The sequence below is a fragment of the Streptococcus sp. DAT741 genome (assembly GCF_009866825.1).
In the GTDB taxonomy this organism is placed as follows: domain Bacteria; phylum Bacillota; class Bacilli; order Lactobacillales; family Streptococcaceae; genus Streptococcus; species Streptococcus ruminantium.
In genome coordinates, this window is record NZ_CP019557.1 from 1,383,093 (window position 1) to 1,498,435 (window position 115,343).

The window sequence follows — 115,343 nt, forward strand, 5'->3', positions numbered from 1 at the left end:
CTCGTAAAAAGTTCTACGGTATCCAACCAACAAGTTTGATTATCACAGGAGTGGGGATCTCAAGTATGTTGGCAGGTATCATGGTCAGTATTATCAGCCGGCTAGATGACTTTAAGATGAAGTATATTGTTCAATGGCTGAGTGGCAGGGTTAACGGTGGGGACTGGGCAACGCTAGCTACCTATTCTCCACTTCTAATTTTGGTTTGGTTATTAGCCTTTAGTCGGAGTCGCCCACTCAACATTATGAACCTCAATGATCAGACAGCTATGGCTTTAGGCCTACATCTTCAAAGGGAAAGGCTCATAACTTTAAGTTTGGCTACTGCTCTGGCAGCCCTTAGTGTGATCCTGGTTGGAAATATCACTTTTGTTGGTCTCATCGCTGGTCATATCACTCGCTATTGGCTAGGTAACGATCACCGCATAACCATTCCAGCCAGCATGCTGACAGGTAGCCTCATTCTACTTCTAGCAGATACAATTGGGCGCGTCCTTCTAGTCGGAACAGACATTCCAACTGGCTTGGTTGTCACTGCTATCGGTGCTCCTTATTTCCTTTGGTTATTAAAAAACATGACTAGGTCATCCTAGCCATGTTTTTTTATATCTTATGCAGTTCTTTATCTAGCTCTACTTTTTCATTCCATTTCTTTGCAATAAAATCCTACATTGATATGGTAAATTTAAAATATAGCTTGACATTTAAATCAAAGAAAATAACTTCTATATTGTTTGCATGTACAAAAAATGGCAAGCGATAAGACGACTGCTATACGCAGTACGTACCACTTGCTTTTTTTATACAAATTGATCTAGAGGATATTATTTCAAAAATTGCTCTACCTTTCCCTTATATTTGGCCCACTCAGGAGTCAAAAAGGCCTTGTTTATATGGTAGTGAACAGGTGGCTGTTTCTCGGTGAGGAAGGGATTGATGTAACGGTCAAGCTCGAGCCAACCTCGCCAACCAATATGAATCGTATCCTGCATGAAATAATCCACATTCCCCTGCTCCGACAAATCAGCAATATGATTGAAACCCTGGCTAGTTAATTGGTGCTTAATCTTAGCTACCGTTGCCTGGTACATATCCTTATTCAGGCCTGTATAGTTCATCCAACGCCCGTTGACAGGGGGAATGACAAACAACACATTCGTCCTATGCTTTGCAAATTCATTCAAGACCAACTGGAGATCATTATACTCCGGAGACTGTAAATAAGATAGTTTAGTCTGTGAGTGCTTAAACTTTTGTATTCTTGATTTCAAACGATTCTTATAAAAAGTATCATCAATTTGAAAATCATTGGATTGAGTCGCACGTCTTCCTTCACTATTAGCCACATCCACTAAACGATCATAGGAAAATGTCTTGGGAAGTTTCGCAGCCTTACTCTTGACCAGCTCAAGATTACTGCCTGTATCAGGAAAGCGACTAAATAAGGCATCCTGCCTATCTAAAAAATAACCTTGCCATTGTAGCTGCAACCGATCAAAGTCTGTTAGCTTTTCTTTATTCGCTACCTTTTGAAGCATATGAGTCAGGCTGCAACTAGATTTGAGCTCTAAGAAGCGTTTAGCTGCATATTGTTCATAGTCATCGCCTACATTTGTTTGTAAAAAGGAAATCGCTTGATCGCTACTAAAATATTGTTCAAAGGCGTCTGAACCTTCTCCCCTACGCGAAAACCACTGCGGAGAAATGATATAGATTGCCTGACTGTCTTTCAGGTGAGATCTCATCTGCTGCATACCAAAGTATTGGGTAAGAGAGGATGCCCCTCGCTGACCCAGCAAATAAGGAGTATAGCTCCGCTGGTAGGCACTTGCTAAAACTGACGGATGCATGCTATCAAACCGCAACCATTCGCTTGATCCAAAAAAGGGAACGAAACGGTGCTCCGGATTACTCAAAGCTCTATTTTTCTTGTGTCTGCTTTTAAAACTGATACTGGACAAAGCAACTGCATCCTTCTTCTCCTCTTCAATAGTAGAACGATAGGAATTTGGGAAAAATAATACGACAACCACTACTAAAAGGTGCGCGCAAAAGATTGGCCCTAAAATATGCCACAACCGCTTATGCATGCATTAACTCCGTCACACCAGCGATAATTTTATTAGCTGTATTCCAGTCTTCACGACCAAATTCTGAAACAGGGACAACGATATTAAATTGATTTTCCAACTCAACGATTAACTCAACAGTTCCCATACTGTCCAAGACACCTGCATCAAACAGATCCTCGTCCATCATATCAGACACATCCTCCATAAATAAGTCTTCAATCATTCCCAAAACTGTTTCTTTTACATCCATTTTAAAATACCTTTCATTACTGAGTGCCCTAGGTGACACTGCTTATTTAAACCATAATTTATTTAAAAATCCTGAAAAAATTAAGAAGGAGAACATCACCGCATGGAAAGTAATGACCATCCCAGCCAAAGCTGTCCAACGATTATCTGGAAGGGGAGGCTGTCCTGCTTTTTTCCTTGCTAGATTCACCGATTTTTTCTTGCGTAACCAAGCGTCATTGATCATTAAACCGATGGCATGAAAAAGACCATAGGCAACATAGTACCATGTCACGCCATGCCATAAGCCCATCAAGAGCATATTAACAAGATAGGCGACATTGGATACTGTATTTCGATTTTGAAAAATCTTATTCTTCAACAGGGTCTTCACCAGGCGCATAAAGACAAAATCACGAAACCAGAAAGACAGACTCATGTGCCAACGATTCCAAAATTCCTTGAGGTCACGAGATTTAAAGGGATGGTCAAAATTGATCGGACAACGGATTCCCATAAGGTTGGAAATCCCTAGTGCAAAGAAGGAATATCCAGCAAAATCAAAGAATAATTCAAGACCATAAAGATACATCACTCCTAGGGTAGGCAGATTGAACCAACCTCCTTGACCTAGCGCCACACCTTTCAAAGGATCAAGCAAAACCTGTCTAATAAAATAAGCTAGAATAAACTTATAAAAGAATCCCATCATGATAGAATGAATAGCCTTGTCCAGCATATTCAGTAACTCATCTCTCTCAGGAATCTGCTCATAATCTTCTGTAAACCTTCTGTAACGATCAATTGGACCGCTAGAGAATGTCGGCATAAAAAGTAGGAAACGGAGAAAGCTGACCAAACTAAAGTTTGCTAATAATCCATCCCTCATCTCCATTATCATTCCAACAGACCGAAAAGTCAGGTAAGAAATCCCTAAAAATCCAAAAAGTGAGGCAGGCTGATTGATGGTCGGTGCCAATTTCACCCAGGACAAGGGCAGAACAGCAAGAAACACCACCAGATAGAAGACCCAACCTTGATTGGCCCGTTGACGATAATACTTGTAAATAAAAACTAAAACCGTTTGCCAAAGAATATAGATAAACAAAGACAGTAACTGTTCTGTCTTACTACCTGTGAACATCAAGATAATAAAAATCAGACTGACTAGCCCCTCATACCAAGGAAAACGTTTCTTGAAGAAAAGACCTACAAAAATTGGCGCAAGGGCTAAAATTAGATAAATAAAATACAAAGGATTTCCATAGGGTTCTAAGCGTGGTAAAGCTTTAAAAAACTCCATCATTGGGCATTTACCTCACTGATCAATCCCTTAATATCAATCTTACCATTGGCGGTCAGTGGTAGACTATCACGGTAGATAAACTTAGATGGCATCATGTAATCCATCATTCGATCTGTCAACTCCCGCTTAATAGCCTTAGTCAACTCCAATTCCCTAGAAAACTGCTCCATAACCCCAGCTTTGGGAACCACATAGGCCAAGAGATTTTGTACTTTATGATCTGCGTTATAGCGTGGCACTGCCACTGCAGCCTCAACTAGACTGGATTTGTTCAGATGTTGACCCACTTCCTCTAGCTCAATACGATAGCCATTGTACTTGATTTGAAAGTCCATACGCCCACCATAGAGCAAGAGTCCCTCGTCTGTCATCATCCCCAAATCACCAGTATGATAAGCCTGAAACCCTTCAAATTTGAAAAAGGCAGCCTCTGTCCGCTCTGGATTGTTTAAATAACCTTTTGACACAGCTGGACCGGATACAATAATCTCTCCCTGCTGTCCATTCGGCACTACTTTACCGTCCTCTCCCAAAATAAAAGTCGGCGAGTCTGGTTTGGTATAACCAATCGGTAGACGTTTGCAGGTAGCTAACATTTCATTAGTAATAGAAACTGCCGATAAGGCGACTGTAGCCTCGGTAGGACCATAGGCATTGACAATAACGGCATTTGGAAAACGTTCGCGGAGCTTCTGAGCAGTTTTTACTGTCAATTCCTCACCATCAAAATAAAAATGCGTCAACTCTGGCAGATGCTGACTATCAAACTCACGAGACAGCAAAGCCATGTCCACAAATGACGGCGTTGAGGTCCAAATCTTAAATGGTAAGGCTTGGATCGTTTCAAACAAGGTCTTAAAATCTAAGGTCAATTCCTTTGGAAGGGCAAATAAGGTCCCACCCATAGCAAGAGTCGGTGCCCAATACATGACTGACAAATCAAATGAATAAGGCGGCTGAGCTAGCATTTGTGGCCGTTCCGGCACTGCAAACTCCTTATCTGTTACCATCCAGTTAGTAAAGCTAAGGAGATTACGATGGGAAATCTGCACTCCCTTAGGCTTTCCAGTCGTTCCAGATGTAAAGATGATATAGTAAACCTCATCTCCTTCTACGGGATGAGTCAAGCGGTAAGGTGCTTTATTCTGAACTATCTCTTTCAATTCAGACAAACCAACGACCGGCAAACTAGTCTCCATAGGAAAATTGGACACTGCAAATACCATACTGGGCTCTGCTATTTCTATAATCGCTTCAATCCTATCGAGAGCTGAGTGACTATCCACAGGTATATAGGGATGACCTGCCTTTGTCAAGCCGACAAAAGTAGCCAACATATGGTATTCTTGACCACCAAAGACGATAACAGGAGATTTTGGCGGCAAGTCTAAACCATCGATATAAGCTGCTAAGGAATCGGAATCTGCCTTCAAATCTCCATAGCTATAAGTTTGCCCCAGATAATGATAAACAGGATAGTCAGGGGTTTCTTGGGCAAAATACTCTATTCTTTCTAACATACTTTGAATCATTTTATACTCTTCCTTCTCCTTTAAAATTCATTATAGATAAAACTACCCTGTCCTATATCCAAATAGCTGTATAAATACAAGAGCACCAATAATATAAAAAAATAGAACAACATCCTACCAACAAATATCAAAACTGGATGTTTGGTTATTACATTTTCCATCATTATAAACAAACTCTTCCCTTTTTTCTGTATTGCCATAGTACTACAACAATGTCAAAAAAACAAGTAAAAGATAGAGGTAAAAAACAGAAAAGACTGAACTAAGGAGTCCAGTCTCACATCCTTTAAGTGAATAGAAACACCAAAATTTTCCCCTATGAAGAAAAATCCATCTCACTTTCTTTTTAATCAAACTTACTAGCTGCGTCTTCATCAATAATTAGAACCACATCTTCGTGCTTTTGAAGAATACTAGCTGGAACCTCTTCAGTTACAGGTCCCTCCACGGTCGCCTTAATTGCGCCAGCTTTTTCAGAACCATAGGCCATAAGGACAATGGTTTTAGCTGCCATGATATTAGCAATTCCCATAGAAATCGCTTGTTTTGGTACCTCATCTGCTGTTTGAAAGAAGCGACTATTAGCTTCAATAGTGGATGGTGCTAAATCAACTAAATGTGTTTGTCCATCAAATGAAGCGCCTGGTTCGTTAAAACCGATATGCCCATTGCGACCAATCCCCAAAATCTGGAAATCAACCGGATTTTCTGACAAGATTTGATTGTAACGCGCGGCTTCTGCTGCTACATCCTCTGCCAGTCCATTGGGCAAATAAGACTGCTTGAAGGGCTTGGCATTGAATAAATTTTCCTTCATGAAGTGGACATAGGATTGGTCACTGTTCTCATCTAAACCAACATATTCATCTAAATTCACAGAAGTCACATCTGAAAAATCTAGTTCGGACTCTCGAATCAACCTGTAAAATTCCAATGGACTGGAACCCGTCGCTAACCCCAAAACCTTTGCTCCATTCGCTAATTTTTCTCTCAAGAGGTCTAAAGCAACTATTGCCCCCTCTGCTTGATTTTTTACAATATGAATTTTCATAAAACACCTCTTTTTGGTATAGACCGATTTTCTTATCTTTATTATATGGTATAGACCAATTTTTGTCAAGCACTTATATCCAATAATATATTATAGCAACAAAATACCTCTATCATTGATTCCTAAAAGGAGGAAATATTGTTAAAAGCTTTCCTCATCCTTCATCTATTTGTGATATAATATACTTATGACAGATGCGCTTTTTTATTTATTTTTTATCGGTATTCTTCTCTGCCTTGCTGGCTATTTTATCCCAAAATCAAGGGTTCTAAAATTTATCTTCTACCTTGCCGGTAGCCTATTAGTGGTGTTTCCTTTTGCCCTATTGATTTACTTGACCTACATTTTACTATGATCCAAGGAGAGAATATGAATACTGCAGATTTTGATTTTGAATTACCCGAAGAACTGATTGCTCAAGTGCCTCTTGAAAAACGCGACAGTTCTAGACTATTGATTTTAAATCGTGAACACAAGAGCATGGTTGATAGTCATTTTGATCATATTATCGATCAGCTCAATCCAGGTGATGCTCTCGTCATGAACAATACTCGTGTCCTACCTGCCCGCCTTTATGGTTATAAGCCTGAAACGAATGGTCATGTAGAGCTTTTACTGTTAAAAAATATCCACGGTGATCAGTGGGAAGTACTTGCAAAACCAGCTAAACGCTTAAAAATTGGTGCTACTATCGCTTTTGGAGATGGTCGTTTGACAGCCACTATCGTGGAAGAATTAGAGCACGGTGGACGAATTGTTGAATTTTCCTACGATGGCATTTTCCTTGAAGTTTTAGAAAGTTTGGGCGAAATGCCCTTACCTCCTTATATCCATGAAAAATTGGAAGACCGAGAACGCTATCAGACGGTCTATGCTAAGGAAAATGGTTCAGCCGCAGCGCCAACTGCTGGTCTCCACTTTACTCAAGAACTACTGAAAAAAATTGAGAGAAAGGGAGTGAAACTCGTTTATTTGACCTTACATGTCGGTTTAGGAACATTCCGACCAGTATCTGTGGACAATGTTGAAGAGCACGAGATGCACTCAGAATTTTACAATCTACCTGCAGAAGCCGCTCAAATTCTCAACCAAGTCAAGGATAACGGTAGTCGTATCATTGCGGTCGGTACAACCTCTATCCGTACCTTGGAGACAATTGGAAACAAATTTAACGGCCGCTTGGAAGCTGACTCTGGTTGGACCAATATTTTTATCAAACCAGGCTATACTTTCCAGATTGTCGACGCTTTTTCAACCAATTTCCATCTACCAAAATCCACTCTTGTCATGCTTGTTTCTGCCTTTGCTGGTAGAGAATTTACTCTGGAAGCCTACAAGCATGCTGTCGAAGAAGGCTACCGTTTCTTCAGTTTTGGAGATGCTATGTTTATCCAATAAACATACCTTTATTCTCATTTTCACAACCTATTGTCTTTTGTCTCAGATGGAACATCGATACTTTCGACTCGCTTAACTCCGATTGTATCTATCAGAAGTCTATTCAAAGGTCCTTATAACCAGTCTAAAAATGGGGTATATATTCTACCCAGACCACTAAAACTAATTTGATTTTGCTTTTCACTGAGCATTCACATCCCGAGGAGATTCCTATGAACAAGATTGAAAGTCGTCATCAATTGATTCTGTCCTTGATTATGGAGAAAAAAATACATACCCAGCAGGAATTACAGGGATTACTGCATGTAAATGGGGTGTCTGTCACTCAGTCTACGCTATCACGGGACATTAAAATGCTCAATCTCGTCAAGGTCAATGAGGAAGACTCAGCCCACTATGTCATCAATCCTATCGCACCGACACGCTGGGAAAAACGACTACGGCTCTACATGGAAGATGCTCTGGTAATGCTAAAGCCTATCCAGCATCAAGTAGTACTAAAAACCCTACCCGGCTTGGCCAATTCTTTCGGTTCCATCTTGGATGCTATGGAAATTCCTCAAATTGTTGCAACAGTCTGTGGAGATGATGTCTGTCTCATCATTTGTGAGAATGTAGAAGGCGCTCAGGCTTGCTTTGACTATCTAAAACAGTACACTCCACCATTTTTCTTTAGTAGACTATGAGGCTAGAGCCGACTCAATATTATTTAGTTAGTAAATCTATTTCTTCCAGTAAATGAAAAATAAATCATCTGGGTAAACCAATATATAGGGTTTACTCAGATGATTTTTTAGTTGATAGATACTTCTTGGTGGAGGAAAAACTGATTAGATTACACTAATCAATCACAAAACTTCTAAAAAAACATAGTGGTCTTGTAGTAGCTTTCTAACTTTTCTATGTCCTTATATTTTTCTAATATGATTGCTTAAAAAATAGGTCCTATCGGTGGAAAAGTTTATGCTTATACCCTCTTGCACTTTTATTCCAATCAAGGTAAATAGTAAAGATTGATGCACGATAAAATAATAATTCCATATTTTCACAAGTAATTAGAATTTCTGACAAGTAATTTTACTGAGTTTTTATTATCATTTTGAATAATACAGTCAGGTGAAAGACTAGAAAATCTGTGTGAGATTTTGCTTCTTGTAAGACAGAGTGTGAAAAAACTGATAAATGAGATATGCCTCCTGAGTCACAAACAAGCTCCTCAAGAAAGATGTCATTCCAAACTAAAGTTGATTTATAGTGTACTGCTTATATTCATGGTTTGTTAACTGTTTTGCTCAAATCGTAATTACAAGTTCTGACATGAAAAATGGGTATCTCCAAACTGGATTTACCCATTTTTATATTTTTTAACTAGTTTGTGCTCGAACACTTTAAATCTTTACTGTATTCCTTTGTTCCTGCTTTTTACGGTAGCTAACTTCCCTAATCCTAGAATACCAAAAATGGTAAGATCGGTATTGGTCACCATTCCTGTATTTGGTAACTGTTTTTCTGGATGCCCTACTTGCTTGTCTCTGTGACTCCTTTCACCAGTCACCTGTCCTGTTCTTATAGTCCCTTCAGAAGCGAGATTTTTTTCTTTTTTCGTACTACTCTTCTCACTAGAAATGAGCGGTAGATAACCTTCTGGTATTGACTTTGATTTGGTATGATCTCCTGGTAGCAAAGCAACCAATGCCTCACGTGCAGCCCTAACTTCTGCTAAATAACCATCCACTATTGCTTGCTTAGTTTTGTTCAGTTTCCAATCAATTCTATCCAATACTGCTCGAAGCGCAGCAACGCTTTCTGACGTGTATGTGCTCAAATCAGCAGGAATTTTCTCCACCTCTTCCCGTAAGTCAGTATAATCTGCCGGAAAAGAAGATTGATCTGCTGCCACAAAAGTTACTTTCGCTAATTGCACATCGCTAGCTATCAATTCTTTCTTGGCACCGCTCTCTAATTGATAAGAAATCCCTGATATTTTAGGAAAAACAATCTTGATATAGTTAGTTCCCCTGCGAATCCCTCGAATATCAAATGTAGTCCGAGCGTAGGCAGGCGTAGCCTCTACAAAGTTATCAACTACACTAGTAGTCTCTTTATTCCACGTTTTTCCATCAGCAGATGAATAAACTGTAAAATCAATAGCTCCATCATTTACCCCTACCAAATGTTTACGAACAGACTTACCTTCTTTAGCCCAAGCCTTATTATTGTAAACCGCATAGTCTTCCAAAGTCTTGTAATAGGCTGTCAAATGGAGAGATTGGGGAGCTTTCACTTGATAAATAAGAGCATTTCCTTCTTGACCAGTCGCATACAATCGACTTGTTTCATAACGAGGTTGTCCACCATAGTAAAAATTATTTTTATTCTCATGGGGAGCTTGACCGTGAGAAACAGCTGTTAACTGGCCTAGTTTCCTACTAGGTTTAATGACATAGTCGTTTGCAGGAGTGTCATCTAGATTATCAAAATAAGTCTTTTCTTGTCCTGCTTTTTGATAGACACGAATCCAATCAATCAGGTATTCGCTATCTTGTTTTGTCATGTTCTTGTTGTAATCAACATCACCAACCCAACCATCACCAACTTGTGTTTCCAAGATTGGAAACATTGGACGGGTATGCATGCCATCTCTGTCTTTACCACGTTGGGTTTGGAAAACAAATTTCCCATCAATATACCATTTGATGACATCTGGTGTCCACTCTACTTCATAGACGTGGAATTGTTGACTCCAAGCCTCATAATGTTTGATTGGAACACCGTGAGATTCTTTATTTTTAGCTAGAATACCAAAATGGTTGGTCGTCCATGCTTCCCATGGATTTTGACCAAGATATTCCAATATATCAATCTCATCATGGCCGGTTTCATCTTGCGCCAACATCCAAATGGCTGGCCAGATTCCCTTGGAATCATTAACCTTTGCCCGAACAGCTATACGACCAAATTGAAAAGAGTATTTGTCTTTAGATTCTAAACGTCCTGATGACCATGTAACTTTTTGTGGCAATTCTGTGTTATTATAGCGATCCAAGCCAACTGCCTTAATTAAATTTTCTTTCGTATTGTGATTGGTTGTCCGGATAGACAAGTAACTCTTATCTCCATCCTTTTTAATAGAAACAGCTCCTCGATTGTAAATGGCAGCATGATTCCACATACCATCAATAATTTGCCATTTGTTTTCATCAACCTTCTCACCGTTAAATTCGTCTGACCAAACCAAGGTATCGTATTCAGATTTAGGTGGAACGTATTCTGGAGTTGACTCGTCATAAGACTTACCTCGTCCCATGATTTGAATTTCTGAATAGCGGAGAGGCTTAGCATCTGTACGCACCCCTGTGAATCGAACATATCTAGCCTTAGAACCTTTTGGAACTGCAATAGTTAGAATCTCCCCTTCACCAATGGATAGATTGCTTCCACTGTAGACAGTCTTATAGGCATTTCCTGCATTATAGTCATCATCTAAATCTACGCGAAAATTGCGATAATCTCCTGGTGACAGCTTAACCTTGATTTCCTCAATGGTATAAATATTTTTAAACTCATATTGCAGATAAGCAGCATTTCCTGTTGATTCTTGCGTAGTATAATTATCATCAAACTTGCCATCATTGATAGCATCAGGATTGCTTGGCGCCTTTCCATAAAAATACGGTTTTTTCAAGGCAGCAAGGTTAACTAGCTCAGTCTGTGATTCTTCACCGGCATTCGCATCTGCTTCTACTTTAGCCAACACTTCAATCTCATTAAATAGAACACCATTGCTATAACCTTTCCAGGAACTATTGGTATTTTGAATATAATGACCCCGACCCCAAATACGGATATAGCGCGCATCAATCGGTGTTGATAATTGAATAACCTGCGGTTGCCCCTTTGTTTCAACTGTTTCTACCACATCTGCTTTCTCAAAAATAACCTTTGTGGTCTCAGGAGAAAAATCTGCACTTGTAGACAATTCAACCTTGACATCCTTAAACGTTGATATGGCGTTTTCATAGGTATTCCGATGAATTTTTATAGTATGAACAGGAACCGTTTTCTCGAAATCATACTGAACGTGGACATGATCCCATTTTGAATAACCGTTATCAGCTCCACCAGTTTCTTCACCTGCAATAATTTTCGTATTATTGTTAGTATCATCAGCACTACCATAAATTGTTCCATCGGTGGCTGCTGTTGGATTTTTTATCGCAACTGAAGGAATAGTTGTCAACTCTGAAGCCATCAGGTGCTGACTATTGGTTGTAGGCTCTTTGCCTTCTATCACATTTTTGTCAACTACTTTAGATGGCTCTTTGCCTTCTTCTGGCGCTAAAGCTTTTGTTTCTCTCAGAGAGTCTGATTCTGGTGCTCCTTGTCCCAAAATAGCAGTGGACTCATCAGTCGCTGCTATGTCCTTGTGACTAACCACTGTCGATTCTTCTGTTGAGAGTTCATTGGCAGCAGCAATCTGCTCTGCCCACATCAAAAAGCTAGCACAGACTAAGAGCTGCCCCAGAATGACTTTTTTTGCAAACTTACTAGGTTCCTTTTTCATCGTTCCCTCCTATAATGCTTGTAAGTTTATGTTACCGGTAACCAAAATAAATCAATACACACAATATTCCAGACCAACTACTATAGTTTTTGATAAAAACTAGTTTGAATGACTATTAGGTGCACTATTATATTTGTGATTACCATCCTACATCACAACTATAACATGTAATCGCTTTATTATAGAATAGGCTAGCTTGACCTTTTCTATATGCAAATGGGCTTTATTCCTAAAATAGCATATAATAAGTCACATTTTCATATATTACTAGCTCTTCCCTGCAAAATAGGAGCTAGTTCTATCTGGATGAGATACTAATAGCCTATTTGCTGTTTTTTAAACAATTAAAACTTGCAAAAAGAGTTCTCAGGTTAAAACCCAAGAACTCCACTTTAATACATATTTTACTATTCAGCAGCCAAGCGGTAGATAGCCTCTGCATAAATATCCATTGTTTTATATAGATCTGCTAGTGGCATGCGTTCATTTTCTTGGTGTTCTGTCTGCTCTGTATCAGGGAAACAAGCACCAAAGGCCACACAATTTGGCATGGTTCTAGCAAACGTTGCACCACCTGACGAAATTGGTTGGCTCGTCAAATCTCCAGTCTTATCCTGATAGACAGCCATGAGTGTAGAGACAAGTTCGCTATCTAATGGAACATAGAGAGCTGCTAGGTAATCATATTCTTCATAGGTCAAACCACATGCTTCTGCCTTAGCTTGCAGCGTCGAAACAAGCCAATCCTTATCTGTTGTGACAGGAATACGAATATCCAGACGGATTTCTGATCTCTTAGCACTGATAGTCAGTCCAGCAATATTGAAGCTGAGCGTACCTGATGGTGCGTCTGTCACATCCCCAAATAGCTTAAAGCCCGTTGCATCTTCACCGATAGCATGAACAATGAAATCCAGAGCTGGATGACTCTCAAAGTGCTCCAAAGCTTTGGCTAAACGAACAATAGCATTAACACCTTCGGCAGCATCTTTTGCATGACGAGAAATTCCTAAAACTGTTATTTGATCATCCTTGGCTTCATAATCGAAACCTAGTTGATCTAGTTCAGCAATTACACCCGCTAATAAATGACCTGAATAACTAGCTTTTGCAGGTACCACATTATAAGCAGTCCCCGCTTCAATATTGAGACAACTATGTCCTGGTCCATGTAACTTGGCTTGCAGTAAACCTTTTTCAGCATAGGTCAATGGGAAAGATGAATCTGGAGCAAAGCCCATGGTCGCTACTTCTTCCAGTTGATTATAGCGGTTCATACAACGCCATAGGGTTTCTTCATCCGTACCAAAAATAAAACGGATTCGTTTATCAAAGTGAACACCTGCATCCATTAGTGCCTTGACAGCAAATAAAGCCGCCATAGAAGGTCCTTTATCATCTTGAACACCACGTCCAATAATATGATCGTCTTGCACCACCGCTTCAAATGGTGGTGTTTTCCATTTGGTCACATCACCTGCAGGTACAACATCCAGATGACAGAGAACAGCTAACAGCTCTTCTCCCTGACCAATTTCAGCGTAGCCATAATAACCAGCAGGATCCAAATAGGTTTTAAACCCCATCTTCTCCGTCAAAGCCAGAGTATACTCCAAAACTTCCTGAATAGCTTGCCCAAATGGAGTATCTGCTTGGTGCTCATGCAAGACAGAAGGAAAGGCAACCAATTCCTGAATAGCTCGAACACATTCCTCTTGATGAGTTGATTGAATAAAACTTGTTCTCATTGTTTCCCCTTTCAATGTGGTGAAATACTATCAGCTTTAGGTATATCCATTCTATCATAAATAGAAAAACTGAGCTAGACACAATTTTAACCAAAGAAATCGATCTAACTCAGAATTTCATTTAGAAGAATGTTGCAATAACCAAAATAGCGATGGAAGCAATCACAATACCTGCAATCAATTTACCTACAAACTTGTACCAAGTACCAATTTCAACACGACCAAGTGCCAAAGCTCCCATTACGATACCTGATGTTGGAGCTACCAAGTTTAAAACACCTGAAGCAGCTTGGAAGGCTGTAATAACCAAGTGAGCTGGTACATTGACAAATTCTCCAAGCGGTGCCATGATCCCCATGGATGCACCTGCAAGTCCTGATGAAGATGGAATCAAGAAGGACATTGGCAAATAGAAGAGATAAGTCAAGACAATAAAGATTTGAGATGACAAACCTTTCAACCCAACTTCACCCCAATGAAGAATGGTTGCGGTAATCATACCATCGTTCATGATTACTTGGATACCACGTGCCACTGCACAAATCAAAGCTACGCTGAAAATATCAGCTGCACCGTTCATGAAAGCCTTAACCAAGCGCTCTTCGCTCATGCCATATACCAAACCTGCTACAATAGCTGCTACAGCAAAAAGCATTGCTCCTTCTGGGAAGTACCATGTACCGAGCGCAGCAGTTGATGAACCAATCACCTGACCGATGAATGGAAGAGCAACCAACCAATCTTTGAACTGTTTAAAAATGTTTATACCCAAGTCTCCCCAAGGGATGAAACTACAAATCATCAGAACAAAGGTCAAAACAAAGACCCAAAGAACACGCTTTTGCGCAGGCGTTAATTCTGCCTTCACTTCTTGAGTTGCTGCCACATTAAAGTGTGCCATATCTGCTTCACGTTGCTTGTAAACAAGAGACTTAGTTGGATCATTTTTTACTTTTTCAGCATAGTTTGCGACAAAGGCGATCCCCATTGCTAACATCACAACGAAGAAAATCAATCGCCAAATCATACCATCTGCCACACTAACTCCGGCTGCATCAGCAGCGACAACTGTAGCAAATGGGTTTACAGTTGAAGCCAAGCAACCAATCTGCGAACCGAGCAAGATAATGGCCACACCAGTAATTGAGTCGAAACCAACAGCCATCATAACTGGGACAATGAGTGGGAAGAAGGCCATGGTTTCTTCACCCATACCATAGGTAGAACCACCCAAAGCAAATAGGAACATAAGGACGTAAATCAACCATTTTTCACGACCCTTGAACCGTTTTACGATAGAAGCAATCCCTACATCAAGTGCACCTGTTTCGTTGACAACGCCTAAAAAGGCACCGACCATCAGGATAAAGAAGGCAACATCAATAGCTTTACTAGTTTCGCCATGCCCCAGCATAGCACGAATAGGAGCCATTAGTACATCCCAAATCCCTTGTTGATTTTGCTTAACCGCTTCATAAGTTCCCGTAATAAACTTACCAGCCTCATCCTTCTGATACTGACCTGCCGGAATAATCCATGTCATAATTGCCATCACGGCAATAATGAGTATCAATATAGTATAAGACGAAGGCAACTTAAAGCCTTTTTTTACTTTTTCGCTCATCGCAAAAAACCTCCTATAATATTTTTATAACCAATAATAATCCAAAACTGATGAGAAAATAAAGTTCAAGCTAGTCTTCCCTACTTCCAATTCTTAAGTAGCAGGCTGGAAAACTCCGCCAGAATTTCTCACTCATCAAGATGAATCAACACCTATCGTTTTGACTTTCAAAGAGAATTTATTTATTCTTTATTGCAAAGAAAGTTATATTCACAATAACCTAATCAAATATCCACCTAAAACCAAGAGATTATGCATCTCTTCCAGTATTTTTAGACTTAATGACCACCAAAACCTGCTTCAGCAGTCCCAAGGACCGTTTCTTCTGCCACTTTCGAACTTTTAAACAGCAGGCTAAAAACACCGTTTTGATTATCAAAGAATATCATCCTGAAAACATTGCTTATAGATAGATACTTGATAGGAATTTGATGGGAAGAGGGAAAAGTATGAAACATGCTCAACTTTTTCCCTGCATCCATCAATAAAATAACCCGTCCAACTTTACTGTTTGACAATGATTGTCCCGCTGTCTGACTCAATCAATGCACCTAAGTTTTCTAGCGATGTAATAACTGCTTTTGATTCCGGTTTATTATTCACAAAAGCAATAGCTGCTTGAACTTTTGGCAACATAGAACCTGGCGCAAATTGGTTTTGTTGGATATATTCCTCCAATTCAGCTACGGTTACTTTTTCTAATTTTTCCTGATCTGGCTTGTTGTAGTTAACAAAGACATAATCCACACCCGTCAATACGATAAACAAGTCAGCATCCACCAATTCAGCCAAACATTGAGAAGCGAAATCCTTATCAATAACCGCCTCAACACCTGAAAGAGTACCATCTTGTTCCTGCACAACTGGGATACCACCGCCCCCAGCAGCCACAACAACTTCCCCTGCATTGAGAAGGGTTCTGATAGTACCAATTTCTTTGATACCAACCGGCTTTGGCGAAGCCACAACCTTACGCCAACCACGACCTGCATCTTCTTTGAACGTTGCACCAGTCTTTTCGGCTTCTACCTTAGCCTCTTCTTCTGTATAGAATGGACCGATTGGCTTCGATAAGTTCTCGAAAGCCGGATCATGCTTATCAACGATAACCTGAGTAATGATAGAAGCTACATTCTTATCTATACCTTCCTTTAGCAGCTCATTTTCCAGAGCATTTTGCAACCAGAAACCAATCGAACCTTCTGTCATTGCTACCAAGCTATCCAATGGAAAAGCTGGGTTTTTCTCTGAATCGGCAGCAAGGTTTTGAAGAAGCAAATTCCCAACCTGAGGACCGTTTCCATGCGTGATAATTAAGTTGTCCCCATTTTTTATTAGTTTTACAAGGTGCTTAGCTGTCTGTACCAAGGCTTCCTTCTGTGCTTGAGCCGATGGGTCAGAAGATAAGATAGCATTTCCTCCCAAGGCTACTACAATTTTTCGATTCGTCATATTCTTAGATCTCGCCTCACTTTCGTATAACAGAAATCGTTTTCATTTCTCTCCATAAAAAGGGGCTGATCCCAGCCCCCGGAGGTTGCGATTTCATTCAGTAGTTTTTAAACACGTGGTACAAACGGATCACCCAATGTTGCAGCCATCACTGCTTTGATAGTGTGCATACGGTTTTCAGCTTGGTCGAAGTGGCGTGCATACTTGCTACGGAACACTTCATCTGTCACTTCCATTTCTTCTACACCGAATTTTTCAGCAACATCTTTGCCGTAAACTGTATTGGTATCATGGAAAGCTGGTAGGCAGTGCAAGAAGATGAGATCTTCGTTCTCTGCTTTTTTCACCAACTCCATATTGACTTGGTAAGGTTTCAAAAGGGCAACACGTTCTGCAAATTTATCTTCCTCACCCATTGATACCCAAACATCTGTATAAAGAACATCTGCTCCTTTAACAGCCTCATCTGCATTATCCGTGATAAGAACACGCGCACCAGATTCTTTAGCGAAGCCTTTTGCTAGTTCAACGACTTCTTCTTCTGGGAAGAGTTCTTTTGGTGAGAAGATGTGGACATTAACACCAAGAATAGCACCAGTTACCAATAGTGAATTAGCAACATTATTGCGTCCATCACCACAATAAACCAAAGTCAATCCTTCAAGTTTGCCAAAGTTTTCTTTGACAGTTAAGTAGTCTGCCAACATTTGAGTTGGATGCCACGCATCGGTCAATCCATTCCATACAGGTACACCTGAAAACTCCGCCAATTCTTCTACCATTTTTTGGCTGAAACCGCGGAACTCAATACCATCAAACATCCGTCCCAGTACTTTAGCAGTATCTTCTGTAGATTCTTTTTTGCCAAGTTGAATATCATTGGCACCAAGATATTCAGGGTGAGCACCCAGATCAATAGAAGCTACCGTGAAAGCTGCACGAGTACGTGTTGATGTTTTTTCAAACAAGAGCGCAATATTTTTTCCTTCTAAATAGCGATGCGGAATATTACGCTTCTTCAAATCTTTCAAATGCGCTGAAAAATCAATCAACCATTCCAATTCTGCACGAGTGAAATCCTTCTCCGCTAAAAAATGTCTGCCTTTAAAAATGTTTGTCATTGCTTCTTCTCCTAATTTTATTTCTATGTAATTGTTTTCGTCAGTGTTTGGCACCATTCACCATCTTCTTGATAGATGTCCGATGTTGCCTGATAACCTAAGGACTCATAAAATGACTTAGCTGTCAACTCCGAATGAATCAGTAGCTGATGGATGCCAACTTCAAGAGCATAATCTTCCAAAGCTCGGATAATTTTTGAAGCATAGCCATTGCCCCTGTATTTTTTAAGTGTAGCAATTCGAGTTAACCTTGCTTGCCCTTGTCCAATCGGAAGAAAGCGTCCAGTTGAGACCGGCTTTCGACCAAGATACAGGTTTGCATATACCCGACCTTTCTCATCATGCCGGTCAAATTCATCCTCTTTCGCAATATTTCGTTCAAGAACAAAGACCCTATAGCGTACGTATAACGCACTTGCTCGTTCCCAAGGTTCCGAACCAATACAAAGCAGTTCTCGAGTCTCCATCATTAAACTTCTTCACGTTCAAATGGCATTGACATACAACGTGGTCCACCACGACCGCGAACCAACTCACTACCACCAATCTTAATCAAGCGAAGTCCTTTAGATTCTAAGATAGCGTTAGTAATAGTGTTACGCTTGTAAACAACTACAACACCCGGTGCAATCGTTAACGTATTTGAACCATCATTCCATTGTTCACGACCAGCAGCAACCATATCACCGCCACCACAACGAATCAATTCCACTTTTTCAAGACCAAGGTTTGTAGCAAGCAATTCTGCCAAGTCACCATGTTCTTCTTCAATATGGAGCATCTCATTTTCATAAGTGACAGAATAAACCCGTAAATCCCCTTCAATTTCTGGGTGAATCGTAAACTTATCATAGTCAACCATTGTGAACACTGTATCCAAGTGCATGAATTTACGATTATTAGCAAACTCAAAAGCTAGCACCTTCTTGAAGCCCACATTTTGCTCGAAGATATTTACTAAAAGTTTTTCAATAGATGCTGCGTCCGTACGTTGTGAAATCCCTACAGCCAAAACATCCCTTGAAAGAACCAGCTCATCACCACCTTCAATACGGGTTGTTTCTTCACGGTCATAAACTAGCGGTACTTTTCCACCATATTCTGGATGGTAAGTAAAGATGTATTTGCCATACAAGGTTTCCCGGTTACGTGTTTCGGAGTACATGTGATTCAGTGAAACAGCATTACCGATTGTAGCAAATGGATCCCGTGTGAAGTAAAGGTTTGGCATTGGATCTATTGCAAATGGGTAGGAGGATTCGACCAAATCTGTCAAACCTTTTTCTTCAGCAGGGATGTCTGGCAATTCTGCCTTTTGAACACCAGCCATTGTTTTTTCAACCAGTTCTTGATTGTCTTCAATAGCCATCAATAACTGACGAATCGCTTTCTTAGTTGCTCGACCACGGATATTTGCTTCATCCAAGTACTCATTGATAAATTGCTCACGAACCTCAGGTGTAATGAGTGATTCAGCAGCTAATTTTTCTAAATAAAGCACCTCAACCCCTTCATCACGAAGAGCTTGGGCAAATGCATCGTGTTCTTTTTGTGCATCTTCCAAGAAAGGAATATCATCAAAAAGCAAGCGCTCCAAGTAATCAGGCATCAGGTTTTCAATTTCCTTACCCGGTCTATGCAACATAACTTTTTTTAACTTACCAATTTCTGAAAATACATGAATAGGATGGTTAGACATCTTCTGTTCTCCTTTTAGATTTATAACATGATTTAGGAACGACAAGAGACCGTACGCTTTCCCATCTCGTCTCCTATTTACACCCCTAGTCTAACAAAGCAAGGAGTAAAAAACTTGAAAACGTTCACATTTGTTTTGAGAAATCCTTCACATTTTTAAGCCTAATTATGGGTAAATATCGATAATATTGACTATAATCTGCATATTTCTCTCCAATGTATCATTAGATGAATTTTTATTTTTTGTAAAAAAATAACAGAAACTTCAATGAGTCTCTGTTAAATTTTCTAAAAAATAATCAATATCCAGATAGGTTAATTGTTTATGACTGTAGGCAATCTTTTTATCCTGTTTCAGCTGCTTGAGAACATGGCTAACTGTTTCTCTAGTCGTAGCCGCTAAACGTGAAATTTCTTGAATATGGATTTCAAACGGTAGAGTAGCCTGACTATCCCTTTGACACATATCCCAATAAAGAAGAGCTAGTGCCTGAACAACCCTATCTGATGCCTTGGCGCGCATCGCGTTTCGCAATCGTAACTCCTGAAAACTAAGAATTCTGGATAATTTCTGGCAAATATAAACCAACTGACGAGGGTTTACTCTAGATATACTTTCAAACAAGGCCATCGGCACGATAAAGCACTCTAAATCCGTTATGGCTATGGCCGTATAGTGATAGGGTTTGTCTTGAAATATATCTCCAAAAGGAAAAGCCCCACCCTGCCGAATATAATCTAAATAAGTAAAGCTATCTGTTTCATCGTACTGCTCAATCCGAACATATCCTTGATACAATACAAATAAATAGTCTCTGGAATCTTCCGCATAAAAAAAGATTTGTCCTTTAGGAATCTTTCGAAAACGAATATGCTTAGCTAACTGGTCAAAACTATCACGTGTTAACCGCTCAAAGGCTGGATGTTTTCTTAGATAATCATATTGTTCATTGCTTATCATCAACATTCCTTTCCAGTTGGGTATCCCTTATCCATTCTAACATATATCCGCTCACAAAGCTAATCATGACTAGAAAAAGCCTCTCCATCTCCTAGAAACCTATCTCAAAAACCAATTCACAAGGCTAGTTCACAACAAGTGACTGCCTTTATTGCTTTACTACAACTCATCTGCAATCTGATTGATTTTCCGCAAACGGTGATTAACCCCACTTTTGGTAATGGGATTGCTCAAGCTATCGGCCAACTGCTGGATGGAATAATCAGGGTGCAGGATCCGTAACTGGGCAATTTCTTGTAAGTCACCCGATAACTGATCCAAACCAATGGTTTCCATAATTTTGATAATATTGTTTATCGTTTTCATGCTGGCATGAACTGTTTTGGCTATATTTGCTGCCTCTGCATTGGTTGTCCGATTCAAATCATTTCGAGCTTCACGAAATAATTTGACATTTTCAAATTCGATCTTAGCCTCTTCTGCTCCAATCACCAGAAGAAAATCCATAATATCTTCAGCTCGTTGTAAATAGGTAATTGTCCCTTTACTTCGCTCAATTACCTTAGCATCCAGCAGGAATTTCTGCATGAGATTCGCTAAATCATGAGCATGATCACTATAGACAGAAGCAATTTCTAGTTGATACTTTCCTTTTTCAGGATCCTTTACAGATCCACTTGCCAGAAAGGCCCCACGCAAATAGGCTTGACTCCAAGCATCATTTTCTAAAACCAAAGGAGAGATTCCTGTCTCCAGTCCAAAGAAACTATCCGCCAAATGCAAATCATTTAAAATATCAGTAACCCCATCCTCTACTAAAACAGCATAGACTCGGTTCTTCTTAAGATTGGGCTTTTGATGGTGACGGATTTCCGCTTTGATCTGATAGAAATACAACAACAACTCATAAATATGACGAGCAATCTTGGCATTTTCTGTACTGATGGATAATGTCAAACCAGACGAGGCCAAACCTAAACTGCCAGACAGCTTGATGATAGCCGATAGTTCACTCTTATTCTGACTGGACTGACTCAGCAGTTCCTCTTTTACCTGTACTGTAAAACTCATGACCGCACCTGCAAAATCTTGAGCAACTCTTCTACCACCAAATCACCATCATGAAACGCTCCGCCATTTTCCAACCGTAAAAAATCCGAAGAGATGACACGACCAGCCTGCTCTTGCAAGCCAGCAAAGTCATGCTTAACCTGCACCAAATACTCATCAAACTGATTGGTATTCATATAATCTTGCGGAACAGGTTCAATATTCACTAAAACCGTATCAATAAATTTTTCTGCTAAATGGGCATTGAGAACCGCAACATGATCCGCATCCGAGAAAAATTCTGTTTCTCCACGCTGGGTCATGATATTGCAAACATAGGTCACCTCTGCCTTTGTTTCTTTGAGGGCCTTCCCAATATCTGAAATCATGAGGTTGGGCAAGATAGAGGTAAAAAGCGAGCCGGGACCTAGAACGATCATATCACTATTCATAATTGTTTCGACAACCTGACGACTTGCCTTTGGCTCATCATCATTGTAGGAATTTGTCACATAGACATGACCAATCATACCCTTATGTTTAGCAATTTTGCTTTCACCAGACACCTCTGTCCCATCTGTAAAGACTGCATGTAGTGTTAAAGCCTGTTCGCTTGAGGGATAGATTCTCCCTGTTGTATGGAAAAAACGAGTTAGCAGACGCATAGCATTGTAGGTTGACCCTTGCATCTCAGAAATCCCTGCAATAATAAGATTCCCAAGCGGATGACCTGCTAAGGGACCATCTGAATCTGCAAAACGGTACTGAAAAATCTGCTCATAGAGTTTAGGCATATCAGACATGGCTAAAAGAACATTGCGCAAATCTCCCGGCGGTGTCACCTGCAAGGCCTGACGGATCTCTCCAGATGAACCACCATCATCTGCCACCGTCACAATAGCTGTAATATCCACATCCTTATCCCGCAAACTCTTCAAAATGACTGGGATTCCCGTTCCACCACCGATGACTGTTATCTTTGGCTTTCTCATGAGCGATTAACCGTTTCCTTCCGTCTATCTTTATCCCGATGACTACGATGAACAATCCAGTTTTTCTCCAAATCATCTGCGAGGCGTTTAGCAAAAGCAACACTTCTATGCTGACCGCCTGTACATCCAACCGCAATCGTTAGAACAGCCTTGCCTTCCTTCTGATAGCCAGGCAAGATCGGCTCAATCAAACCAAGCAAATGCTTATAAAACTCTTCTGATTCTCGATGTTCCATCACATAATCAAAAACCGGCTGATCCAGACCCGTTAGATTTCGCAATTCAAATATATAATAAGGATTTGGTAAGAAGCGGACATCAAACACCAAATCCGCATCCAGTGGCAAACCATATTTAAAACCAAAGGACATAACTTCTATACGGAAAGAAGGCTGGTTGTCCTTGCTGGCAAACTGTTCCGAAATCTCCTTACGCAAATTTCGAGGTGTCAGCTCTGTCGTATCAATCACATTTTGACTCATATTTTTCAAGGGAGCTAACAACTCACGCTCAAGCTGAATACCATCCAGAACACGTCCATCCGCTGCCAACGGATGGGAACGACGAGTTTCCTTGTAACGAGCAACCAATTCACTGTCTGTCGCATCTAAAAAGAGCACTTTAAAGTCCAGATCTTCTGCCCCTTCAATCTCATCCAGAACCTCTCGAATCTCAGAGAAGAAAGACCTACTCCGCATATCTACCACAAGGGCTATCTTGTCATTATCCTGGCTGTGGCGAATCAATTCTAAAAATTTTGGTAAGAGTGTCGGAGGCATATTATCAATGGTAAAATAGCCCAAGTCTTCAAAAGACTGGATAGCCACCGTCTTACCTGCCCCAGACATCCCTGTCACAATTACTAAATGGAGTTTGTCTGACATGACATCCCCTCCTTTTCTAATCAATCACTGCAATCACTTCAATTTCAACCTTAACATCACGTGGCAAGCGAGCAACCTCTACCGCTGAACGAGCTGGAAATTCAGTCGAAAAAGCTGTTTTATACACTTCGTTAAAGACCGCAAAATCATCCATATCTTTTAAGAAACAAGTCGTCTTCACAACATGGTCAAAGTCTGTTCCAGCCGCTGCCAAAATAGCCTCAATATTTTTCAGTACCTGTTCTGTTTGTTCCTGAATGGTTTCACCAACAATTTCTCCTGTATCAGGTGAAAGTGGTACTTGTCCTGATGCAAAGAGGAAATTCCCTACTACCTTCGCCTGAACATAAGGACCGATAGCTGCCGGTGCTTTGTCCGTATGGATTGTTCTCATTCGTCCTATCTCCTTTTTGTTTTTCTCATTCTATTATAGCATAAGTTCTATCCAAAACAGACCACCTACTCCCAGTCTATTTCCATTGTTCTTGGCAAAACCACGCGCAGACCCCACATCTCAACAACTGAAAAATAGAAAGACAGCTCAATATTCTCCAGTTTTTAGATTAGACAGATCATTTCTTTACCCAATTTATCTTCATTCATCATCACTCCAATGGTTTGCTTAACATATCCTTCCACCTAAGACGCAAGAAAACAGACCACATTTGTAGTCTGTTTATCAGTTCATTATGGATGCAAGCGGTGTAGCATACGTGGGAATGGAATGGCTTCTCGGATATGTTTTGTACCAGCGACAAAAGTAACCATCCGCTCGATACCAATACCAAAACCACCGTGTGGCACGGAACCATACTTACGGAGATCAAGGTAAAATTCATATTCCGTCTTATCCATACCCAGCTCATCCATCTTAGCCACTAAGGCATCGTAGTCGTCCTCACGCATAGAACCACCAATGATTTCACCGTAGCCTTCTGGTGCAAGAAGATCGGCACACAGCACTCGCTCTGGGTTACCAGGAACTGGTTTCATATAAAATGCTTTAAAGCTTGCTGGATAGTTGACAACAAATGTCGGTACACCAAAGTAGTTTGAAATCCATGTTTCGTGCGGTGAACCAAAGTCATCACCGTGTTCAATATGTTCGTAATCTGTATCTTCATCTGCCTCGTGCTCTTGAAGAAGAGTGATAGCATCATCGTAAGCTACACGCTTAAATGGTTCAGCTATATAACGCTTAAGAGCATCCACATCACGCTCCAGCGTTTCTAATGCCTGAGGAGCACGATCAATGACACCTTGGATAAGTGCTTTAACATAAGCCTCTTGCAAATCAAGTGATTCTTCATGACTCAAGAATGAATACTCAGCATCCATCATCCAAAACTCTGTTAGGTGACGACGAGTTTTGGATTTTTCAGCACGAAATACTGGACCAAAGTCAAAAACCCGACCAAGTGCCATAGCACCCGCTTCAAGGTAAAGCTGACCTGATTGGCTGAGGTAGGCTGGTGTACCAAAGTAATCTGTCTCAAAGAGTTCTGTTGAATCTTCCGCAGCATTTCCTGATAAGATTGGACTATCAAACTTAATAAAACCATTCTTTTCAAAGAACTCGTAAGTCGCATAAATGATCGCGTTACGGATCTGCTGGATAGCAACCTGCTTACGAGAACGCAACCAGAGATGACGATTATCCATTAAGAAATCTGTACCGTGTTCTTTCGGAGTAATCGGATAATCATGTGACTCCCCGATCACTTCTATCTCTGTCACATCCAATTCATAACCAAATTTAGAACGCTCATCTTCCTTGACAATCCCTGTCACATAAACTGATGTCTCTTGGCTCAAGCGTTTCACCGTATCAAATTTCTCACCACCGACTTCTTCACCAAATTTCTTGATAAAGTTTGGTTTGAAGGCAACAGCTTGAAAGAAAGCCGTACCATCACGTAACTGCAAGAAAGCAAGTTTCCCCTTACCAGACTTATTAGCAACCCAGGCGCCAATCGTCACTTCTTGACCAACATAATCTTTCACTTGGTTAATCGTAATCAATTTTCTAGACATTTTTTTCCTCTTTTTTTAATTTTTCATAAATGTATGCAAACGAGTAATGGCTTCTCTCAAGGTACTCATATCTGTCGCATAGCTGAGACGGATATTTTCAGGAGCACCAAAACCTGCACCTGTCACCATTGCCACTCCGACTTCTTCCAAGATGGCTGTCGTAAACTCAGTCACCTCCGTATATCCCTTCATTTCCATAGCCTTCTTCACATTCGGAAATAGATAGAAGGCCCCTTCTGGTTTGACTACTTCAAATCCAGGAACCTCTGCAAGCAAGGGATAAATCGTATTGAGTCGCTCTTCAAAAGCTTGTCGCATAGCTTCTACTGCATCCTGCGGACCTGTAAAAGCTTCGATAGCCGCGTACTGAGCGACGGTTGTCAAATTTGAAGTCGTTTGGCCGACAATCTTACTCATAGCAGCAATAATCTCAGGATTACCGACCGCAAAACCAACCCGCCAACCTGTCATAGCGTATGCCTTAGCTACACCATTGACTACGATTGTCTGCTGGCGAATGCTTTCTGAGATACTGGAAATCGGTGTGAAGGTGTGACCATTATAGACCAGACGACCATAGATATCATCTGCCAGAATCAGAATATCATGTTCCACAGCCCAATTACCAATAGCTTCAAGCTCCTCACGACTATAAATCATTCCTGTCGGATTTGATGGCGAATTGAGAAGAAAAACCTTAGTATTAGCTGTACGAGCTGCCTCTAGCTGGTCCACTGTTACTTTAAAATTGTGCTCCTCTGTCGCAGTGACAAAGACAGGTACACCTTCGTTCATCTTAATCTGATCCGCATAAGATACCCAATAGGGAGTTGGAATAATCACCTCATCACCAGGATTGAGGATTGCTGCAAAGAAAGCATAGAGAACAAATTTTGCCCCCGTCGCTAAAACAACTTGATTTCGATCAATAGAATAACCGTAGAAGTTCTCAAAATAAGTATTGACCGCATCCTTTAACTCTGGAAGTCCGGAAGCCACTGTATAGAAACTAGCCCTTCCACTTTCTATAGATGCTATGGCTGCTTCCTGAATATTTCTGGGAGTCACAAAATCTGGCTCTCCCAAAGTCAACTCTAAAATGTCACGCCCCTCGGCTTTCAGAGCCTTAGCACGTGCTCCTGCTGCCAGTGTTACACTCTCTTCCATGTCTAGGACACGCTTTGAAAGCCTGCTCATAACCCCTCCTTCTTGATAAAGTTTCCTGTTTCAAATTCAATTAGATAATAGGCGGTGCCAGATTTAACTTCCCAAATCGGCTTACCATCTCTATATCCAAGGACTATACGCTCCCTTTCTCCTGCTCCATTTTTTTGAGCAATAGCCTGCGCTTGGCTTTCTGAAATACCATTTGCTAGTGTATAAACGTAAACAGTATTTGTTGCTTCTGGAACGATAACTGCGATTGACTCACCTTTACTTGTCGACCCTCGCAGACTAAAATAGGTCTCCGTCCCATTATAGACAGAAAAATCTTTGACAAACTGTAAATCCGCATACTTCCTAGCCACTGCAATAGCATGGTAACGCACATCAGAAAAGGGCTTAGCCGCAAGATCCCAGATGACAAATATCGAAAAAGTAATGACACTAAGGAGAATGAACGAACCGACCAATAACTGCCCTTTCTTCGTTGACATTGCCTCCAAAAGTTGACTAATCTTTTTTTCCATAATAGCCTTATTATACTATAACTTAGGCAAGATTTCCATTCTTACAAGATAATTTTCATTCCACGTAGTACAAGAAAGAGGAATATTGCTTTTTTTGCTTGATAAGCGAACTATTTATTGCTAAAATGTTCTCATGAAAACTGTTGAACAATCTTTACACGAAAACAAGCAGGCACTCCATAGCCTAGTCATCTTCCACAGAGCTGCCAATACCATCTCAAAGTCTGAATTGGAAACCATAAAAAAACATGGATTGACAGTCTGCCAATTCGGAGTAATGGAAGCGCTCTATAACAAAGGGAATTTACGCATTCAAGACTTAATCGATAAGTTGCTAAGTACCTCTGGTAATATGACTGTTGTTATCAAAAATATGATTCGAGATGGTTACATTTATAAAACAGTTGATACAAACGATCGCCGCGCCTCACTAATTTGCCTTACCCCATTAGGACGAAAAACCATAGAAAATATCTTACCTGAACACTACGACCATATCGGGCAAATTTTTTCTGTCCTTAGCTTAGAAGAACAAGAGCAACTAGCTAAGATTCTTAAAAAATTCAAGAAGCAGTAAGTCCAGCATTGTCAACAAGAGATAAATACGATATACTAATACTCAGTGAAAATCAAAGGATAGCTAAAGCTAGGAGGTATTCTGCCAAGTTGGCAGCTCCAGCGGTTGATTTTTACAAACCATACATTTATCTTTTCAAAAGGAGACAAATACCATTATGGCAAATGTATTATTCTTAGTTGGTTCACTACGTGAAGGCTCTTTTAACCATCAAATGGCAAAAAAAGCAGAAGCATTCCTGACCGACAAGGCGGAAGTGTCTTATATTGACCTTGCTAAAATTCCCTTATTCAATCAAGATAGTGAAACACCGGTTCTCCCTGAAATTTCTGAGCTTCGTGCACAAGTGGGTACCGCTGATGCCATCTGGATTTTCTCTCCAGTCTACAACTATGCTATACCAGGCATTGTCAAAAACGCCCTAGACTGGCTCAGCCGTTCACTTGATTTGTCAGATCCAAAAGGTCCATCCATCCTTCAAGATAAAATTACGACTGTATCGGCAGTCGCAAACAGTGGACATGACCACCTATTTAAAGATTTTCAACACCTGCTCCCCTTCATCCGCACTCAAATTGTCGGTGAGTTCACAGGTTCAACCATCAATCCAGAAGCATGGGGCACTGGTACATTGGAATTGTCCGAAGAAACCCTCGCAAAACTTGAAAAACAAGCTCTTGACTTATTAGCAGCTATTCAATAAATAAAAGAGGTTGGGACAATCGTCCAATCTCATATATAAAAAGCGAACAAACCAAGATTCTGATTGTCAGAAAACTAGTTTTGTTCGCTTTTTTTCTTCAATTATAGATCTAAAGGACTTGATAATTGAGATTTTCAAAATTGAAAATCTTTTTGCCCCAGACTCATTTTGTACTTCACATACAGAACAGTAGCTCATTAAATCCCCATCTAACAAGGCTAGGAGGAGAGAGGGCTTTTATCTGTTCTTGATAAGCAGTAGATATAATTTCTAGTTCTTTGTTCAGAAAGAGAGAGCAAATATATTATAGTTTTTCAAATAAAAAAATCAGGCTAAATTAGAGAGCTCCCCCTCCATTCATAGCCTAATTTCCTAACACATCACTTTTAATTGACTTCATTTCTCACACACTGCAAGGCAGCACCAATAACCTGATGCATATCATAATAACGGTAGTGTCCTAGACGACCACCAAATATAACATTTTTTTGCTTCTCAGCCAATTTCTTATAGGCTGTGTATAAGTGATTATTACGGTCATTATTTACTGGATAATACGGCTCATCTCCACGCTGCCAAGTTTGAGAGTACTCACGTGTTATAATTGTCTTCGCCTGATTACCAAAGTCAAAATGCTTGTGCTCAATGATACGAGTAAATGGTGTTTCACTATCTGTATAATTCACAACTGCATTTCCTTGGTAATTGTCCATATCTAGCACTTCTGTTTCAAAACGAAGACTACGGTATTCCAATTCTCCAAGCTCATAATCAAAAAATTCATCAATCATCCCCGTGAAGACAACCTTTGGATAGTTGGCAAGATACTCTTCCTTGTTAGCGAAGAAATCAACGCCTGTTTCTATGTCAATACTTTCATGCTCAAGCATTTTTTCAACAATCTGTGTATAGCCACCAATTGGGATGCCTTGATAAGTATCATTGAAGTAGTTATTATCATAAGTCAAGCGAACAGGCAAACGACGGATGATAAAGGCAGGAAGCTCTGTACAGGATGTTCCCCATTGCTTCTCTGTATAAGACTTAATCAATTTTTCATAAATGTCCGTACCAACGAGTGAAATAGCTTGTTCTTCCAAATTTTCAGGTGTTTTTCCACCGAGAACCCTACGCTGCTCAGCAATTTTCGCCTCCGCCTCCGCCGGTGTTACCACACCCCAAAGTTTATTGAAGGTATTCATATTGAAGGGTAAATTATATATTTCCCCCTTATAGTTGGCAACTGGTGAGTTCGTATAGCGGTTGAATTCTGCAAACTGGTTCACATAATCCCAGATTTCCTTCTCAGATGTATGGAAAATATGGGCGCCATATTCATGAACCTGAATACCTTCAACTTCCTTGCTATAGATATTCCCAGCAATATGATCTCGTTTCTCAATGATCTTTATTTTTTTCCCTTTTTTTGCTGCCTCATGTGCAAATACCGCACCAAACAAACCAGCACCAACAATTAGATAATCGTAATTTGACATTCAATGCTTACTCCATAGCTCCTGAATCATTCAACACAAACTCTAACAAGATACTCTAATTTACACTACTTTAGACTCAATGTAAAAGTTTTATTTCTATAAACTTTTACCCACATGTAAATGGTATATACAATTAGATACACCAAGAAACCAACTAAACTCGGAAGAATCCATGCAGTTATAATAAATAAGCCAGCAATAACTACCTCTGTTAAAGCATCCGATAAAATTGATATAGAAAGTTTTTTAGACAACAATATCTCTGCAAAAAAACAACGAAAGAACAATAAGAATGTAATAGAAAGAGTTGCTAGAATTAAGTTAGAAAAAACAAATACCGAGATGAATGTCAACAGCATACTCAGTAACATACTCAGCAAATTGACAAACAATATTGTCCTCTCCATGCGATAAGCCTTCAAGTATGTATTGATCAATAAAGCCATTTTACCTTCAAAAACAGAAATCGGAAAAATAAGAGCCATATATAGTAAACTATCTGTATACTTCGGTAACCAAATCATTAAAGCTGCCCTAAGTGGGAAAAATAATAGTAGGAAACCAAGTAAAACAGGCATCAGTATATTCCTTATTTTTACGTATAAACCTGGCAATGCCCTCTCTTCCGTCCGTCTCAACATCGGAAAAATCACTATTCCAATGGCATTGATGAATGTCATGACTAGATTTGAAATGCTGAGCGTCAAAGAAATTTTACCAAAAGTTGAAACATCCCAGTGCTTCTCAATGCCTAGCCTAACCGTCCCAATTACTAACATACTTGCAACATTTGAAAGCATCAAATTACTTCCGACTTTTATGTTATCAACAATTTCAGAAATATTAAGTCTAAAATTCGTCAGTTTTTGTATTACGATGTCCTGACATAAATAAATACCATAAAGTAGGGAAAGGAAACGTCCGATAACATCAACTACTATCATTAAGCGATAGCTGTAAATACCACCTATAATCAATAATATCAGAAAAAGAACATACAACAGCCTATCAAGAATCATTATTCTTGCGCTTTCTTTAATCAGATTAGTTGTTTGTAAAATATAAATAACAAAAAATCGAAGGTTGGTAGCTAATAAGGTCAATGAAAGCATATTAAAGATAAACTCCTTACTACTTCCAACATCTACACTATTACCTACGATAAAAATAATAACAGCAATAACTACCTGAAAAATAGAATATGAAATAAACTGTGAGAAAAAATTTTGTTTGTCAAGTTTTTCATACTCTTCGCCACCATATTTAAGATAAATTCCATCAATCCACCCTAAATGAGCAAATCCAACATAGCTTGTATAAAACAAATATAATTGCCAGTAGCCGTATTCCTCCACTCCTATCAATTTAGGTAAAATAAGAATAACTAGAGTAGAGACCGACAGCGACAATAGATTCGATATGATGGCATAGCTAGAATTTAACAATAATTTTTTCAATTGTTCACCTTACTCCCTAAACGAGCTCTCCATAGAAGAGATTAGTGATTGGTACATCCCCTTTAATCCCACTGTCGGACTCCAGCCAAGTTTTCTGATTTTTTGCGTCTGTAAATTTATTTTAATTGTTGGATTATAGCCCAATTGATTGATATCTTGTAATTCTATATTAACTTTACATGACTGGCTTGAATCGAGCTGACTTGCCAATTTAGCCATATCATAGATTGAAATATAAGTTTCCTCATTTGCAATATTGTATGCTTCTCCAGACTGCCCCTTGACTAAAATGTAAAAAATAGCAGCTACAGCATCCTTTGTATAGCAGTAACTCCTCATAGTCTCACCTTTTGTATGTAAAGTAATTGGTTGCCTTTCAATAACCGCACGTGCAAACTGAGCAAATACACGATTGTCTTGATAGTCAACACCCGGTCCAAATGTTTGAGTTAGTCGGGCTAACGAAACTGGAACTTTGTATTGACTTGCATATGATACACATAAGCACTCCGCCATTCGTTTTCCTTCAGAGTAACTACTTCTTACTTGTGTGAAATCTATATATCCGTAATCATTTTCTGATATTGACTCTCTATTCTCATTTGTTCCGTAAACCTCAAGTGAAGATAGATAGACAACTTTATCAACTGCTTTTTCTTTTGCCAAATCAAGAATATTTTTTGTACCATTTAATGTAGTAAAAATAGTGTCAACGGGCTTTTCAACAAAATCGCGAGAGGCTGTAACACTAGCCCCGTGAATAATAAAATCAATGTCACCTTCATAATTTTGCACATGCCCAATATCTGAAATGTGAAGTTCAATATCGTCTAAATAATCTGCAAACTTGTCTTCCGCTTTTTCTCTTGAACGAACTGCTGCAACTATTTTTATGTTAGTGCACAACAAACGATTTGAAAAAATAAGCGAATAAACTAAATGGCTGCCAATCAAGCCTGTTGCCCCTGTTATAAACACCGTTTTATTTTTCAATTCGTATAATAGTTTTTCATTCTCTTTTACAAAAGTAACACAATCTTTTTCTAAAATTGGATCCAACATACTACTTTCCTATCCAAAAATTTGAGCATTCTCCCTTGAATCATAGATAGCTCTAAAAATATAAAAATCCGATGGAGTTGTAATCTTAATGTTCTCTGCTCCTCCCATCACAGTGAACAATTCTAAGCCATAATGGCGAACCAATGTTGCTGAATCTGTCATGCTCGTCAAGCCATCTTCTTGTGCTTTCAAATGGAGCGATAAAATATCCGACAGATAAAAGCTTTGAGGGGCAACTGCTGTTTGACAGGAGTCACGATCAACAACATCGGTAATCGCATTATTTTCATCAACTTGGATTACCGTTTCTATTACAGGTTTAACGGTGATAGCGGTCCTATTTTTTCTCACACATTCAATATTATTCGTAATAGTGTCCGCATCAATCAGTGGACGAACACCATCATGAATGAGAACAATATCTTCCGAATGTACACTTTCAGACAATACTTCAAGGCCATTATAGATAGACATCTGCCCAGTTTTTCCACCTGGCACTACTTTTTTAACTTTCTTAATTTGATATTTAGAAAGCAACGTTTCTAAATAATCAATCCACCCCTCAATGCACACAATGACAATTTGGTCAATCAGCGGATGATTCTCAAAATGCTCAATTGTGTGAATGATGATAGGTTTCCCATGCAATTCTAGAAATTGTTTTGGTTTGGTAGTGGTTTTCATCCTTGAACCCGAACCACCCGCAAAAATAACTGTTGAGACTACCATACAACCTCCTTTTTATTATCACTTAAGAACTACTTCATTGAGATATGTTCCGTTATAATTTTTCTCTTCATACTTATAAGTCAACTTATGAATTTCTACTAACTTACGAATCTCCTGCCAATGGTAATCATTGAACGGATGAAACAGTTTAAATTGCAAAACATGAGGATGAGAGTTGCTGAAAGGAATGACTGTCTCCCAAATCTTAGGATACGCTTCAATTGCAAGTTCAAATAAACTATGAAGAAGGAAATATTCTATCAAACTATTATTTTCTTCCCAATATTTACGCATTAAGTATCTAGTTAACAAAACAATCTCATTATTTTTTTTAGCAGTTATAAACCAACTAGATACTCTCCTACTATGACCGAACGTATTTGGCCGTAGTTCTTGAAATAAAAACAAATCAGAATCAAAGAAATAGTCATGAATAACAGGGGAACTCATAAAGACTGTTGCATCTATCCAGGTTCCTCCATATTTTGATAGTAATTCAATACGAACAATATCTGAAAAGTGAGCATGAGAAATTTTACCTGCTTTATACTTTTCCATGATAAAAGAAGGGAGATTGATATAGTCATTTAAAGTCATTTTATCTAAAGTAACTAGCTGTCGATCATTAGGTAGATTTCTCTTTAGAGACTCAAGGCATTGTTTGACTAAAAACGGTGCACTCTCTATCCCCTGATACCATAAAACCCAAATGCTTTTATCATCGCTAGGCCTAAACTCTTCTTGCTTAAAACTATCAATATTATTCTTAAAATATTCAATATCGGCCTTATATTTCTTTCGTAGTTTTCGCATGATTTTTTGATCAATGGAAACTTGTAAAATCTCTAACGATTTTTTGGTCTTAGGTTGAAGCAAAAGTTGAAGTCCTGTAAAAAAAATTAATCTATTGCTGAATAATTGGTGGATTCTGCCACTATCATATACTTTTGAATAGACTTTTTTAAATAAGCTTATTTTTTTTAGTAAATTCATTATTTCCCCTTGTAACTATGGAACCTATATTTACAATCATCTACTACTATCTATACCTCTTTAATTTAAATACAGATAATATTTTTATTAACAGAAACCACATGAATAAGAAGACCACACGTATAATATGTGTTGTCAACAATGTGACAAATGCTTCTTGGAAAAACATTATCACCATTCCATACGATAATAGTCCATACAGCATTATTAAAAGTGGTGAAAATAGATTTTTTTTAATGATATAGTACATCGTGCCAAAAAATAAACCATATAAGAATTGAACAACGACTGCAATAAAATATCCAAAATCTTTTATGAAAACATAATAGGCAGTGTAAACATTACTCGTAGTCCCATAAAAATTTATTATTGGTAAAAATGGTGAAAGTCTCTCAGGAAAAATTCCCAAAGACTTTAATGTTCCATAAATAGCTATAAAGGTATTTTCACCAAAGTACCTATTTTCAGCGTAAAAATTTTGATTTTTTATAAAATAATCTAATCCAGCTATCGGAGAACCAATATATTTCGATAAATTATCTATATTTGATATTTAGAAAGCAACGTTTCTAAATAATCAATCCACCCCTCAATGCACACAATGACAATTTGGTCAATCAGCGGATGATTCTCAAAATGCTCAATTGTGTGAATGATGATAGGTTTCCCATGCAATTCTAGAAATTGTTTTGGTTTGGTAGTGGTTTTCATCCTTGAACCCGAACCACCCGCAAAAATAACTGTTGAGACTACCATACAACCTCCTTTTTATTATCACTTAAGAACTACTTCATTGAGATATGTTCCGTTATAATTTTTATATTTTTTAGATAAATTAGTATGCTTTTGATTTAGAAAATATTCACTTTTCCCTATAAACTAAAAAATTATAGATCAGAAATTTGGATATAGAGGTATAAAATTTTTTTGAACATCATAATTTTCTATTAAAGCTTTAACCTGATACGATTGGTTAAACTAATCAGTACGAGGATAACAACTACTATAAAAAAACGAATAAGATGATTCGTAAAAACACTAAAAAATTGTTCAGCAAAAAAAGACATTACTATTGCTTGGGATAATGTTGCATATAGTAGTATGGCATACTTATTGAAATATCTTTTCTTTATAAAGTAGTACAATGATCCAAAAATAAAACCATAGAGCATTTGAGTAAAAATACCAAAGAAAATACCAAAGTCTTGAATTAAGTAATAATAAATTGTATAAACATTTGTAGTAGTACCTTGGATAATGGTACTTGGTAAAAAGACAATTCGTTCCCCTGAATATAGACCTAAAGTGTTTAATGTTGAATATAGAGCTAAAAACATATTCTGACCCCAAACTGTATTCTCTGGATATTGAGAAGTATTATTCAGATAATAATTCAATGCACCTATTGAGGAACCTATGTATTTTGCAAGATTCACTAAAAGTGTCTCACCTCTATTGGCACCAGTTCTATTTAAAATAAACACACCAATAATTAAAAATAAAAAAATAAATCCTATTCCCACTCTAATTAAGTATTTCAAAATTTTTGAGCTATACTTTGAAAATTCCCATGTCCATTTTTTTGAATAAAATAACAAGTATATTGATACATAGCCCATCAACATTCCGAGCAACTCTGATCTACCTGCACTTAATATAGAACCAGACAAGCAAAGAAGTGAAACAATCAGCAATTGTAGACTGCTTACGGAATTACTCTTTGGATAAAATATCTGTTTGCAAAAATAATAGAAAACAACTAAACCAAGGGAGTAATTCACTCTATTAAACGTAGCTGCCAAATATCCAATCCTAGCTATTGAATGTGTTGATACATAACGAGCACCTTCCAATACCTTGTTAAAATTTGTAGACGACTCTACTAACTTTGAAATTTCCTGTAGATCTCTATAAATGTACCAATACATAAATAAGCAAAAGGCTATTAAACAAATAAGTACAATTTGATTGATAAATGAATCATCTTCTTTTTGTATAGTCTTAGCTTTTATTATAATCCTAGAAAAATAAACACTTTGTGAAAACAGAATATTTCCTACAAGGATAATTAAGACTGTTGTAAACGATATATCTTCCCCTCTTAAAAAAATTAATGAAAAAAATGATACAACGGACCAAATTGACAAGTACAAAAATCCTGGACTAGCAAAGTCATTTTTTATTTGGAGAGAGTAGAGAAAAACTAATAGTAACGAAGCAAAAATAAATAAGATATTCAATTTCGTATCACCCTCCCTTCCCAATCATCTCTAAGTCTAACATGGCGCTCTTTTTGTTCTTTTTCTGAAGGAAGCTGCATATAATCACCGTAGCGATTTTCTAAATATTTATGGGCATTATTTGGTCCCCAAAACATATGATTTTCAAATACATACTGTTTAGGTGGATAAAATGTATCATAATCTACAATTTCTCCAAAATAGCCCTTAACACCATAGGCAATCGTTATCTTACTAGTTTTCGTTGTTGAACAAAGCAAACGCTCCATCAATTTAAATAGATTATCTGGTCCCAATAAAATTGCTGGCAAACCGACAATCCTTCTCAAAAACAAATTAATTCTCAGTTCCAGTGATCCCTTGGACATATAATCCAAATGTTTAGAATAACGCGGATAACAACGGGAGCTTGAATAAGATAAATCCATCAGTTTCAAAACTTTACCTTTAAGATTTGCTACAAGCATTGACTCCGGAACATAATCTATCGGTAATAAATCTAAGTATAAAAACTTATTTTTGCTAAACCCTTCTCCCAGTACGTCGTACAATGTTAATGTCTTACTCTGAACCTTCAACATCTTGTGGATACTTTTTTTATCTGACTCCGGTAATACTAAATCGAATTCTCTGTTTTCTTTAAACGCTAGCTTTAGTTTTTCATAGTCTTCTCTAAATACTACCAAATCAATATCATCATCCCAAGGTATAAAACCCTTGTGTCTTACTGAACCAATTAATGTTCCCGCAACCATAAACGGTTTTATATTCAGCAAATCGCACTCACTCTGAAACTTCAAAAACATATCTAAGTAGGCAGCTTGTAATTTTTTCAGATTTTCTTCTGAAATTTTTTGATACATATTTTTGTATCGTTCTTCTAATGCCAATTCCCACTCAATTTTGGATGTACTTCTCACCTTATCTCCTTATTAACCTACTAAATAGATTATTCAATCTTAGTGCGTATATGATATCACTAATAAATGCACGATAACCATTATAATAATGACGTAGTCTATATATTTCTCTTATTGATTTTATATTACGTTTTTCTATAAAGCTAATCCTTGACTTATATAACTCGCCATAGCTTTTAGAGACTTTTTCAGCCTCGTCTACTCCAAACATTTGAGATACATGATTAACAAATTCATATCTCTTATACATTTTAATATAATAATCCAAGCGATTTTCTAATGTATTATGAAATGATACGCTTTTAGAAGATAATGTAACATTATTCAAGTGAAGTCTGTGACTATCTAGGATTTCGTCTACCTCAATAACATTACCAAAGATGCCAGACAACATCCCAAATAATACATCATGAAATTGAAAATAGGGATGTTTATGATATCTATTAGTTATTATTGTCTTTAATACTTCTGCTTTAAAGGCAGTCTGATAACCTGAGGGCCATGCTTGCAATAATCGTTTCACCGAAAAGGAATGGTGTTCTCCTGTAGTTGCTGGTTTACTTATAACTTCATCACATTCGTTAATGAACCTTGATTTACAAAATACCATTGACACATCCGATTTAATGAGTTCTTTTATCATTATTTCAATTTTATTATTATCCCAAATATCATCCTGATCGGAAAAAAAAACATAACCTTCTTCCACCATAGTCGTCAATTCTATAAACGTTTGATAATGTCCCTTATTAAAGGTATTTCTACAGTTTGTCCAATTAGTTAAAGAATACTGTTCAATAAATTTATTTACGATCTCAAACGTATTGTCTGTTGAACAATCATCCAAGATAATTACTCTATTAGCTCTTACCGTCTGCTTCCGAATAGATTCCAGTTGTTTCACTATAAAGGAACTACCATTATAAGTAGCCATCAATACTGTTATCATACTACTTCCTTAATAATTTTCCATAAATGAGCTTTTTTAAATCTGGTGGTAGAGAAACAAAAACTCTTATATAAATCTGATTGATAAACATTTCTAGTGGTGTAATCAATTTGTGTTTTAACATAAACTCATTTAAGATCTTCCAACTGTTAATTTGTGCCCTATTCCCTCTGCGTTCAGTCATACCGTTTCCCACACGAGCATATACAAGAATATTTGGAACATTTGCTACGTTTTTTTTCAAAGCAAGCATTCTCACCCAAAGGTAATAATCTTCAACATATGGCAGATGCAGATATCCTCCAGCATCCCAAACAGCTGATTTCTTAAACATAACTGTCATATGACAAAAAGGATTTCTTTTCTTACTGTAAACTCTAATCTCCTCAATCGTAGTCGGCAAGACCTTCTTTGATACAACCTCTTCAATTGTCTTTCCAAATTCGAGAATACCTCCCCCTAAGAGGTCTACCATGGGGTGGTCTTTTAGATATTTCAATTGAATCTCAAACCGATCTCTAACAGCTATATCATCAGAGTCCATACGCGCCACCCATTCATGACTACAGTGTTTGAGGCCTTCATTTAGTGCAATACCTAACCCTACATTTTTTTCCAGAGGTATTGTCTTAAAAAAAGCAAATTGAGTTTTAAATTCTTCTAAGACAGAATATAGACCATCATTAAGAGGTCCGTCTTCAACCAATATAACTTCTGTTGGAATTACTGTCTGATGTACAAGGATACTTTCTAAAGATAATCTCAGATATTCTGGATTTTCTTTCTCATATACAGACATCAATACTGAAAACTTCATTTACTACCTTTCTGTCCAGTTCCGCCTTCAATAACCCCCTCACTTTTGACAACCGTAAGGAAAGTTCCAAAGAAACACTTTAAATCAAGGACAAAACTCATATTTTGTACATAATAGCCATCTAGTCTTGATTTTTCATCAATTTCTAACTCATCACGACCGTTAATCTGAGCCCAACCGGTCAAACCTGGGCGAATATCATTGGCTCCATACTTATCGCGTTCTTCAATCAAATCATACTGATTCCATAAAGCCGGTCGCGGACCTACTATGGCCATCTCGCCCTTGAAAATATTGAAAAGTTGCGGAAGTTCATCCAAACTTGTTTTTCTGAGGAAACCTCCAACCTTGGTAATCATAGCCTTTGGATTTTTTAACAAGTGAGTTGGCATATCGCTGGGGGCATCCACATACATTGAGCGAAATTTATAAATCATAAAATATTTCTTATTTTTGCCCACACGTTTTTGTTTGAATAACACTGGACCTTTCGAGTCTAACTTAATTGCAATAGCAATTATTAACAATACTGGACTAAAAAAAATAATGGCACTCCCTGAGATAATCACAGCGAGAAAACGTTTAATAATTGGATACATTTTTTCCTCTTCTTTAATATTCAATCCTAAAATATTCTAAATAGGCCTTAAACTTATCCTGCGCTGCTAGACAAGTATCCAGTAAAAAGCCATTCTGTTCTCCCCATTCTGAAAGTCCACGATAATAAAAATATTTCATATCACCATCAATGATAAATGGAACATGTTGATGCTTGAGACACTCCTTAAACATAATCAGACGTCCCACACGACCGTTCCCATCTTGAAAAGGATGTATCCGTTCGAACTGAACATGAAAATTCAATACATCTTCAAACCTAACTTGACTAAGTTTAACATAATTTTCAATCAGTTTTTCCATCTCAGCATCTACATTTTCCGGTAGTGTTGTTTCTCTACCACCAACTTCATTAGGGAGTATTTTATAATTTCCTACTCGAAACCAAGATTTTCTAGAATCAGACGTTCCACGTTTCAAGATGGCATGAATGTGCTTTATCCAATCCGTCGTCAACTCAACCTGAAAACTATCCAACAAAAAATCTACAGCTGTAAAATGATTGCTAGTTTCTATGATATCATCAACTTTTATTGATGAACTATCTTCGAAACCAATAGTGTTGGTTTCAAAAATGTACCGTGTCTGGTCATGAGAAAGTTGACTACCTTCTATATGATTTGAATTATAAGCCAACTCTATTTGTACTTTATGATAGAGGCCACCTTTTATCCCCATTTCTTTTTCTTCCAGTAATAGTTGACCAAGCATCTTTCAATCCCTCAATAACATTTCAGCCTTCCTAGAATTTAAACATATGTTTAAACTCTAGGAAAGTAAAATATTTTTTACTTTCTTCATTCCTGTTTTGCAAATCCAATCAATGCATCTTTCAGTTCGTTCTTATCTCTTGATAACAAGCCACTAATAAACGCATGTACAACAGCTGTATTCTTATTGGTTACACGTCCAACGAAAATCTTATCATGGATTTGCTCACTAACACGTTCTTCTGTTGATAGCAACTCTTCGTATAATTTTTCACCCGGACGGATACCGGATTCAATAATACCAATCTCTTCCTCAGTGTGACCACTCAACAAGATAACTTTTCTTGCTAATTCCAGAATCTGCACAGGCTCACCCATATCCAAAACAAAAATCTCGCCACCTTTGGCCAAATGTCCCGCCTGAACAACCAAGCGACTCGCCTCCGGAATAGTCATGAAATAACGCGTCATTCGAAAGTCAGTCACTGTAACAGGTCCACCTTTTTTGATTTGTTCTTTGAACAATGGAACGACACTACCACGACTTCCTAGAACATTTCCAAAACGCACAGCTGCAAATTGAGTTTTGTTTGGCTCATTTAAACCAGTAACAATCATTTCTGCCACCCGTTTTGTTGCTCCCATTACATTCGGTGGATTCACTGCCTTATCAGTTGAAACCATGATAAATTTTTCAACCTTCGCGGCTTTGGCAGCCTCAGCAACATTCTTAGTTCCAAAAATATTATTTTTCACTGCTTCGTGAGGATTATACTCCATTAGTGGAACATGCTTGTGGGCTGCTGCATGATAGACAAAATCAGGTTTATAATCGGCCATAATGCTAAACATCAATTCACGATCTTGAATGTCTGCAATAAGTGGAATTATTTCAATTTTATCCTGATATTTAGTCAGCAACTCTCGATGAATTAGGTAAATTGAGTTTTCTCCATGTCCCAATAAGAGTAGACGCTTAGGAGTAAACTTGGTAATCTGGCGACAAAGTTCTGAACCGATAGAACCACCCGCTCCTGTTACTAAGATTGTTCTCCCCTCAAAGTGCTGTTTTAACTCATCTTGGTTCAACATAACTTCCGGACGCCCTAGCAAATCTGCCACATCAATTTCTTGAAAGGAACTAGCAGACATATTGCCAGACAATATATCTTCAATATGTGGCATGTTGTTAATAGCTACTCCTGCAATGTTACAGATTTCAACAATTTTTTCACGCTCTTTGCCGCTTAAAGATGGAATCGCAATGGTCACTTGGTCAACAGCTAGTTCCTCAACCAAGCGAGGAATATCATTACGGTTTCCCAGTACTTCTACATTACGAATAAAGGTACCTAGTTTATTTGGATCTCGATCCACAATACCCACAATTTCAAAGTTCAATTTTCTTTCTTTGACAGTGTTAATAAAAATATTTCCACCATCGCCAGCACCAACCACTAAAATTCGCAAAGAACCGCTTCTCTTACGGATTGCACTTTTTCTACCCTCATGAAGTGCCTTCCAAAGCAAGCGAGGAGTAATAAGCAAGACAAAGGATAAGAATAAGGAAACCATCATGAAGCGATAGCTAAAAGTTTGCCATTGAATGGTTGATATTACTAACAGAAGTGAGTAAGCTGAAATTAAACTAATTCCTATTTTGACAAAACTCTGGTATCCAGTATACCGTGTGATTACTGAGAAAACCTTTAATTTAACCGAAATAACAAAATAACAAAACAATACAAATGCAACAGCTAGAATAAATCGTTCATCTGGGATATCAATGATAATATCTAAAAATAGTCTACTTAAAATCATGGAAGTTATAATCAGGCAACTATCCATGAATATCAATATCAATCTCTTACTATTGCGCTCTAAAAGCCTATCAGTAATAGTACCCAATTTCATTTTTCTCTCCAAGTTCTAGATAAGTTCTAAATAACCTGATTTTTCAATAACAGTAGAGGATTTTTCTTAAATAGCAATTTGGCTTTTTCTTCACCGAATTCCTCTCTGATTAATATATAGGCTTCCTTCATAAAGGGAGGTCTCGCTGTCAGATTATGCATATCGCTTGCGACACAGTGTACCAAATCTTGCTCTAAAAAATACCGAACACGCTTTTTAAATTCTTTTGCACGATCTCCAATTAGGCCTGGTTTCAAGACATGATTGCTATTAACCTGAGTATAACAACCTTTGTCAATTAACTCTTCTACACGTTCTGCCTGGAAGGCAAGAGCGTTATAGCGTTCGATATGAGCGACAAGCGGAGTCAGTCCAAGTAGTATCACTTCATTTACTGCTTCTTGGATTTCCTTCCATGGGGTATTCATACTAAACTCTAAAAGAATATACCTCGTCCCGTTGAGTGTCGGAACCTTTTTTTTCTCAAGTTTATCCAAAATATCTTTACTATAGTAAAGTTCTCCTCCATAGCAAAGAACCATATCTGGATAAGCTACCTTTATAGCCTCTTTTACATGGATAAAATTTTCCATGATGATTTTCTCGGGAGTCTCGAACATCCCTTTTCGTCTGTGTGAGGTTGCAACGATGAGACGAACTCCCTGACGGTGTGCTTCCCCTATTAGATTGACACTTTCTTCAAGTGTTTTGGGGCCATCATCCACACCAAAAATAATATGCGAATGAACATCAATCATGCCTTACCACCTACTTATCCAACTCTAAAAATAGAGAAAATCAGGCTTTCTTTCCATAATTTCCGTAGTTTCCATAATTTCCGTAGTCACCATATTTTTCGGAAGCAACATCGTACTTATTCAAGATGACACCTAGGAAAGGAGTGCCTGTTTGTTCCAACTGTTCCCTAACTTTTTTCAAGGCTGAACGTTTGACCTGTCGCGCTTCTGCAACAAGGACCATCGCATCACATCTCTGTGCAATGATGGCAGCGTCAATCACCATCCCTAGCGGCGGACAGTCAACAATCACGTAATCATAATAGCGACGAAGAGTTGCTAGTAAATTTTCAAAGTTCTTACTTTGTAGCAAAGCAGTTGGATTAGGAGAAACTTTCCCAGACTCAATGACGGTCAAGTTTGGAATATTTGTATCGCATAGACCTTGCGATAAGTCTGTCGTCCCTGAAAGATAATCCGTCAAGCCAGTAATCTTTGTTAACGGCTTGAAAAAGCCGGACATCACAGAGTTTCTAATGTCACAGTCAACGAGTATCGTCTTATAACCTGAACGAGCATAGGCTATCGCAAGGCTCGCCGCCGTTGTACTCTTTCCTTCATTCGATTGGACAGAGGTAATTCCAACCACTTTGATGTCTTCTCCACTCAGTTGGATATTGGTACGGATAGCATTGAAATATTCTTCCGTTTTGTGAACAAGTTCTTGCTTCGTACGTGCAATTTCTAGTGTTGCCATATTTTCCTCCTATTTCAACTTCTTCGAATCTGGAACTACACCAAGAAGAGGTAGTCCCATTACTTCCTCAATATCTTGTGGGCGTTTCACACGATCGTCCAACACTTCCATGACCAAAACAAGAGTCATCGCAAGCATACCACCTGCCAATAGTCCTATGAGAACATTTCGTCTCGTATTTGGAGTTGTTGGATAATCCGCTGGAACAGCTTCTTCAAGTGTTGTAACATCATTTACTTTTGTAACTTCAATAATTTTCTGCGCAGCAAACGTACGGAGGCTATTTGCAATACGAGCTGCTTCATTTGGATTGGCATCGCGTACAGAAATAGAAACGATACGGGTATCCACCGGAATTGATACAGAAACCTTTGATTTCAAGCTTCCCTTTAAGTTTAACTCTGATTTTACTCGAGTCAATACATCCTGAGATAGGATGATTTCTTTATAGTCCTTTACTAGGTAAGAACCAGCTTGAAGAGCTTGGTTGGTTAAACCAGCCCCTGCTTCAACGTTTTTGTTAACTACATAAATACGAGTTGTTGAGTCGTACTGCGGAGTTACCAAAAAGCTACTATAAACGAAAGCTAGACCTGCTCCGAAAAGGGCTGTCAACAAAATAAAAAATTTCTTTCTCCAAATCGTCTTTAGTAAGAATAAAACATCGATTTCAATTGTGTTCATTTCTTGTTTATTCATAGTTTCTCCTAAGTTATTCATTATTTTCCCTCTAATACAGACTGGATTGCTGTTTTTACTCGTTCAAGGCTATCTTGGTTAATGTCCACCATATAAAGCTGCGAGCCCGGCATGGCATAAGACGGCAAGTCTGAACGACCAGTCCCCGTTAACGCTTGCGATTCAACCATAAATTGTGTTCCAGATTCTAACTGGGTATTGATAAGACCTATGATAGTTTCAGGGCTCATATCCGTTTGGATAGAACCTTCCAACCCTGACAAAATTGCTTGATAATTACGTAGATTCTCAGGAGAACCTAGTTTTTTAATAAGGGCAGCAATAACCTTTTCTTGGTTTTGCCCTCGATCATTATCACCATTAACAAGCGAATAACGCTCCCGAACAAAAATCAATGCCTGTTCAGCACCTAAGCGCACTGTTCCAATTGGGAAATGATACCCTCCTCTGGTGAATTCCTGAGTATTTTCTACTTCAACTCCACCAACCAGGTCAATCAGCTGAAGGAAGGAGGTGAAATTGAGACGGATGTAGTTACTAATAGTTATACCATAGAGATTTTCTAGAGTATGAACAGAGGCTTGAACACCATAGAGTCCGGCATGAGTCAACTTATCATACTGTCCTTGGCCGCCATCTGCGATGGCCACATAGGAATCTCGTGGCGTTGTCGTTAACAAAATCTTTTTCGTTTTACGATTAACCGTCATGATAATGTTCACATCCGAACGCGAAACAGACGAGATGGGACCATAAGTATCAATACCACTGATATAAATACTAAAACTATCTCCCTTAACTTGCTCAGTCGCCCTTTTAACTGCCTTGGTTATTTTAAAACTATAAATTTTCTTCACCTTTGAAGAAAATTCTGGATCTTCACTTTCTAGGATATTTGTAAAGGCTCCATTTAAAACCATCGCTTGCGCCTCACCATTCATCATTGCTCGATAAGCGGTGAGATAAGAGCTAGTTGGGCTTGTTGTTAGCTGAACTGATTCCATTTTAGAGATATCACTCAACAGAGAGGATACATTTTCTTGATCATAACCAGCAGGAGCAAGTAAACGATTAAGCTGATGGACATCTGTAACCTCACTAGTCGTTGGGACAAGAACACTCATCTCATATTCCGAAAATGCAGAATTTGATTGGATTCGGTTTGAGAATGCTACGACCTCTTGCATTCCGTAAGTTCCAATTGAAGTTACAAGGAGGGATAGGATAAGAAGCGACACTGTAAACATACGTGCCTTTCTACGCCACATCAGCCATGCTGTCAACATCGCTATCCCTACCAAAATCACTGTAACAACGTAGTTCAGATATCGAAAATCTAATATATTATAGCGATGCATGGTCGTCAAAAACAAGCATAAGGTAATCACATAGAGCCCCCAAAGAACCAGATTCACCAGTTTGAGCTTGGATGATTTCCTTCGACCTCTTCTGTTTTTCATAAAAAACCTTCCTTTTGCTTATAACTCGTCAATTATATCATAGAAAAGGAGATTTATCTAGCTAAGCGTAGCTTGGGAAAACGTTATCTTGTTCAATATTTCACATTATCTGCCGGACGAATAAAGACGAATTGGTTCTCTGTCGACCTCTTTGAACAATAACGGAAACCATCTAGCTGGAAAGTTCGTAAATCTGATAGAGCCTGAATATTGTTTTTAGCCAACCATGACAACATTCTTCCTCGTCCTTTTTTAGAAATAGTCGAATGGATCTTCAACTCTCCTACTCTTTCCTCCATGAAAATGACTTTAATCAATCTCTCTCGAGTTCGTGGGGAGAATACTTGTTCAAATTCTGATGAGGCTAAAGAAAGGATGACATCATCATCAGCTACTTCTTGATCATAGTATGAGCGCCAATATTGCTTCAAAGACTGCTGACCGATTTTTAGACTGCCTTGAAAATCCAGACGATGAGGAGAAATCAGTTCAAATGGGTTAATCAAACCATACAAAGCAGTTGCTAAGCGGACATGCGTTTTAAGGTAGGATATTTCCTCTTCCGTCACATCTATCCGATCCATGTAGCGATACATGAGACCATCATATAGTTGCCAGGCAGGGTAGGATTTGGCCTGCCTTGATTGAATTCTCTGCCAACGATCAAATTCTAGCTGAGCTCTTGATTCGGGCAATTTGTAGAAGGCTGATAGTTCTTCCAAACTAAGCTTACCAATCACTTCTAAGATAGGCTCACTTTTTTCAGATAAATCCTGAAAAGGAAAATTGTCCAGATTTGTATTCAACTCTTTAGCATTTGGAATAATCAGTTTCATTTTCTAATTATATCATAAAAAATCTGATTCCTACCCCAAAATCACGCGTCCTATGTTGTTTTTTTATTACATTTTTTGTATACTGCTAACAATACAATCTGTAGGGGGACAGTCTAAAATGAACAAATACCAAGCTATCGTCCAAGATATTCTATCTGGAATTGAACAACATCGTTTTAGGCGTGGAGAAAAGCTTCCTTCTATTCGTAGTCTAAGTAAGCACTATCAATGTAGTAAAGATACCGTGCAGAAGGCCATGCTAGAGTTAAAGTATAAAAATAAGATTTATGCTGTTGAAAAAAGTGGCTACTATATCGTAGAAGATCGCCAGTTTCAAGATTATGCCGTGGAGCTAAATCCTGAAGCTTTTCAGGAATTACCCTACGAAGATTTTCGAGTTTGCCTACACGAAAGCCTAATCGGTCGAGAAAATTACCTGTTTAATTACTACCATCAACAAGAAGGCTTGGCTGAGTTGATTTCCTCTGTTCAAAGTCTTTTAATGGATTATCATGTCTATACTCAAAAAGACCAGCTGGTCATAACAGCTGGTAGCCAACAGGCTCTATATATTCTAACACAGATGAATATTTGTTCCGATAAAACAGATATTTTACTGGAAAACCCTACTTATTCTCGGATGGTAGAACTCATTCAACATCAGGGGATTCCCTGTCAGACTATTGAGCGAGATTTAGATGGAATTGACTTGAAGCGATTGGAAGAAATCTTCCAAACTGGGAGAATTCAATTCTTCTATACCATTCCTCGTTTACATAATCCGCTTGGCTCTACTTACGATACGGCAACAAAAACAGCTATTTTAGAGCTAGCTGAAAAGTACGATGTCTATGTGATTGAAGATGACTATTTAGCAGATTTCGATTCCAATCGTAGTCTTCCTCTGCATTATTTGGATACCAACAATCGAGTTATCTATATCAAGTCCTTTACTCCTACTCTCTTTCCTGCCCTGCGAATCGGTGCTGTTAGTCTACCGAAGCAACTGCATAATATCTTTATCAAGCATAAAAGATTGATTGACTATGACACAAACCTGATTATGCAAAAAGCACTTTCCCTCTATATTGATAACGGTATGTTTTCTCGTAATGCACGACATCTTCAACAAATACATCATTCCCAACTGGCTGATATGAAAGCTTGTTTAGAAAAATACTCCGTGAACATTCCTTATTGCCTCTCAAAGAAAAGCGTAACTTTCCAACTTGATAAGGGAAGTATCATACCTGCAATTCAACATCAGCTAGCAGGTATGAGTTATTTTTCTGGACGAGAATACGATTTTTTACAAATGCACTATAACACAGACTTTTCATCTCGATTGATTCTATTGTTGAACAAGCTGGGAATGAAAAAAGATATTTAAAGGAAGATTTCCCTATTTTGAATACAAAAACGCCTCCAAAGGCAGTATGACACTCAGCAGTATAGAAATAAGGAGCTCTCTTTAATAGAGTGTCCTTATTTTTAATTTTTATCTTTCTTCCAGAAAATCTGGGAGAATCAAATTACTATTATTGAGAAATGATTTAAATTGTTCTGGATCGTTTTGATATAAAGCACTTAAGATTATTCTAGCGTCATGTTTAAACTCACTAGTATTAATTGGATTTCGAGTTCTATCAAATCTATCTTCTCCATGGGAATATTCGTTATTTATGCGTTGTATAAACGGAGAGTTTTCTTCTCCGAAATATTTAATAACTTTATTATCATTATTTGTTTTATAATCTGGATATTTAAAATATAAGAGAGTTTCAATAAATTTTCTACCATTGTTTGGAAAATTGTAAAAAACTGAAAAATTATTTTCATCTTCATCTTCCGTCGCCACTCTATATATTTGTTCAAACAGAAACACGAACTCTGTAACTTTATTTGATAAATATTTAGGCAGTTTTTTAATAAAGCTTCTTGATGGGCTAGATTCAGTTTCTTTTATTTTTTCTATCAAGTAATAATCTTTTTGAGCAGAAAATCGATTGGTATATTTCAAAAAATCTAAATTATGGGTAGAGAGAAAATACTGCAAAAATTCCTTTTTCTCAAGAAGTCTAAAAATAAGATTATAAATATAAAAAATATTATTCTCATCCAGACTAGAAATTGGATCATCGATAAATAAGATAGTTTTTGACTTTTCTTCCACAGACAAACTCTCTAGCCTTGCAATATAGTAAGCAAAAGCGATTAATGATTTCTCTCCTTCGCTTAAATTATAAGCTCTTTCTTCATTACGAGAAACTTCGAAATATATTCCTTCTTCTTCATCAATAGATTTCAAGGAAATTTCTGCGTGTGCCAATGAGTTTTGAAGTATAATATTTATACGTCTTACTGCTTCAGACTCTGATTTTAAACTACTTTCAAGTTCTAAAATGTCTTTCTCGAGTCTTTCTTTCTCACCTTTTAAGTCTTCCCGTTCCTTAGTTTTTGCTTTTATCTCTTTTTGAAGTTGGCTAATTTCTTGAGATAGTATAGCAAATTCAGATAGGAGGATTTCTTTTGAAATATAATATCTTCGAAGAAAGTCTATGCTTTTAGTTTTTCTTTCCTCAAATTGTTCTATCTGTTTAATAGTATTATCATATAACGAGTCAATCTCAACTTGAATTCCAGAAAAATTATTCCATTCTAAATCATCAATTTCAATTTTTGAAAAAATATCTCGCTGTTTTTCCAAAATTTTCAATTCAAGTGTTTTCAGAACTTCTTTTCTGTTACTAATAATATTTCTAATATCTTTATTTATATTTTGAATATCGGATGTAGATTCCTTAAAATAATCATCTTTATTAATATATGGAACAGAATCCAACTTCTGGATTTCTGATTTCACCCTACTGCTATGTAGCACCAACTCTTTTTCTAAAGAGCTTAACTCATCAGAAAAAGCCAATTTTAGATTTTCAATGAAATTACTATCAATGCTGTTGCCACAAAATATGCATTTTTCTGGATTTTCTCCATGGATATCAACACCATGCTTAATCCAATTTATTTTATCTGGATTATTTTTATATTCATCTAAAATGTTGCTTACTGACACAATTTTGGATAGTAGTTTCTTCGTACTTTCTAAAAACAATGTGAAATTAAAAATTTTATCCGAACTAACTAAATCTATTTTTTGTGGTTTGTTTATGTTTTTTTCGAGAATTCTCGCTCTGGCTTGTTCAATACTCTTTTCTAACTCAGCTAGAGCATCCTTGTCATCTTTTGACGGCAGAATAGGAAATTGAGATGAGTGTTTACTGAACTCCTCCCTTATATCTCGTATATCATATTTATTACCAACTACGACCGAGGGGTTCTTTAGATTCTTAATTTTTGAAGCAGTTGTTCTCAGTTTTGAATCTAAACCATCTCTGCTGACTTTATTCTTTTTTTGCTTCTCAGTTATATCCGATTCAATCTGCGACAATTTTTCATTTCTAGGTTTAAGTTCGTTTAATCGTATATCTTCAATCTTTTTTAAAGTCTCATTAGTATCACTACCTATCGAAATTTGGAAACTATTTAATTTATTGTCATTGTGAAGATAAATATTATCGTCAATAAATCGCTGATTAAAAACCTTACAATCTATAGGTAACGTATGAGTAGCTATTCCAGTTGATTTGATAAATGTCTGGTCAGCTAATTTGATTTCAAAATCTATATCTCCGTACTTTTCTGGAAGTTGCTTAAGTTCAATACTTTGAAAAATTTTCGAATAAGTACTTTTTCCAGAATAGTTTCTGCCATAAAAAATATTAACTCTTCCATCATTAAAATCGTTACCGATACCTGACTGACTATGCTGTTTGTAGTCTTTATAGCAACCAAAATCTTTAATGTCAATTTTTTTGATTTCTAAATTTAACATATTTAATACCTCTTTTTAATTATATCATATAGAGATAGCATTAACAGAACATATTTAAATTAATTTTGAGTAAAAATCGTTCTAATCGGTCTTCGAATCGTGTAGATGAAGAAAATTCTTTCAATCCCATAAAATGAGACTTTTATGCTTAATCTATCACATGAAATACTACAAAACTTAGCCTAGATTTGTCAGCCCAAATCATTCCTAGAGTTACTTTAATCCTATTTCTGCCTTAACAGAAAAACTCACCAAACAACAATAAGATAGCTTGAATATCTCCAAGTTTATGACGAGAATTTCCACATACACACAAGTTTCAAGATTAATCGTTGAAATAGTAAATGAACTAATTAATGAAATTGTGATTTACGAGTCAGCTGGTGTGAAACGTAACCGAATTATCCAGATAGACATTTATTGCAATTTCATCGGAAAACTATAAAAAAGCGAGTCAGGCGGACTGACTCGCTACTATTAACCCCTAATAACTAAACTGCTAGGTGTCAGCTAGACTAACAAGGCGCTTTTTATATACTTTTTCAAGACTTATTCAACTTCATATCCCATCAAGAGTCCACCATCTTCTGCATAGAAACTACACAATCCTGAAGTTGCAACTTCATCAATAATGGCTGTTGGAAAAGTAGCTTTTACCAACTCTGAAAACTGTTGGAAGAATTTAGCATTATTACGATGAGCCATTACAATGCGACCACCCCTATAACCAGCTTTTTTCATTTCCTCAAAGGCTACTATGACAGATTTTTTATGCCCACGCGCTTTTTGAAGTAATTCCAGTGTCCCCTCACTGCTAGCTTCTCCAACCATACGGATATTGAGAAGCCCCACGACAGCACCGACAATCTTGCTGAGACGACCATTTTTTACGAGATTGTCCACCTTAGCTAAGACAAAAAGAAGTTTGCTGCGTTCCCTATAGTGAGTGATAGCCTCTACTACTTGATGAAAATCCATTCCTGTCCCAATCAAGCGATTGATTTCATCAACCAGTAAATCCATCTCTCCACCAGCAGAAAGGCTATCAATCAAGTGAATATTAGCTTCTGGGTGTTCTTCAACATACATGTCACGTGCCACACGAGCCGCATTGAAACTACCTGACAAACCACCTGTAATCGTTACAACGATAATATTTTCCGCACCCTCGAAAGCTGCCTGATAAGCTTGTGGGCTTGGACAGGCCGAACCTGCTGCAGAGGATGAAGATTCCATAACTTCCATCATTCGGTCAATATCCAAATTTGCATCGTCCACGAAGGCTTGTTCCCCTATTTGAATCGTCAATGGTACGCTGATGAATTCAGTGTCAGGAGCTAAGTGATTCAGTTGACGATAGTCGCAGCCCGAATCTACAACAATTTTCCATTTTGGCATAATTTTCTCATTTCTAGTCTTACTTTTTTATACTCTATAAAAATCAAGAACACAGATATCAACTCTCTAGTAGACCTCTGTTTCTACGGTAGATTTCAGTCTGCTACAAAGACTAGAAAATGGCAAAACCATCCTCAGCTTGGCGAACGCAGCTTCTACCACCTCAAACTACTAGAGCGTGCCTATTTTTGATGTTCATTGAGTATTATTTGACAAAAAGTCTCTATTTACTTACAATTATATCATTAAACTTCCCCATCTGAAAGCATTTTCTTTCAGATGTGACACTCGGAAAAGGAAAATTATGGTAGCTCGTAAAATTTCACCACAATCTTTAAAAAATCTTTATCAATCAAATAAAGAAGCTAATCAGCTGACCAAGGAATCTATCGAAACCGCTCTGCTATTTCTCTTAGAGAAAAAAGACCTCAGACAAATTTCTGTGTCAGAGTTGGTTCGTAAGGCTGGAGTATCCCGCAATGCTTTCTACCGCAACTACAAGTCAAAAGAAGAAATTTTGGAGGCTTACTACGAGCGAACTTCTGCTTCTCTGAAGAAAAAATGGCAAAACTTACAAGCCAAGGTACAAAAGGATGGGGTTCAGCAAAGTTTTGTAGACTTCTTGCACCACAGCAAGGAAAAAGCTGATTCAAGTAAGGCATTGTCCAATGTCAGTCAGTGGATTAAAGAAAAAACAAAGCGGGACTAACTGATGTCCCCCGAGCAGTTATAATGATAGGATTTAGTTCTGTACTGGAGAGGACTAGGTCCTTTTATTATTGCAATACAAAATACACTCTGTAATGACGTATCAACTTTCCCTTTGTACAAAATATATGCTAGGATTGTGAGAGGCTTGAGAAAGATTCTCCTTCTGTCCTTTCTTTTTCATGAACATAAAAAGCGGCTCATTGTCAACTGTAGTGGGTGACTTATAGCTAAACGCGAGAGGAGACGAACTTCGTCTTCTCATTTTTGATGTTCAAAGCGATTAAGATACGTTTCTTGAAATTGTCAAAGTTCTTGTAACCAAAGGCATTGCGCTTGATGTCTTTGATGAGTTTGTTAGTGGCCTCAAGTTTAGCGTTAGAGTAAGGCAATTCAATGGCGTTAGTGATGTAGTTTTTATAGCGAATAAATGTGCTCAAAGCGGTTTTAAAGGTGCGATTGAGATGAGGTAAAGCGTCTTGAATTAAGCCCCAAAACTGCTCAGTATTCTTCTCTTGCAGGTGGAAAAGGAGTAACTGGTACAGGTCATAATAAGATTTTAACTCAGGGACTAGTTTGAACATCTTATTGAGACATTCTCTAGGAGTTAATGTTTCTCTAAAGGTTCGAGCATAGAACGCCTTAGAAGATAGTTTCCGACTATCTTTTTGAATAAGTCTCCAGTAGTACTTAAGAGCTCTGTATTCAAGAGATTTATCGTCAAATTGCTTCATGATTTCAATACGTGTTTGCTTGAGAACTCTATTGATGTGCTGGACAATGTGGAAACGATCGAGAACAATTTTAGCTTGAGGAAATAGAACCTTGATGAGAGGAATATAACTTCCAGACATATCGACAGTGACGACTTTAACTTTTTTTCTAGCTTCTTTCGAGTACTTGAAGAAATGATTTCGGATGGTTGTTTGACGTCTGTCATCAAGGATGGTAATGATTTTCTTGGTGTTAAAATCCTGAGCAATGAAGGCCAGTTTTCCCTTCTGGTAGGAGAACTCATCCCAGGAAAGCACTTCTGGCAAAGTAGTGTACTCCTCTTGGAAATGAAATTGCTTGAACTTGCGATAGACAGTAGAGGTAGAGATAGCGAGCTTAGCAGCGATATGGGTAAGAGCCTCTCTGTTGAGCAATAGGTGAGCGATTTTCTGTCTCACTATTTCAGAAATTTGGCAATTTTTCTGAACGAGAGATGTTTCAGAAACAGTTACTTTTCGACAGGACTTGCACTGAAATCGTCTCTTTTTCAAACGAATGAGGCTAGGGAAACCGGCGATTTCAATAAAAGGAATTTTAGAAGGTTTCTGGAAGTCGTATTTGATTTGTTTTCCTTTACAGTGTTTACATTTGGGAGGGTGATAATCAAGTGTAGCGGTGACTTCGATATGGGTATCGTGTTGAATGGCTTTATTTAAGATGATATTTTTGTCTTTAATTCCGATGAGTAATGTGGTATTATTGATGTGTTCCATAAGATACTTTCTAATGAGTTGTTTAAGCGCTTTTCATTATAAGTCTTATGGGACTTTTTTGATACTCAAAAAGCCCTATAATCTCCACAGCGGGTTTACCCACTACAGAAATTATAGAGCCTAAAAAGCATCCCAAGTTCAGACTTTTGGGATGCGACTTCGACAATGTCAGATTTCAGTCTAGGATTCCTTCTTTCCTAGTTTTCTATTTTTCTTGAGGGCTGCTACTACTGCTTTGATAATAGCATAGCGAAAACCTGCCTTCTCCAGTGCCACCACGCCTGCAATCGTTGAACCACCAGGCGAAGTCACTTCTTGTCGAAGTTGAGCTGGGTGCTTGTCACTTTGCAAGACCATCTTAGCTGCACCCGATAAGGTCTGAGCAGCTAAGACCTTGGCTTCTTGAGCTGTCAGACCACTCTGTACACCTGCATCCATCAGCGCTTCAATCATCTGATAAACAAAAGCTGGGCCACAACCTGCTATAGCTGTTGCTGCATCCATGAGACTTTCTGGCACTTGCTGGACTTGACCTGATTTTTCTAGGATTTGTTCTAATAGCAGAGCGAGTGCTTGATTACTCAGACTATAGGTAGTCATGCCCTGACCGATAGCAACCGGTGTATTGGGCATAATACGAACGAGCTGATCTGCTGGTATATATTCTGCCAGACTTTTTAGTGTTATTCCCGCCGCCATGGAAATCCAGATAGTAGCTGGGGTCTGATCTATCTGCTCCTGCAAATCCATCAAGACTGTTCTAACCAGATGAGGCTTAACCCCAAGAAAAATCACCTCGGCCTGCTCTGCTATTTCTTTATTAGACAAAAGTTGTCCGCCTAAATGAGCCTGAATGTCCTTGGCCTTGATTGGATTATAGTTACTGAGCAGGAGATGGGTATCTGGTTGCTGGCTGACTGCTTGTGCAAGTGCCGCACCCATATTACCCAGTCCAATAAATCCTATTTTCATTCTATCCTCCTGATACAGCTACCGCTTATTTTTGGAAATTATATCATACCTAGGTAGAAAATACTAGGCTCCAGTCTTGTCATTTTATCCCTTTTAGGACTACTTTGAAGCAGCCTTTGACACTCTATCTGAACTGTACTTTGCTTTCTCATTTTTCGATTCTGGCTTTGACAAGCGCTTATCCCCTAGATCAAAAAATTGCTGAATGGTCAAACAAATGGCGCTTTCATCAATCTGTGAAAGCAAGTAATCTTTCTCAAAGAAGGAAACAATCTGCTGTCCATAGCGTTTTGTTTGGACACGGTGATCCAAGACAACAACTACAGACTCTTGATGGGAATGACGATTGGTACGACCGATTGCTTGTTTTAACTTGATCATCATCATGGGCAGGCTGTAATCATAGAAAGGATTCTTCCCTTCTTCTCGCAAATGCTGATTGATTTTATGAACAAAACGATCCTTTGGATTATCAAAAGGGAGTCGTGCGATGACTTGGATTAGTTGTTCTTGACTGGCAAAGTCAACTCCTTCCCAGAAAAGACCTGTCCCAAGCAAAATAGGGCAATCTCCACGTTCAAATCGGCGTTTTATTGACATTTCCTGACCGTGCTTGTGTTGAGCCAAATGGGGGACATTGCTCTGATCTAGAATAGTTGACACTTGTAAGAGCAAGGAAATTGAAGTGAACAAGACTAAAATAGGGTAATCCAGCTCTGCTATTTCTATCAAACGCCGAGCTACATAGCGAGCATGCTCTTCCTTTTCCCAAGAGAAAACATCAGGAAGGTTGGTTGGAAATATAATTTGCTGGTTGGTGACAGCTTGTGTCGGTAACAAGTCCATGGTGAACTGGTCAAATCCCAATAAATCAGGTAGATTTACCTTCTTACTAATGGTTAAAGTTGCACTGATATAAAAAGTCTTGGTGACTGGCATATACTTGGCTACGTCCAATAAACTGTCTTTTGAACCACGTAGATAGGCAATCCGCTTGTCTTCAATTGTCTTTTCTTCCAACCAAAAAGTGTCATAGCCATTCAGAAAATGGTCTAACTTATTTAAATCGACATCCTTGAGTTCTGAGAGATTTTGTTGTACTTGAACCAACTCTTCCTTCTCCACACGCCTATGACCATACTGGCGGAAACGAGTCAGAAGATGATTGAACTCAAATTGACAGGATTCATATAAGCGCTGATCCAGTAGCTGATTTGTCTTATCCTTCTTACTTTGTAGTAATTGCAATACATCTAACAAGTCATAGGAGTCTGTAGCTAAATTTTCTGCTACCAAAAGAAACTTCTGCGCTTCATCTACTACCACTAAACGATTGGCTATTAGAAAGTCTTGATCCTTGAGATGGCTGATGAAATAGGCATGATTGGTGATTAGTAGCCTACTGGAAGCAGCTTGACCTTGTAATCTTTGCCAAAAGTCCCATCCCCAAAAAAGACTATCAACCTCGACATTTCCATCATGGGCAATCTCATCAAAATAACTCTGATAGCGCTGTTTTTGCTTGAGTTCATCTAAATCACCTGTTTTAGTTTCACATAGCCAGATAAGAATATGCATTTTAAACTGGTTGACCAAACGATTTTCATCCCATCTCTGCAAGGTTTTCCAGTAGTTATCCAGCTTGATAAAGTGCTTTGGAGCTTTGAGGGAGGAAATAGAGAGGTTAAATACTTCCTGTAATTTTCGTCCCTCTTTCTCCATAATCTGTTCTTGCAAAATCTTTGTCGGAACAGTTACTAATAGCCGATGATCTGACTTAGCGAGCAGGGGGAGAAGGTAACCATACGTTTTTCCCAGTCCAGCTTGCGCTTGGATAAAGTGTACGTGCCCCTCATCAGCCAGCCTTTTCTCTACCAAGTGAGCAAAAGCGGTTTGATTCTTGCGTTCGTGTAGACCCAAAAGATTCAGATTGGTCAAGAAATCCTCAGAAAAGTGAGAGGCAACCTTATCCTTACCTTGTTTTTTTAGGACCAGACCATGAACTACTTCTACATCCTCTCGCACAACTTCTGACAACTGTGGTACCATCTCATCAATAACTAAACGTGTTTCATAGAGAAGATGATCTGCTAGCTGCAAGACTGACTCAATGACCATTTTAGGGAGAGTTTTTATTTTCTCTTGAATTTTTATCAGCAATCGGGCAGTAGCCATGGCATCTGAGATAGCTGTATGAGCTTGTTCTAAACCTAGATCCAAATACTCAGCTAAACTTCCTAGACTATATTTTTCAAATGTTGGGAAAAATAGTTGTGCCAGTTCTACTGTATCCACCCTTGGTGTTCGTAAATCATAGCCTTCAAAAAAAAGTGCCTCTGCCAAAAGATTAGCATCAAACCTGACATTGTGAGCGACAAAAATAGCATCCCCAATCATGTCATGGATGATTCCAGCTACTTGCCCAAAATCGGGTGCCTGACACAGTTGCTGATCTGTGATACCTGTCAGCTCCTTGATATGTTCATCCAAGGGATGGTAAGGATTGACATCAGTCTCATAAGTATCGGTAATTTTCCCGTTTTCAACCATGACAATCCCTATCTGAATAATTTTTGCATCCGTCCCTGTACCTGTTGCTTCTAAGTCCACAACAGCATACCGATTGCATGTTTTAGTCTCTTTCATAGATTTATTATAACATGATTAAAACTTTCTTAGTAATCATACCTCATCATCACTGTTCAAATCTTATCACCCTAACACATTTTTTCTAGGCAAAAGCTTCAAACAAATTACATGAAGGATGACTATTTTTTTGTTACACTAATACAGTCTTAGATTTAGATTAAAATGTGTATTTTATTGAATACCAAGGGAGAAGCTATGAACATCCACAAATCCGTCAACCCAGTTGCCTTTCAAAATACCTATTATCTTGAAAACAACACACATATCATTATTATTGATCCAGGAAGCGATTGGAACATGATTCATTCCACTATTGAGAAAATTGGAAAACCAATTTCTGCTATCCTTTTGACTCACACACACTATGATCATATCATGAGCTTGGACATTCTACGTGAAACCTATCATTTTCCACCTGTCTATGTGGCTGAAAGTGAAGCTAGTTGGCTCTACACACCCGAGATGAACCTATCTGGCCTACCGAGACATGATGATATGGACAACGTAGTCTGCCGACCAGCCGAAGAGGTCTTTCAATATGACCACGACTACCAGCTTGACGGTTTTCATTTCAAGGTTGTGCCAACACCGGGGCATTCTATCGGCGGTGTATCTTTCATTTTTCCAGATGACGAATGCGTCATAACTGGAGATGCTCTTTTCCGCGAAACGATCGGTCGAACTGATCTGCCAACTAGCAATTTCGATGACCTGATTGCTGGTATCAAGAAACATATTTTTACTCTACCAAGCCACTACACCGTCCATCCAGGCCACGGTCAACATACTACTATTGCACACGAAAAAAACTTCAATCCATTTTTTAGAGGATAAAACAAAACCTGCCTAGTTTCCACTAGAAACTAGGCAGGTTCTTATTTATTTTCAAAATAGTAGTCTGTTTCCAGCTGCCTCTTTGATTGCGCCAGTAGGATAAAATCCTACTTTCGGAAAAAGCTGAGAAGCTTGTGGATTACTTTTTGTATAATCCAGATGAACCTTCCTAAAATCAGACAATAGCTGATTCAGTAGCGCTACTATTATTTCAGAGCTAATACCTTGACCAGCAAACATACCATTTACCATAAAAAGACCAATCTAGGCGATAATCAAGCCAAGGACTGCTACCAGCTATCAATTCAATAGGCAACTATCCAATAAATTCTTGCTAGAAAGGCAATCTACTAGGTCTTTCCAAACTCGATTCAGGCGGAAAATGTTATAAATAGAGAGGATTTGGCTGATAAAGAGACAAAACCATTGGCAAATCTTTTTCTACTAGTTTACGAACCTGAAAAAGATTAGAAAAATGATTGCTCTTCATCTTTGTGTTTCTCTTCCAATTGACCGATTGTTTCAAAACGAGTCTCACCACTGCTAGCTAGAGCTTCTGCTTCATAAGCATTGATAATTTGGGCAACGACTGGATGACGGACTACATCTTTAGCAGTAAAATAAACAAAGTCAATCTGTGAAATGTGACTCAGTTTCTCAGTCGCATCAATCAGGCCTGACTTGACCTTACGTGGGAGATCAATCTGGCTAATATCGCCATTGATAATCATCTTAGAATGAAAACCAAGACGAGTTAGGAACATCTTCATCTGCATGATAGTGGTATTTTGTGCCTCATCCAAGATAACAAATGCATCGTCTAAGGTTCGTCCCCTCATATAGGCAAGTGGAGCTATCTCAATAATCTCCCTCTCCATCAGACGCATCGTCTGCTCCTTACCCAAAATTTGGTAAAGAGCATCGTAGACAGGTCGAAGGTAGGGATCTACTTTTTCCTTTAAATCTCCCGGTAAAAAACCTAGGCTTTCGCCCGCTTCTACCGCAGGGCGTGTCAAAATAATCCGCTTAACTTGACCACGCTTGAGAGCTGTCACCGCAAGAGTAACCGCCAAAAAAGTCTTACCTGTACCCGCAGGACCAATGCCAAAAACAATATCATGGCGTTTAACACTGTCTACATAGAGCTTTTGACCGAGAGTCTTGACACGAATCGGTTTTCCGTAGTTATCTTTGATGATTTCTTCTTCGTAAAGTGCGACAAATTTTTCAATCTCATCATTTTTCACCATCGAAATGGCTGTCACAACGTCTGGGGTACTGATCATCAATCCTCGACTAACCAAGACTAAAAGAGATTGAATAACGAGACGAGTCTGCTCAACATGGTCTTTCTGCCCAACAATTTGAACTTTCTCTGTTCGTGCATGGATGACCACGCCGAGTTCTTGTTCCATCAGACGCAGATGGCGTTCGTTGGTTCCAAACAGACTAAGAAGGTCGTCTGGATGATTCAGTTGAATATCAATCGAATGTTCTTGCAAGATAGACTCCTTTTCCTGTGCTTTTCTCTATTATAGCAAAAATAGCCCAAAACGAGCTATTTTGTCCTATCATATTCATCAATGACCCAAATAATCTTCCCATATCGCATCAAAATCGGACATGGAGAAAGAAAAACTAGCCGACTCTTCCAAAAAGCGACTGATTTCGTCAAAATCATTTGATTGCTTTGGAAAATCATATTCCTCAAAAACATAATCTGCTAAAACTGCCACAGGTGCATTACTTTTAGGATTGCGCTGGGTCATCAACCAAGAATAAAAACTTCTTCTCACTCTTCTTACTTTCTAATAGAATTTTCCCTATAAAATTTGACACAAGCATCATTATTTTTCAAACAGTTGCTCGCTTAGACCATAACCTATCATTAGTAGCTCTCTGAGAAGGCTAGTAAGGAACATTCACTTTCTCCCCTTCTACAGTCTCTCTAGGATTGCAACTGTTGGAGATCATTATCAAAAATGATATGCCTTTTCCATCCCACTCTCCTCTTCTCGCCACCTGAAAGGAGAAACTCATCTACATACTATCGGCATGATTTTCTAGGTCAATTCGGTACCAAATTGATCCTGCTTAACCTTACCAACCTTCATCAAACCACCGAGCGCTTTTTTGAATTGACCTTTGGAAATACCAAAGGTGGCTTTGATGTCTTCCGGAGCAGATTTATCATTCAAGGTCATAAATCCTCCATTGCTTTCCAGATAAGTCAAAATCATCTGGGCATCATTTTCTAACATCTCAAATGAGCGGGGTTTAAGGGAGAGATTGAGAGTGCGATCAACCGCACGATAACCGATTACCCGCACTTGCAATTCCTGACCCAAACGTGGCTCTGAAAAACGTTCATTCGGATGGATGAAGCCCAACATATTATTGTCAGGTAGATAGACAAAGGTTCCATTCATTTTCAAACGATAAACGATGGCTCGCAAGTTTTGATTCTGCATATTATCATAAGCAGGACCAGCAAGCTTCTGGAAATCTTCCTGAAAAGCAGGCAAAGCCCAGAGGCGATCCTTCTTATCAACATCCAACTTAACATACAATTTATCACCCTTTTTGGGCCATAATTCCTTGAGTTCAGGTAATACATCTAAAGAAACAACTACCTGTTTATCTGGCAAGCCTGTGTCTACAAAAACCCCTAGATCTTTACGAACTTCTGTGACGATCCCCCAGCCGAGACTAGTGCGAGTTGCCCCTACTTCTCTAGTTGTCAAACGTAGCTTCTGTCGCATATCTGTATAGGCAAAACCTTTCACAGATTGTCCAAGGGCATGCTCCCCCTCTTCTTTTGACAGCGCAAAAGTCATGCCTTCCTTTTGAATAAAGTAAAATTGATCATTCTCATCAGTCACTAAACCGACGATATAGTGTGCTAATAAATCATTCATGATTTTCTTCTTTCTGACTAAAAAAGGAGAGTCCGTCTAACTCCCCTCATTAGATTTCATTATTTGAGTCATTCCTAGGGGATAGACAGCACCTAAGATGAAATAGTTTTTTGGGTTTCTAACCAATTAGGAAAAATGGCTAGATTATACCTCCAACAATTCTTTTTCCTTGTCAGCGGTCATTTTATCAATCGTCTTGATGGCATCATCGGTTACTTTTTGGATGTCTTTTTCAAGAGTCTTCAATTCGTCTTCTGTAATTTCTTTAGCTTTTTCAGCTTTTTTCGCCTCATCCATAGCATCACGACGGATATTGCGGATGGCAACTTTTGAGTTCTCACCAACTTTTTTCACATCCTTAGCCAAATTCTTACGTGTTTCCTCTGTAAGAGCAGGGATAACCAAGCGGATCACTGTACCATCAGATTGTGGTGTCAAGCCAAGATCGGAAGCATTCAGAGCACGCTCAATATCTTTTAGGATTGATTTATCAAACGGTGTAATCAGTAAAACCCGTGCTTCAGGCACCGTAATACCTGCTAACTGATTGAGCGGGGTCTGCGCACCGTAGTATTCTACCGAAATACGATCCAACAAGCTGGCATTGGCACGACCAGCACGAATATGGCTAAACTCACGTGCCAAACTCTGATGGGACTGATTCATGCGTTCTTGTGCTTTTGCAATAATTTCTTTAGACATAGGATTTCCTTCTTTTTATTTGATTCAATAAAATGTAGCGTTTATTTCAAAAATTTATTTTTCTTCTGTAGAATTTGATACTGTCGTACCAATTGGTTCACCAAAGACAACACGCTTGATATTGCCAGCTTCATTCATATTGAAAACAACCAAATCAATATCATTGTCCATTGAGAGAGTTGAAGCTGTTGCATCCATGATTTTAAGACCACGGTTGATGACCTCACGGTGGGTCAATTCGTTAAACTTGACAGCATTGGCATCTTTTTTAGGATCGGCATTGTAGACACCATCGACACCATTTTTAGCCATCAAGATAGCATCTGCCTCGATTTCTGCTGCACGAAGAGCTGCTGTTGTATCTGTTGAGAAGTATGGCGAACCAATACCTGCACCAAAGATAACAATACGACCTTTTTCAAGGTGACGAAGAGCACGACCACGAATATAGGGCTCTGCTACAGACTGCATAGCAATTGCTGTCTGCACACGTGTATCCACTCCTAGCTGTTTGAGTGAATCTGCCATCACAAGAGCATTCATGACTGTCCCAAGCATGCCCGTATAGTCTGCCTGAACACGATCCATACCTGCTTCCGCAGCAGGTTCCCCACGCCAGAGGTTACCACCGCCGATAACAAGAGCAATCTGAACACCTGATGCTGCGACTTCCTGAACTTCCTTGGCTATTTTCTGAACAGTTTTGATGTCAATTCCAACCCCACGTTCACCAGCCAAAGCCTCACCAGATAGTTTGATTAGAATACGTTCGTATTTAGGTTTCATCATCTCTCTCCTCTTTTTTATCCCTACTATTCTACCACAAAAATAGTTTTTTTTATACTGAAATCTCCAAGAAAAAAGGAAAATCCTTAGTGAATTTTCCTCTATCTAATTTATACTAAGCGTAATTTTCTCCGCAGCACCTGCGCTCTACCTCCAATTAACCGATCTAATTGACGTGTTTTTAAGGTTAAAATTACGAAGATAAGGAGACCGGCACTTCCTGAAATGGTAAGATGAATAAAACTTGATAGATAGCCATTTGCTGGGAAAAGTAGATTGAGTAAAAACTCGACAAACCAGACAATTATCCCCATTGCCAAAGAAATCCAACTGATCGTCACAACATCCTTAACCACTAATTTTTCATCAATTCCTAAAACCGTATCAATTCGTCTATAGAAAAGATAAAGCATGATTCCCAAACCTAAGATGGTCGAAATAAAGCTACCATAAACTTTAAAGACATAAATCATCGGTACCTGTAAAACAAGCTTAACCAATATTCCGATTAAAAAGTAGTAAATGCCTTTTCTATTTTCAAAAATAGCTTGAATAACGACACTGATAACAGAGTAAAGACCCAGAGGAAGGATAAGAAATAGATTCCAAATAAATAGTCCAATGGCAATCTCCTCAGATGGACCATAAAAAACAGAATAAAGAGGGCGGGCTAACAAAACTGTTCCCACAATAGCTGGAATGGTAAAAATAAAGAGAAGCTGCAAATTATCAGCAACTAGATTTGAAGCTGATTTTAGGTCTTTTTGGACAAATTTTTCTGTAATCAATGGAATAGCAACACTTCCCAGACTTTGTGATATACCGATAATCATCATGGTAATCTTGTTTGGATTGGCTGCCATGTAGGAATACAACTCCAACAACTCCGAATTCGTGTAGGTTGTGATCTGCTCCATCACTTTGATAAAAGTTACTTGATCAATGAATTGGAGCAACTGAATCGTCAAACTCAGAATGATGATTGGAACAGCATCCCTCACTGTTTCCTTGATCAACTGACCTGTGTTGATAGAAATTTTCTGCTTCTTAGCGTGAATCAACTTACTTAAATAACCTTGTTTCCAAAGGGTGTAGACCAGAATCACAACACTAGCAATCATTCCAACAAAGGCTGCAAAAGTAGACTGAACAACCGCATTGAGGTAGTTCCCATCTCCTAATTTCATGATGGTGAATGTCGCCGCAAGAATCCAGATCACACGCACCAACTGCTCTGCAAGCTGACTGATAGCATAGGGCTTCATGTCATGCCTACCTTGGAAAAAACCACGAAGAATACTCATAGCAGGAAAGATAAACAAAGGAGGTACCAGACTATACATCACCGGAATCAACTTCTCTTTAGAACCGGAGGCCTCGGCCAGCCAAGGAGAGCTAATATACATGGCTCCTGCAAAGACTGCACCAAAGACTAACATGATCTTAAAGAACTCCCTAACCAAGTAAAGTGAAACATTTTCCTTGCCCAGAACATTGTATTTAGCCACCTGCTTGGCAATGGCTGTCGGCAAGCCAACTGTTGAAATTAAGAGAAAGTTAGCATAGATTTGATAGCCCATACTAAAAAGGGCGTTGGCTTCTGCCCGATACTCCCCTAGCCAAATGTACCAAGGGATAACATAAGCCACTCCCAAAAGGCGACTAAGAATATTTCCAGCGGTTAACCAAGCCAGCCCTTTAGCCATTGTAGCCTGTTCTCTGGACTGCTGTGTTTCAACTTTTTCGGACATGAATACATCACTCTTTCTACAAAATGGTATCATCAGGTAACATTACTTTTACTATAACCCTTTTATTATAAACCTTTCTGTTACCAATGTAAAATATCTAGTAGACATCTCAAAAAGTACTGAGAGAGGATTGGTAGTTTTCTCTTCAAAAGTGCTCAATACCCCAAAAAGCTCCTTGTCCCCATTGTAGGTGACAAAGAGCTTTTGCATATCTGTATCGTGATAGATCCATCACAGCAAGCTATAGCGAAGCTCTATCCTTTCGTTTTTTAAAGGAGTATTCTGAAAAGAACCCCTTATAATGGACAGTATAAAAAGTACTATACTGTTCTTATAAGGAGGTTCTTTTCTCATGGCTAAAAAAGGAAGTAAATTTACAAAGTATCCACCTGAATTCAAAATACAAGTAGTCGAGGACTATCTTAGTGGGAAAAGTGGTGGTATGGACTCAATTGTAAAAAAGTATGGCTTGAAATCAAACAATCAAGTCCTCACATGGACTAGAAAATATCGCGAAAATCCGCAATTGCTCCACCAAGATTTAAGAGGTGCTAAATCAACTGGTCGCCCAAAATCAACCAATCTTGATGAAATGACAATAGAGGAACAGAATGCCTTTCTTCGTATGGAGAATGACATTTTAAAAACCTTAAGGACTCTCCTCAGAAAGTGAGAAGAGTCCACCTTTATCAAGTCGTTGAACAATTGAAAGAACGTTATTCCATCTCCCATTTATGTGCCTATTTGGGTTTCCCTAGGTCATCATACTACCTCTGGTTAAGCAATGGAAAACCTGAACACAAGCGGTTTAACCCTGACCTAGCACAGGTCATTACAGCTATTTTTAATGAGACTCAGAAAGGTTATCGTTTCATTTGTTATCAACTGAGAAGAAAATACGATATTTTCTGTCATCCTAAAACTGTCCTACGCTATATGCGTATTCTGGGTTTGAAGTCGCCAATTCGAAAGAAACGCTATCATTCTTGCACGCAGCGTGAGATAAATGAAAAGGCAAGACACGTCCACTACAATGTGCTTGCCCGAAACTTTAAAGCAGAACGTCCTCTCCAGAAACTAACAACGGATGTCAGTTATGTTTACCACAAACAGGGAAGGATATTCCTTAGCGTCATAAAAGATTGTTATGACAACTCTATTCTAGCATATACTCTTTCAGATTATAATGATAATCAGCTCGTTTTTGAAAATTTAGACCTTGTCTTCAATGAAAATTGGGATGCCACACACATTTGTGTCTTGCATTCTGATCAAGGTTTTCAGTACACCAACCAACTTTATCTCAGAAAACTAGACCAGTATGGTGTTACAATTTCCCATTCTGGAAAAGGGAATCGTTATGACAATGCTTCTTGTGAAAATTTCTTTTCCCATCTCAAGAGTGAGTCCTTACGACTCTTTCCTCCTAATAACAGAGATGAACTCAGCCAACAAATTAAAGAATACATGGACTGGTATAACTATGATAGACCACAAGAAATATTAAAAGGTATGACCCCTACGGAATTCAGGGAGTCATACCTTACTAACTAATATTCTTTTTTACACTGTCTATTTTAGACGGGGCTTGACATTCTAGTCTTCTTTTTTATTCTGCATTTTTGAATAGCCAAACAAACCCAGAATAATCGCTGATAATGCAAGGACCAAAGGAAGGGCAAGATTTTGTTTCTTCTCAGTAGCTTTCTTCACTTCTTGTGCTGATGCTACTTGTTCCTTAGACGTTGCTTTTTTATCTTCAGATTTTTTCTCAACATTTGCTTTTTCACCTTCAGAAGCTTTCGGAGTAACTGGGTTGTTCTGAGTCTGTTCCGTAGTTAGCGATTGAGCTGGCGCTTGATGCGTGGTTGTCGCTGCTCTTTGCGCTCCAGTCTGACCTTGTGACACCGCTGAACGCTGAGAAGTTGACTCCTGGTGTTGAACCGTTGTCACGCCGGATGCAACCTGTGACTGAGGTTGAGCTTCAGATTGACTGTTGGTTTCCACCTGACGAGCCACCTCTTGCTCTTTGTTTTGAGTTTCAGCAGCCTTACGTTTAGCTTCTTGTTCTGCCTTGGCTTTTTCAATAGCGGCTTTCTCTTCGGCCTTACGTTTAGCCTCTTGTTCTGCCTTAGCTTTTTCAACAGCGGCTTTCTCTTCGGCCTTACGTTTGGCCTCTTGTTCTGCCTTAGCTTTTTCAACAGCGGCTTTCTCTTCGGCCTTACGTTTAGCTTCTTGTTCTGCCTTAGCTTTTTCAACAGCGGCTTTCTCTTCGGCCTTACGTTTAGCTTCTTGTTCTGCCTTAGCTTTTTCAACAGCGGCTTTCTCTTCGGCCTTACGTTTAGCTTCTTGTTCTGCCTTAGCTTTTTCAATAGCAGCTTTCTCTTCGGCCTTACGTTTAGCGTCTTGTTCAGTTTTGCTTTGTTCTTGAATCTTAGCTTTTTCTGCTTCAACTTGACGTTTAGCTTCAGTCTGACGAGCTGCCGCTTCTTGTTCTGACCTAGCTTGCTGCTTGGCAATATTTTCCTGTGTTGCCTGCAATCCGCCAGTTAGGTTCACTACTTCAATATTAGAAGCTAGGTGGTCACCAGTTGCTCTGGTACGGATTTCATACTCACCATCTACCAGCCCTTTTAAAATATTACCCGAACTCCAGAACCATACTGTATCACCTTTCCGGCGATATTCCATGTCTTTATTAACTCCAACAATCTGACCTGAATAAGCTTTAACTCCATATGGATCTTTAGTCTTCTTAATTTTTACACGTTGAACGGATGATGCAAAAGCTTGATCAGTTCCTTTCACTCGAACAAAAATATCTGCAAGTCCAATATTCTTGAGCTCAACCCGATCGCCAGTAATATCTTTCCAAGTACCTCTAAGGATTCGGTATTCCATCCCCGGTGCAACATTAGAAAGGTAGCCTTCATTTTCACCTGTTGCTGTAAATACTGCTTTAGGTGTGTCTGCTCTCTTAACATGAATAGGAACTTCTGAATCAGCTAATGTGAACTGATAGTCCCGTTTATGGATAGCCACTTTAACCTTTGCATCTGTCATTCTTTCCGGCTCATCAAGGAGGAGCCTATATTCCTTATTAGTTCCGTTTACTTTTTCAATTCCTGTCAGTTTAGCTCCTGTTACTGTGATGTTAGCCTTATTCAGTTCAACACCTTTATCTAATTTCACTAAGATATTAGAAATTCTTGGATTTTTGGTCGAGATTTCTGTTTGTAACTGCTCGACCTTAACAGTTGTTTCCACTTTTTGTGGCAATAAGGTCACACCAAAACGATGCAATGTGTAACCACCATAATATTCTTCGTGAATGGCATATTTAGCAAAATTAGTAATCTGACTTAATTTTTTTTGAATCTCATCAGAGGTTATTTTATTTGGAGCCATAACTTCCATGATGGTTGCAGAATCTCTCTTAGGAACAGCCTTATGATACTGTCTCTCTAAAATCGTTTGAACATCCTCGAGGGTTCTTGCTAAAACACCATGCTTTTCAAATCCATAATATCTGTAATGTTCACCCATATCATTCGATTTAATAAAGCCACGTTTTGTTTTTCGAGTTAGTTCAAAATCTTCATCGTGAATCAGTAAGTGCTCGCTCTTACGTGTATACTTAACATCTTTAAAACCTGCATCATCCCAAGTCGCATCGACATGATACCATTTCCCATCCAGTTCAACAACATTCCAGAGGTGTCGTTCACCTCCAGCAGGTCCAACTAGGGTTTGGCTTGGGATATTCATTTTATCAAGCAAGAGTTTTAGTCCATGACCGTAACCTGCACAAACCGTTTTCTTCTCAACTAAAGCAGAATAAGCACTCTGGTCTTGTCCAGATCTAGCTACATACTCAACATTATCAACCAACCAATCATGTGCAGCCTTGACTTTTTCAACGTCTGAGAGACCTTCAAATGCTTTGACAATCTCTTCTGCAGCCTTATTTGCTTCTTCATCTTGGCGAATATCTTCCATCCCCACTTTACCTGGCAATGTTACTAAACCGCGGTACAAATGCTGATTATAGTGAGCCCACAACTCAACAGTCTGTGTTTTTTCCTCATTATTCAGATTTGTCACAGTACCATCCGCACTCAAATGTAAAAGCTGAGAATTATTTTCTCCGTTTACTTGCTCGTCATGGGCATAAACTTTATCATAAGGGTACCTAGTCCGAACATACCACTTAACGTCTTCCGCCGCTTTTCCACCGCCTACCGGTTGTAATGATAGCTTAACAGATTGATCTTTTCGAATGGTAACCTCTTTTTGAGAGATTTCGTATTGACCATCATCATAGTAGTTGTTAGCAATGGGATTCAAAATTGTTTCTTTAACTTTATTATCGGAAACTTTGGTACTTTCCTCAATAGATGTTGGCAGCGCTTTCTCTTCGGCCGCATCCAAGTCACTTTTGCTCTCCTCGGTGGAAATGTTAGAGTTCTCCGTAGATGTTGGTAATGCTTCCTTTAGAAAGTCCTTTGTCTCTCCAGATTCTGTTGAAGTATTTTCAATTGCAGGACGGCGCTCATCATTCGTAGAAGGCGTAGCATCTGCGGTCGAATTATTGCCCGCTAGCATTGTCGAGTCTACTACACTAGTCTCAGCCGCTTGAACTGTTGCCATGTTTCCAGTCAGCAAGAAAAAACCAACTAGAACTGAGCCTACACAAACACTCATTTTTCTAATGGCATAGCGTCTTTGTCTATCCGCATTTTGATGATAATTCACGGTTATTCTCCTTTGATGTTTATAAGATGTATCTAATTCACAAAAACCCTCAATTATTATATATTTTTTAGCTCAAATTATCAAGCATAATCTTATTATTTTACACTTATATACAGAAAAAATACAGACAAAGCACAGAAAAAAATTATATAAGAAAATTGGCAGTTCAAAGCTAGGAAGATAGACTAAAAACAAGATGACAACCTACTAACTGTTCTATTACAAGTGAGCATCAAAAAATATGATACCTTTAGCCTGGTCTCTCGCTTACGAAAATATAAAAAACTCTTTGCCAATCAATTACAATTGACAAAGAGTCTTGTACTTAGTTGAAAGAGTCATACACAATTTAGAAGTTTCAGCTGATTAAAACCTTCTTATTCTTCCTTATTCCGCAGTTTTGAGTAACCGAATAGACTCAACATTATTCCTAATAATACCAAAACCAAAGGAAGTATGAAATTTTGTTTCTTCTCAGTAGTCTCTCTAACTTCTTTCACCGAAATTACTTTTTCCTTGGGTGTTATTTTTTTATCTTCCGATTTTTTCTCAAGTTTAACTTCTTCTTGAGCCAATTTCTGCTCCATTTTTTGGACTTGAGATTCTTGTTCTACTTTTTCCGTACTACCTGAACGTTGACCTTCTTGTTCTTGGTAGCTAGGTTGAATTTCAGTTCGACGGTGTTCAGTTGAAGCCTGAAGCGGGACTGAAACTTGAGGTTGCACCTCAGATGGTTGATGAACTTCCGCTGGAGATTGAGCGTCTGTAACTTGCTCTTCGGACTTACGAGAGAGTTCTTGAACTTGAGGTTGAACCTCAGATGGTTGAGGGACTTCCACTGGAGATTGAGCGTCTGTAACTTGCTCTTCGGACTTACGAGAGAGTTCTTGAACTTGAGGTTGAACCTCAGATGGTTGAGGGACTTCCGCTGGAGATTGGGCTTCTGTAGATTGCTCTTCGGATTGGCGTGGGACTTCTTGAGCCTGAGGTTGGATTTCAGTCTGATGGGTTATTTCTTGTTCTTGGCGCTTAGTTTCCGCTAATTTCTCCATCTCTTGGTGTTGAGCATCTTGTTCTACTTTAGTTTTTTCTTTCACTTCCTCATTCTTTTTCGCCTCATCCTGCTGTTGGCCTTCGGACTCTTGCAGCTGAGGAGTTTGCAATGTCTCCTCATTGGTTGTTTCCTCGGCTTTACCACTTTCAACTTCTTCTACTTTTTTCGATCCGTCTTGTTTTGGGGTTTCTGTTTCTTGAGCTTGTGAGACCTGTGTTTCCTCATTTTCTTCTATTGGTTCGTTTTTAGTTTCATTTTCTTGTCCTTCTTGAACATTTTGACCATCGTCTTGTTTATGTTCTTGCTCTTGTTTAGAACTTTCAGTCTCATTTAGTTGAGGGGACTTTCTCTCTTCTGCCTTTATTGACTGCTGAGCCATGTTCTCTGCATCTTCTTCCAGAGTCACTGTTTCGATATTGGAAGCTAGATATTCACCATTCGCTCTAGTACGGATGTCATATTTTCCAGAAGCTAAACCAGTCAAAATATTACCAGGACTGTGATACCAAGTTTCATCGCCTTGGCGTCGGTATTCCATTTCCTTACTTACCCCGACGATTTTACCTGATAGAGCCTTAGCAGTAACAGGGTCTTTCATCTTTTTAACAGCGATATGCTGAATGGCTGAACCTAGGGCCTGATCCGTCTCTGGCACTCGAAGATAGATGTCTACTGTACCAATGCCAGTCAGCTCAACCCGTTCACCTTCTATAACTGTCCAGTTATTCTGACCAATCCGATACTCCATTCCGGGTTTAACATTTGAAAGGTAGCCTTGGTGTTCACCTGTTGCCGTAAAGACAGCTGTAGGTTTCTTTGCCTGATTGACTTGGATAGGAAGGGTTGGGTTGTCAAATTTAAACTGGTGTTGGCGCTTATGGATAGCTACCGTAACACTTGCATCCGTCAATTTCTTTGGCTGGTCAAGAGTCAGTTTGTAAGTAGTCTCATCCACCTTAGTCGCATTGACCAGTCTAGCTCCTGTCACGGTAAAGTTAGCGGCATTCAGCTCCACAGCCTTATCAAGTGTCACCAAAATACTTGAAACCTTAGCAGAACGATCTGTTTCATCAACCTTGAATTGCTCCACTTTGAAACTAGGCTCACCATCCTTTGTATTCCATTTAGGGAATAATTTCACAGCAAAACGGTGAAGCTTATAGCCACCATAGTTTAAAGTGTGTGTCTTATAAAGTCCATGCCCTAAAATATCAGCTAGTTTATCACCAATATGGTGCAAGGACATATCAGCAGGGGTCATCACTTCTAACACTGTATTCAGTTCCTTAAAAGGCACTTTTTGATATTGCCTATCTAAAACAGTGCCGACCTCTTCAATAGTCTTAGCCAGAATACCTTTTTGCTCAAATCCGTAATATCTGTAACGTTCTCCTGACTTATCTTCTGAAAATGCAAAGTAGTCACGTTTAGCACCCGATGCTAGTTTAAAATCCTGATCATGAATAAGGAAATACTTGTTTTTGTGATTGTATCCCCTATCCTGACTGTAGGGTCTTGTGGAGTTTCCGGGATAATCCCAGGTTGCATCAACATGGTACCATTTTCCATCCAGTTCGACAATATTCCAAAGATGGAGTTCGCCGCCAGTGATCTTGCCCATTTTGGTATGGTTGGGGATTCCCATCTTATCCAACATCAGTTTGAGGGCGTTGGCATAACCAGCACACACAGTTTGTCTTTCGACAAGAGCTGAGTAGGCTGTTTGGTCTTCCCCAGGTCTATCAACATAATGAACATTTTCCACCAACCAATCATGAGCAGCCTTAACTTTTTCAACATCTGATAAGTCGGCAAAGTTTTTGATAATATCATCAGCCATCTTGTTAGCCGCTTCGTCTTGACGAATGGCTTCCATCTCTTTTGTACCAGGTAATTTGACGGAAGCGTGGTACAAGTGTTGATTATAGTTAGCCCATAGTTCAACACGTTGCGTTTTTTCTTGATTATTCAAGTTTTTCACGGTTCCATTTGAGTCCAATTGGAGAAGTTGGGAGTTATTTTCACCTTTTACAAACTCACCAGCCTGATAAACCTTATCCTCAGGGTATCGAGTTTGCACATACCAATTGACTTGCTCTGTGACATCGCTTCCATCGGGATTTTTCAGGGATAATTGAACAGATTCACCAGCTTTGATAGTCACTTCATTTTCTGAAAGTTTAAACTGTTGATCGTCGTAATAGTTAGACGCAGGGATATCAGCAATAATCTGCTTCATTTCCTCCGTTGAGGTAGTTGAAAGTGTTGGACTCTCAACCACAGGATTTGTAATTTCACCTGTAGGGAAGACCTCAGAAGCGTCATTGCTTGAGTCGTCTCCTCTTGTATCTTTTGCAACTAGCAGTGTTGAGTTTTTTGCTCCAACTTCTGCTGCTTGTACAGTTGAAGTTTGTCCAGCTAAAAAGAAAAAGCCAATCAACACTGAACCCACACAAAGGCTCATTTTTCTGATGGCATAGCGTCTCTGTTTGTCCGCATTTTGACGATAATTCACAATATTGTTCACCTTTAAATAATTAAATTATATAGGATTCGTAAAAATCCTCACTCATTATATATTTTTGAGCTCAAATTAGCAAGCATAACATTCTTTTTTTAATGATTTTCTACAGAAAAAATACAGATTATATACACATAAAAAATACACAGAAGATTTTAAGGCTAAAAATAGGGTGATAGCTACCAAGATTGTACAAGGTAATCAAGTAAGAAAACTACCCTCTACTTCGCTAGCCAATACTCAATGAAAATCAACATCGAAATCGAATTAAGTGATACAAGTTCGGTTAGAATGAGTAGATAGGACCGAAAACCATCACATCAAGTCAGTAAAATCTGGGTTTGATTTTTGAAAAGTATAAAAAAAACTCCTTGCCACCTCATTACAGTTAGCAAAGAGCTTCCTTAATTTGGAAAATCCATCATCGTTTGTTGGGAAGAAATCACAATTGAATAATTACCTCATTCTTTTGCACTTTGATAGTCATTCACAATCGCTCCCCTTTTTGTATTTTTTATAGGATGCATCTACTTTATAGAATCCTTTGCTGTCTTGTAATATATCACTACGGTTAACAGTTACAACAAGATGCTTTTGATTAGAGCACAATGTAAAAATACCAAAGCAATATATAAACAACAAACGATTGGATTCACTTAGTTCCCCTTGAATATTCCTATTTGACAATACCTGGAATGATGCTGGAACGGCGATAATGATTTTGCAACTTCTGTATATAAAGCGCCAAGTTCACCAACTCTTTTGGTGCATGACAAGTAAGGGCAGTCAATTCCGCATTAACATAGCGTCCTAAACGATCTGCTATCAAATAAATATTTTCTGATTTATCTAGTTCCTGAGCTATTCCAAGTATTTTTTCTCGCAAGATAGGTGTTATTTCCCCTTCTGATAAACTATAAACTGCTGAAAGATAACCATAAAATTCTTCCTTACTTCTTTTTAGCATGTAAATAACTCCTTCTAAAACTCTCTAATCATTCATCTTACTTAAAATACTAGGTTCGATTCTTCTATTTGAAAGATTCGCACTCATATAATATGTATCATACTATAGCACCACCTCCTAATTTTGTCAAAAAAAAGACTGCCCATAAGCAGTCTAATCTATTCTTAAAATGAATTTGGATCAACCTTGATACCAACACCTTGTGTTGTTGTAATAGACACTGAAGTCATGTAAGTACCCTTCGCTGTAGCTGGCTTAGCCTTAACCATTACATCGTGGAAAGCTTTGAAGTTTTCAACGAGTTTATCAGCATCAAATGATACTTTACCGATAAGAGCTTGTACAATACCTGCCTTATCAGCACGGTAGGTGATTTTACCACCTTTAGACTCTTCAACTGCTTTAGCAACATCCATTGTTACTGTACCAGTTTTAGGGTTTGGCATAAGGTTACGAGGACCAAGAACACGTCCAAGACGTCCTACAACTGCCATCATGTCTGGAGTTGCGATAACAACATCAAAATCCAACCAACCACCATTGATTTTAGCAACAAGGTCATCTTCACCAACAAAATCTGCACCAGCAGCTTTTGCTTCTTCCGCCTTAGCACCACGTGCAAAAACAAGAACGCGTGAAGTCTTACCTGTTCCGTTTGGCAATACCATTGCGCCACGGATTTGTTGGTCTGCTTTACGGACGTCAATATTCAAGTTATATGCAACTTCAACTGATGCATCAAACTTTGCAAAGTTTGTTTCTTTTGCAAGAGCAACAGCTTCTTCTACGCTGTAAAGTTTTGTGCTGTCGATTTTCTCAAGAGCAGCACGTAAGTTTTTGCTTTTTTTAGCCATATTTATATGTCTCCTTGTAATCAGATAATCTTGGGCGCTACTTAGTCAGTAACAGTGAATCCCATAGAACGAGCAGTACCTTCAATCATACGCATTGCAGCTTCCAAGCTGGCAGCGTTCAAGTCAGGCATTTTAGTTTCAGCAATTTCTTGTACTTGCGCACGAGTCACTGTCGCAACTTTTGTTTTGTTTGGTGTACCTGAACCTTTTTCAACACCTGCGGCTTTTTTCAACAACACAGCAGCCGGCGGTGTTTTCGTGATGAAAGTGAATGATTTATCTTCATACACAGAGATAACGACTGGGATGATCATACCAGCTTGATCAGCTGTACGAGCATTAAACTCTTTAGTGAATCCCATAATATTGATACCTGCTTGACCAAGTGCTGGTCCGACTGGTGGAGCTGGAGTAGCTTTACCTGCAGGAATTTGAAGTTTTACGAGTTTTTCGACTTTTTTAGCCATGATATAAAATCCTCCTATTGTGGTTTTGGCGGTAATTACAGATTTTTACCTCCCACAAGTATGTGTTTTACACATACCTTTTCATTATACATGATTTTAAAAGAATTGCAAGCTTAAAGTTTACTTTTTCTCATATTTTTTATAGAATGAAGGTATGTTTGAATCGATTATTTTTTTAAAAATTGCAGCCTTCCTATTTATCTTTTTAACCTTGGCAATTTCAATTATCGCTGTCAAGTTTTTTAAGCTACAAAAATGGAGATGGAATTTTGCTGACATCGCCTTTCCTCTCTATGCCATAGAGTTTTATCTCATTTCAGATAAAGCCTATTACAATAGTCTTCTCCCTCACCTTGTTTTTGCTCTATCATTTTTGGCAATCGGTCTCTGTGCCTTTTTCCTCTTTAAGAAAAAGGAATTTTCTTACAAGAAGTTCTTCAAATTTTTTTGGCGAGCTGGCTTTATTTTAACTTTCCTGATGTATCTTGCGTTGGTCATTGCTGTCTTTACGCTAAGCTCTTAACTCACAGCCATTCAAGCAATGTGCCACAAAATCGTAAAAGGCTTAGAACTCCAGTAAATGAGGTTCTAAGCCTTTTTTGGGGTAATCATTTTAAGAATTTTTGACCAGAGAAGAACTACTTGTCTAAACTCTTCTTATTCATGAATTTCAAGTGGAAGACCGTCTGGATCAAAGAAAAAAGCCATTTTTTTACCATTGAAATCGTCTATCCGTAGCTCTTCATGGCGGATAGCTAAACAATCAAATTCTGCTAAGCAGGCCTCTACATCTTCTACCCTAAAAGCGAGATGCCGTAATCCCGTGTGTTCTGGACTAGGTTGAACAGGACGCAAGGGAGCATCTGGCTTGATAAAAATTTCTAAAATCACGTTCCCCTTTTTGACATTGAAAAGAATGTCATTTTTTTCTGGACGGATATGTTCATCCAAGGGTTCAAATCCTAATTTTTCCACATAGAATGCTCTTGTTTTCTCATAGTTGCTTCCGATAATAGCGATATGATGGACTGCTTCAAACTTCATTACTGGTTTTCCAATACCTTTCTAGGTTTTGTACCTTCTGCTGGACCAATGACTCCAGCAGCTTCCAATTCTTCCATTAACCGTGTTGCTCGGTTAAACCCGACGGATAGCCGGCGTTGAATCATAGAGGCGCTAGCTTTTTGTGTTTCAACAACAAGAGCCCGTGCCTGCTCAAAGAGCGGATCACCACTACTATCTCCAAAGCCAGTATCACCATCTCCTTCCGTAACTTCTCCCGGATCAAAGTTTTCATCATAATCCGCCTCAGCTTGCGCTTTGATAAAGCCAACAATAGCCTCTACATCATCATCTGAAATGAAGGAGCCTTGCAAACGAACTGGATGATTTTCATCAATCGGTTTGAAGAGCATGTCTCCACGACCAAGGAGCTTCTCTGCTCCATTTTCATCTAAAATGGTTCGACTATCTGTACCACTTGACACAGCAAAAGCAATACGAGATGGCACATTTGCCTTGATAAGACCGGAAATGACATCAACAGATGGACGCTGGGTAGCCAAAATCATGTGAATCCCTGCTGCACGTGCCTTTTGTCCTAGGCGAATAATAGCATCCTCTACTTCCTTGCTAGCTACCATCATCAAATCTGCCAGCTCATCTACAATTACTACGATCAGTGGCAATGGAATTTGTTTTTCCTCTGAACGACTATTGAACTCTTCTACCTTAGCATTGTAGCCTTCCAAATTTCTGACACCGATATGGCTGAAAAGTTCATAGCGTTTCTCCATCTCATCAACTACTTTTTGGAGAGCACGCGCAGCTTTTCGTGGATTCGTCACAACTGGAATAAGCAAGTGTGGAATATCATTGTAGACAGACAATTCCACCATCTTAGGGTCAATCATCATAAACTTCACCTGATCTGGTCCTGCCTTCATCAAGATAGACGAGATGATGCCATTAACCGCTACAGACTTGCCCGATCCAGTTGATCCTGCCACCAACAAGTGTGGCATACGGGCTAGATTGAAAGAGCGCACCGAACCATTAACTGCTTTACCAAGTGGAATCTCCAATAGTCGGTCTGGATCAGTTTTAGACTGTTCCCACAGTTCACGGAAAGGAACGGTTGCTACCTCTGAGTTTGGAACTTCAATTCCAACAAGAGACTTTCCTGGAATAGGAGCTTCGATGCGGACATCCTTGGCCGCCAAAGCTAAAGCCAAGTCATCTGCTAGGTTGGAAATCCTATTGACGCGGACACCGACTGCTGGCTTGATTTCGTACTTGGTGACAGATGGACCAATTTCTGCCCGTTCTACTACCACCTTAATTCCAAAACTAGCAAAGGTATCTTCCAAAACCTTGATATTTTGACGGACAATTCGTTTCTCATTGGACTGACTCTTGGCTTTAATTGGAGCAAATAGGTCTATTGATGGAAGTCTGTAAGCCAAGCGCTGCTTGGGTTTGAAATCAATCTGTACATCCGCATCATCCTCGGTACTTTCAATGCTTTCAAACGGTCGCTGAACCTGCATGGGCTGAATAGATTCGTCATCCTCAGCCAACATAACCGGAAATTCATCTTCTGGATCCGTGTAGTCATACTCTGAGATAATGGGTACGGGTACCTGAACAGGCTCCTCATCTAGGATTTCTCCTGTCTCTTCGTCTATCTCTCCATTCAGAAGGGCAGCGTTTTGAGTTTCTTTCTCTTCTTCCAACTGGAGGCGCTCTTCCTCAAGACGAACCAATTCTCGTTGGCGTTTTTCTTCTCGTTCAGCCTGCTTTTGCGCGCGAAGCTCTGCTCTTTTTGCTTGTCCTTCCGTCAACTTTTCTTTGAGAAATGCCAAGCCATCCGCTACATCATAGACAGACCATGGACTTACAAAGAAAATCCCAAAGGCAATCAATAAAAAGCCGATAAAAAATGAGCCTGCATTGGCAAAGAGGAAGGAAACTGGCGCATAAAAGATACTTCCGACCACACCACCACCTAGAAAGGCTGTGACTTGAAACTTAGACAGATCTGTCAATGCCAATTTGAGGGTGTGATGAAATAAATCTGTTCCTGAATAGGTCCAGTCCAGATAGGCATGAAACTCAATCAGAAAGCCGATAACAATCAACCAAAAACCAGAAATTGTACCTTCCCTCTCACGCAGAATCTTAGGAATAAGGAGATAGACAAAAGCTCCAGCCAAAAGTAGGTAAGTCAGACTACCAAACAAGAGACGAAAGAGATTGTAACTGGTTACTCCAAAAATGCCTAAACGACTAGCCGTAAAGACAATAAACAGAAGTCCTAAAACTCTCAGGGTCGTATTTTTTACACGTTCTTGCTGGGCCAATTCTGCCTTGGTTGGTCTCCTGGTCACCTTTCCTTTTTTACTTGTCTTTTTCATAAAAACCTCAACTTTCTCAATCTCTTTATTTTACCATAATTGCAAAGAATTTTCATGATAAAAAAAGCCCTGCAAATACAGGACCTTTCTTGGAGTGAAAGAAAAATTTAGGATGTACTATCATAAATTAGTTAATTTACAAGCATCTTCAATATAAAAAGTTGAGGTTAGCGTTTCTTGACCATCATTCACAAAAATTTCTAGACAGTTCTTATCAAGAATAACTAAAAGCTGTTCAGCTTTAATAGTTGCAGCTCGACGAGTTGTCGACCATTCTTCCTCACCAACTTGCTGGATACGGAGGTGACTGCGGTCAATGTAAACCTCCTGAGTAGTCTTATCATAACCAAAGGTCAGATAATCGTTTTCATTCCCTAGTTTCAACGCTAGACTATCTTTCAAGTTTATGAACAATTTGCTTGCTGTCAGAATTGGTTGACCGACTTCTACTTCTTCTAATTGATCCAAAATTGTCGTTGGTAAGACTTGAACAAGTCTCTCTTCACGGTATTTTAATATACGCGGAAGGGTCATTTGCCCAAACCATTTATGACCTAAGTCATTAGTCACCAATTTCCGTCCCCATGTATGCATCCAAGCAATCATGACTCGCTGTCCTTGCGGACCTTCTGTCGTTTGTGCTGCATAGAAATCATGTCCATGGTCAATTTCTTTGAAAGTATCTGCTATAAATATCTTCTTATCCCAATCAACGTGACCTTTAACAAAAATATTGGAATTGATATTGACATAATGATTTTTATCTTTTTGGTAGCGCATCGGCGAGACAATCAAGTATTCTTGGCCATCAACTTCGAAATAGTCAGGACATTCCCAAACTGGACCTTGATGACCCTCACCTTTTAAGAAAATAGACTCAAATTGCCATTCCAATAGATTATCTGTTCCTAGCAGGACGATACATCCAACCCCATCTTTGTGTTTGGTCGCAACAACAGAATAGTATCTCCCATTTTTCTCGAAAATTTTTGGATCACGAAAGTCATTAGCAATCACTTCTTCTGGCAATAAATCTTCGGTTGCAACGGGATTTTGCTCAATTTTCTCAAAATGAATCCCATCTTTAGAGTAGGCCATATTCTGCACTTGTCTGACGGCGCCATCTTCTCCAACAATATTTCCCGTATACATCAGCCAGAGGACATCATCTTTGACAATCGCAGAGCCAGAAAAACAACCATCCTTATCATAGTCTTTATCTGGAGCTAGAGCAACTGGGAGATACTCCCAGTTGATCAAATCTTTACTTTTAGCATGTCCCCAATGCATCGGTCCCCATACACTATCGTAGGGATTGTATTGGTAAAAGAGATGGTATTCTCCCCTGAAAAAGACAAATCCATTAGGATCATTGAGCCAGCCAACTTCAGGAGAAAGGTGAACATGTGGTTTAAAATTCGGATTAACAGCCAGTTTTTCTGTTTGAATAAATTGATTGGCCTGTTCTACTGTTTTCACAGATAACCTCCTTTTTGATTACTGCTTTTCTTTGTATTTATTGTAGTACTTTTGCTTGATAGCAAGCCAGTCTGATAGACCATAACTTTCTAGTTCTTTAAGGTAATTATCCCATTCATTTTCTACCCCACCATTGACAATCCATTCTGCGCGCTTACGATAAATATAGTCGTTCATATCTGCTTCCACCTGAGCAATCTTATCCAAGTCCTCTTTCTCCATGAAGACACGTGGATAAATATCATCATTTTTTATGTAATCTAAGTAGGTTTTATGCATCAAATCCAAACGCCATTTAGCATCATCTGGCATAGTTGTAACTGTTCCGTAATATTTATCCAGAATCGCAAGCGGACCTCCAACTTCTGTTTTTTGACGGAGCTCACCTGGTGCTGTTCCATCTAATGGTAAATGTTTAAGACTATTAGTGGCTTTGTCGAACTCAAAAATATTTTGCTGAGATGCATCTCCGTAAGTTCCCCAGTTATTTTGTACAGACTGGAGGGGAGCATATTGGGCATCAATCCATTTAGCAGTAAGTTCTAGGTTTTTGTTAGCAGATGTGATAACCATCCGATCACGCTGGAAGCCCATGCCATTTGTACGGGTAATATGCTTGGTCCCATCTGGTCCTGCAAGTACTGGAAGAATATCGTAAGTGTCATTCATACCCGTGATATTTGCCTTATCCCAGGTAAAGTAGACACCGTAACGATTTTCACTGCCCTTAGCTAGGTAAGTATTCCAATCATGTTCGAAAGCTTCAGGATCAAGTAACCCTTTTTCCTTCAAACTACGCATGAACTGAACACCCTTTTTATAGTTCTCATTATCGGCAGTAAAATCAACTGTACCATCATTGTTAACAACTAAATGATCGTCATTATCTCCAATCCCAAAAGCTCCGAAAAGAATCTTGAAGTCTTCGTTACCACCTCCATTGATAAAGGACATTGGAATTTCATCTGCCTTACCATTTCCATTTGGATCTTGAGTCTTAAATGCTTCAAGAACTTTTACCAAATCATCTGTTGTTTTTGGCATTTCAAGACCAAGTTTCTTCAACCATTCTTTGTTGATCCAAGCAATACCATTTACTGTATGGATGGATTCTTTGCCCTCACCTAACTCTTCAATCCATGGGAAGGAATAGATGTGCCCATCTGGAGCTGTAATCATTGAACGGTATTTAGGATTTTCATCCAAAATTTTCTTAAGGTTTGGCATGTGTTTGTCAATCAAATCTTCAACTGGAACAATAACTCCTTGCTTGGACCAGTTCATCAATTCCACGTCAGAGGCTCCGTCATTATGAATAGCATCTGGCAAATCTCCTGATGCAATATCTAAATTCCGTTTTTCTCCAAAGTCAGACTGGTAATTCGTCCATTCGATATGAACGCCTGTTTCTTTCCCTAGGCGTTGAAAAATCAATTTATCATTTGGATTAGCTGGGGCCAAGGGAGAGCTGGCTGTCATGAATTTCAGAGTGACTGATTTTTCCAATGGAAACTGCACATTTTTCAAATTATAATCAGGACTTGAAGCTGTATTCTTTGAGCCACAAGCAGCGAGTAAAGCAGTACTTGCGAGAAGCGTAATAATTGTTTTTCCAAATTTGTGTTTCATTCGAAACAACCTCCTATTTTTATAAAGATTTCATAAAGTTCTATTTAGATTAACCCTTTAAAGACCCTGCCATGATACCCTTATCAAAGTATTTCTGGAAGAATGGATACATGACAATGAGTGGCAAGCTAGAGATGACAATTGTTGCGTACTTAATCATTTCTGCAATTCGCTTCATCTCATTCATCGCAGCCTGAGCCCCAATCATATCCTTAGCAGGCTCGCTTTGAATAAGGATTTTCCTGAGAACGAGCTGAAGAGGCTCTAGGTTTGGATCTTTTATATAAATCATGGCATCAAAATACGAGTTCCACTGGCCAACAAAGGCATAGAGGAAAAGGACGAACATAATTGGTTTTGCTAACGGAAGCATAATTTTCAAGAAAATCTGAAACTCATTAGCACCGTCCATGACCGCTGCTTCTACCAATTCATCTGGTAAACCTTGGAAATAAGTTCGAGCCAAAATGATATTCCAAACATTTACAGCACCTGGCACAATGATTGCCCAAACTGTATTTAACATCCCTAAATCTTTAACCAAGAGATAGGTTGGTACTAGACCACCTCCAAAAAACATGGTGAAGACAAGGAAGGCATTGATTCCTTTCTTTCCGACTAAATCTTTCTTAGATAATGGATAGGCTGTCATAACCGAGATAGCTACTGTCAAAAAAGCAAAGGAGAAAGAATAAAAGAGCGAATTGAAAAATCCTCTAAGGATAGATTGATCTGAAAATACCCGTTGGTAACCCTCAACGGTCCAATCCTTAGGATTAAAACTAATCCCCTTGCTGACTAATACCTGCGGATCCATGAAGGATGCAACTAGAATGTAAAGCATAGGAACCACAGTAATCAAGACAAGAAAACCTATCAATATCTTGTTGACAACGAGCATACGCTTGTCAAACTTTGTATACATTTGCGTATTCATAAAAAACTCCTTATAATCCTTGTCCGTCATTGATGCGCTTTACAATTTTATTAACAGCAATAAGTAAGATAATATTGATTAAGGCATTGAACAACCCCACAGCTGTTGAATAGGAGTAATTCCCTGATACCAGACCAATTTTATAAACATAGGTAGAAATAATTTCTGAACTAGTCAGGTTGAGAGAGGTCTGCATCAGAAAGGCTTTTTCGTAACCAACATTCATAATACCTCCCGCTGCCAGAATAAATTGGATGACCATAACCGATTTGAGAGCAGGTAAATCAATATGCCAAATGCGTTGAAAAATATTGGCACCATCTAATTTTGCGGCCTCAATCAGCGCGGGATCAACATTAACTAGAGTTGCTGTATAGAGGGTAGAAGCCCATCCCATTCCTTGCCAGATACCACTTAAGATATAGAGCGGTCTGAAGAAATCTGGATTCGTCAGAAAGTTTGCCTCAATTCCCAAAATGCCAAGTAAGGAATTGACTGGTCCACCTACAGAGAAAAAGAGAAAAATCATACCGACAATCACGACAACGGAAATAAAATTCGGCGCATAAAGTATTAGCTGAATTCGTTTTTTAGCTTTGTCACTCAAGAGCTGATTGAGCATAATTGCTAAAATGATGGGCGGTAGGAAACCTAAGAGAAGTCCATAAACACTCAATTTCAAAGTATTAGAAAGGAGGACTCCAAAGTTAGGAGAGGAAAGAAATTTGGCAAATTGTTCAAATCCAATCCATGCACTGCCTAAGACACCCTTCAAGGGGTTGTAATCCTTGAAAGCAATCAAAACACCATACATGGGAACATAGCGAAAGATGAAGGTTAAAATTAAACCTGGCAATAACATCAACAACAAAAGCTTCTGCTGCTTCATTCTTTCCCAAAGAGTGGTCTGCCGAAGTTTCAATGTTTTCATAAGTAAACCTCTTTTTTGAAACGTTTCAATTTGTTTTGTTTTAAGAAAGAGGTTACCCTCTTTTTTGAAACGTTTCATTTTTCTTTAAAAATAAAATCAACCAACTTGATGATTTTATTTTATCATTGTAACCGTTTTCTGTCAACCCCTATTTTCTATTTTTTGTTGTTTTTCCTTCAACATAGGAAATGGGTAGGATAACTTGAAGGGGGCGATCTTTTTTATCAATAATATCTAATAGGCAAGCAACTGCCTCTTTAGCCAATAAGTCCAAAGGTTGACGAATGGTAGAAAGAAACATTTGTCGCTCTTCTGCCATTTGAATTCCATCATAGCCGATAACCTGCACATCGTCTGGCACTTGTCTTCCTAATTTTTCCAAAATGGCCAACGTATCCAAGGCTGCAAAATCATTGATGGTGAAAATAGCATCAATTTGCGGGTGCTTCACTAAAAAATCTTCCACCTGTCCCATGAAGTCTGCATAAGGCTCTTCCAAATCTAAGATATGACATGGATAACCCGCTTCCAAAATACGTTTTTCAAAATATAATCTGCGTTTTTTAGTCTCGTTAATCGTTCTGTTATGTCCACCAATGAAGGCAAAATGACTTCCTCCTCTTTCGATTAAAATATCTGCTGCCAACTCCGCACCAGCCTGATTATCTGAACTAACACAGGCTATCGCTTTATTTTCATACGTCCTATCTATACTAACAAAAGGAATATTCGAGGAAAGATAATCATCAATAGGACTATACGTAATTGCGATAATCCCATCTACCTTATTTTGCTGGAGCATCATCAAATAGTCTAGTTCTCTTTTAGGACCACTGATATTGCAAAGTAATAACTTATAGTTTTTCCTGCTTAACTCAACTTCCACATGGTAGGCAAATTCACCAAAAAATGGGTGCCAAACAGTTGGAATAATGAGAGCAATCGTCTCTGTTTTATTTTTTTTCATCCCCCGAGCATAAACATCGGGAATATAATTCAACTCTTTAACCGCAGCATTTACTTTCTCAAGGGTGGTCTCCTTAATTCCTGATTCATTATTTATAACGCGCGATACCGTTCCGACGCTGACACCAGCAAGCCTAGCTACATCTTTCATAGTAATTGACTTTTGTATTTCCATCTTTGCTCCCCTTGTTTTTTGAAACGTTTCAATGTTTGTTTCAGGATACCACTGTTAGCGTTTTCTGTCAAGAAAAATAGACAAGCTCTGCTCGTCTACATTTTCTTTTTTGGATGTTTGTCAATGACTTCTGGGTGATTTTCAAGAGCTGCTATGCCTTTTTCTGTCAAAGCATAACCACGAACAGAAAAATAAACTGCCAATTTTTCCTCTGTCAGGTGGAACTTGAGAGCAGTATCTAAATCGGCCGCTTTCATTTTAGAAAGACCTGTCACACCTTCTGCTTTGAGAATATTTTTCTTAACCATTGAGGTAATATGGTTCAAGGAATCAAAAGCGGATTCTAAATAAACATAGCCTTCCGCTAACAAATTCTTCATGTGAGCTGGTCCGTCAATGCCATAGGTGTACTCAAAATATTTTGAGTATGGAGTAGTCGTTGTAAAAGTACCAAAGTGGACACGCCAAAGTAGAATAATATCTCCCGCTAGCAAGCCTTCTTCTAGGCGAACCATATTGCGTTTAGGAACTGGTTTCGCTTCTAGAAACCAGCTAGCCAAGTCACGTTCTGGAGAAATATAGGGTTTAACTTCATGGTCTTTATACATTTCCTCAAGGCGTTTTTCAAATGACATTAGCTCACCTCACGAACTGCAAAATAGTTATCTTCATCATCACTAAAGTTGAAAACTTTCATACATCCCAAATCTATAATCGGATTCACATTGATTCCCTTAGCGATAAACTCTTGATATGTTTTTTCAAGATTTATCGAGCTCATTAGGATGGATGGCGTGACCAAATTCATATCTGGGTTCATAGCGGTAACTGCTGGCTTGTCATGAAGAACAAGCTGCACTTTACTGTCTATTTTTGGCGCAATAATGTACGAAATCTGTGTACCTTGTTTCTGGCGCTCTACACGTTCAAAACCAACTTTTTCTCTCCAGAACTGAGCCGAAGCTTCCATATCATTCACATAGAGCATTATCTGACCGAGTGATGAAATCATTTACTTATCTCTTTTCTTTTGTATAGCACTAACTCCTGCTATTATACACTAACCAAAGCTATCACAAAAGAAAAACGACTTTTCTTTTATAGGCAATGAAAAAATATAGGATAGCAGAGTAAATCACACCGAAGTAAGCAAGGTATGATTTAAATCAGGAAAATCATTTGAAACGTTCAAAACCTAGAAAACGCGTCCCTTGAAAATGCAAGGTGCCAGTATCTCCTTCTGCTAGCACAGCATAATCTTCTGAGCGTACCCGAAATTCCCTTCGTTGTCCATTCCAATCAAAGGTCATGTAATAGTTGGTACGAGCTATTTCATTGCCAAAAATGCGTGTTCTCTTGGTAACCAGTTTGGCTGAACAGGTTTCTCTAGGAGCTTGATTGTTTCGATGCCATTCTAGCAAATTTTTTATAATCTGAAAGCAAATCACTCCTAAAATAAGTGAGCTAATTACGTAAAATAACATCTGATGCACAGTCAAACCGAAATCAGGACTCGCAAACATACTGAAGCCTCCTCTACAAATTCCATATATCATCTGTAATTATATCATGTTTTAAAAAAAACTATGTCCGTAACATGCAGTGTAAAATTGAAAAATCAACTATTTCGTGGTAGAATGAGCATAATTTTGATCGATATTGAGAAAGGATTTTCTATGAAAAAAATGATAGCCCTTACTTTGGCTTCTAGTATTCTATTGACAGCCTGTGCAAACAAGTCCACTACTGGTAACAGTTCGACATCTGAAGCACCTAGCTCTAGTTCAACCCTAGCCACTACGACAGACACAACTGCTTCTAGTCAATATGCAAAAGACCTAGCCTATGCCATCAACAATCCTAACGCGACATTTCCACAACTCTCTAGCCAGATTGCAGAAAATGAGGCTGCTGTAAAAATCAAAACAACAGCAGGAGACATCACAATCAAACTCTTCCCCGAGCAGGCTCCACTGACTGTTGAAAACTTCTTAACTCACGCTAAAAACGGCTACTATAATGGAACCATTTTCCACCGTGTTATCAAGGGCTTCATGATTCAAGGTGGAGACCCTCTTGGAAATGGGACTGGTGGAAAATCTATCTGGTCTGGCAAAGAAACGACAATTGATGCGGGAAAAGGATTTAAAGACGAGATTTCTGCCTTCCTCTACAATATCCGTGGGGCGCTTTCAATGGCTAATGCCGGAGCAGGCACTAACGGTAGCCAGTTCTTTATCAACCAAAATACGACAGACATGTCCAGTCAGCTTTCTAGCTCCAAGTATCCTGGAAAAGTGATTGAAGCCTACAAAAATGGAGGAAATCCAAATTTGGATGGGCGCCATACAGTCTTTGGACAAGTTATTGAAGGTATGGATGTCGTGGACAAAATTGCTGCGGTAGAAACTGGTGAGCGCGACAAACCAAAAGCGGATATAAAAATCGACTCTATCGAGATTATCAAGGACTACACTTTCAAGAGATAATAAGAAAGGCGAGGACAAAAGACTTTTCAAGTAAAAATTCTTTGTTTCCACCCTTCATTCTTATTTTATCAAACGAAAAAGCGGACAAGCCTAGTTTTCTGAACTGCTCCCTGTCAAGTGGACAGTTCAAAAACTTTATTTTGTTCGCTTTTTGTAAAATCAATTAGTCTATAGATATTGGTTGTTTAGAACGATTCTCTGCAGTGACAATCTTTTTGTGACAAACTCTTTTCTACATGTCGCCTTATGGTTCATTTTATTCCCTAATAAAATGCAATTTGGGACAATAAGTCATGGAAAGAAAAGTTTAGAATTAGCGAGAATTCCTCGCTTACTATAACCAAGATGAACTAAACAACTATATTAGCTCAAAAAACAAGTTCCAATCAGGTAATCATAGACATAATCATTAACCTTGACATGCATAGCATCATGGGCGTATTCTGGTAGGATTTTCATTTCTTTTTCAACTTCTAGACGATTATAAATAGCAAATTGTGTTGATGGGGGACAAACACCATCTTCTAAGCCTGTCACTATCGCCACAGGGCATGAAATCAGATGGGCTAAGTTTTTTACATCAATATAAGCTAGAGTACGCAAGACTTCTTCTTCTGTTTCGTGGAAGGGATCTGAGAATTTAAAATAACGAAAAAGTTCATCGTAAGCTTCGCTATTATTACCCAGTTCTAAGACTCGCTTGAAGTCGGAAAGAAATGGATAGATTGCTAGTGTTTTACTGATATGAGAACTGAGAGCAGCGGCAACCAGAGCCAAAGCTCCGCCTTGTGAAGCTCCATAGGAAACTAGTCGCTTTTGATCAACAAAGTCTAAATTTGCTATAATTTCTATTAACTGATAAACATCTAAGTAGACATCCTTATAGAATAAATTCTCTGGTCCTGACACCATACCTCGGATGACTTGTCCCTTGACTGTTATCCCATCAAATTTACCCCAATCTTGAGATTGACCAGCTTGTCCACGGACATCCATAGCCACTACACCATAGCCAGCAGCTAAAAATTTTAAATTTTCGGACCAATCAGGTCCCTGACCTTGGTAGCCATGAAAATAAAAGAGAACGGGAACTGGATTCTCACTCCTTGGAAAAAGACATTTGGCAAAGACACTGGAGCCGTTGGTCCCAGTGAAAGTCAATTCATAACAACGGACATGATGAAGACCACATTCTTTTTCAGCTAATGCATAGGCGGGCAGAACTTCTAGCCTGTCTTTTTCTTTTTGCCAAAAAGCATCAAAATCTGTCGGAACTTCCTGCCTCCCTCGATAGCCTAGCATATCCTTCAGGGTCATATTGTCAATCATAAAAACTCCTCTGTAACTACAATCAATGAAAATGGAAACAGTCCAAGAAGGAAGACAAAAGGAGAGTCTCCATTTTCATAGATTTTATCTTAATCCTTGCTTTTGCTGGAAATGATAAAAAGCTCCCAACATGCCTGCTGCATTTTCATGCTGGGCAAAAGCTAAACGTGTATTATCGGCCAAACTTGGCACCAAATACTTCTTCATAGCAGTCTCAATCTTATCTTTCAAATAATCTTTCTGAGCCATGATTCCTCCACCAAGGATAACAACTTCTGGGTTAGCTACATAGCAAACATTGGCAATTCCCTGTCCTAGATAATCAACCATACGGTCAATGGCAGCAATACAATGAACGCTACCTGCCTTAGCTTCTTGGAAAATTTTGTATCCATCCCAGACTGCTTGATCTTGACCATGCAAAGCTGCTACATAGCGAATCAAGGCTGTAGTGGATGCTAAATCTTGAAAGGCACCATCTGACAGATGTAGATAACCAACTTCACAGGCAGCATTGTTAAAACCGTGAAAAATATGCCCATCAACTAACAAACAGCCACCAATTCCTGTACCTATCGTCAGGCAGATTGAAACCGAGCTACCTGTGCCTGCCCCAGAAATACCTTCTGCTAGCCCTGCACAGTTGACATCATTTTCAATCTCACAGGGAAGTCCAAAGTCTCCTTCAATCTCTGCTTTAAACTGTGTTCCAGCATAGTTTGGAATCTGCGGACCTGAGTAGAAGATTTCTCCCTTGTCAGGGTCAACCATACCTGCCGAGGAAATGGCGACACCAGCTAGAGGAGATTGAGCATGAAAGTCAGCGACCAATTTTTTAACCATTGCCAAGATATGAGGACCGCCCTTATGAGCTTCCGTATCCATCTTGTAACGCTCCAAAATCTGCCCTTCTTCACCAAGACGACCATATTTTATCTGTGTGCCACCAATATCAATAGCAAGATAGGTTTTCATATCAAACCTCCTAAATTCCAAATTTTTTCTTTGCCTCATTGATCATCAGAACGGCCTCCTCTACAATTTTTCTATCAGATTCTATCAAGCCAGTTAGAGGTTCACGAACCGAACCGATATTCAAACCATCGTTGAGGCGGATAACTTCTTTGATAACAGCGTACATGTGACCGTGACCTGATACCAACTTATCGATAATGGCATTGATGGTAGATTGTAGCTGGCGAGCTACTTCCAACTCCTTCTCGATGATTAACTGATTAAGACGGAGGAAAAGTTCAGGCATAGCACCATAAGTACCTCCGATTCCACCCTTAGCCCCCATCAAGCGCCCACCTAGGAATTGTTCATCCGGACCATTGAAAATCACGTAATCTTCGCCCCCCAGTCTGACAAAGGTCTCAATATCCTGAACAGGCATTGAAGAATTCTTCACACCAACAACCCTAGGATTCTTTACCATTTCTCTATAGAGATTTGGGGTCAGAGAAACCCCTGCTAGCTGTGGGATGTTATATATGATAAAATCTGTATCTGGAGCAGCCAGGCTGATTCCATTCCAATAGGCTGCGATACTGTGCTCTGGCAAGCGGAAATAAATCGGTGGAATAGCCGCAATAGCATCTACACCCATTTTCTGCGAATGACGAGCCAGCTCAATACTATCTTTCAGATTGTTACAGGCCACATGGTTGATAATGGTCAATTTTCCCTTAGCAACCGCCATCACTGCTTCTAAAACTTGCTTACGGTCTGCTATGCTTTGGTAAATACATTCACCGGATGAACCATTGACATAGAGTCCCTGCACTCCCTTGTCAATAAAATACTGAACCAGAGTCTTCACACGCTCTGAACTAATCTCACCAGCTTCATCATAACAGGCATAAAAAGCTGGAATAATACCATGATATTTTTCTAAATTTCTCATTGCATTTCCTTTTCGTATTTCGTGATAGTCTATAAAAATCAAACACAGACCTTATCAGCCTATCAGTAAGTATCTGCTCTCATTGAGTAAGATTGATTCGAGAAGCAAGTTCTCTGATAAACAAATAGGACAGAGCTGCATAGCCAAAGGACAGGAAACAGATCAAGCAAATTATCAGAGACAAGCCTGAGTGAAGCATAATAGCTACAAAAAGAACATAAGCCAGACTGACTTTGAAAGTCAAAGCCAACTCTTTTCCCAATAGCAGGATAGCCTGAAGGAACAAGCCTGACCACTTGAAGCAATAGCGACTTGCCAAAGGATAAGCATAGAACCAAAGAAGCTGGCTAAAGAGAAAGATAGCGATACAAAATGCTCGAAATCCATCAAAGACCAGACCAGATTGCCCCCAGACCAGATAAAGATCCAAAAGACAAAAACCTGTCACTCCGATTTCTACAACTGATAAAATGAAGCCACGTTTCCAGTGATGGGCAAATTGTCGCCAGTAAGTAGACCAAACCTTGATTTTTCCAAACTCATCCATTTCCCATAAACTTGCTTGAAGGGCTAGTTTGGCAGCTCCTAAGGTGATGAGGGGAAGGCTGGCCAGAGTCGTTAATAGATTCAAGAGCATCAAATCAAATAGTTTTTCTACCATTTGCCAAACAGGATGATTGACATCAAAGAAGGATTGAATCAAAGTTTTCTTTTCATTTTCTTTCATGGCTAACCTCCTCTACTCCTTTATCCCCGACAAACACCAATAATAGATGCAAAAATGACAAAATTGATACTAAATCTAAAACAGCTTCTCAGCACAATATCTGCTTGATTTTGCAGAGTATCAGTCATCTATCAAAACCTTAAACACGCACTTACGGACAGTTTTCTCACCACCTACCCACTGGTTAGGCTGATGAATCTCCCCGGGTAGAAAGATGGCAAAATAATCCCCGTCCAATAAACAATCTACCCACTTCTCCCCAGGAACAAAACCAATATCTCCCGTTTTATCAAACTCAGTATCTTCACCAACCAGACGACTGCCATAAGAGACCTGCTCCCGCCCCCTAATAACAAAATGAATATCGGCATAGCATCGATGGTATTCAAAAATAGACTGAGCCTCTTTCGACAAGGTATTTTCCTGAAGGAAATAATAAACATCTTGATCAGCAAGCTCATACCTGCCTAATTTTTGATCCCTAAAAATTCCTTGTTCCAAAGCAACTAAAGCCAAATCTAGATTTGGATGCAAGCCCATGTAATATGAGTAATTGCTAATATGATCATAAATCATACAAAACACTCCGTAAGATGGTAATTGGTTGCAGTCACCGTTAAAATATTACCCTTTAACTGCACCCATTGTAATCCCTTGGGTAAAGGATTTTTGAAAGACAAGAAAGACTGTCACAATTGGAACAGCCGCCATAGCTGCACCGGCCATGATGACTCCGTAGTTAGTTGCCATCTCGGCTTGCATTGTTGCAACTCCTAGTGAAATAGTCAAATTCTGCCGAGAAGTCAACATAACTAGCTGCATAAAGTAATCATTCCACGAGTTGATAAAAGTGAAGATTGCTAAAGCTGCAAAACCTGGCTTGACGATCGGAAAAGCCACATTCCAGAAGGTAGAAATCTCTCCACAACCATCAATTTTTGCTGATTCCAAAAGTTCTGTCGGAATGTTCTCTGAGAATTGTTTCATCAAAAAGACACCAAAAGGCCATCCAACCAGAGGCAAAATAACTGCTGCTAAGGTATCATGGATTCCCATAAAATTGATAATCCGTACCAAGGGAACCAAAACAACTTGCTTAGGTAGAGCCATGGCCGCGATGAAGATAGAAAAAAGTAGTTTTTGTCCATAGAAACGCTTCTTAGCTAGCACATAGCCTGCCAAAGAAGAAGTCATACATACCAAAATCATGGTTGTCAAAGAGATGAAAACCGAATTCCAAAGCCATTGGAGAGCTGGATTTTGTATAGTCAACTTAGTAAAGTTTTCCAAGGTCGGCTGGGTAGGCCACCATTGAGGTGGAATGATAATGGTATGGGGCTGTGACTTGAAAGCACCTGTCATAATCCAATAAAATGGAAAGATAAAGAGGATAGTCAGTAGGAGCAAAGCGATGGTCGAAATAACACTCAAAGGTGTAATTGCTTTCTTTTTCATCCGATCCTCCTTCCTAGTACTCTACGTCATTGCCCAAAATTTTGAATTGGGCAAAGGAAATAACCGCAATCATGATTGCCAAAAAGACACCCATAGTGTTGGCATAGCCATATTCTGATAATTTGAAGGCTTTCTCGTAAAGGTAGTACATCAAGGTAGATGTCGAATAGTTAGGGCCACCTGAAGTCAAAAGTTGTATCAGTGCAAAACACTGGAACGAGTTGATGGTTGTGATAACAGCAATGTAAAGAGTTGTTGGCAGAAGACTAGGCCACTTGATTTGCCAAAAAACCTGGCGCTCATTGGCGCCGTCCACACGCGCTGCTTCTACCAAGGAATTATCAATATTTCCAAGAGCTGCAATGTAAAGAATAATTGGCTGACCAACTGAAGTTGTTAAGAGAATGATGATAATCGCCAGGAGAGCCCATTGCTTATCTCCAAGCCAACTAATATTCTGATTGATAACACCACCTGATTTCAGAACAAAGTTCAAGATACCAGATAAGGGATCATAAATCCATTTCCAGACAACTGTCACAGCTACAGATCCCGTTACAACTGGCAGAAAGAAGACCGCCCGATAAAAGGAACGAGCGATTACATTCTTTTCATAAGTTTGTGACGCTACAAATACAGAAAAGAAAACAACAACCGGTACTGATCCCACCACGATAATCACTGTATTGATTAGGGATTTTATAAAAATCGGATCATTCAGCATCCGCACATAGTTATCTAGCCCTACAAAAGTAAAATCTGTCATCGTATAATTGAAGAAACTAGTGACAAATCCCATAATCATCGGAGCCAGCACAAATATAGTGAAGAAAATGAGAATTGGAGCTAAAAATGTATAGGATATGACAGTCTCCCGCATTCTAATTTTATTTATCTGCACTTATAACACCTCAATTCTAATGGTTTTGGTAGCCGGTAAAATCAACAAATGCCCAACAAAAATAGACTAACATTATGACTCTTGACACCTACCATTTTGATTTTTACAGAGTATGAAAAGCTCCCTTTCTTTATCTACGAATACTCAATGAAAGTCAGGCAATCTCGACTAGGCTATAGCTTGAAGCCTAATGAATACGACTGAGAAGCTTCAGTGAAACTTTTCACTCGTAAAACCTCTTGATAAGTATGGAGATTGGATTTTCAAAAAATATAGGTATGCGACAGAGAAAAGGAGCAACTTCCAGTTCATTTATTTAATCGTTGCGTTTGCTTTCTCGGTGAATTCTTTCAAAGCTGGCTCTGCTTCTTTTTCGCCATTTGAAACCGCTTGAAGCATTGGGAACCAAAGAGTTCTCATTTCAGCAAATCCGTCAATTGTATTGTAATAAGGTGAATAATAATTAGTCCACTTATCAATCATAGCCATGCGTTCATCACTATACAATGAACCAAATGAAGTACGAACTGGAAATGCACCTGTACGCACAACGTTTTTAGGTCCCCACTCTTTATCATCTGCGATAAATTGAACGAATTTTTTAGCTGCTGCAACTTTTGCCTCATCACCATTATTAAAGACTGCAAAACCATTTACTAGGTATTCAAGGGCTGCTTTACCATCCTCTGAAGGAAACGGTACTTCCAAAACTTCAACTTTTGATGCTTTTAATAATTGAGCTTGAAGACCATTCTGTGCAGGAGCCCAAAGAATCGTATAGGATGTCTGTCCATTTGCAAAGTTTTGAATATCATCGCCACCTGCATATTGAGAACCGTTCATCATATAACCGTCTTTAATCCAACTAGCAGTCTTAGAGAGAGCTTTAATCATTTGTTCAGAATCAGTTGTGTACTTAGTCACAGCTTTATCCGTAATACTTCCACTGTAGAGATTTGCCAAAAAAGCACGAGTCCCTTGGTCTCCTCCTTGTCCATTAGAGAAGAGCGAACCTGGATTGTAACCTTTATCTTTAAGAGCCTTGATAACTTTTTCAAAGTCATCTGTAGTCCAACCATCTTTCACAAGGTCAAGGACCCCTGCTTCTTTTAGCATTGCTTTATTAAATGCCATGTAAAATGGAGCAGAACTAATTGGGTACATATAGGCTGTATCTCCAGCTTTAGAGGCTTGGATGATATTGTCGTTATTCACATCTTTAATAAAATCATCCGTAAAGAGGTTATTCAAGTCTGCCAATTTCCCATTTTTTCCGTAGGTAATAATGCGCCCTGGTGCATCGAAAAGAACATCTGGAGCTGTACCTGCCTCAATAGCTGTTGTAATCTTTTCTGGACCAGAAGTAAAGTCAATGGTTTCTAGTTTGACAGTAATATCTGGATTTGCTTCTTGGAATGCATTGATAACCTTCTGCTCATAAGTTCCTACACCATCCTCAGCCTTTTCCTGAGTAAAAACAGGAAAAGCCCACCAAGTAATGGCCGTCTTACCTGAATCTCCAGATTTTGAAGAGTTCACAGTTGAGTTACTGGTATTTGAACTACAAGCAGCTAGCAACAAGATAGCTGCACCTGCTAGCAATGAATGCATCAATTTTTTCATCATTCTTCTCCTTTAATTTGTTTTCTACTCCCAAGGGGAGTTAGTTTGATGGACAATGTAATTAGTTTTTCTGCAGAGCTTGAATAAAACGCTCTGCTATTTCTTTCGGACGGGTAATGGCTCCTCCGACGACAATACCTGCCACTCCCAAATCATGAATCATTTTAACTTGGTCAGGATAGTGAATTTTTCCTTCTGCAATCACATCCATACCTGCCTGACATAAACGATCAACCAAGTCAATATCAGGCCCATCCTCTTGTCGACTATATGAAGTATATCCAGAAAGAGTTGTACCAATAAAATCAATTCCTGCTTGATGAGCGGTCACCCCCTCATCAAAGGTGGAGATATCTGCCATGAATAGTTGCTTCGGATATTTTTCCTTAATCCGCTGAATGAACTCTACGATAGTCAGACCATCATGCCTTTCTCGTTTTGTACAATCCAGAGCAATGACTTCAATATCAAGGGCTACCAATTCATCAATTTCCCTCATAGTAGCTGTGATAAAAGGCTCTTGAGGGGGATAGTCTCTTTTGATAATTCCGATAATTGGTAAATCTGTTACTTCTTTGATCTCCCTAATATCTCGCACGCTATTAGCTCGAATTCCCACCGCTCCTGCTTCTTGAGCCGCTTTGACTAATAAGGGCACAACACCACCTTCTTCTCTATATAGAGGCTCACCTGGCAAAGCCTGACAGGAAACAATGATGCCATCTTTTATCCGCTCTTTGAAGGACTCTTTGCTGATGTTGACCATTCTTTCTCCTTTCTATCTCTATGCTTTAGATAGCGCTTACAATATCATTATATAGCATATAAACTTTTTTTCAATCCCATTGCTTCATTTAAAATCTAATTTCTGTTTTACGAAAAAATGGTCTACTTTTAAAACTAGTTTTAAAAAGGTTTGATTTTTATAGAACTAGTTTCAATTTCTCCTCTAAGATTAAGAAACAACACATCAAATTCAATGAGAACTAAATGGATACTGTAGCAGCACACAAAAAACTAGCTAAAATAAGGACCTTAGCTAGTTCTTTCCTTTTTATAAATAGACAGGAAGCAAAATCTCAGTTTTAACCGGATAAAGGATGACACTTACTGACATCCTAGCTAGTTTTTTTAATTCTCACAAATACCTACATCATTATCACCGCATTACAAATGTATGGATTTTTCTCCATCTCCTGATTCATCACACCAGAAGGCCACTATAACGACCGTATTACTCCCTCTAATTCATCCCACTCATCAACAAGGCTGTCTGCCTTAAAGGAGTTTACCGGAACTTCTCTCTTTCTATGGTTAAACCAAATCGCTTTCCAGCCCACAGATTTTGCTCCTACCACATCATTTTCAAAAGAATCCCCCAAGTAGCAAATCTCCTCGCTAGATAGCCCCAATTTCTCCTCCATCAAGTGAAAAATAGCAGGATGAGGTTTAGCTACGCCGACCTGTCCTGAAATCATCATCAAATCCGAATCAAACCATTCAAAAAGCCCCAGACTTCGTATCTTTTTCAACTGGTGGTGGTAAGGACCGTTTGTAATGATTCCTATCGTAATGTCCCGTTCCTTACAATACCTGAAAACATCTGGAAAAACAGCGTTCAATTCTAGGTGTCCTTGAAAATAATCATAATCCATCTGAATAGCCAGAGCTAAATCATCCGATACCCTATAGCCAATATCAACCAGAGCCCGTTTCATCCTATAGACATGACTATCTTTCAAGCTCATTTTTCCTGTTGCAGCAGCCTCAAAAACCTCGTCAGCATAATGACGGAAAGCCAGATAAAGCGCTGCTATATCTTCCTCTGCTATTTGCAAATGCTTCTCCAAAGCCTGCTGAAAAGGATGTAGTTGATTATACAGAGTGTCATCTAAATCAAAAATCAATGCTTTCATGAAATGATTATAACAAAAACCTAGACTTCTGCCTAGGTTTAAAATTTGCTTTCCATTACAGACATGGGAAAAATACTCCCATACCTGTTGGACATAGCTATAATATCAAGAATTTGGAGGCAACTCATCAGCGATAATATATTATCTCTAGAAAAAATAAGAAATGATTCCCGCCCCCAAAACATCCGTTATTGCATGTGCTAAGAAAAATGGAAACAGATTTTTCTCCTTCATTCTCCTATAGAGAAGATAGTAGATTCCTCCCACCAACAAGCTAATTGCCATCGCCGAAACATTCCCTTGATAAGTATGGAAAGAATAACGCACCAGAAGCGAATAAACAAAATAATACATCTTTTTAGCCGGCGCAACATTCAAACAGATTCCCAAGAAAAATATTTCCTCATAAAATCCATTGAGGATCGAATATAGCAGAAGTGACAGATTTACCGTAGACAATTTATGTAAAAATGCATTTGTCGCCTGCTGTTCATAGAATATCGAGTCATCCGTACGTGGATAAGGGATGATATTATATACAATCATAAAATACAGATCAAACAATAAGGCTATTCCAATAAATAAGGCAATGCCGATGAAGACTGATTTGATAGTGATCCTTATCTTCCACAGTGCAAAATCAAAATTTCTAACATACAAATACGCCAAAGCTACAAAAAGCAATACAAGCTGAAATCCTAGCGCATACCAATTACTGCTATCCGAAAATTCGGATAGCGGTGCTGTATTAACATCTTCCAAAGATAAAAATGCCGACATCGAACTCCAGATGAAATAGCCAAACATGATTGCAGTAATGATCAATACATCCCACCATTTTAAATAGTGCAGCTTATCTTTTTTTCTCCAATCCAACACAGTCATAATCATCATCCTTTCTTCCTGTACTCTTACTTACACCCTACTAATCTCATCACCCACAGGCAATGAACCAAGGTATTCTAGCATCTCTGCTAACCACTCCATGATTATGCCCCCATCAGACACGCGCCTGAATCTCATACATCTGAGCATAGATGCCTCCTAGACCAATCAATTCTTCATGTCTACCACGTTCAACAATACGCCCTTGATCCAAAACCAAAATCTGATCTGCATTCTGAATAGTTGATAAACGATGAGCAATGATAAAGGTCGTCCGTCCTTCCTTGACGACTTCCATAGCATGCTGGATAATCTCCTCAGTTTCTGTGTCAATATGAGAAGTCGCCTCATCCAGTATCAAAATTTTCGGATCAGAATAAAGAGTACGAGCAAAAGCAATCAATTGACGCTCACCACTGGAGAAGGCTGAGCCCTTCTCAACAACAGGCTCATCAATCCCTCTATCAAGGCGAGCTAGCATAGGACCTGCCCCAACTTTCTCAAGAGCTTGTAGAATTTTCTCCCGATCCGCCTCATCATCATTCATGGAAACATTGCTAGCTATCGTACCAGTAAACAGGTAGGGATCCTGCAAGACAATGCCCATATAGCTACGCAAACTTTCACGTGAGTAATCACGGATATTTTTCCCATCAATCAAAACCTTCCCTTCTTGCGGATCATAAAAACGGTAAAGTAAGTTCATAATAGAAGACTTCCCTGAACCAGTATGCCCGATCAGCGCAATTGTTTCTCCTTTATCTGCCTGAATAAAAATATCCCTCAAAACAGGCTGCTTCGCCTCGTAACCAAAATAAACATGGTCAAAAATAACTTGTCCTTGATCAACCATCAAGGTGCGATCACTGTCTGACTCCACTTTTTCTTCCAAAAGCGCCATCAACCGCTTGCCCGTTTCAAAAGAACGCAACAAATTTGGAAATTGCTGAACCAAGGCACCTAGAGCAATGAAAACACCCTCGATATAGTTGATATAGACAAAGAGTCGTCCAGCCGTCACTCCAGCTTGCCCCTTGAGGAATTGATAACCTACTACAGTCAAAATACCAGTGACGACTAAATTTTGCAGGAAGCCACTCAAATTCCAAGTCGCAAGTGACTGAGCCCAAATGATCTTATTATCTGCCTGACGCATTTTATCTGCGGTAGCTTCAAACTCCTCCATCACACTCTCTTCTTGGCCGAACAGCTGAATCAGACTAGCCCCATTCATAGTCTCATTTACCTGCGTATTGACATCACTCCTAGCATCGTAAAAGTCTTTCATCGGCTTGTCTGTCATTTTCTTATAGAATGCTTGGATACCAACATAAAGTGGAATCAAAACCAACATGAGCCAACCTAGAATAGCATTCATGTAAAAAAGCACACCATAAGTAAAGCCCAGTCGGACAATATTATTAAACACATAAACAAGAGTTCCATAAAATTGGGTACGCAACGTCTCTGTATCATTAACAATTCTAGTCGCAATCTTTCCTGCGGGCTTATCATCGAAATAAGCAATCGGCAAACGTTGCATAATATCGTAAGCTTGGTTCCTGAGAGCTGCTGCAATACGGTTGGCACAGTGCATGAGCAAACGCATAGACAGATAAAAACCCAAGGCGCCTATCAAAATCATCCCCACATACTGAGTGGAACGACTCAAGAAACCCACTTCATCAAATGGCAGTCCCTTGCTCAAGTCTGTTATAGGCCCATCAATGGCCTGCTGAATGAGCAAAGGAGCCAAACGTACCATCGTCGAAGCTAGAAGATAGAAACCAATTCCAACTGCAAATAGCCACTTGACTCGACTAATTTGTTTTAATAAAAATCCTAAGACTCTCACTCTTCTCCCCCTTCCTGACTTTGTTGACGCTGATACTGTTCAAAATACCAACCTCCTGAGGCCAGCAAATCCATTGGGTGTCCTTCTTCCACAATTCGTCCCTCATCCAAGACCAAGACCCAGTCCGCATGGTGAACAGCTGACAGACGGTGGGTTACAATGATATTGGTTTTTCCAGAACGTTCCTTTTGGATATTTTGGATAATCTGGCGTTCTGTCCGAGCATCTACTGCCGATAAAGAATCATCTAAAATCAGTAAATCAGGATCGCGCAAGAAAGCTCTGGCAATGGAAATCCGTTGTTTCTGACCACCTGAGATAGACACCCCACGCTCCCCAATCATAGTAGCTAACCCATCGCTCATCCGTTCTAGGTCCTGACAGAAGGCTGCTGTAGCAATGGCTTGCTCAATCTCTTCAGGACTACTAGCCAGCTTCCCAAAGGCAATATTATCACCAACAGACTTTGAAAAAAGGATATGCTCTTGTGGAACGTAACCAATTTTTCGCTCCATACTAGAACGCTTAAAATCCAACACAGACCGATTGTTAACAGTGAATTGCCCCTGACCAATTGGATACTGCCGGAGGAATTGCCGGACCAATGTTGTCTTACCAGAACCTGTTTTCCCAACAATACCAACTGTCTGACCGGCCTTCAAAGTCCAAGTTATATTCCTCAAACTTTCCCTCTCTGCCTGTGGATAGCGAAAGCTGTAATCCTTGAAGGAAATACTAGCTAGCTCTGCTATTTCCCCAGAACCATCAGCTTCTAAATCGTCTCCAGTCTCAATCAGTTCTTGCAACTTCTCAAAGGAAGTCTTACCCGTCTGATAAACCAAAATGAAGTCTGCAAGCATCCAGAAAGGTTCAAGGAGTGATCCAATATAGAGCTGAAGAGCAATCACCTGCCCCAATGTAAGCTGCCCCACCTTGACCGCTTGTGTCCCCATCACAAGGACAAGAACGGTAGACAAGCCTAGACAGATCGTAGCAAGAGGGTTGTAAAGGGATTGAAGGGAAGTAATCCGATCTCCTCCCTGTGCCAACTGCTTGGTTCGAGCTTGAAATTTAGCCTTTTGAGTAGCCTTCTTACTGTAGGCTCGTGTCACTCGAATCCCCTCAACGACCTCTAACACCTCATTATTAAGCTGGGCAACTGCCTCTCGGTTAACCTCAATAGCCTTGTCCTGCTTACGACCGATGAGAAAGAAACAACTGGTCATCACCAACATAGGTAATAAGGCTATGAGCGAAATCTTCCAATCAATGAAAAACATGGTTGGAATAACGAAAGCTAGCATACCTCCAGCATAGACAACGATCATCAGACCGTAGCCTGCCATCTCCATTAAGCCATCAACATCTGTTGAAAAGCGAGTCATAACATCACCAGAGCGAAACTTCTCATAGAACGGCGTTCGCATCGTCACTAGCTTTTTGAAAGCCCGCTGCTGCATATTAAACTTGAAATTCACCGAAGCTTGAAACAGTTTCAAGTGCCAAATAAACGCCGTAGCATAGTTCAGCAAGGTCACCAAGACAAGCACAGCTATATTCTGGATCAAGATTTGATCTGTCAGACTATTTTTTGTCAGTATGTCTACCATCTGCTGAATGATTTTCGTCGGAATCAAAAGCGTAGCATCATAAACAATCAATGTTATAGCAACTAACAAGTACAGCCGCTTGTGTCGCTTAACATAATCAAAAATCAATCGAAACATATATCTCCTTTATAAAAATACCATCGAATCTATTGAACAAGAGCAAGGCTAACAATAATCACATGAATCTTCCTTGAAAACAATCACTTTTCCTCCCTTCACGATGAGAAAACGACAGTTTTCAAAAGAGTTTCTCAAACGACTGGACACAAAAAAGCCTAGGTAAACTACACTCCACCTAGGCTTATCTTAAGTCCACAAAAATAGACCAAACTCAATAGAAAGCTAAAAACAGTCTATTACTGAGTATCTTATCCCTGCTTAGAAAGGAGTATACCATAAAAAACAGCTTGTTTAACGACAAGTTTTGTATTCATCTGTCTTACTCCTTTCCTTTTTCTATGTTCTATTCTAACACAATCAACATATAAGTCAAGAGGAAAAATAAAAACAACCACAAAGGCTGTTTCTCCTATATGCTAGTTGCCGGGATTGAACCGGCGACCTCATCCTTACCATGGATGCGCTCTACCGACTGAGCTAAACCAGCGTACTCAATTACTATACCATGTCTCTATAAAAATGTCAATGGATTTTTAAAATTTTATAAAGAAAAAGATATATCAGCTTTTCATTCACCGCAATAAAAAACAAAAGGCCCAATACCTATGAAACCGTACGGACCTTCTATATTTTAAATCTTTAAATAACGATTCATAGAAATGACAGACCCAAGTGCACCGATGATGACACCGATAACAAAAAGGGCACCTACCATTCCTGGAACGAAGACATTCATGCTAATTAAGGATAAATCTTGACTAGCAAGGCTAGCATTAACCGAGTTATAAATCACTCGATAGAGAGAATAGACTAGGATAGAAGGTAAAATTGCCCCCAACAGACCGACCCATGCTCCTTCCCAGAGGAAAGGACCACGGATATAACTGTTTTTTGCACCAACTAAACGCATAATTTGGATTTCACGACTACGAGAAATGATTGTAATACGAATCGTATTAGAAATCAGGAAGACTGCTGTAAACAGTAGCAAGCCTGTTGCTGCAAGTCCCCAAGTACGCACCAAATCAGCCAATTTGAAGATACGTTCTGTTTCGACTTCACCATCACGTACTTCCGTTACACCATCAATCTTAGCAATATCAGCTGCTACAGATTTTACATACTGAGGCTCTGTGGTATTGATAATATAGGCATCATAAAGCGGATTAGCATCCCCTTGGAAAAGATTCCATGTTTCGCCGAGTGTTTCAGTCAATTTTTTCAACTGCTCATCCTTACTTGAGTAAGTCACACTTTTAACATTTGGTAAGGCTGTAATTTGATTGTAAACCTTTTTAAAATCGGGGTTTGCGACAGTTTCCCCTGCTTCATTGACAATGGTTTCGACCTGATCTGTCGAATTAGCTCTGAGGTAAACATTGATGCGCACATTTTGTTCCAAATCTGTAGCCAATTTTGCTGTATTCAAGATGACAGAAGCAAAGAGACCAACCAGAGTAAGGGTGATGGTTACAGATGAAATAGCTGCAACCGTCATCCAGCCATTTCGCTTTAGGCTTTTCAATGATTCTATAAAATGTCTAAAAAATCGCTTACTCATCGTATCCATACTCTCCTTCTGCTTCGTCACGCACCACACGACCATCTTCGATTGCAATAACTCGGTGACGAAGTGTATTTACGATTTGGCTATTATGCGTTGCCATTAAAATTGTTGTTCCCTGCAGATTGATTCTCTCTAGAAGATTCATGATTTCCCATGAATTTTCAGGGTCCAAGTTACCGGTCGGCTCATCCGCAATCAATACCTTAGGGTTATTAACAATGGCACGAGCAATCGCAATACGTTGCTGCTCACCACCAGAAAGCTCATTCGGGAAAGAACGAATCTTATGTTTTAATCCGACCAAATCCAAAACTTCCATTACTCGCTTCTTGATATTGCGTGGTTTCTCACCAATAACTTCCATAGCATAAGCAATGTTTTCAAAAACCGTCTTTTTCGGCAAGAGTTTGTAGTCCTGGAAAACGACTCCTACACTACGGCGCAGAAGAGGCACATCCCTCTTTTTAATTTTGGCTAAATCGAAGTTTCCGACCTTTAGTCTTCCCTTATCAAGCTTTTCCTCCCGATATAAGAGTTTGATAAAAGTTGACTTACCTGCACCGGATGGACCCACAATATAGGCAAATTCTCCCGCCTCAACATTTACCGACACACCGCGAAGGGCAGTCGTTCCGTTTCCATATTTCTTGGAAACATCTTTCATTTCTATTATTCCCATAGGATTTTCTGTCTCAGACAGTCCTTTCTTTAGATTTTAGCTAATTCGCCATTTTAAATAAGCGTCTATAAAACCGTCTAAATCACCATCCATGACCTTATCTACCTGACTGACCTCATGGCCAGTTCGATGGTCTTTAACCATGGTATAAGGAGTAAAGACATAGGAACGAATCTGACTTCCCCAAGTAATTTCCTTCTTATCTCCCTTGAGCGAGTCCACCTCTGCCGCTTTCTTCTCTTGCTCCAACTGATACAATTTAGCCTGCAAGAGCTTCATGGCGCGATCACGGTTGCCATATTGCGTCCGATCTACCGTTGACTGGGTTACTATACCGGTTGGAATATGGGTCAAGCGCACCCCTGTCGATACTTTATTGACATTCTGACCACCGGCACCACCCGAACGAAAGGTATCCATTTTCACCTCATCATCTCTGATCTCGACTTCAATCGTATCATCCAATTCAGGCATAACTTCCACAGATGTAAATGAGGTATGGCGTCGTTTTGCCGAATCAAACGGCGAGATACGCACCAGACGATGAACCCCCATTTCCGATTTTAACAAACCATAAGCATTTGGTCCAGTAAAGCTGAGAGTCACTGACTTGATTCCTGCCTCATCTCCTGCTTGATAATCCAAGGTTTCAACCGTAAATCCTTTAGCATTTCCATAACGGGTATACATCCGTAGAAGCATTTCTCCCCAGTCTTGTGCCTCTGTACCACCTGATCCCGGATGAATCTCCAAGATAGCATTATTGTGGTCATAAGGCTCAGATAAGAGTAGGGTCATCTCGTAAGCTGTCATCAACTTATCCAAATTGATCAATTTTTCTACCAACTCTTCACGAACCGACTCGTCCTCTGCTAGAAAATCTAGAAGAATCTCTGACTCCTCATAATCATCTAACATCTGCTGAAAATTTCCATACGTATTTTTCAGTTCGTTCAACTCCTGAGATATTTTCTGCGCAGCCAAATTATCATTCCAAAAATCTGGCTCTGTCATCTTGTTCTCGAGAATGGCAATCTCTTCCTCCAGACCTTCTAAGTCAAAGAGACCCCCTAAAAGAAGTTAGTTTTTTGCCAAGTTCTTCAATCTTTTGGCGAATTTCTGCTGTATCCATATACACCTCATTTTTATTTACTTATACTTGATAAAAATTAAAAGTCGAAGATAAGCCTCTACTACTTTTCTCTTCAAAGTAACAGGCTATCCTTACCAGAGCTAATACCTACTAAAGTAAGTTGACGATTTTCTCAAAGTATTATCTCTTTATTATACCACAATTGCTAGTCTATGACTATGTTTAGAAAAGCTCTACAATTAAAGTATTGTCCTTTTCAGTTTACTCTTCACTATCCCGTTTGATAAAATCAACTTCCAAAAGAAACCCTATCTCTTCCACTCTGTATCCATTTTAGCAAAATGCAGAGGTTTTTTGCAAGACTTACACAATCAAATAGGTTACCGCTATGACGAGAAACGTCAGAAAAAGGCAAAATACATTCATACGCGTGTAGGCTTTTTCTCGCCAAATACTCGTTAGAACATACATAATATTGATACCAATAGCGCCACCAAGCACATTAGCCAGTATATCCGTAATATCTGCAATGCCGAGCAAAAGGACATATTGAGCCACTTCAAAGGACAGACTAACCAACATGATTACAAATAAATTTGTTCCCCATGATGCCTTGCGAAAGAGCATCTCCATATAGATTCCAAAAGGGATAAAACTGATGATATTAAAGAGTATTTCTGGAAAATAGAGAACCCCATCATATACCGCAGTACCTGCAAAAGGAAGCAGATTGATACTGCCAATATCATAGCGACCATATAAAATATTCAGGTTCATCTTGTAAACAATCATCCAGACAAGCAAAAGGAGATAGGCAAAAAATAAAAATATGCTCAACTTCTTTGTCCGCATAGCATCTCCTCCCCTCAACATGCTCTATCATTATATCATAAAAGCTAGCTTAAAAAATGTCACTTCTGTGACAAAGAGCTTTTCGTATTACAGGTACTTTACAGATACAAAGGCCTTCTCTTGGCCCCTTTAATACAGACTTCATAAAAAGAGAGAATACATTCAATCTTACCCCTATATCTGTAGGCTGACTTATCGTTTCATCATTTTAAACCTCAAATATTCATGATTCATGAGCCAATATACCAGTCTAGGAATGGTTCAAATAATTCTCTATCTTAAATAAAAAGCGAACAAGATAGCATTCTAAATGATAGAAAACTATTTTGTTCGCTTTTGGATTATAGAGTTAAGACAGTTGCCTTAGTTTATTTTCCTCACAATCAAGCTCCGCTTTCGCTCACTCTGTGGGTTTGCTATGCCTTTTTCTTCTTTCGGTAAATCGCTTGAGCACTCATAGTCCCGGCAAGTGCTAGTCCGACAATCGTCAGTCCTAGCTCGCTATGACTTCCTGTTAATGATAGTGGAGTAGATTTTTATGCTTAGGAGGAGTGGTTGGCTTGTAGGTACTGGTAATGGTGACATTTCCAACATAAATTATAAGAAATGAAGAACAATCGGTTGACACAGTGTGGACTTATTTTTTAGGATTTTTCCCTTTTTTTAAGGGTTTAAAGCTAGACTTTAAGATATACTTGCAGATGTTGACTCTTATACCACGAAAGGATAAGTATGGCAAAGTATACGCGCGAAAGAATTATTGATGCTTTTTTTGAGTTAGCTATCAAAAATCCTGAAAAAACAGGCTTTACCATGTCAGAAATCGCTAAAGAGGCTGGACTCACTCGACAAGCTATTTATCGGAAACATTTTAGAAATTTTCAAGAAATTGTTGATTACGTGTACCAATTTCTTGATAAACAGGTGTATCAAATTTGTAGTGATTATGATATTGAGCAGGATGGCAATCCGTTTGACTATATAGCAGACAGGCTTCTTCCTGTTATTTATGAGAAGAGAAAATGGGTTAGTTGTCTATACATCTCTGCTATTGCCCCTTCATTTGAACAATTTGTCGTATCTACCTACACTGAATGGGGAATAAAAAATATGCATCCTTCTAGTGAAAAATTTCACCTATCAGATGATGTACTAATAAGACTCATTGTCGAACAAACTACGACCATTATAAAAAATTGGATTATTCAAGAAAATCCTTTGCCACCTGAGGACTTTAAGAAAGTTTTTTTAAAACTTGTTAAAGAGTCACTCTATGATTATCTCATTACAGAGCTACCTACGGAACAGCAATCTATTTCAGAAAATGAGTAGCTTTGGAATGATGTAAGCCAATCGAGTAGAAGCAAATTTTTAATTCTTCTCACACCACCATGCATGCCATTCGGCACACGGCGATTCAACTAACTTTTAACACACGTCTTTCAGGATAATCATTCAGGTAACTAACCAGTCCGCACTTAGTATGGACTGGTTTTGATATAGTCCGTTTTAAAGTTGATAGTAGTTGCTCCAACCAAGGTACCTTAATATCATGTTTCTGTTCGTAGAGCCACGATTTTGCTCTTCCTTCCTCTGATGGGCATGGTTTCTAACATCAGACTTAAAATGGCCTCTCTCCAAACTGTTTTAATCCGCTACCTCACAATAGTCTGGCTTGAAAGTTGCTTACCAGCTACCCGCAGAGGACTTATACCTCAGATGTGCAATATGCCGCCGCATCAGTAAAACGGCCTGGAAAGAGACCGTTTTAGCTTGTCTCCTAAAAATTCAAAAGAGCCAAAAAGAGGTTGGGACAATAGTCCAATCTCATATATAAAAAGCGAACAAACCAAGATTCTGATTGTCAGAAAACTGGTTTTGTTCGCTTTTTTTGTTCAATTATAAATCTAAAGGACTTGATAATTGAGATTTTCAAAATTGAAAATCTTTTTGTCCCAAGCTCTAGGTTATGACTTTTCATCAACCCACTACAGTTGACAAAGAGCCCTTATTTATTAGATTGCTTTTTCATCCAGTCCCATCTTGCGCTGCACAAATTTAACAATTTCAACAACCACAATCATGAGACCCGAACCGATAACAGCTACCAACCATTGAGTTGGTGACAAGAGTGAGACTTTGAAGAAAGTATTAAATCCTGGAATAACCAGAGTAATCATCAAGAGCAAGAAGGCTGCAACGATAGACCAGTTAAAGAGTTTATTCTTGAATGGACCAACTGTAAAGATAGATTGATAGACAGATTTCACGTTAAAGGCATGTACCAGCTGAATTAGACCTAGGGTCAGGTAAGCCATCGTCAAAGCATCAGCATGGATTTCGCCATAGGTGCTATGTTCTGGATAAAGTAGAGCAAAACCATAAACACCTAGTACAAGAATAGTCTGTAGAATACCTTGGTAAATGATGGAACTCAAGACGCCACCTGAGAAGAAACTTGAATTTCGACCGCGAGGTTTGTGTTGCATGACACCTGGCTCAGCCGGCTCAACACCTAGGGCAATAGCTGGTAAAGTATCTGTTACTAAGTTAATCCAGAGAAGATGAACAGGCTCCAGTACGTCCCAGCCAAAGAGGGTTGCAAGGAAGATGCAGAGCACCTCTGCTGTGTTAGCAGATAAGAGGTATTGGATAGTCTTTTGGATGTTTGAGAAGACCTTACGTCCTTCTTCAACTGCAACGATAATCGTTGCGAAGTTATCATCGGCAAGTACCATATCAGAAGCGCCCTTGGATACCTCTGTACCTGTGATCCCCATACCGATACCAATGTCGGCTGTTTTGAGAGAAGGAGCATCGTTTACCCCATCACCTGTCATGGCAACTACCTTGCCTTCATTCTGCCAAGCCTTCACGATACGCACCTTGTGCTCAGGAGATACACGAGCATAGACAGAATACTGTTTAAACACTTTTTGGAACTCTTCATCCGTCAGTTCATTCAACTCAGCTCCTGTGAAAACATGGTCTTCCATATCGTTTGGATCAATGATACCAAGACGCTTAGCAATCGCTTCTGCCGTATCTTGGTGGTCGCCTGTAATCATAATCGGACGAATTCCTGCTTCCTTGGCGACACGAACAGCCGCTGCTGCCTCTGGACGCTCAGGGTCAATCATCCCAACTAATCCTGAAAAGACTAGATCGTTCTCAACGATTTCTGTTTCCATTTCTGGTATAGCATCTACATACTTGTAGGCCATCATGAGCACACGAAGGGCTTGTTTAGCCAATTCCTTATTGGTTGCAAGGATAGTTTCTTTATCCGCAGCAGTAATCGGCCGGATGCTACCGTTTTCTTCAATTTGAGTTACACGTTTGAGTAACTGGTCTGGTGCACCCTTAACTGCTACAAAGAAGTTCCCCGCAGCCTGTTGATGAACAGTCGACATGAGTTTACGTGTCGAGTCAAATGGCAACTCAGCTACACGAGGCTCATTTACTAAAACTTGACGAACATCAAAATTTTGATCCAAACCAAATTGAACCAGAGCGGTCTCTGTTGGGTCTCCGATTAGTTTGCCAGTCGGGTCAACCTTTGTATCATTGGCAAAGTTCATGATACGAAGTGTTGTATTGCTAGCTTCCAGCACTTCTTTAGCATCAATTAACTGACCGTTAGTATAGACTTTCTCAACTGTCATTTGATTCATCGTCAAAGTACCGGTCTTATCTGAGGCAATAATTTCAGTCGATCCAAGTGTCTCAACTGCTGGTAATTTACGGATGATGGAGTTCCGTTTTGCTAGAACTTGGGTACCGAGCGAGAGAACAACAGTAACAATAGCTGGCAAACCTTCTGGAATTGCTGCAACTGCAAGGGCAACAGAAGTCATAAGGGCTGGCAAAATCCCCTCTCCACGGATAAAGACTGAAACAGCCATTGTCACCGCAGCAATCACAAGAATTGCATAGGTCAAGACCTGAGACAATTGGTGCAGATTTTGCTTGAGCGGGGTATCTGTTTCGTCTGCATTGGCAAGCATACCAGCAATATGACCAACCTCGGTATACATACCAGTATTGGTAACGACACCTAGACCACGACCATAGGTAACGTTAGAGTTTTGGTAAGCCATGTTGACACGATCACCGATTGGTACATCTCCTACTAAGACTGCTGTCAGGTCTTTTTCAACAGGAACAGACTCGCCGGTAAGGGCAGCTTCTTCGATTTTGAGGGAGTTGGCCTCTAAAAGGCGCATATCTGCCGGTACTACATCACCTGCTTCTAACAAAACAATATCGCCAGGAACGAGATCCTTGGAGTCTACTTCTACTACATGGTTATCACGAAGGGCACGCGCAATCGGGCTAGACATGTTTTTAAGTGCTTCAATGGCTGCCTCTGCTTGCCCCTCTTGATAGACACCAAAAGCGGCATTTAGGATGACAACAGCCAGAATAATGATAGCATCCGTCAAGCCATGAGAACCTTCTGTGATGACCGTCAAAATGGCAGCAGTAACCAAAATAACAATCATTAAGTCTTTAAACTGATCTACAAATTTTGCAAAGAGTGTACGCTTTTCACCCTCATCCAGTTCATTACGGCCATAATCAGCTAGACGTCTGTTTGCCTCATCAGTTGACAAACCGTCCAAAGATGAGTTCATGCTTGACAGTACTTGCTCTTCGCTTTGTGTATAAAACAAATCGCGTTTTTGTTCTTTTGACAATTTCCTTCTCCTTTTCGGCCTCTTTCTTGCATAACAACAAAAAGAGACCTGTTTTAATAAAACAAGTCTCGCTATTTAATACATTGCCGGAAACAAATTCGGATTGACGACAATATCGCGAATGGCAGTCTTTCAATTTACTTTTAGTACTCGCTTCAACAACCTAGGACACTGTTGAAGGCTGGAGATGAGACGGTACAACCCGTGCCAATAACCCATGCATAACTGAAACTAAGCAAGGCGAGTTCAAATAATCACAAATTATTTGAAGCTGGAAAATAAGGAAATCAAGTTTCCTCAATCGTCAGATATGATAAAAGATAAAATGAAAGGCTATGCTTCGCTAGCTACTCCCTCGATTTGTTCTCTATTATACCAAAATCTCAGAGAAATTCAAGAATATTTTTTGACAAGGAATTACTTCCAGGAGATTTCCATCCTGTAAGAAGCAAATCGCTGCTGATTTTCCAAGCCTTTTAGTTCATATCGCAGTCGAAGATATTGTTTTTCACGATGCAGTCGATACTGTTTCGTATCTGTCACAAAATGTTGAATTCCCATCGGAGTAGGGATCGTAACAATGGCTTCTCTGTCTAACATGAAGCGCATGATGGACTTAGGTTCAGAAAAACGTGTCATCACCAATTCTTCCTTGTCACATTTGATGACGACTTTTTCTGACTCATCATTGGTGTACATTAGATAAAGTTGCTCTCCTTTTTCCCTAACTTCCACCTGAAATTGCTGATCTACCACTTCGACCTGACCATCCAAATCAATTTCATTTCGCAACCGAATCTCCATGTCTTCCTCCTACTAACGTTTTATCCTAGTAACGAACGATGCCCGAAGCAAGGTAAAGCCTGTGTAAGCTGCAATGAAAACAACTAAAATTTTCAAATTATTGATATCTAAGTTGGATAAAAAGATAGCTGCCGTCAGAACACCCAAAACACCGCCGACAATTATCCCTGGAACTCCTGGCCAGTTTACTCGACCTGATTGGATAAACTGCTTGGCACCTGCTGAGAGCATCATAGCTGCATTGAGCATCATTACTGGTAACGCAACAGCTGGACTGATTCCCATCAAAGAAAAGAAAATCAACTCTGGAGCGTAGTTACCCAGTCCCATGCTCAAAAGCATACCAATAAAGAAGTCAAATACAATCCCCACTAGGAGCTTCCACCCCATCAGACCGCGAACATCATTCGCCAAATCTGCTCCCGGATTCGTTACCATCCGATAGACCATAATTCCGGCTGCAATAAGGAGCAGAACCCCCAAAACACGTTGCACTTTTTTGGTGTCCCAATTTTGAGTGACACGTGCCCCGACTGAAGCACCAGTAAAAGCAGCTATCGCCAAAGGAATCAGGGTCGTCATTTCAACCTCTACAATAGTAATGAAGAGTAGTGCTTCCAGTAAAATCGGGATGATATGGGCGGTTGTCATGGTCGCAGGAATGCTTCGATCATCCTTAATCAATTTGGTGGCTTTCAATAAACTCGTTGAGGTTGCAAAAGTACCAATCCCTAAAGTATCCAACAAGTCTGTCACATAACCGATGGCAAAACCTGTCCAGAATTTCTCAGTAAGAGAGATATGATTCTGTTTAGCATAGGATGTAATGAGATAAATCATCCAGACAATCATTCCTACAAGAATGAACTGGATAGCATGTAAAATAAGTTGATTTGTCATTTCTCCATTATACTAAAGAGAGAGCTTTTGGTACATATCAATATCCTTGTATTTTAGAAAAATCAGGAAATTATTACTCTTTTTTGTTATAATGGAAGCATGATAGAAAAAGTATTCCGTGACCCGGTTCATAATTACGTCCATGTAGACCATGAACTGATTTACAAACTCATCAATACAAAAGAATTTCAGCGACTACGCCGCATCAAACAACTGGGAACCACTTCCTATACTTTCCATGGTGGCGAGCATAGCCGCTTTTCGCATTGCCTTGGTGCCTATGAAATTGCTAGGCGGATTACACAAAAATTTGAAGATAAGTATCCTCATATCTGGGATTCAAACGAGTCCTTGTTGACCATGGTTGCAGCGCTCCTGCATGATGTGGGACATGGTGCCTATTCTCACACCTTCGAGCGTCTATTTGACACGGATCACGAGGAAATGACCTGTGCCATTATCACTAACCCAGAAACAGAGATCAATTCTCTCCTGAAACAGGTTTCTCCCCATTTTCCAGATAAGGTTGCCAGCGTCATCCGTCACACCTATCCGAATAAACAGGTCGTACAACTGATTTCCAGCCAAATTGATGTCGATCGTATGGATTACCTGCTGCGTGATTCCTATTTTACTGGTGCTAATTATGGCGAATTTGACCTAACAAGAATTTTACGGGTCATCCGTCCTATCGAGAACGGAATCGCCTTCAAAGAATCTGGGATGCATGCTGTTGAGGATTATGTCCTCAGTCGCTACCAGATGTATATGCAGGTCTATTTTCATCCTGCCAGCCGATCGATGGAAGTTCTATTACAAAATTTGCTCAATCGTGCCAAGTTACTTTATGCAAGCGAACAAGATTTTTTCGCTCGCACTTCACCACGCCTACTACCATTCTTTGAACGCCGTGTTCAACTAGCTGATTACCTCGCTCTTGATGATGGTGTGATGAATACCTACTTCCAGTCATGGATTGATGGACCAGATCGTATTTTATCTGACTTAGCACAGCGCTACATAAACAGAAAGGTCTTCAAATCTATCACCTTCAAGACAGAAGAAGAGGAAGGATTGGATTTGCTACGCAGTCTGGTAGCAGATGTTGGCTTTGACCCAGAATATTATACAGCTATCCATCATAATTTCGACCTGCCTTATGATATTTATCGCCCAAATGCCAAAAAGAAACGAACACAGATTGAGATTTATCGAAAGGATAATACCTTAGTTGAATTATCTTCCCTATCACCGATTGTCCATTCACTATCTGGAACAATACATGGGGATAGCCGCTTCTATTTCCCTAAGGAAATGTTGGGAGAGACAGGTATTTTTGCACTACAGACTGCTGATTTTATCAGCCATGTGCATAACGATCATTTTATAATTGGAGAACAACATGAGCATTAAACTCGTTGCCATTGATATCGATGGTACCCTACTAAATAGTCAGCAGGAAATTACCTCTGAAGTCTTCTCAGCCATCCAAGATGCTAAGAAAGCTGGTGTCAAAATCGTCATTGCGACTGGCCGACCTATATCGGGGGTTCGCGCTATTTTAGACCAACTAAATCTGACCGAACCTGGAGATTATGTAATTACCTTCAATGGTGGGCTGGTCCAAGATGCAGCGACTGGCGAAGATATTGTAAAAGATACACTAACTTATGACGACTATCTCGATATTGAACTGGCTGCTCGCAGACTTCATCTCCCTATGCACGCGAGTACAAAAAAAGGCATCTATACTGCTAACCGTAATATTGGTAAATACACTGTCTACGAATCAATGCTGGTTAGTGCCCCCATTTTTTGCCGTACGCCGGAAGAAATGGAGCAAGAGGAAATCATCAAGGCAATGATGGTTGATGAGCCAGAGATTCTTGATGCTGCTATCCCCCTTCTGCCGACCAGTCTAACAGAGAAATATACGGTTGCCAAATCAGCACCATTTTACCTCGAAATTACTCCTAAAACAGTCAATAAAGGGCAGGCCATCATTCACCTAGCAGAAAAGCTAGGGTTGACAATGGATCAGACTATGGCCATAGGTGATCAGGAAAACGATCGGTCCATGTTGGAAGTTGTCGGCGCTCCCGTTGTCATGGAAAATGGCAATTCTGAACTAAAGAAAATTGCCAAGTATATCACCAAATCCAATGATGAGAGCGGCGTGGCCCATGCACTTAGAGAATGGGTCTTAAAATAGCCACCCATTCTCAATATCAAGCAGGTATAGGAAGTACAGGGCAAAACTAGCCGATAAGATACAAAAAGCTATTGGTTTAATCTGTTACAGAATTCCAATATTTTCTGTATTTTTTCGCTTTTCTTCTTTTTCCCAATCAGGTATCCATCATCTTGATGAACTTTCTCCCCAATGAGAACAGAAAATGAGCAACTTCCTTTGAAGCTGCTCATTTTTATATCTTAAAGACTCATCTTACTCAGACTATCTTAGAAATCCAACAAAGCCAAGAAGCTCTCTGCCTCCAGTGATGCGCCACCCACAAGGGCACCGTCAACATCTGGACAAGCCATATACTCAGCAATGTTTTCAGGTTTTACAGAACCACCGTATTGAACACGAACTTTGTCAGC

104 protein-coding genes, 1 tRNA gene and 1 pseudogene (2 of these 106 cut by a window edge) are annotated in these 115,343 nt (G+C 39.2%); 16 read left to right on the forward strand and 90 right to left on the reverse strand.

Annotated features, from left to right (window positions below):
- Positions 1-593: the 3' portion of a FecCD family ABC transporter permease gene (locus BZG42_RS06525; RefSeq protein ID WP_155995994.1), read on the forward strand. Its footprint begins 418 nt before the window's first position; 593 of the gene's 1,011 nt are visible here — the last part of the coding sequence; its start codon lies off the left edge, out of view; it ends in the stop codon at positions 591-593.
- Positions 594-824: 231 nt separating this feature from the next.
- On the opposite strand, the gene dltD is transcribed toward BZG42_RS06525, so the two are convergent.
- From dltD to BZG42_RS06555, 6 genes are all read right to left on the reverse strand, one after another.
- On the reverse strand, positions 825-2,090 hold the full coding sequence (gene dltD / locus BZG42_RS06530) for a D-alanyl-lipoteichoic acid biosynthesis protein DltD (protein WP_155963725.1): 1,266 nt from the start codon (positions 2,088-2,090) through the stop codon (positions 825-827).
- Positions 2,083-2,322, reverse strand: a complete 240-nt coding sequence (gene dltC, locus BZG42_RS06535; RefSeq protein ID WP_024532629.1) for a D-alanine--poly(phosphoribitol) ligase subunit DltC — start codon at positions 2,320-2,322, stop codon at positions 2,083-2,085. Before dltC ends, dltD begins: the two co-directional genes overlap by 8 nt.
- A gap of 42 nt (positions 2,323-2,364) precedes the next feature.
- Complete coding sequence (gene dltB, locus BZG42_RS06540; RefSeq protein WP_155962695.1) at positions 2,365-3,606, reverse strand: D-alanyl-lipoteichoic acid biosynthesis protein DltB; 1,242 nt, start codon at positions 3,604-3,606, stop codon at positions 2,365-2,367.
- On the reverse strand, positions 3,603-5,138 hold the full coding sequence (gene dltA, locus BZG42_RS06545) for a D-alanine--poly(phosphoribitol) ligase subunit DltA (RefSeq protein WP_155995996.1): 1,536 nt from the start codon (positions 5,136-5,138) through the stop codon (positions 3,603-3,605). The genes dltB and dltA overlap by 4 nt, the downstream gene beginning before the upstream one ends.
- 20 nt (positions 5,139-5,158) lie before the next feature.
- On the reverse strand, positions 5,159-5,299 hold the full coding sequence (locus BZG42_RS06550) for a teichoic acid D-Ala incorporation-associated protein DltX (protein ID WP_079276146.1): 141 nt from the start codon (positions 5,297-5,299) through the stop codon (positions 5,159-5,161).
- A 185-nt stretch (positions 5,300-5,484) separates the two neighbouring features.
- Positions 5,485-6,189 carry a glucosamine-6-phosphate deaminase gene (locus BZG42_RS06555; protein ID WP_155974162.1) on the reverse strand — a complete coding sequence of 235 codons (705 nt, stop codon included), beginning with the start codon at positions 6,187-6,189 and terminating at the stop codon, positions 5,485-5,487.
- A gap of 369 nt (positions 6,190-6,558) precedes the next feature.
- On the opposite strand from BZG42_RS06555, the gene queA reads away from it, so the two are divergent.
- Positions 6,559-7,587, forward strand: a complete 1,029-nt coding sequence (gene queA / locus BZG42_RS06560; protein WP_155995998.1) for a tRNA preQ1(34) S-adenosylmethionine ribosyltransferase-isomerase QueA — start codon at positions 6,559-6,561, stop codon at positions 7,585-7,587.
- Positions 7,588-7,799: 212 nt separating this feature from the next.
- Positions 7,800-8,273 carry an arginine repressor gene (locus BZG42_RS06565; RefSeq protein ID WP_155996000.1) on the forward strand — a complete coding sequence of 158 codons (474 nt, stop codon included), beginning with the start codon at positions 7,800-7,802 and terminating at the stop codon, positions 8,271-8,273.
- A 710-nt stretch (positions 8,274-8,983) separates the two neighbouring features.
- On the opposite strand, the gene BZG42_RS06570 is transcribed toward BZG42_RS06565, so the two are convergent.
- The 16 genes from BZG42_RS06570 to BZG42_RS06645 form a co-directional block, all read right to left on the reverse strand.
- Entirely contained in the window at positions 8,984-12,151 is a 3,168-nt protein-coding gene (locus BZG42_RS06570) for a family 16 glycosylhydrolase (protein ID WP_155996002.1), read from the reverse strand.
- A gap of 407 nt (positions 12,152-12,558) precedes the next feature.
- Complete coding sequence (locus tag BZG42_RS06575; RefSeq protein WP_155963731.1) at positions 12,559-13,899, reverse strand: dipeptidase; 1,341 nt, start codon at positions 13,897-13,899, stop codon at positions 12,559-12,561.
- Positions 13,900-14,020: 121 nt separating this feature from the next.
- On the reverse strand, positions 14,021-15,523 hold the full coding sequence (locus tag BZG42_RS06580) for a YfcC family protein (protein ID WP_120171927.1): 1,503 nt from the start codon (positions 15,521-15,523) through the stop codon (positions 14,021-14,023).
- A 278-nt stretch (positions 15,524-15,801) separates the two neighbouring features.
- The gene (locus tag BZG42_RS06585) at positions 15,802-16,041 is read right to left on the reverse strand and encodes a hypothetical protein (RefSeq protein WP_024532620.1); all 240 of its coding nucleotides are present in this window, start codon (positions 16,039-16,041) and stop codon (positions 15,802-15,804) included.
- Positions 16,028-16,975, reverse strand: coding sequence for a carbamate kinase (gene arcC / locus BZG42_RS06590; protein WP_024532619.1), 948 nt, complete (start codon positions 16,973-16,975; stop codon positions 16,028-16,030). The genes BZG42_RS06585 and arcC overlap by 14 nt, the downstream gene beginning before the upstream one ends.
- Before the next feature lie 107 nt (positions 16,976-17,082).
- Entirely contained in the window at positions 17,083-18,096 is a 1,014-nt protein-coding gene (gene argF / locus BZG42_RS06595; RefSeq protein WP_024532618.1) for an ornithine carbamoyltransferase, read from the reverse strand.
- 23 nt (positions 18,097-18,119) lie between these two features.
- Complete coding sequence (locus tag BZG42_RS06600; protein ID WP_155962805.1) at positions 18,120-18,563, reverse strand: GNAT family N-acetyltransferase; 444 nt, start codon at positions 18,561-18,563, stop codon at positions 18,120-18,122.
- A gap of 2 nt (positions 18,564-18,565) precedes the next feature.
- Positions 18,566-19,795, reverse strand: coding sequence for an arginine deiminase (arcA, locus tag BZG42_RS06605; RefSeq protein WP_120171930.1), 1,230 nt, complete (start codon positions 19,793-19,795; stop codon positions 18,566-18,568).
- A gap of 264 nt (positions 19,796-20,059) precedes the next feature.
- On the reverse strand, positions 20,060-20,755 hold the full coding sequence (locus tag BZG42_RS06610) for a Crp/Fnr family transcriptional regulator (RefSeq protein ID WP_024532615.1): 696 nt from the start codon (positions 20,753-20,755) through the stop codon (positions 20,060-20,062).
- 159 nt (positions 20,756-20,914) lie between these two features.
- Positions 20,915-21,826, reverse strand: coding sequence for a DNA-binding protein WhiA (gene whiA, locus BZG42_RS06615; protein WP_155996004.1), 912 nt, complete (start codon positions 21,824-21,826; stop codon positions 20,915-20,917).
- Positions 21,823-22,797 (reverse strand): YvcK family protein, encoded by a 975-nt coding sequence (locus BZG42_RS06620; protein ID WP_024532613.1) that lies wholly within the window; start codon positions 22,795-22,797, stop codon positions 21,823-21,825. Before BZG42_RS06620 ends, whiA begins: the two co-directional genes overlap by 4 nt.
- Positions 22,794-23,681: an RNase adapter RapZ gene (gene rapZ / locus BZG42_RS06625; protein WP_024532612.1), complete on the reverse strand. Its 888-nt coding sequence runs from the start codon at positions 23,679-23,681 to the stop codon at positions 22,794-22,796. Before rapZ ends, BZG42_RS06620 begins: the two co-directional genes overlap by 4 nt.
- 16 nt (positions 23,682-23,697) lie before the next feature.
- The gene (locus BZG42_RS06630; protein ID WP_024532611.1) at positions 23,698-24,075 is read right to left on the reverse strand and encodes a RidA family protein; all 378 of its coding nucleotides are present in this window, start codon (positions 24,073-24,075) and stop codon (positions 23,698-23,700) included.
- Between the two features lie 293 nt (positions 24,076-24,368).
- Positions 24,369-25,715 carry an asparagine--tRNA ligase gene (gene asnS, locus BZG42_RS06635; protein ID WP_155996006.1) on the reverse strand — a complete coding sequence of 449 codons (1,347 nt, stop codon included), beginning with the start codon at positions 25,713-25,715 and terminating at the stop codon, positions 24,369-24,371.
- Between the two features lie 15 nt (positions 25,716-25,730).
- Positions 25,731-26,912 (reverse strand): pyridoxal phosphate-dependent aminotransferase, encoded by a 1,182-nt coding sequence (locus BZG42_RS06640; RefSeq protein ID WP_024532609.1) that lies wholly within the window; start codon positions 26,910-26,912, stop codon positions 25,731-25,733.
- The gene (locus BZG42_RS06645; RefSeq protein ID WP_155962703.1) at positions 26,909-27,406 is read right to left on the reverse strand and encodes a cell wall elongation regulator TseB-like domain-containing protein; all 498 of its coding nucleotides are present in this window, start codon (positions 27,404-27,406) and stop codon (positions 26,909-26,911) included. Before BZG42_RS06645 ends, BZG42_RS06640 begins: the two co-directional genes overlap by 4 nt.
- 133 nt (positions 27,407-27,539) lie before the next feature.
- On the opposite strand from BZG42_RS06645, the gene BZG42_RS06650 reads away from it, so the two are divergent.
- A complete protein-coding gene (locus tag BZG42_RS06650) occupies positions 27,540-27,983 on the forward strand; it encodes a MarR family winged helix-turn-helix transcriptional regulator (protein ID WP_155996008.1) in 444 nt (147 codons plus the stop codon).
- 157 nt (positions 27,984-28,140) lie between these two features.
- On the forward strand, positions 28,141-28,686 hold the full coding sequence (locus tag BZG42_RS06655; protein ID WP_024532606.1) for an NADPH-dependent FMN reductase: 546 nt from the start codon (positions 28,141-28,143) through the stop codon (positions 28,684-28,686).
- Between the two features lie 386 nt (positions 28,687-29,072).
- Here BZG42_RS06655 and glf read toward each other — a convergent pair whose 3' ends face one another.
- From glf to yaaA, 19 genes and pseudogenes are all read right to left on the reverse strand, one after another.
- The gene (glf, locus tag BZG42_RS06660) at positions 29,073-30,182 is read right to left on the reverse strand and encodes a UDP-galactopyranose mutase (RefSeq protein WP_155962705.1); all 1,110 of its coding nucleotides are present in this window, start codon (positions 30,180-30,182) and stop codon (positions 29,073-29,075) included.
- Between the two features lie 65 nt (positions 30,183-30,247).
- Positions 30,248-31,639 carry a hypothetical protein gene (locus BZG42_RS06665; RefSeq protein WP_155963741.1) on the reverse strand — a complete coding sequence of 464 codons (1,392 nt, stop codon included), beginning with the start codon at positions 31,637-31,639 and terminating at the stop codon, positions 30,248-30,250.
- A gap of 9 nt (positions 31,640-31,648) precedes the next feature.
- Positions 31,649-32,701 carry an NAD-dependent epimerase/dehydratase family protein gene (locus tag BZG42_RS06670; protein ID WP_155962707.1) on the reverse strand — a complete coding sequence of 351 codons (1,053 nt, stop codon included), beginning with the start codon at positions 32,699-32,701 and terminating at the stop codon, positions 31,649-31,651.
- Between the two features lie 9 nt (positions 32,702-32,710).
- Positions 32,711-33,430: a 2-C-methyl-D-erythritol 4-phosphate cytidylyltransferase gene (gene ispD / locus BZG42_RS06675; RefSeq protein ID WP_024532602.1), complete on the reverse strand. Its 720-nt coding sequence runs from the start codon at positions 33,428-33,430 to the stop codon at positions 32,711-32,713.
- A gap of 18 nt (positions 33,431-33,448) precedes the next feature.
- Positions 33,449-34,423: a capsular polysaccharide synthesis protein gene (locus tag BZG42_RS06680; protein ID WP_156009195.1), complete on the reverse strand. Its 975-nt coding sequence runs from the start codon at positions 34,421-34,423 to the stop codon at positions 33,449-33,451.
- Positions 34,424-34,469: 46 nt separating this feature from the next.
- Positions 34,470-34,976: an O-antigen polymerase gene (locus tag BZG42_RS10280; RefSeq protein ID WP_155972547.1), complete on the reverse strand. Its 507-nt coding sequence runs from the start codon at positions 34,974-34,976 to the stop codon at positions 34,470-34,472.
- Positions 34,967-35,179, reverse strand: a pseudogene (locus BZG42_RS06690) (IspD/TarI family cytidylyltransferase); the annotation flags it as partial. The gene BZG42_RS10280 and the pseudogene BZG42_RS06690, both read right to left, overlap by 10 nt.
- A 191-nt stretch (positions 35,180-35,370) precedes the next feature.
- A complete protein-coding gene (locus BZG42_RS06695) occupies positions 35,371-36,663 on the reverse strand; it encodes an O-antigen polymerase (protein WP_159780104.1) in 1,293 nt (430 codons plus the stop codon).
- The gene (locus tag BZG42_RS06700) at positions 36,660-37,583 is read right to left on the reverse strand and encodes a LicD family protein (protein WP_155996010.1); all 924 of its coding nucleotides are present in this window, start codon (positions 37,581-37,583) and stop codon (positions 36,660-36,662) included. The genes BZG42_RS06695 and BZG42_RS06700 overlap by 4 nt, the downstream gene beginning before the upstream one ends.
- 1 nt (position 37,584) lies before the next feature.
- Positions 37,585-38,532 carry a glycosyltransferase gene (locus tag BZG42_RS06705; RefSeq protein ID WP_024532598.1) on the reverse strand — a complete coding sequence of 316 codons (948 nt, stop codon included), beginning with the start codon at positions 38,530-38,532 and terminating at the stop codon, positions 37,585-37,587.
- Between the two features lies 1 nt (position 38,533).
- A complete protein-coding gene (locus tag BZG42_RS06710; RefSeq protein WP_155963747.1) occupies positions 38,534-39,349 on the reverse strand; it encodes a glycosyltransferase family 2 protein in 816 nt (271 codons plus the stop codon).
- The gene (locus BZG42_RS06715) at positions 39,346-39,948 is read right to left on the reverse strand and encodes a sugar transferase (protein WP_024532596.1); all 603 of its coding nucleotides are present in this window, start codon (positions 39,946-39,948) and stop codon (positions 39,346-39,348) included. The genes BZG42_RS06710 and BZG42_RS06715 overlap by 4 nt, the downstream gene beginning before the upstream one ends.
- Before the next feature lie 13 nt (positions 39,949-39,961).
- The gene (locus BZG42_RS06720) at positions 39,962-40,678 is read right to left on the reverse strand and encodes a Fic family protein (RefSeq protein WP_155972106.1); all 717 of its coding nucleotides are present in this window, start codon (positions 40,676-40,678) and stop codon (positions 39,962-39,964) included.
- A gap of 86 nt (positions 40,679-40,764) precedes the next feature.
- Positions 40,765-42,591, reverse strand: coding sequence for a polysaccharide biosynthesis protein (locus BZG42_RS06725; protein WP_155972049.1), 1,827 nt, complete (start codon positions 42,589-42,591; stop codon positions 40,765-40,767).
- A gap of 26 nt (positions 42,592-42,617) precedes the next feature.
- Positions 42,618-43,349 carry a capsular polysaccharide biosynthesis protein Cps4B gene (gene cps4B / locus BZG42_RS06730; protein WP_155962714.1) on the reverse strand — a complete coding sequence of 244 codons (732 nt, stop codon included), beginning with the start codon at positions 43,347-43,349 and terminating at the stop codon, positions 42,618-42,620.
- Positions 43,350-43,389: 40 nt separating this feature from the next.
- Positions 43,390-44,085 carry a tyrosine-protein kinase gene (locus tag BZG42_RS06735; protein ID WP_120171954.1) on the reverse strand — a complete coding sequence of 232 codons (696 nt, stop codon included), beginning with the start codon at positions 44,083-44,085 and terminating at the stop codon, positions 43,390-43,392.
- Positions 44,086-44,094: 9 nt separating this feature from the next.
- Complete coding sequence (locus BZG42_RS06740) at positions 44,095-44,784, reverse strand: YveK family protein (protein ID WP_155963751.1); 690 nt, start codon at positions 44,782-44,784, stop codon at positions 44,095-44,097.
- A 20-nt stretch (positions 44,785-44,804) separates the two neighbouring features.
- On the reverse strand, positions 44,805-46,244 hold the full coding sequence (gene cpsA, locus BZG42_RS06745) for an LCP family glycopolymer transferase CpsA (protein WP_155962716.1): 1,440 nt from the start codon (positions 46,242-46,244) through the stop codon (positions 44,805-44,807).
- 92 nt (positions 46,245-46,336) lie between these two features.
- Positions 46,337-47,080: a peroxide stress protein YaaA gene (yaaA, locus tag BZG42_RS06750; protein ID WP_155996012.1), complete on the reverse strand. Its 744-nt coding sequence runs from the start codon at positions 47,078-47,080 to the stop codon at positions 46,337-46,339.
- A 118-nt stretch (positions 47,081-47,198) separates the two neighbouring features.
- On the opposite strand from yaaA, the gene BZG42_RS06755 reads away from it, so the two are divergent.
- Positions 47,199-48,470, forward strand: a complete 1,272-nt coding sequence (locus BZG42_RS06755; protein ID WP_120171957.1) for an aminotransferase-like domain-containing protein — start codon at positions 47,199-47,201, stop codon at positions 48,468-48,470.
- 108 nt (positions 48,471-48,578) lie between these two features.
- On the opposite strand, the gene BZG42_RS06760 is transcribed toward BZG42_RS06755, so the two are convergent.
- Positions 48,579-50,972, reverse strand: coding sequence for an AAA family ATPase (locus BZG42_RS06760; RefSeq protein WP_159780106.1), 2,394 nt, complete (start codon positions 50,970-50,972; stop codon positions 48,579-48,581).
- 289 nt (positions 50,973-51,261) lie between these two features.
- On the opposite strand from BZG42_RS06760, the gene BZG42_RS06765 reads away from it, so the two are divergent.
- Entirely contained in the window at positions 51,262-51,417 is a 156-nt protein-coding gene (locus tag BZG42_RS06765) for a DUF4368 domain-containing protein (RefSeq protein ID WP_155995852.1), read from the forward strand.
- A gap of 104 nt (positions 51,418-51,521) precedes the next feature.
- On the opposite strand, the gene BZG42_RS06770 is transcribed toward BZG42_RS06765, so the two are convergent.
- Positions 51,522-52,370, reverse strand: a complete 849-nt coding sequence (locus tag BZG42_RS06770; RefSeq protein ID WP_155995850.1) for a DegV family protein — start codon at positions 52,368-52,370, stop codon at positions 51,522-51,524.
- 304 nt (positions 52,371-52,674) lie between these two features.
- Between BZG42_RS06770 and BZG42_RS06775 the strand changes: the two genes are divergently transcribed.
- Positions 52,675-53,079, forward strand: a complete 405-nt coding sequence (locus tag BZG42_RS06775; protein ID WP_024532586.1) for a TetR/AcrR family transcriptional regulator — start codon at positions 52,675-52,677, stop codon at positions 53,077-53,079.
- Positions 53,080-53,308: 229 nt separating this feature from the next.
- Here BZG42_RS06775 and BZG42_RS06780 read toward each other — a convergent pair whose 3' ends face one another.
- The 3 genes from BZG42_RS06780 to BZG42_RS06790 all read right to left on the reverse strand — a co-directional run bounded on the left by BZG42_RS06780 (position 53,309) and on the right by BZG42_RS06790 (position 58,183).
- Positions 53,309-54,565, reverse strand: a complete 1,257-nt coding sequence (locus BZG42_RS06780; protein WP_159780108.1) for an ISL3 family transposase — start codon at positions 54,563-54,565, stop codon at positions 53,309-53,311.
- A 180-nt stretch (positions 54,566-54,745) separates the two neighbouring features.
- Complete coding sequence (gene proC / locus BZG42_RS06785) at positions 54,746-55,537, reverse strand: pyrroline-5-carboxylate reductase (protein ID WP_155996057.1); 792 nt, start codon at positions 55,535-55,537, stop codon at positions 54,746-54,748.
- 99 nt (positions 55,538-55,636) lie between these two features.
- Positions 55,637-58,183, reverse strand: a complete 2,547-nt coding sequence (locus BZG42_RS06790; RefSeq protein WP_155996055.1) for a bifunctional DnaQ family exonuclease/ATP-dependent helicase — start codon at positions 58,181-58,183, stop codon at positions 55,637-55,639.
- 198 nt (positions 58,184-58,381) lie between these two features.
- Here BZG42_RS06790 and BZG42_RS06795 point away from each other — a divergent pair, with 198 nt between their 5' ends.
- Positions 58,382-59,020 (forward strand): MBL fold metallo-hydrolase, encoded by a 639-nt coding sequence (locus tag BZG42_RS06795; RefSeq protein ID WP_024532583.1) that lies wholly within the window; start codon positions 58,382-58,384, stop codon positions 59,018-59,020.
- A 467-nt stretch (positions 59,021-59,487) separates the two neighbouring features.
- Here the strand turns inward: BZG42_RS06795 and BZG42_RS06805 are convergent, their stop codons facing one another.
- The 6 genes from BZG42_RS06805 to BZG42_RS06830 all read right to left on the reverse strand — a co-directional run bounded on the left by BZG42_RS06805 (position 59,488) and on the right by BZG42_RS06830 (position 65,177).
- Entirely contained in the window at positions 59,488-60,522 is a 1,035-nt protein-coding gene (locus BZG42_RS06805) for a PhoH family protein (RefSeq protein ID WP_024532993.1), read from the reverse strand.
- 78 nt (positions 60,523-60,600) lie between these two features.
- Positions 60,601-60,816, reverse strand: coding sequence for a YozE family protein (locus BZG42_RS06810; protein WP_024532994.1), 216 nt, complete (start codon positions 60,814-60,816; stop codon positions 60,601-60,603).
- A gap of 267 nt (positions 60,817-61,083) precedes the next feature.
- Entirely contained in the window at positions 61,084-61,938 is an 855-nt protein-coding gene (gene cvfB / locus BZG42_RS06815) for an RNA-binding virulence regulatory protein CvfB (protein WP_155996051.1), read from the reverse strand.
- 144 nt (positions 61,939-62,082) lie between these two features.
- Complete coding sequence (gene frr, locus BZG42_RS06820) at positions 62,083-62,640, reverse strand: ribosome recycling factor (RefSeq protein WP_024532996.1); 558 nt, start codon at positions 62,638-62,640, stop codon at positions 62,083-62,085.
- 54 nt (positions 62,641-62,694) lie between these two features.
- A complete protein-coding gene (gene pyrH / locus BZG42_RS06825) occupies positions 62,695-63,429 on the reverse strand; it encodes a UMP kinase (RefSeq protein WP_029751462.1) in 735 nt (244 codons plus the stop codon).
- Between the two features lie 107 nt (positions 63,430-63,536).
- Positions 63,537-65,177, reverse strand: coding sequence for a putative polysaccharide biosynthesis protein (locus BZG42_RS06830; RefSeq protein WP_155996049.1), 1,641 nt, complete (start codon positions 65,175-65,177; stop codon positions 63,537-63,539).
- A gap of 352 nt (positions 65,178-65,529) precedes the next feature.
- Here BZG42_RS06830 and BZG42_RS06835 point away from each other — a divergent pair, with 352 nt between their 5' ends.
- Together BZG42_RS06835 and BZG42_RS06840 are read left to right on the forward strand one after the other, a co-directional pair.
- On the forward strand, positions 65,530-65,850 hold the full coding sequence (locus tag BZG42_RS06835) for a transposase (protein ID WP_120171284.1): 321 nt from the start codon (positions 65,530-65,532) through the stop codon (positions 65,848-65,850).
- On the forward strand, positions 65,847-66,731 hold the full coding sequence (locus BZG42_RS06840; protein WP_159780110.1) for an IS3 family transposase: 885 nt from the start codon (positions 65,847-65,849) through the stop codon (positions 66,729-66,731). The genes BZG42_RS06835 and BZG42_RS06840 overlap by 4 nt, the downstream gene beginning before the upstream one ends.
- Positions 66,732-66,773: 42 nt before the next feature.
- On the opposite strand, the gene BZG42_RS06845 is transcribed toward BZG42_RS06840, so the two are convergent.
- From BZG42_RS06845 to rplK, 5 genes are all read right to left on the reverse strand, one after another.
- Complete coding sequence (locus tag BZG42_RS06845) at positions 66,774-69,932, reverse strand: MAG6410 family transglutaminase-related lipoprotein (RefSeq protein WP_159780112.1); 3,159 nt, start codon at positions 69,930-69,932, stop codon at positions 66,774-66,776.
- 377 nt (positions 69,933-70,309) lie between these two features.
- Entirely contained in the window at positions 70,310-73,501 is a 3,192-nt protein-coding gene (locus BZG42_RS06850) for a transglutaminase domain-containing protein (protein WP_155996340.1), read from the reverse strand.
- A gap of 682 nt (positions 73,502-74,183) precedes the next feature.
- Positions 74,184-74,474, reverse strand: coding sequence for a hypothetical protein (locus tag BZG42_RS06855; protein ID WP_120171969.1), 291 nt, complete (start codon positions 74,472-74,474; stop codon positions 74,184-74,186).
- Between the two features lie 164 nt (positions 74,475-74,638).
- Positions 74,639-75,328 (reverse strand): 50S ribosomal protein L1, encoded by a 690-nt coding sequence (rplA, locus tag BZG42_RS06860; protein ID WP_024532229.1) that lies wholly within the window; start codon positions 75,326-75,328, stop codon positions 74,639-74,641.
- A gap of 41 nt (positions 75,329-75,369) precedes the next feature.
- Positions 75,370-75,795, reverse strand: coding sequence for a 50S ribosomal protein L11 (gene rplK, locus BZG42_RS06865; protein WP_002935890.1), 426 nt, complete (start codon positions 75,793-75,795; stop codon positions 75,370-75,372).
- Positions 75,796-75,949: 154 nt separating this feature from the next.
- Here rplK and BZG42_RS06870 point away from each other — a divergent pair, with 154 nt between their 5' ends.
- Positions 75,950-76,318 carry a DUF3397 family protein gene (locus BZG42_RS06870; protein ID WP_024532228.1) on the forward strand — a complete coding sequence of 123 codons (369 nt, stop codon included), beginning with the start codon at positions 75,950-75,952 and terminating at the stop codon, positions 76,316-76,318.
- Between the two features lie 134 nt (positions 76,319-76,452).
- Here BZG42_RS06870 and gloA2 read toward each other — a convergent pair whose 3' ends face one another.
- The 10 genes from gloA2 to BZG42_RS06920 form a co-directional block, all read right to left on the reverse strand.
- Entirely contained in the window at positions 76,453-76,839 is a 387-nt protein-coding gene (gene gloA2, locus BZG42_RS06875; protein WP_024532227.1) for an SMU1112c/YaeR family gloxylase I-like metalloprotein, read from the reverse strand.
- Entirely contained in the window at positions 76,839-79,211 is a 2,373-nt protein-coding gene (locus BZG42_RS06880; protein WP_155996339.1) for a DNA translocase FtsK, read from the reverse strand. The genes gloA2 and BZG42_RS06880 overlap by 1 nt, the downstream gene beginning before the upstream one ends.
- Positions 79,212-79,331: 120 nt before the next feature.
- Positions 79,332-80,690 carry a glycoside hydrolase family 32 protein gene (locus BZG42_RS06885; protein ID WP_155996338.1) on the reverse strand — a complete coding sequence of 453 codons (1,359 nt, stop codon included), beginning with the start codon at positions 80,688-80,690 and terminating at the stop codon, positions 79,332-79,334.
- 18 nt (positions 80,691-80,708) lie between these two features.
- Positions 80,709-82,319, reverse strand: a complete 1,611-nt coding sequence (locus tag BZG42_RS06890) for an ABC transporter substrate-binding protein (protein ID WP_155996337.1) — start codon at positions 82,317-82,319, stop codon at positions 80,709-80,711.
- Between the two features lie 49 nt (positions 82,320-82,368).
- Entirely contained in the window at positions 82,369-83,256 is an 888-nt protein-coding gene (locus BZG42_RS06895) for a carbohydrate ABC transporter permease (protein WP_024532223.1), read from the reverse strand.
- Positions 83,257-83,266: 10 nt separating this feature from the next.
- Positions 83,267-84,187, reverse strand: coding sequence for an ABC transporter permease (locus BZG42_RS06900; RefSeq protein WP_155996336.1), 921 nt, complete (start codon positions 84,185-84,187; stop codon positions 83,267-83,269).
- Between the two features lie 148 nt (positions 84,188-84,335).
- Positions 84,336-85,328 carry a LacI family DNA-binding transcriptional regulator gene (locus BZG42_RS06905; RefSeq protein ID WP_120171974.1) on the reverse strand — a complete coding sequence of 331 codons (993 nt, stop codon included), beginning with the start codon at positions 85,326-85,328 and terminating at the stop codon, positions 84,336-84,338.
- Between the two features lie 95 nt (positions 85,329-85,423).
- Entirely contained in the window at positions 85,424-85,963 is a 540-nt protein-coding gene (locus BZG42_RS06910) for a hypothetical protein (RefSeq protein ID WP_120171975.1), read from the reverse strand.
- Complete coding sequence (locus BZG42_RS06915; RefSeq protein WP_155996335.1) at positions 85,963-86,340, reverse strand: VOC family protein; 378 nt, start codon at positions 86,338-86,340, stop codon at positions 85,963-85,965. Before BZG42_RS06915 ends, BZG42_RS06910 begins: the two co-directional genes overlap by 1 nt.
- Before the next feature lie 163 nt (positions 86,341-86,503).
- The gene (locus BZG42_RS06920; RefSeq protein ID WP_155965412.1) at positions 86,504-86,851 is read right to left on the reverse strand and encodes a DUF2500 domain-containing protein; all 348 of its coding nucleotides are present in this window, start codon (positions 86,849-86,851) and stop codon (positions 86,504-86,506) included.
- A 153-nt stretch (positions 86,852-87,004) separates the two neighbouring features.
- Here BZG42_RS06920 and BZG42_RS06925 point away from each other — a divergent pair, with 153 nt between their 5' ends.
- Entirely contained in the window at positions 87,005-87,817 is an 813-nt protein-coding gene (locus tag BZG42_RS06925) for a peptidylprolyl isomerase (RefSeq protein ID WP_155996334.1), read from the forward strand.
- A gap of 363 nt (positions 87,818-88,180) precedes the next feature.
- On the opposite strand, the gene BZG42_RS06930 is transcribed toward BZG42_RS06925, so the two are convergent.
- The 19 genes from BZG42_RS06930 to BZG42_RS10285 all read right to left on the reverse strand — a co-directional run bounded on the left by BZG42_RS06930 (position 88,181) and on the right by BZG42_RS10285 (position 106,826).
- On the reverse strand, positions 88,181-89,146 hold the full coding sequence (locus BZG42_RS06930; RefSeq protein WP_024532216.1) for an alpha/beta fold hydrolase: 966 nt from the start codon (positions 89,144-89,146) through the stop codon (positions 88,181-88,183).
- 84 nt (positions 89,147-89,230) lie between these two features.
- Positions 89,231-90,121 carry an ROK family protein gene (locus tag BZG42_RS06935; protein WP_024532215.1) on the reverse strand — a complete coding sequence of 297 codons (891 nt, stop codon included), beginning with the start codon at positions 90,119-90,121 and terminating at the stop codon, positions 89,231-89,233.
- A 10-nt stretch (positions 90,122-90,131) separates the two neighbouring features.
- A complete protein-coding gene (locus BZG42_RS06940; protein ID WP_155996333.1) occupies positions 90,132-91,052 on the reverse strand; it encodes a dihydrodipicolinate synthase family protein in 921 nt (306 codons plus the stop codon).
- Between the two features lie 79 nt (positions 91,053-91,131).
- A complete protein-coding gene (locus tag BZG42_RS06945) occupies positions 91,132-91,779 on the reverse strand; it encodes a DUF624 domain-containing protein (RefSeq protein ID WP_155971386.1) in 648 nt (215 codons plus the stop codon).
- A 120-nt stretch (positions 91,780-91,899) separates the two neighbouring features.
- Positions 91,900-92,355, reverse strand: a complete 456-nt coding sequence (locus BZG42_RS06950) for a YhcH/YjgK/YiaL family protein (RefSeq protein WP_155962736.1) — start codon at positions 92,353-92,355, stop codon at positions 91,900-91,902.
- Positions 92,356-92,403: 48 nt separating this feature from the next.
- The gene (locus BZG42_RS06955; RefSeq protein ID WP_024532211.1) at positions 92,404-93,234 is read right to left on the reverse strand and encodes a carbohydrate ABC transporter permease; all 831 of its coding nucleotides are present in this window, start codon (positions 93,232-93,234) and stop codon (positions 92,404-92,406) included.
- Positions 93,235-93,247: 13 nt separating this feature from the next.
- A complete protein-coding gene (locus BZG42_RS06960; protein WP_024532210.1) occupies positions 93,248-94,135 on the reverse strand; it encodes a carbohydrate ABC transporter permease in 888 nt (295 codons plus the stop codon).
- Positions 94,136-94,447: 312 nt separating this feature from the next.
- Positions 94,448-95,758 carry an extracellular solute-binding protein gene (locus BZG42_RS06965; protein ID WP_155996332.1) on the reverse strand — a complete coding sequence of 437 codons (1,311 nt, stop codon included), beginning with the start codon at positions 95,756-95,758 and terminating at the stop codon, positions 94,448-94,450.
- A 61-nt stretch (positions 95,759-95,819) separates the two neighbouring features.
- Entirely contained in the window at positions 95,820-96,524 is a 705-nt protein-coding gene (locus tag BZG42_RS06970; RefSeq protein WP_155996331.1) for an N-acetylmannosamine-6-phosphate 2-epimerase, read from the reverse strand.
- 454 nt (positions 96,525-96,978) lie between these two features.
- Positions 96,979-97,674: an HAD family hydrolase gene (locus BZG42_RS06975; protein WP_155996330.1), complete on the reverse strand. Its 696-nt coding sequence runs from the start codon at positions 97,672-97,674 to the stop codon at positions 96,979-96,981.
- Positions 97,675-97,821: 147 nt separating this feature from the next.
- On the reverse strand, positions 97,822-98,568 hold the full coding sequence (locus BZG42_RS06980; RefSeq protein WP_155996329.1) for a CPBP family glutamic-type intramembrane protease: 747 nt from the start codon (positions 98,566-98,568) through the stop codon (positions 97,822-97,824).
- Positions 98,569-98,674: 106 nt separating this feature from the next.
- The gene (locus BZG42_RS06985) at positions 98,675-100,414 is read right to left on the reverse strand and encodes an ABC transporter ATP-binding protein (protein ID WP_155996328.1); all 1,740 of its coding nucleotides are present in this window, start codon (positions 100,412-100,414) and stop codon (positions 98,675-98,677) included.
- Complete coding sequence (locus tag BZG42_RS06990; RefSeq protein ID WP_155996327.1) at positions 100,411-102,141, reverse strand: ABC transporter ATP-binding protein; 1,731 nt, start codon at positions 102,139-102,141, stop codon at positions 100,411-100,413. The genes BZG42_RS06985 and BZG42_RS06990 overlap by 4 nt, the downstream gene beginning before the upstream one ends.
- 417 nt (positions 102,142-102,558) lie before the next feature.
- Positions 102,559-102,631: transfer RNA gene (locus BZG42_RS06995), tRNA-Thr, on the reverse strand.
- A gap of 144 nt (positions 102,632-102,775) precedes the next feature.
- Positions 102,776-103,705 (reverse strand): permease-like cell division protein FtsX, encoded by a 930-nt coding sequence (gene ftsX, locus BZG42_RS07000; RefSeq protein ID WP_024531530.1) that lies wholly within the window; start codon positions 103,703-103,705, stop codon positions 102,776-102,778.
- Positions 103,698-104,390, reverse strand: a complete 693-nt coding sequence (ftsE, locus tag BZG42_RS07005) for a cell division ATP-binding protein FtsE (RefSeq protein WP_024531531.1) — start codon at positions 104,388-104,390, stop codon at positions 103,698-103,700. Before ftsE ends, ftsX begins: the two co-directional genes overlap by 8 nt.
- A gap of 36 nt (positions 104,391-104,426) precedes the next feature.
- Positions 104,427-105,522, reverse strand: a protein-coding gene (gene prfB, locus BZG42_RS07010) for a peptide chain release factor 2 (protein ID WP_155996326.1) whose coding sequence is annotated in 2 segments (ribosomal slippage) — positions 104,427-105,449 and positions 105,451-105,522 — 1,095 coding nt in all. Because the reading frame shifts where the segments join, the coding sequence is not laid out codon by codon here.
- A 324-nt stretch (positions 105,523-105,846) separates the two neighbouring features.
- A complete protein-coding gene (locus BZG42_RS07015) occupies positions 105,847-106,335 on the reverse strand; it encodes a VanZ family protein (RefSeq protein WP_155996325.1) in 489 nt (162 codons plus the stop codon).
- 416 nt (positions 106,336-106,751) lie between these two features.
- Positions 106,752-106,826 (reverse strand): hypothetical protein, encoded by a 75-nt coding sequence (locus BZG42_RS10285; protein WP_159780148.1) that lies wholly within the window; start codon positions 106,824-106,826, stop codon positions 106,752-106,754.
- Between the two features lie 241 nt (positions 106,827-107,067).
- Here BZG42_RS10285 and BZG42_RS07025 point away from each other — a divergent pair, with 241 nt between their 5' ends.
- Positions 107,068-107,667, forward strand: coding sequence for a TetR/AcrR family transcriptional regulator (locus BZG42_RS07025; protein ID WP_024531534.1), 600 nt, complete (start codon positions 107,068-107,070; stop codon positions 107,665-107,667).
- Between the two features lie 683 nt (positions 107,668-108,350).
- On the opposite strand, the gene BZG42_RS07030 is transcribed toward BZG42_RS07025, so the two are convergent.
- From BZG42_RS07030 to BZG42_RS07040, 3 genes are all read right to left on the reverse strand, one after another.
- Entirely contained in the window at positions 108,351-111,035 is a 2,685-nt protein-coding gene (locus BZG42_RS07030; protein ID WP_155996324.1) for a cation-translocating P-type ATPase, read from the reverse strand.
- A gap of 417 nt (positions 111,036-111,452) precedes the next feature.
- The gene (locus BZG42_RS07035) at positions 111,453-111,839 is read right to left on the reverse strand and encodes a DUF1934 domain-containing protein (RefSeq protein WP_024531536.1); all 387 of its coding nucleotides are present in this window, start codon (positions 111,837-111,839) and stop codon (positions 111,453-111,455) included.
- 12 nt (positions 111,840-111,851) lie between these two features.
- On the reverse strand, positions 111,852-112,739 hold the full coding sequence (locus tag BZG42_RS07040; protein WP_155971372.1) for a sulfite exporter TauE/SafE family protein: 888 nt from the start codon (positions 112,737-112,739) through the stop codon (positions 111,852-111,854).
- Between the two features lie 99 nt (positions 112,740-112,838).
- Here BZG42_RS07040 and BZG42_RS07045 point away from each other — a divergent pair, with 99 nt between their 5' ends.
- Complete coding sequence (locus BZG42_RS07045) at positions 112,839-114,152, forward strand: HD domain-containing protein (protein ID WP_155973915.1); 1,314 nt, start codon at positions 112,839-112,841, stop codon at positions 114,150-114,152.
- Positions 114,142-114,951, forward strand: coding sequence for a sugar-phosphatase (gene yidA, locus BZG42_RS07050; protein WP_155996323.1), 810 nt, complete (start codon positions 114,142-114,144; stop codon positions 114,949-114,951). The genes BZG42_RS07045 and yidA overlap by 11 nt, the downstream gene beginning before the upstream one ends.
- A gap of 248 nt (positions 114,952-115,199) precedes the next feature.
- Here the strand turns inward: yidA and tpiA are convergent, their stop codons facing one another.
- A protein-coding gene (tpiA, locus tag BZG42_RS07055) for a triose-phosphate isomerase (protein ID WP_024531540.1) crosses the window boundary here: on the reverse strand, positions 115,200-115,343 show its final stretch. The gene runs 609 nt beyond the window's last position; only the last 144 of its 753 coding nucleotides appear in the window; its start codon lies beyond the right edge, outside the window; it ends in the stop codon at positions 115,200-115,202.

Coding starts and splice junctions, on each gene's coding strand:
- dltD (WP_155963725.1), bottom strand. CDS start 2,090: ATGCATAAGCGGTTGTGGCATATTTTAGGGCCAATCTTTTGCGCGCAC.
- dltC (WP_024532629.1), bottom strand. CDS start 2,322: ATGGATGTAAAAGAAACAGTTTTGGGAATGATTGAAGACTTATTTATG.
- dltB (WP_155962695.1), bottom strand. CDS start 3,606: ATGATGGAGTTTTTTAAAGCTTTACCACGCTTAGAACCCTATGGAAAT.
- dltA (WP_155995996.1), bottom strand. CDS start 5,138: ATGATTCAAAGTATGTTAGAAAGAATAGAGTATTTTGCCCAAGAAACC.
- BZG42_RS06550 (WP_079276146.1), bottom strand. CDS start 5,299: ATGGAAAATGTAATAACCAAACATCCAGTTTTGATATTTGTTGGTAGG.
- BZG42_RS06555 (WP_155974162.1), bottom strand. CDS start 6,189: ATGAAAATTCATATTGTAAAAAATCAAGCAGAGGGGGCAATAGTTGCT.
- queA (WP_155995998.1), top strand. CDS start 6,559: ATGAATACTGCAGATTTTGATTTTGAATTACCCGAAGAACTGATTGCT.
- BZG42_RS06565 (WP_155996000.1), top strand. CDS start 7,800: ATGAACAAGATTGAAAGTCGTCATCAATTGATTCTGTCCTTGATTATG.
- BZG42_RS06570 (WP_155996002.1), bottom strand. CDS start 12,151: ATGAAAAAGGAACCTAGTAAGTTTGCAAAAAAAGTCATTCTGGGGCAG.
- BZG42_RS06575 (WP_155963731.1), bottom strand. CDS start 13,899: ATGAGAACAAGTTTTATTCAATCAACTCATCAAGAGGAATGTGTTCGA.
- BZG42_RS06580 (WP_120171927.1), bottom strand. CDS start 15,523: ATGAGCGAAAAAGTAAAAAAAGGCTTTAAGTTGCCTTCGTCTTATACT.
- arcC (WP_024532619.1), bottom strand. CDS start 16,975: ATGACGAATCGAAAAATTGTAGTAGCCTTGGGAGGAAATGCTATCTTA.
- argF (WP_024532618.1), bottom strand. CDS start 18,096: ATGACAAACATTTTTAAAGGCAGACATTTTTTAGCGGAGAAGGATTTC.
- BZG42_RS06600 (WP_155962805.1), bottom strand. CDS start 18,563: ATGGAGACTCGAGAACTGCTTTGTATTGGTTCGGAACCTTGGGAACGA.
- arcA (WP_120171930.1), bottom strand. CDS start 19,795: ATGTCTAACCATCCTATTCATGTATTTTCAGAAATTGGTAAGTTAAAA.
- BZG42_RS06610 (WP_024532615.1), bottom strand. CDS start 20,755: ATGATAAGCAATGAACAATATGATTATCTAAGAAAACATCCAGCCTTT.
- whiA (WP_155996004.1), bottom strand. CDS start 21,826: ATGAGTTTTACAGTACAGGTAAAAGAGGAACTGCTGAGTCAGTCCAGT.
- BZG42_RS06620 (WP_024532613.1), bottom strand. CDS start 22,797: ATGAGAAAGCCAAAGATAACAGTCATCGGTGGTGGAACGGGAATCCCA.
- rapZ (WP_024532612.1), bottom strand. CDS start 23,681: ATGTCAGACAAACTCCATTTAGTAATTGTGACAGGGATGTCTGGGGCA.
- BZG42_RS06630 (WP_024532611.1), bottom strand. CDS start 24,075: ATGAGAACAATCCATACGGACAAAGCACCGGCAGCTATCGGTCCTTAT.
- asnS (WP_155996006.1), bottom strand. CDS start 25,715: ATGTCTAGAAAATTGATTACGATTAACCAAGTGAAAGATTATGTTGGT.
- BZG42_RS06640 (WP_024532609.1), bottom strand. CDS start 26,912: ATGAGCAGGCTTTCAAAGCGTGTCCTAGACATGGAAGAGAGTGTAACA.
- BZG42_RS06645 (WP_155962703.1), bottom strand. CDS start 27,406: ATGGAAAAAAAGATTAGTCAACTTTTGGAGGCAATGTCAACGAAGAAA.
- BZG42_RS06650 (WP_155996008.1), top strand. CDS start 27,540: ATGAAAACTGTTGAACAATCTTTACACGAAAACAAGCAGGCACTCCAT.
- BZG42_RS06655 (WP_024532606.1), top strand. CDS start 28,141: ATGGCAAATGTATTATTCTTAGTTGGTTCACTACGTGAAGGCTCTTTT.
- glf (WP_155962705.1), bottom strand. CDS start 30,182: ATGTCAAATTACGATTATCTAATTGTTGGTGCTGGTTTGTTTGGTGCG.
- BZG42_RS06670 (WP_155962707.1), bottom strand. CDS start 32,701: ATGTTGGATCCAATTTTAGAAAAAGATTGTGTTACTTTTGTAAAAGAG.
- ispD (WP_024532602.1), bottom strand. CDS start 33,430: ATGGTAGTCTCAACAGTTATTTTTGCGGGTGGTTCGGGTTCAAGGATG.
- BZG42_RS06680 (WP_156009195.1), bottom strand. CDS start 34,423: ATGAATTTACTAAAAAAAATAAGCTTATTTAAAAAAGTCTATTCAAAA.
- BZG42_RS06705 (WP_024532598.1), bottom strand. CDS start 38,532: ATGATAACAGTATTGATGGCTACTTATAATGGTAGTTCCTTTATAGTG.
- BZG42_RS06710 (WP_155963747.1), bottom strand. CDS start 39,349: ATGAAGTTTTCAGTATTGATGTCTGTATATGAGAAAGAAAATCCAGAA.
- BZG42_RS06715 (WP_024532596.1), bottom strand. CDS start 39,948: ATGTATCCAATTATTAAACGTTTTCTCGCTGTGATTATCTCAGGGAGT.
- BZG42_RS06720 (WP_155972106.1), bottom strand. CDS start 40,678: ATGCTTGGTCAACTATTACTGGAAGAAAAAGAAATGGGGATAAAAGGT.
- BZG42_RS06725 (WP_155972049.1), bottom strand. CDS start 42,591: ATGAAATTGGGTACTATTACTGATAGGCTTTTAGAGCGCAATAGTAAG.
- cps4B (WP_155962714.1), bottom strand. CDS start 43,349: ATGATTGATGTTCATTCGCATATTATTTTTGGTGTGGATGATGGCCCC.
- BZG42_RS06735 (WP_120171954.1), bottom strand. CDS start 44,085: ATGGCAACACTAGAAATTGCACGTACGAAGCAAGAACTTGTTCACAAA.
- BZG42_RS06740 (WP_155963751.1), bottom strand. CDS start 44,784: ATGAATAAACAAGAAATGAACACAATTGAAATCGATGTTTTATTCTTA.
- cpsA (WP_155962716.1), bottom strand. CDS start 46,244: ATGAAAAACAGAAGAGGTCGAAGGAAATCATCCAAGCTCAAACTGGTG.
- yaaA (WP_155996012.1), bottom strand. CDS start 47,080: ATGAAACTGATTATTCCAAATGCTAAAGAGTTGAATACAAATCTGGAC.
- BZG42_RS06755 (WP_120171957.1), top strand. CDS start 47,199: ATGAACAAATACCAAGCTATCGTCCAAGATATTCTATCTGGAATTGAA.
- BZG42_RS06760 (WP_159780106.1), bottom strand. CDS start 50,972: ATGTTAAATTTAGAAATCAAAAAAATTGACATTAAAGATTTTGGTTGC.
- BZG42_RS06765 (WP_155995852.1), top strand. CDS start 51,262: ATGACGAGAATTTCCACATACACACAAGTTTCAAGATTAATCGTTGAA.
- BZG42_RS06770 (WP_155995850.1), bottom strand. CDS start 52,370: ATGCCAAAATGGAAAATTGTTGTAGATTCGGGCTGCGACTATCGTCAA.
- BZG42_RS06775 (WP_024532586.1), top strand. CDS start 52,675: ATGGTAGCTCGTAAAATTTCACCACAATCTTTAAAAAATCTTTATCAA.
- BZG42_RS06780 (WP_159780108.1), bottom strand. CDS start 54,565: ATGGAACACATCAATAATACCACATTACTCATCGGAATTAAAGACAAA.
- proC (WP_155996057.1), bottom strand. CDS start 55,537: ATGAAAATAGGATTTATTGGACTGGGTAATATGGGTGCGGCACTTGCA.
- BZG42_RS06790 (WP_155996055.1), bottom strand. CDS start 58,183: ATGAAAGAGACTAAAACATGCAATCGGTATGCTGTTGTGGACTTAGAA.
- BZG42_RS06795 (WP_024532583.1), top strand. CDS start 58,382: ATGAACATCCACAAATCCGTCAACCCAGTTGCCTTTCAAAATACCTAT.
- cvfB (WP_155996051.1), bottom strand. CDS start 61,938: ATGAATGATTTATTAGCACACTATATCGTCGGTTTAGTGACTGATGAG.
- frr (WP_024532996.1), bottom strand. CDS start 62,640: ATGTCTAAAGAAATTATTGCAAAAGCACAAGAACGCATGAATCAGTCC.
- pyrH (WP_029751462.1), bottom strand. CDS start 63,429: ATGATGAAACCTAAATACGAACGTATTCTAATCAAACTATCTGGTGAG.
- BZG42_RS06830 (WP_155996049.1), bottom strand. CDS start 65,177: ATGTCCGAAAAAGTTGAAACACAGCAGTCCAGAGAACAGGCTACAATG.
- BZG42_RS06835 (WP_120171284.1), top strand. CDS start 65,530: ATGGCTAAAAAAGGAAGTAAATTTACAAAGTATCCACCTGAATTCAAA.
- BZG42_RS06855 (WP_120171969.1), bottom strand. CDS start 74,474: ATGCTAAAAAGAAGTAAGGAAGAATTTTATGGTTATCTTTCAGCAGTT.
- rplA (WP_024532229.1), bottom strand. CDS start 75,328: ATGGCTAAAAAAAGCAAAAACTTACGTGCTGCTCTTGAGAAAATCGAC.
- rplK (WP_002935890.1), bottom strand. CDS start 75,795: ATGGCTAAAAAAGTCGAAAAACTCGTAAAACTTCAAATTCCTGCAGGT.
- BZG42_RS06870 (WP_024532228.1), top strand. CDS start 75,950: ATGTTTGAATCGATTATTTTTTTAAAAATTGCAGCCTTCCTATTTATC.
- gloA2 (WP_024532227.1), bottom strand. CDS start 76,839: ATGAAGTTTGAAGCAGTCCATCATATCGCTATTATCGGAAGCAACTAT.
- BZG42_RS06880 (WP_155996339.1), bottom strand. CDS start 79,211: ATGAAAAAGACAAGTAAAAAAGGAAAGGTGACCAGGAGACCAACCAAG.
- BZG42_RS06890 (WP_155996337.1), bottom strand. CDS start 82,319: ATGAAACACAAATTTGGAAAAACAATTATTACGCTTCTCGCAAGTACT.
- BZG42_RS06895 (WP_024532223.1), bottom strand. CDS start 83,256: ATGAATACGCAAATGTATACAAAGTTTGACAAGCGTATGCTCGTTGTC.
- BZG42_RS06900 (WP_155996336.1), bottom strand. CDS start 84,187: ATGAAAACATTGAAACTTCGGCAGACCACTCTTTGGGAAAGAATGAAG.
- BZG42_RS06905 (WP_120171974.1), bottom strand. CDS start 85,328: ATGGAAATACAAAAGTCAATTACTATGAAAGATGTAGCTAGGCTTGCT.
- BZG42_RS06910 (WP_120171975.1), bottom strand. CDS start 85,963: ATGTCATTTGAAAAACGCCTTGAGGAAATGTATAAAGACCATGAAGTT.
- BZG42_RS06915 (WP_155996335.1), bottom strand. CDS start 86,340: ATGATTTCATCACTCGGTCAGATAATGCTCTATGTGAATGATATGGAA.
- BZG42_RS06920 (WP_155965412.1), bottom strand. CDS start 86,851: ATGTTTGCGAGTCCTGATTTCGGTTTGACTGTGCATCAGATGTTATTT.
- BZG42_RS06925 (WP_155996334.1), top strand. CDS start 87,005: ATGAAAAAAATGATAGCCCTTACTTTGGCTTCTAGTATTCTATTGACA.
- BZG42_RS06930 (WP_024532216.1), bottom strand. CDS start 89,146: ATGATTGACAATATGACCCTGAAGGATATGCTAGGCTATCGAGGGAGG.
- BZG42_RS06935 (WP_024532215.1), bottom strand. CDS start 90,121: ATGAAAACCTATCTTGCTATTGATATTGGTGGCACACAGATAAAATAT.
- BZG42_RS06940 (WP_155996333.1), bottom strand. CDS start 91,052: ATGAGAAATTTAGAAAAATATCATGGTATTATTCCAGCTTTTTATGCC.
- BZG42_RS06945 (WP_155971386.1), bottom strand. CDS start 91,779: ATGAAAGAAAATGAAAAGAAAACTTTGATTCAATCCTTCTTTGATGTC.
- BZG42_RS06950 (WP_155962736.1), bottom strand. CDS start 92,355: ATGATTTATGATCATATTAGCAATTACTCATATTACATGGGCTTGCAT.
- BZG42_RS06955 (WP_024532211.1), bottom strand. CDS start 93,234: ATGAAAAAGAAAGCAATTACACCTTTGAGTGTTATTTCGACCATCGCT.
- BZG42_RS06965 (WP_155996332.1), bottom strand. CDS start 95,758: ATGAAAAAATTGATGCATTCATTGCTAGCAGGTGCAGCTATCTTGTTG.
- BZG42_RS06970 (WP_155996331.1), bottom strand. CDS start 96,524: ATGGTCAACATCAGCAAAGAGTCCTTCAAAGAGCGGATAAAAGATGGC.
- BZG42_RS06975 (WP_155996330.1), bottom strand. CDS start 97,674: ATGAAAGCATTGATTTTTGATTTAGATGACACTCTGTATAATCAACTA.
- BZG42_RS06980 (WP_155996329.1), bottom strand. CDS start 98,568: ATGATGATTATGACTGTGTTGGATTGGAGAAAAAAAGATAAGCTGCAC.
- BZG42_RS06990 (WP_155996327.1), bottom strand. CDS start 102,141: ATGTTTCGATTGATTTTTGATTATGTTAAGCGACACAAGCGGCTGTAC.
- ftsX (WP_024531530.1), bottom strand. CDS start 103,705: ATGAGTAAGCGATTTTTTAGACATTTTATAGAATCATTGAAAAGCCTA.
- ftsE (WP_024531531.1), bottom strand. CDS start 104,390: ATGGGAATAATAGAAATGAAAGATGTTTCCAAGAAATATGGAAACGGA.
- BZG42_RS07015 (WP_155996325.1), bottom strand. CDS start 106,335: ATGCGGACAAAGAAGTTGAGCATATTTTTATTTTTTGCCTATCTCCTT.
- BZG42_RS07025 (WP_024531534.1), top strand. CDS start 107,068: ATGGCAAAGTATACGCGCGAAAGAATTATTGATGCTTTTTTTGAGTTA.
- BZG42_RS07035 (WP_024531536.1), bottom strand. CDS start 111,839: ATGGAGATTCGGTTGCGAAATGAAATTGATTTGGATGGTCAGGTCGAA.
- BZG42_RS07040 (WP_155971372.1), bottom strand. CDS start 112,739: ATGACAAATCAACTTATTTTACATGCTATCCAGTTCATTCTTGTAGGA.
- BZG42_RS07045 (WP_155973915.1), top strand. CDS start 112,839: ATGATAGAAAAAGTATTCCGTGACCCGGTTCATAATTACGTCCATGTA.
- yidA (WP_155996323.1), top strand. CDS start 114,142: ATGAGCATTAAACTCGTTGCCATTGATATCGATGGTACCCTACTAAAT.